Annotated in this window: 113 protein-coding genes and 2 tRNA genes (2 of these 115 cut by a window edge); 47 read left to right on the forward strand and 68 right to left on the reverse strand. The window is 60.6% G+C overall.

Annotation, left to right across the window (positions count from 1 at the left end):
• Positions 1–539, forward strand: partial view of an Nramp family divalent metal transporter gene (locus ACQZ5G_RS01165; protein WP_198939163.1) — the end only. Its footprint begins 787 nt before the window's first position; only the last 539 of its 1,326 coding nucleotides appear in the window; its start codon lies beyond the left edge, outside the window; it ends in the stop codon at positions 537–539.
• Between the two features lie 6 nt (positions 540–545).
• Here ACQZ5G_RS01165 and ACQZ5G_RS01170 read toward each other — a convergent pair whose 3' ends face one another.
• The 3 genes from ACQZ5G_RS01170 to ACQZ5G_RS01180 all read right to left on the reverse strand — a co-directional run bounded on the left by ACQZ5G_RS01170 (position 546) and on the right by ACQZ5G_RS01180 (position 2,245).
• Positions 546–878: a helix-turn-helix domain-containing protein gene (locus ACQZ5G_RS01170; protein ID WP_448736726.1), complete on the reverse strand. Its 333-nt coding sequence runs from the start codon at positions 876–878 to the stop codon at positions 546–548.
• The gene (locus ACQZ5G_RS01175) at positions 868–1,146 is read right to left on the reverse strand and encodes a BrnT family toxin (protein ID WP_448736727.1); all 279 of its coding nucleotides are present in this window, start codon (positions 1,144–1,146) and stop codon (positions 868–870) included. Before ACQZ5G_RS01175 ends, ACQZ5G_RS01170 begins: the two co-directional genes overlap by 11 nt.
• A gap of 259 nt (positions 1,147–1,405) precedes the next feature.
• Entirely contained in the window at positions 1,406–2,245 is an 840-nt protein-coding gene (locus ACQZ5G_RS01180) for a hypothetical protein (protein WP_448736728.1), read from the reverse strand.
• Positions 2,246–2,286: 41 nt separating this feature from the next.
• Between ACQZ5G_RS01180 and ACQZ5G_RS01185 the strand changes: the two genes are divergently transcribed.
• From ACQZ5G_RS01185 to ACQZ5G_RS01205, 5 genes are all read left to right on the forward strand, one after another.
• Positions 2,287–2,359 (forward strand) — tRNA-OTHER (locus ACQZ5G_RS01185).
• Positions 2,360–2,544: 185 nt separating this feature from the next.
• The gene (locus tag ACQZ5G_RS01190; RefSeq protein ID WP_448736729.1) at positions 2,545–2,907 is read left to right on the forward strand and encodes a hypothetical protein; all 363 of its coding nucleotides are present in this window, start codon (positions 2,545–2,547) and stop codon (positions 2,905–2,907) included.
• The gene (locus ACQZ5G_RS01195; protein ID WP_448736730.1) at positions 2,904–4,241 is read left to right on the forward strand and encodes a nucleoside 2-deoxyribosyltransferase; all 1,338 of its coding nucleotides are present in this window, start codon (positions 2,904–2,906) and stop codon (positions 4,239–4,241) included. The genes ACQZ5G_RS01190 and ACQZ5G_RS01195 overlap by 4 nt, the downstream gene beginning before the upstream one ends.
• Complete coding sequence (locus ACQZ5G_RS01200) at positions 4,238–4,870, forward strand: 7-cyano-7-deazaguanine synthase (RefSeq protein ID WP_448736731.1); 633 nt, start codon at positions 4,238–4,240, stop codon at positions 4,868–4,870. The genes ACQZ5G_RS01195 and ACQZ5G_RS01200 overlap by 4 nt, the downstream gene beginning before the upstream one ends.
• A gap of 1 nt (position 4,871) precedes the next feature.
• Positions 4,872–5,522 (forward strand): hypothetical protein, encoded by a 651-nt coding sequence (locus tag ACQZ5G_RS01205; protein WP_448742653.1) that lies wholly within the window; start codon positions 4,872–4,874, stop codon positions 5,520–5,522.
• On the opposite strand, the gene ACQZ5G_RS01210 is transcribed toward ACQZ5G_RS01205, so the two are convergent.
• From ACQZ5G_RS01210 to ACQZ5G_RS01235, 6 genes are read right to left on the reverse strand one after another with little or no spacing between them, the layout of a single operon-like run.
• Positions 5,519–7,399: a TniQ family protein gene (locus ACQZ5G_RS01210; RefSeq protein ID WP_448736733.1), complete on the reverse strand. Its 1,881-nt coding sequence runs from the start codon at positions 7,397–7,399 to the stop codon at positions 5,519–5,521. The two genes, ACQZ5G_RS01205 and ACQZ5G_RS01210, sit on opposite strands and share 4 nt — an antisense overlap.
• Positions 7,399–8,433 (reverse strand): TniB family NTP-binding protein, encoded by a 1,035-nt coding sequence (locus ACQZ5G_RS01215; protein ID WP_448736734.1) that lies wholly within the window; start codon positions 8,431–8,433, stop codon positions 7,399–7,401. Before ACQZ5G_RS01215 ends, ACQZ5G_RS01210 begins: the two co-directional genes overlap by 1 nt.
• Positions 8,434–8,442: 9 nt before the next feature.
• Positions 8,443–10,713 (reverse strand): hypothetical protein, encoded by a 2,271-nt coding sequence (locus tag ACQZ5G_RS01220; protein ID WP_448736735.1) that lies wholly within the window; start codon positions 10,711–10,713, stop codon positions 8,443–8,445.
• Positions 10,710–11,360, reverse strand: coding sequence for a hypothetical protein (locus tag ACQZ5G_RS01225; protein WP_448736736.1), 651 nt, complete (start codon positions 11,358–11,360; stop codon positions 10,710–10,712). The genes ACQZ5G_RS01220 and ACQZ5G_RS01225 overlap by 4 nt, the downstream gene beginning before the upstream one ends.
• Positions 11,361–11,391: 31 nt before the next feature.
• Positions 11,392–11,553, reverse strand: coding sequence for a hypothetical protein (locus tag ACQZ5G_RS01230; RefSeq protein WP_221138458.1), 162 nt, complete (start codon positions 11,551–11,553; stop codon positions 11,392–11,394).
• A 12-nt stretch (positions 11,554–11,565) separates the two neighbouring features.
• Positions 11,566–11,967: a hypothetical protein gene (locus ACQZ5G_RS01235; protein ID WP_448736737.1), complete on the reverse strand. Its 402-nt coding sequence runs from the start codon at positions 11,965–11,967 to the stop codon at positions 11,566–11,568.
• A gap of 790 nt (positions 11,968–12,757) precedes the next feature.
• Here ACQZ5G_RS01235 and ACQZ5G_RS01240 point away from each other — a divergent pair.
• Positions 12,758–13,438 (forward strand): hypothetical protein, encoded by a 681-nt coding sequence (locus tag ACQZ5G_RS01240; protein WP_448736738.1) that lies wholly within the window; start codon positions 12,758–12,760, stop codon positions 13,436–13,438.
• A gap of 7 nt (positions 13,439–13,445) precedes the next feature.
• On the opposite strand, the gene ACQZ5G_RS01245 is transcribed toward ACQZ5G_RS01240, so the two are convergent.
• Positions 13,446–14,009 carry a type II toxin-antitoxin system VapC family toxin gene (locus tag ACQZ5G_RS01245; RefSeq protein ID WP_448736739.1) on the reverse strand — a complete coding sequence of 188 codons (564 nt, stop codon included), beginning with the start codon at positions 14,007–14,009 and terminating at the stop codon, positions 13,446–13,448.
• Between the two features lie 105 nt (positions 14,010–14,114).
• Between ACQZ5G_RS01245 and ACQZ5G_RS01250 the strand changes: the two genes are divergently transcribed.
• Positions 14,115–14,303 (forward strand): hypothetical protein, encoded by a 189-nt coding sequence (locus ACQZ5G_RS01250; RefSeq protein ID WP_448736740.1) that lies wholly within the window; start codon positions 14,115–14,117, stop codon positions 14,301–14,303.
• 152 nt (positions 14,304–14,455) lie between these two features.
• Here ACQZ5G_RS01250 and ACQZ5G_RS01255 read toward each other — a convergent pair whose 3' ends face one another.
• From ACQZ5G_RS01255 to ACQZ5G_RS01265, 3 genes are all read right to left on the reverse strand, one after another.
• Positions 14,456–15,628: a hypothetical protein gene (locus ACQZ5G_RS01255; protein ID WP_448736741.1), complete on the reverse strand. Its 1,173-nt coding sequence runs from the start codon at positions 15,626–15,628 to the stop codon at positions 14,456–14,458.
• A 7-nt stretch (positions 15,629–15,635) separates the two neighbouring features.
• Entirely contained in the window at positions 15,636–16,052 is a 417-nt protein-coding gene (locus ACQZ5G_RS01260; RefSeq protein WP_448736742.1) for a MerR family transcriptional regulator, read from the reverse strand.
• A gap of 122 nt (positions 16,053–16,174) precedes the next feature.
• Positions 16,175–16,663 (reverse strand): 2'-5' RNA ligase family protein, encoded by a 489-nt coding sequence (locus ACQZ5G_RS01265; protein ID WP_448736743.1) that lies wholly within the window; start codon positions 16,661–16,663, stop codon positions 16,175–16,177.
• 202 nt (positions 16,664–16,865) lie between these two features.
• Here ACQZ5G_RS01265 and ACQZ5G_RS01270 point away from each other — a divergent pair, with 202 nt between their 5' ends.
• The 3 genes from ACQZ5G_RS01270 to ACQZ5G_RS01280 all read left to right on the forward strand — a co-directional run bounded on the left by ACQZ5G_RS01270 (position 16,866) and on the right by ACQZ5G_RS01280 (position 19,804).
• Positions 16,866–17,492: a hypothetical protein gene (locus tag ACQZ5G_RS01270; protein WP_448736744.1), complete on the forward strand. Its 627-nt coding sequence runs from the start codon at positions 16,866–16,868 to the stop codon at positions 17,490–17,492.
• 9 nt (positions 17,493–17,501) lie between these two features.
• Complete coding sequence (locus tag ACQZ5G_RS01275) at positions 17,502–19,361, forward strand: AAA family ATPase (RefSeq protein ID WP_448736745.1); 1,860 nt, start codon at positions 17,502–17,504, stop codon at positions 19,359–19,361.
• A gap of 194 nt (positions 19,362–19,555) precedes the next feature.
• On the forward strand, positions 19,556–19,804 hold the full coding sequence (locus tag ACQZ5G_RS01280; protein WP_448736746.1) for a hypothetical protein: 249 nt from the start codon (positions 19,556–19,558) through the stop codon (positions 19,802–19,804).
• Between the two features lie 93 nt (positions 19,805–19,897).
• On the opposite strand, the gene ACQZ5G_RS01285 is transcribed toward ACQZ5G_RS01280, so the two are convergent.
• From ACQZ5G_RS01285 to ACQZ5G_RS01330, 10 genes are all read right to left on the reverse strand, one after another.
• Positions 19,898–21,964 carry a DNA cytosine methyltransferase gene (locus ACQZ5G_RS01285; RefSeq protein ID WP_448736747.1) on the reverse strand — a complete coding sequence of 689 codons (2,067 nt, stop codon included), beginning with the start codon at positions 21,962–21,964 and terminating at the stop codon, positions 19,898–19,900.
• Positions 21,958–22,674 carry an SCO family protein gene (locus tag ACQZ5G_RS01290; protein ID WP_448736748.1) on the reverse strand — a complete coding sequence of 239 codons (717 nt, stop codon included), beginning with the start codon at positions 22,672–22,674 and terminating at the stop codon, positions 21,958–21,960. Before ACQZ5G_RS01290 ends, ACQZ5G_RS01285 begins: the two co-directional genes overlap by 7 nt.
• Positions 22,671–23,288 carry a TlpA family protein disulfide reductase gene (locus ACQZ5G_RS01295; RefSeq protein ID WP_448736749.1) on the reverse strand — a complete coding sequence of 206 codons (618 nt, stop codon included), beginning with the start codon at positions 23,286–23,288 and terminating at the stop codon, positions 22,671–22,673. The genes ACQZ5G_RS01290 and ACQZ5G_RS01295 overlap by 4 nt, the downstream gene beginning before the upstream one ends.
• 5 nt (positions 23,289–23,293) lie before the next feature.
• Positions 23,294–23,734 (reverse strand): DUF411 domain-containing protein, encoded by a 441-nt coding sequence (locus ACQZ5G_RS01300; protein ID WP_448736750.1) that lies wholly within the window; start codon positions 23,732–23,734, stop codon positions 23,294–23,296.
• Between the two features lie 37 nt (positions 23,735–23,771).
• The gene (locus ACQZ5G_RS01305) at positions 23,772–25,214 is read right to left on the reverse strand and encodes a multicopper oxidase family protein (RefSeq protein ID WP_448736751.1); all 1,443 of its coding nucleotides are present in this window, start codon (positions 25,212–25,214) and stop codon (positions 23,772–23,774) included.
• A 135-nt stretch (positions 25,215–25,349) separates the two neighbouring features.
• Entirely contained in the window at positions 25,350–25,676 is a 327-nt protein-coding gene (locus tag ACQZ5G_RS01310) for a hypothetical protein (protein WP_448736752.1), read from the reverse strand.
• A 79-nt stretch (positions 25,677–25,755) separates the two neighbouring features.
• Positions 25,756–26,781, reverse strand: a complete 1,026-nt coding sequence (locus ACQZ5G_RS01315; protein WP_448736753.1) for an arsenic resistance protein — start codon at positions 26,779–26,781, stop codon at positions 25,756–25,758.
• 74 nt (positions 26,782–26,855) lie between these two features.
• The gene (locus ACQZ5G_RS01320; RefSeq protein WP_448737065.1) at positions 26,856–27,566 is read right to left on the reverse strand and encodes a cytochrome c biogenesis CcdA family protein; all 711 of its coding nucleotides are present in this window, start codon (positions 27,564–27,566) and stop codon (positions 26,856–26,858) included.
• Positions 27,567–27,568: 2 nt separating this feature from the next.
• Positions 27,569–27,955: a thioredoxin family protein gene (locus ACQZ5G_RS01325; protein ID WP_448742654.1), complete on the reverse strand. Its 387-nt coding sequence runs from the start codon at positions 27,953–27,955 to the stop codon at positions 27,569–27,571.
• Positions 27,955–28,542, reverse strand: a complete 588-nt coding sequence (locus ACQZ5G_RS01330) for a hypothetical protein (protein ID WP_448736755.1) — start codon at positions 28,540–28,542, stop codon at positions 27,955–27,957. The genes ACQZ5G_RS01325 and ACQZ5G_RS01330 overlap by 1 nt, the downstream gene beginning before the upstream one ends.
• A 77-nt stretch (positions 28,543–28,619) precedes the next feature.
• Between ACQZ5G_RS01330 and ACQZ5G_RS01335 the strand changes: the two genes are divergently transcribed.
• The 3 genes from ACQZ5G_RS01335 to ACQZ5G_RS01345 all read left to right on the forward strand — a co-directional run bounded on the left by ACQZ5G_RS01335 (position 28,620) and on the right by ACQZ5G_RS01345 (position 30,706).
• The gene (locus tag ACQZ5G_RS01335; RefSeq protein ID WP_448736756.1) at positions 28,620–29,069 is read left to right on the forward strand and encodes a MerR family transcriptional regulator; all 450 of its coding nucleotides are present in this window, start codon (positions 28,620–28,622) and stop codon (positions 29,067–29,069) included.
• Between the two features lie 108 nt (positions 29,070–29,177).
• Entirely contained in the window at positions 29,178–29,966 is a 789-nt protein-coding gene (locus tag ACQZ5G_RS01340) for a sulfite exporter TauE/SafE family protein (RefSeq protein WP_448736757.1), read from the forward strand.
• Between the two features lie 155 nt (positions 29,967–30,121).
• Positions 30,122–30,706, forward strand: coding sequence for a cation transporter (locus ACQZ5G_RS01345; RefSeq protein WP_448736758.1), 585 nt, complete (start codon positions 30,122–30,124; stop codon positions 30,704–30,706).
• Positions 30,707–30,844: 138 nt separating this feature from the next.
• Here ACQZ5G_RS01345 and ACQZ5G_RS01350 read toward each other — a convergent pair whose 3' ends face one another.
• From ACQZ5G_RS01350 to ACQZ5G_RS01370, 5 genes are all read right to left on the reverse strand, one after another.
• Positions 30,845–34,021 carry an efflux RND transporter permease subunit gene (locus tag ACQZ5G_RS01350; protein ID WP_448736759.1) on the reverse strand — a complete coding sequence of 1,059 codons (3,177 nt, stop codon included), beginning with the start codon at positions 34,019–34,021 and terminating at the stop codon, positions 30,845–30,847.
• On the reverse strand, positions 34,018–35,451 hold the full coding sequence (locus ACQZ5G_RS01355; protein ID WP_448736760.1) for an efflux RND transporter periplasmic adaptor subunit: 1,434 nt from the start codon (positions 35,449–35,451) through the stop codon (positions 34,018–34,020). The genes ACQZ5G_RS01350 and ACQZ5G_RS01355 overlap by 4 nt, the downstream gene beginning before the upstream one ends.
• On the reverse strand, positions 35,448–35,846 hold the full coding sequence (locus ACQZ5G_RS01360; protein ID WP_448736761.1) for a FixH family protein: 399 nt from the start codon (positions 35,844–35,846) through the stop codon (positions 35,448–35,450). The genes ACQZ5G_RS01355 and ACQZ5G_RS01360 overlap by 4 nt, the downstream gene beginning before the upstream one ends.
• A gap of 132 nt (positions 35,847–35,978) precedes the next feature.
• Positions 35,979–36,362: a hypothetical protein gene (locus ACQZ5G_RS01365; RefSeq protein ID WP_448736762.1), complete on the reverse strand. Its 384-nt coding sequence runs from the start codon at positions 36,360–36,362 to the stop codon at positions 35,979–35,981.
• Positions 36,363–36,579: 217 nt separating this feature from the next.
• Complete coding sequence (locus ACQZ5G_RS01370; RefSeq protein WP_448736763.1) at positions 36,580–37,092, reverse strand: DUF6428 family protein; 513 nt, start codon at positions 37,090–37,092, stop codon at positions 36,580–36,582.
• Positions 37,093–37,134: 42 nt separating this feature from the next.
• Here ACQZ5G_RS01370 and ACQZ5G_RS01375 point away from each other — a divergent pair, with 42 nt between their 5' ends.
• From ACQZ5G_RS01375 to ACQZ5G_RS01385, 3 genes are all read left to right on the forward strand, one after another.
• Positions 37,135–37,497, forward strand: coding sequence for an ArsR/SmtB family transcription factor (locus ACQZ5G_RS01375; RefSeq protein ID WP_448736764.1), 363 nt, complete (start codon positions 37,135–37,137; stop codon positions 37,495–37,497).
• On the forward strand, positions 37,490–38,701 hold the full coding sequence (arsK, locus tag ACQZ5G_RS01380) for an arsenite efflux MFS transporter ArsK (protein WP_448736765.1): 1,212 nt from the start codon (positions 37,490–37,492) through the stop codon (positions 38,699–38,701). Before ACQZ5G_RS01375 ends, arsK begins: the two co-directional genes overlap by 8 nt.
• Positions 38,702–38,775: 74 nt before the next feature.
• Positions 38,776–39,609, forward strand: a complete 834-nt coding sequence (locus ACQZ5G_RS01385) for a sulfite exporter TauE/SafE family protein (RefSeq protein WP_448737066.1) — start codon at positions 38,776–38,778, stop codon at positions 39,607–39,609.
• A 3-nt stretch (positions 39,610–39,612) separates the two neighbouring features.
• Here ACQZ5G_RS01385 and arsH read toward each other — a convergent pair whose 3' ends face one another.
• The 9 genes from arsH to ACQZ5G_RS01430 form a co-directional block, all read right to left on the reverse strand.
• Complete coding sequence (gene arsH / locus ACQZ5G_RS01390; protein WP_448736766.1) at positions 39,613–40,341, reverse strand: arsenical resistance protein ArsH; 729 nt, start codon at positions 40,339–40,341, stop codon at positions 39,613–39,615.
• A complete protein-coding gene (arsC, locus tag ACQZ5G_RS01395; protein WP_448736767.1) occupies positions 40,316–40,738 on the reverse strand; it encodes an arsenate reductase (glutaredoxin) in 423 nt (140 codons plus the stop codon). The genes arsH and arsC overlap by 26 nt, the downstream gene beginning before the upstream one ends.
• Positions 40,735–41,430 (reverse strand): MIP/aquaporin family protein, encoded by a 696-nt coding sequence (locus tag ACQZ5G_RS01400; protein WP_448737067.1) that lies wholly within the window; start codon positions 41,428–41,430, stop codon positions 40,735–40,737. The genes arsC and ACQZ5G_RS01400 overlap by 4 nt, the downstream gene beginning before the upstream one ends.
• Positions 41,427–41,954 (reverse strand): arsenate reductase ArsC, encoded by a 528-nt coding sequence (locus ACQZ5G_RS01405; protein ID WP_448736768.1) that lies wholly within the window; start codon positions 41,952–41,954, stop codon positions 41,427–41,429. The genes ACQZ5G_RS01400 and ACQZ5G_RS01405 overlap by 4 nt, the downstream gene beginning before the upstream one ends.
• 14 nt (positions 41,955–41,968) lie before the next feature.
• Positions 41,969–42,409 (reverse strand): arsenic resistance N-acetyltransferase ArsN2, encoded by a 441-nt coding sequence (gene arsN2 / locus ACQZ5G_RS01410; protein ID WP_448736769.1) that lies wholly within the window; start codon positions 42,407–42,409, stop codon positions 41,969–41,971.
• Positions 42,397–42,759, reverse strand: a complete 363-nt coding sequence (locus tag ACQZ5G_RS01415) for an ArsR/SmtB family transcription factor (RefSeq protein WP_448736770.1) — start codon at positions 42,757–42,759, stop codon at positions 42,397–42,399. The genes arsN2 and ACQZ5G_RS01415 overlap by 13 nt, the downstream gene beginning before the upstream one ends.
• Positions 42,760–42,973: 214 nt before the next feature.
• On the reverse strand, positions 42,974–43,516 hold the full coding sequence (locus ACQZ5G_RS01420; protein WP_448736771.1) for a hypothetical protein: 543 nt from the start codon (positions 43,514–43,516) through the stop codon (positions 42,974–42,976).
• A 35-nt stretch (positions 43,517–43,551) separates the two neighbouring features.
• Positions 43,552–44,139 carry a papain-like cysteine protease family protein gene (locus ACQZ5G_RS01425; RefSeq protein WP_448736772.1) on the reverse strand — a complete coding sequence of 196 codons (588 nt, stop codon included), beginning with the start codon at positions 44,137–44,139 and terminating at the stop codon, positions 43,552–43,554.
• Positions 44,123–44,923, reverse strand: a complete 801-nt coding sequence (locus tag ACQZ5G_RS01430; protein WP_448736773.1) for a metallophosphoesterase — start codon at positions 44,921–44,923, stop codon at positions 44,123–44,125. The genes ACQZ5G_RS01425 and ACQZ5G_RS01430 overlap by 17 nt, the downstream gene beginning before the upstream one ends.
• A 183-nt stretch (positions 44,924–45,106) precedes the next feature.
• Between ACQZ5G_RS01430 and ACQZ5G_RS01435 the strand changes: the two genes are divergently transcribed.
• Positions 45,107–45,988: a hypothetical protein gene (locus tag ACQZ5G_RS01435; protein WP_448736774.1), complete on the forward strand. Its 882-nt coding sequence runs from the start codon at positions 45,107–45,109 to the stop codon at positions 45,986–45,988.
• Between the two features lie 353 nt (positions 45,989–46,341).
• Here the strand turns inward: ACQZ5G_RS01435 and ACQZ5G_RS01440 are convergent, their stop codons facing one another.
• Entirely contained in the window at positions 46,342–46,629 is a 288-nt protein-coding gene (locus ACQZ5G_RS01440) for a hypothetical protein (protein WP_221138400.1), read from the reverse strand.
• 214 nt (positions 46,630–46,843) lie between these two features.
• Between ACQZ5G_RS01440 and ACQZ5G_RS01445 the strand changes: the two genes are divergently transcribed.
• On the forward strand, positions 46,844–47,494 hold the full coding sequence (locus tag ACQZ5G_RS01445; RefSeq protein ID WP_448736775.1) for a hypothetical protein: 651 nt from the start codon (positions 46,844–46,846) through the stop codon (positions 47,492–47,494).
• A 393-nt stretch (positions 47,495–47,887) separates the two neighbouring features.
• Here the strand turns inward: ACQZ5G_RS01445 and ACQZ5G_RS01450 are convergent, their stop codons facing one another.
• From ACQZ5G_RS01450 to ACQZ5G_RS01500, 11 genes are all read right to left on the reverse strand, one after another.
• Entirely contained in the window at positions 47,888–49,321 is a 1,434-nt protein-coding gene (locus tag ACQZ5G_RS01450) for a UvrD-helicase domain-containing protein (protein ID WP_448736776.1), read from the reverse strand.
• A complete protein-coding gene (locus ACQZ5G_RS01455; RefSeq protein ID WP_448736777.1) occupies positions 49,314–51,047 on the reverse strand; it encodes an ATP-dependent nuclease in 1,734 nt (577 codons plus the stop codon). The genes ACQZ5G_RS01450 and ACQZ5G_RS01455 overlap by 8 nt, the downstream gene beginning before the upstream one ends.
• Positions 51,048–51,197: 150 nt before the next feature.
• Positions 51,198–52,277 carry an SAVED domain-containing protein gene (locus ACQZ5G_RS01460; protein ID WP_448736778.1) on the reverse strand — a complete coding sequence of 360 codons (1,080 nt, stop codon included), beginning with the start codon at positions 52,275–52,277 and terminating at the stop codon, positions 51,198–51,200.
• A 5-nt stretch (positions 52,278–52,282) separates the two neighbouring features.
• Complete coding sequence (locus ACQZ5G_RS01465) at positions 52,283–52,858, reverse strand: Mov34/MPN/PAD-1 family protein (RefSeq protein ID WP_081687985.1); 576 nt, start codon at positions 52,856–52,858, stop codon at positions 52,283–52,285.
• Positions 52,747–54,462: a ThiF family adenylyltransferase gene (locus ACQZ5G_RS01470; protein WP_448736779.1), complete on the reverse strand. Its 1,716-nt coding sequence runs from the start codon at positions 54,460–54,462 to the stop codon at positions 52,747–52,749. The genes ACQZ5G_RS01465 and ACQZ5G_RS01470 overlap by 112 nt, the downstream gene beginning before the upstream one ends.
• A complete protein-coding gene (locus tag ACQZ5G_RS01475) occupies positions 54,459–55,682 on the reverse strand; it encodes a nucleotidyltransferase domain-containing protein (protein ID WP_448736780.1) in 1,224 nt (407 codons plus the stop codon). Before ACQZ5G_RS01475 ends, ACQZ5G_RS01470 begins: the two co-directional genes overlap by 4 nt.
• 361 nt (positions 55,683–56,043) lie before the next feature.
• Complete coding sequence (locus ACQZ5G_RS01480) at positions 56,044–59,862, reverse strand: vitamin B12-dependent ribonucleotide reductase (RefSeq protein ID WP_448736781.1); 3,819 nt, start codon at positions 59,860–59,862, stop codon at positions 56,044–56,046.
• Positions 59,852–59,983: a hypothetical protein gene (locus tag ACQZ5G_RS01485; RefSeq protein ID WP_256364474.1), complete on the reverse strand. Its 132-nt coding sequence runs from the start codon at positions 59,981–59,983 to the stop codon at positions 59,852–59,854. The genes ACQZ5G_RS01480 and ACQZ5G_RS01485 overlap by 11 nt, the downstream gene beginning before the upstream one ends.
• A gap of 553 nt (positions 59,984–60,536) precedes the next feature.
• Positions 60,537–61,034 (reverse strand): xanthine phosphoribosyltransferase, encoded by a 498-nt coding sequence (gpt, locus tag ACQZ5G_RS01490; protein WP_003523375.1) that lies wholly within the window; start codon positions 61,032–61,034, stop codon positions 60,537–60,539.
• 299 nt (positions 61,035–61,333) lie between these two features.
• Positions 61,334–62,179 (reverse strand): universal stress protein, encoded by an 846-nt coding sequence (locus ACQZ5G_RS01495; RefSeq protein WP_142779320.1) that lies wholly within the window; start codon positions 62,177–62,179, stop codon positions 61,334–61,336.
• 221 nt (positions 62,180–62,400) lie between these two features.
• Positions 62,401–63,192 carry a competence/damage-inducible protein A gene (locus ACQZ5G_RS01500; protein WP_003523372.1) on the reverse strand — a complete coding sequence of 264 codons (792 nt, stop codon included), beginning with the start codon at positions 63,190–63,192 and terminating at the stop codon, positions 62,401–62,403.
• Between the two features lie 279 nt (positions 63,193–63,471).
• Here ACQZ5G_RS01500 and wrbA point away from each other — a divergent pair, with 279 nt between their 5' ends.
• Positions 63,472–64,071, forward strand: coding sequence for an NAD(P)H:quinone oxidoreductase type IV (wrbA, locus tag ACQZ5G_RS01505; protein WP_080792897.1), 600 nt, complete (start codon positions 63,472–63,474; stop codon positions 64,069–64,071).
• Between the two features lie 513 nt (positions 64,072–64,584).
• Here wrbA and ACQZ5G_RS01510 read toward each other — a convergent pair.
• Both ACQZ5G_RS01510 and ACQZ5G_RS01515 read right to left on the reverse strand, forming a co-directional pair.
• On the reverse strand, positions 64,585–64,830 hold the full coding sequence (locus ACQZ5G_RS01510) for a DUF982 domain-containing protein (protein ID WP_448736782.1): 246 nt from the start codon (positions 64,828–64,830) through the stop codon (positions 64,585–64,587).
• A 94-nt stretch (positions 64,831–64,924) separates the two neighbouring features.
• Positions 64,925–65,230: a hypothetical protein gene (locus tag ACQZ5G_RS01515; RefSeq protein ID WP_003523369.1), complete on the reverse strand. Its 306-nt coding sequence runs from the start codon at positions 65,228–65,230 to the stop codon at positions 64,925–64,927.
• 709 nt (positions 65,231–65,939) lie between these two features.
• Between ACQZ5G_RS01515 and ACQZ5G_RS01520 the strand changes: the two genes are divergently transcribed.
• The gene (locus ACQZ5G_RS01520) at positions 65,940–66,092 is read left to right on the forward strand and encodes a DUF3309 family protein (protein ID WP_003495626.1); all 153 of its coding nucleotides are present in this window, start codon (positions 65,940–65,942) and stop codon (positions 66,090–66,092) included.
• A 106-nt stretch (positions 66,093–66,198) separates the two neighbouring features.
• On the opposite strand, the gene ACQZ5G_RS01525 is transcribed toward ACQZ5G_RS01520, so the two are convergent.
• Positions 66,199–66,272, reverse strand: a tRNA-Cys gene (locus tag ACQZ5G_RS01525).
• A 304-nt stretch (positions 66,273–66,576) separates the two neighbouring features.
• Between ACQZ5G_RS01525 and ACQZ5G_RS01530 the strand changes: the two genes are divergently transcribed.
• From ACQZ5G_RS01530 to exoR, 6 genes are all read left to right on the forward strand, one after another.
• Entirely contained in the window at positions 66,577–67,248 is a 672-nt protein-coding gene (locus ACQZ5G_RS01530) for a protein-L-isoaspartate O-methyltransferase family protein (protein WP_065656006.1), read from the forward strand.
• Positions 67,249–67,637: 389 nt separating this feature from the next.
• On the forward strand, positions 67,638–68,645 hold the full coding sequence (gene popZ / locus ACQZ5G_RS01535) for a cell division protein PopZ (protein ID WP_448736783.1): 1,008 nt from the start codon (positions 67,638–67,640) through the stop codon (positions 68,643–68,645).
• 218 nt (positions 68,646–68,863) lie between these two features.
• A complete protein-coding gene (locus ACQZ5G_RS01540) occupies positions 68,864–71,707 on the forward strand; it encodes a valine--tRNA ligase (protein WP_448736784.1) in 2,844 nt (947 codons plus the stop codon).
• Between the two features lie 462 nt (positions 71,708–72,169).
• Positions 72,170–73,453, forward strand: a complete 1,284-nt coding sequence (locus ACQZ5G_RS01545) for an outer membrane protein transport protein (RefSeq protein WP_137003634.1) — start codon at positions 72,170–72,172, stop codon at positions 73,451–73,453.
• Between the two features lie 268 nt (positions 73,454–73,721).
• Positions 73,722–74,015 carry a hypothetical protein gene (locus ACQZ5G_RS01550; protein ID WP_269832065.1) on the forward strand — a complete coding sequence of 98 codons (294 nt, stop codon included), beginning with the start codon at positions 73,722–73,724 and terminating at the stop codon, positions 74,013–74,015.
• A 1-nt stretch (position 74,016) separates the two neighbouring features.
• Positions 74,017–74,811: an exopolysaccharide production regulator ExoR gene (gene exoR, locus ACQZ5G_RS01555; RefSeq protein ID WP_003509731.1), complete on the forward strand. Its 795-nt coding sequence runs from the start codon at positions 74,017–74,019 to the stop codon at positions 74,809–74,811.
• A 42-nt stretch (positions 74,812–74,853) separates the two neighbouring features.
• On the opposite strand, the gene xth is transcribed toward exoR, so the two are convergent.
• Together xth and erpA are read right to left on the reverse strand one after the other, a co-directional pair.
• Positions 74,854–75,651, reverse strand: coding sequence for an exodeoxyribonuclease III (gene xth / locus ACQZ5G_RS01560; protein ID WP_174056875.1), 798 nt, complete (start codon positions 75,649–75,651; stop codon positions 74,854–74,856).
• Between the two features lie 96 nt (positions 75,652–75,747).
• A complete protein-coding gene (gene erpA / locus ACQZ5G_RS01565; RefSeq protein WP_003509729.1) occupies positions 75,748–76,080 on the reverse strand; it encodes an iron-sulfur cluster insertion protein ErpA in 333 nt (110 codons plus the stop codon).
• Between the two features lie 215 nt (positions 76,081–76,295).
• Here erpA and ACQZ5G_RS01570 point away from each other — a divergent pair, with 215 nt between their 5' ends.
• The 13 genes from ACQZ5G_RS01570 to ACQZ5G_RS01630 all read left to right on the forward strand — a co-directional run bounded on the left by ACQZ5G_RS01570 (position 76,296) and on the right by ACQZ5G_RS01630 (position 92,320).
• Complete coding sequence (locus ACQZ5G_RS01570) at positions 76,296–77,513, forward strand: deoxyguanosinetriphosphate triphosphohydrolase (RefSeq protein WP_059760463.1); 1,218 nt, start codon at positions 76,296–76,298, stop codon at positions 77,511–77,513.
• Between the two features lie 74 nt (positions 77,514–77,587).
• Positions 77,588–79,345, forward strand: coding sequence for an arginine--tRNA ligase (gene argS / locus ACQZ5G_RS01575; protein ID WP_137003631.1), 1,758 nt, complete (start codon positions 77,588–77,590; stop codon positions 79,343–79,345).
• 66 nt (positions 79,346–79,411) lie between these two features.
• Positions 79,412–82,435 (forward strand): SPOR domain-containing protein, encoded by a 3,024-nt coding sequence (locus tag ACQZ5G_RS01580; protein ID WP_448736785.1) that lies wholly within the window; start codon positions 79,412–79,414, stop codon positions 82,433–82,435.
• A 247-nt stretch (positions 82,436–82,682) separates the two neighbouring features.
• A complete protein-coding gene (nagZ, locus tag ACQZ5G_RS01585; RefSeq protein WP_173999889.1) occupies positions 82,683–83,699 on the forward strand; it encodes a beta-N-acetylhexosaminidase in 1,017 nt (338 codons plus the stop codon).
• Positions 83,700–83,757: 58 nt separating this feature from the next.
• Entirely contained in the window at positions 83,758–84,606 is an 849-nt protein-coding gene (locus ACQZ5G_RS01590; RefSeq protein ID WP_448736786.1) for a segregation and condensation protein A, read from the forward strand.
• Positions 84,596–85,330: an SMC-Scp complex subunit ScpB gene (gene scpB, locus ACQZ5G_RS01595; protein WP_448736787.1), complete on the forward strand. Its 735-nt coding sequence runs from the start codon at positions 84,596–84,598 to the stop codon at positions 85,328–85,330. Before ACQZ5G_RS01590 ends, scpB begins: the two co-directional genes overlap by 11 nt.
• Positions 85,331–85,458: 128 nt before the next feature.
• The gene (locus tag ACQZ5G_RS01600) at positions 85,459–85,665 is read left to right on the forward strand and encodes a twin-arginine translocase TatA/TatE family subunit (RefSeq protein ID WP_003509722.1); all 207 of its coding nucleotides are present in this window, start codon (positions 85,459–85,461) and stop codon (positions 85,663–85,665) included.
• 157 nt (positions 85,666–85,822) lie between these two features.
• Positions 85,823–86,590 carry a Sec-independent protein translocase protein TatB gene (gene tatB, locus ACQZ5G_RS01605; RefSeq protein WP_448736788.1) on the forward strand — a complete coding sequence of 256 codons (768 nt, stop codon included), beginning with the start codon at positions 85,823–85,825 and terminating at the stop codon, positions 86,588–86,590.
• Entirely contained in the window at positions 86,587–87,390 is an 804-nt protein-coding gene (gene tatC, locus ACQZ5G_RS01610) for a twin-arginine translocase subunit TatC (protein ID WP_003522727.1), read from the forward strand. The genes tatB and tatC overlap by 4 nt, the downstream gene beginning before the upstream one ends.
• Positions 87,391–87,491: 101 nt before the next feature.
• On the forward strand, positions 87,492–88,775 hold the full coding sequence (gene serS / locus ACQZ5G_RS01615) for a serine--tRNA ligase (RefSeq protein ID WP_269832060.1): 1,284 nt from the start codon (positions 87,492–87,494) through the stop codon (positions 88,773–88,775).
• Between the two features lie 213 nt (positions 88,776–88,988).
• Complete coding sequence (gene surE, locus ACQZ5G_RS01620; protein WP_003522730.1) at positions 88,989–89,759, forward strand: 5'/3'-nucleotidase SurE; 771 nt, start codon at positions 88,989–88,991, stop codon at positions 89,757–89,759.
• Positions 89,756–90,409 (forward strand): protein-L-isoaspartate(D-aspartate) O-methyltransferase, encoded by a 654-nt coding sequence (locus ACQZ5G_RS01625; protein ID WP_003522731.1) that lies wholly within the window; start codon positions 89,756–89,758, stop codon positions 90,407–90,409. Before surE ends, ACQZ5G_RS01625 begins: the two co-directional genes overlap by 4 nt.
• A 345-nt stretch (positions 90,410–90,754) precedes the next feature.
• Positions 90,755–92,320 carry a peptidoglycan DD-metalloendopeptidase family protein gene (locus ACQZ5G_RS01630; protein ID WP_188128923.1) on the forward strand — a complete coding sequence of 522 codons (1,566 nt, stop codon included), beginning with the start codon at positions 90,755–90,757 and terminating at the stop codon, positions 92,318–92,320.
• 291 nt (positions 92,321–92,611) lie between these two features.
• Here ACQZ5G_RS01630 and mobB read toward each other — a convergent pair whose 3' ends face one another.
• From mobB to moaA, 5 genes are all read right to left on the reverse strand, one after another.
• The gene (mobB, locus tag ACQZ5G_RS01635; RefSeq protein WP_448736789.1) at positions 92,612–93,127 is read right to left on the reverse strand and encodes a molybdopterin-guanine dinucleotide biosynthesis protein B; all 516 of its coding nucleotides are present in this window, start codon (positions 93,125–93,127) and stop codon (positions 92,612–92,614) included.
• Positions 93,124–93,750 (reverse strand): molybdenum cofactor guanylyltransferase MobA, encoded by a 627-nt coding sequence (gene mobA / locus ACQZ5G_RS01640; protein ID WP_059760192.1) that lies wholly within the window; start codon positions 93,748–93,750, stop codon positions 93,124–93,126. The genes mobB and mobA overlap by 4 nt, the downstream gene beginning before the upstream one ends.
• Entirely contained in the window at positions 93,747–94,946 is a 1,200-nt protein-coding gene (locus tag ACQZ5G_RS01645) for a multidrug effflux MFS transporter (protein WP_448736790.1), read from the reverse strand. The genes mobA and ACQZ5G_RS01645 overlap by 4 nt, the downstream gene beginning before the upstream one ends.
• A 1-nt stretch (position 94,947) precedes the next feature.
• The gene (locus ACQZ5G_RS01650) at positions 94,948–95,916 is read right to left on the reverse strand and encodes a DMT family transporter (protein ID WP_448736791.1); all 969 of its coding nucleotides are present in this window, start codon (positions 95,914–95,916) and stop codon (positions 94,948–94,950) included.
• A gap of 160 nt (positions 95,917–96,076) precedes the next feature.
• Positions 96,077–97,126: a GTP 3',8-cyclase MoaA gene (gene moaA, locus ACQZ5G_RS01655; protein WP_448736792.1), complete on the reverse strand. Its 1,050-nt coding sequence runs from the start codon at positions 97,124–97,126 to the stop codon at positions 96,077–96,079.
• Between the two features lie 132 nt (positions 97,127–97,258).
• Between moaA and ACQZ5G_RS01660 the strand changes: the two genes are divergently transcribed.
• The 3 genes from ACQZ5G_RS01660 (at position 97,259) to ACQZ5G_RS01670 (ending at position 100,380) form a co-directional block, all read left to right on the forward strand.
• A complete protein-coding gene (locus ACQZ5G_RS01660; protein WP_003522738.1) occupies positions 97,259–97,627 on the forward strand; it encodes a gamma-butyrobetaine hydroxylase family protein in 369 nt (122 codons plus the stop codon).
• 278 nt (positions 97,628–97,905) lie between these two features.
• Positions 97,906–99,717 (forward strand): monovalent cation:proton antiporter-2 (CPA2) family protein, encoded by a 1,812-nt coding sequence (locus ACQZ5G_RS01665; protein WP_080816894.1) that lies wholly within the window; start codon positions 97,906–97,908, stop codon positions 99,715–99,717.
• A gap of 54 nt (positions 99,718–99,771) precedes the next feature.
• On the forward strand, positions 99,772–100,380 hold the full coding sequence (locus tag ACQZ5G_RS01670) for a pyridoxamine 5'-phosphate oxidase family protein (RefSeq protein WP_262535431.1): 609 nt from the start codon (positions 99,772–99,774) through the stop codon (positions 100,378–100,380).
• A gap of 226 nt (positions 100,381–100,606) precedes the next feature.
• Here the strand turns inward: ACQZ5G_RS01670 and ACQZ5G_RS01675 are convergent, their stop codons facing one another.
• The 9 genes from ACQZ5G_RS01675 to ACQZ5G_RS01715 all read right to left on the reverse strand — a co-directional run bounded on the left by ACQZ5G_RS01675 (position 100,607) and on the right by ACQZ5G_RS01715 (position 108,280).
• The gene (locus ACQZ5G_RS01675) at positions 100,607–101,677 is read right to left on the reverse strand and encodes a GGDEF domain-containing protein (RefSeq protein WP_003522741.1); all 1,071 of its coding nucleotides are present in this window, start codon (positions 101,675–101,677) and stop codon (positions 100,607–100,609) included.
• 506 nt (positions 101,678–102,183) lie between these two features.
• Positions 102,184–103,401 (reverse strand): molybdopterin molybdotransferase MoeA, encoded by a 1,218-nt coding sequence (locus tag ACQZ5G_RS01680; protein ID WP_448736793.1) that lies wholly within the window; start codon positions 103,399–103,401, stop codon positions 102,184–102,186.
• Positions 103,402–103,893: a cyclic pyranopterin monophosphate synthase MoaC gene (moaC, locus tag ACQZ5G_RS01685; RefSeq protein WP_065655981.1), complete on the reverse strand. Its 492-nt coding sequence runs from the start codon at positions 103,891–103,893 to the stop codon at positions 103,402–103,404. It lies immediately after the preceding gene.
• Positions 103,894–103,900: 7 nt separating this feature from the next.
• On the reverse strand, positions 103,901–104,716 hold the full coding sequence (trpC, locus tag ACQZ5G_RS01690) for an indole-3-glycerol phosphate synthase TrpC (protein WP_269827610.1): 816 nt from the start codon (positions 104,714–104,716) through the stop codon (positions 103,901–103,903).
• A 10-nt stretch (positions 104,717–104,726) separates the two neighbouring features.
• A complete protein-coding gene (gene trpD, locus ACQZ5G_RS01695) occupies positions 104,727–105,746 on the reverse strand; it encodes an anthranilate phosphoribosyltransferase (RefSeq protein ID WP_080851826.1) in 1,020 nt (339 codons plus the stop codon).
• Between the two features lie 16 nt (positions 105,747–105,762).
• Entirely contained in the window at positions 105,763–107,655 is a 1,893-nt protein-coding gene (locus tag ACQZ5G_RS01700; protein ID WP_448736794.1) for a peptidyl-prolyl cis-trans isomerase, read from the reverse strand.
• Positions 107,656–107,668: 13 nt separating this feature from the next.
• Complete coding sequence (locus ACQZ5G_RS01705) at positions 107,669–107,893, reverse strand: hypothetical protein (RefSeq protein ID WP_448736795.1); 225 nt, start codon at positions 107,891–107,893, stop codon at positions 107,669–107,671.
• Positions 107,894–107,925: 32 nt separating this feature from the next.
• Positions 107,926–108,060, reverse strand: coding sequence for a hypothetical protein (locus ACQZ5G_RS01710; protein ID WP_003522748.1), 135 nt, complete (start codon positions 108,058–108,060; stop codon positions 107,926–107,928).
• A 40-nt stretch (positions 108,061–108,100) separates the two neighbouring features.
• Positions 108,101–108,280, reverse strand: coding sequence for a hypothetical protein (locus ACQZ5G_RS01715; RefSeq protein ID WP_003522749.1), 180 nt, complete (start codon positions 108,278–108,280; stop codon positions 108,101–108,103).
• 436 nt (positions 108,281–108,716) lie between these two features.
• Between ACQZ5G_RS01715 and coaD the strand changes: the two genes are divergently transcribed.
• From coaD to queA, 4 genes are all read left to right on the forward strand, one after another.
• Positions 108,717–109,211 (forward strand): pantetheine-phosphate adenylyltransferase, encoded by a 495-nt coding sequence (gene coaD, locus ACQZ5G_RS01720; RefSeq protein WP_059760169.1) that lies wholly within the window; start codon positions 108,717–108,719, stop codon positions 109,209–109,211.
• 29 nt (positions 109,212–109,240) lie between these two features.
• On the forward strand, positions 109,241–109,810 hold the full coding sequence (locus ACQZ5G_RS01725; RefSeq protein WP_400158001.1) for a peptidylprolyl isomerase: 570 nt from the start codon (positions 109,241–109,243) through the stop codon (positions 109,808–109,810).
• 36 nt (positions 109,811–109,846) lie between these two features.
• Positions 109,847–110,356, forward strand: a complete 510-nt coding sequence (locus ACQZ5G_RS01730; RefSeq protein ID WP_003522752.1) for a peptidylprolyl isomerase — start codon at positions 109,847–109,849, stop codon at positions 110,354–110,356.
• 244 nt (positions 110,357–110,600) lie between these two features.
• A protein-coding gene (gene queA / locus ACQZ5G_RS01735) for a tRNA preQ1(34) S-adenosylmethionine ribosyltransferase-isomerase QueA (RefSeq protein ID WP_448736796.1) crosses the window boundary here: on the forward strand, position 110,601 shows a 1-nt sliver of it. It continues 1,082 nt past the right edge of the window; just 1 of its 1,083 coding nucleotides falls inside the window; the start codon is cut by the window's right edge — 1 of its three bases falls inside, at position 110,601; its stop codon lies beyond the right edge, outside the window.

The following is a 110,601-nucleotide window of genomic DNA, read 5'->3' on the forward strand; positions in this document are numbered from 1 at the left end:
CCACCATCGCGCTGATGTTCGCGCTCACCATCAACGCCTCGATCCTCATCCTTGCGGCGGCGACCTTCAACAAGGCGGGGCAGACGACCGTTGCCGAACTCGGCGAAGCCCATAATCTGCTGGCGCCGCTGCTCGGCCTTGCCATTGCGCCGACGCTGTTCGGTGTGGCGCTTTTATGCTGCGGCATCAATTCCACCGTCACGGCAACTCTTGCCGGCCAGATCGTGATGGAAGGTTTCCTCAAGATGCGGCTCGCCCCCTGGCTGCGCCGCCTCATCACCCGCGCCATCGCCATCGTCCCCGCCGCCGGCGTCACCATCTTCTATGGCGACAGCGGTACGGCCGAACTCTTGATCCTGACGCAGGTGGTGCTCAGCCTGCAACTCTCCTTCGCCGTCTTCCCACTCGTGATGTTTACTGCCGACAAGGCCAAGATGGGCGAACTGCGTTCACCGCTCTGGCTCTCGGCCTTTGCCTGGCTGATCGCGGTGGTGATTGCGGGGTTGAATGTGAAGTTGCTGGTGGATTTTATGGGGTGAGGTCGGTCAGGCCGCGCCTTTACGAAGCGCGGCCGCCGTTCCCTCCGGATCGACGGCGATAACCTTTAGATAAGCGCGGGCCGGTTGATCCGGCTCGCTGCGACCCTGTTCCCAATCACGCAAGGTGCCGAGCGGAATATGATAACGCGCGGAAAACTCTTCCTGCGTCAGCTTCAGAGCCCGGCGGATGATCTTGATGCGCGGCATTCTGGGAGCTGCGGCGAGCTGTTCGGCGGAAAGCGGTAGATTATCGGGGTCGGCCAGCGCATTGGCCTCCGCTTCTTCGTCGGTCATGGTGCGAAGACGCTTCCAGTCGGTTTGATCGGTTTTACCAGCCATTGTCGTCATATTCCTTGCGCTCTGCGCGTGTCGCCTTTCGTGCGGAGATGATGCGGATCACTTCGCTTCGTTCGGTATAGATCACGGTCAGAACCAATCCGTTGCCCAAACCCACTATACGCCGTCGGACTTCACCGTAATTCGCTGAACGATCCTCGATATCCACGGCAAATGGATCGTCAAAAACCCTGCGGGCGGTTTCAAAACTGACGCCATGTTTGGCGAGATTGGCTGACGCCTTTTGCGCATTCCATTCGAAATATAACATTCTGAACTACGGGTTTCCAGTAGTTGCAATAAATAAAACATCAAAACAATAAGGGCTCTTTCATATCTGAAAGAGCCCTCAAGACTAATCATTTTTTGTGTGCCGCGCCACTAGGTTTGTCATTAGTGACAGATAATAAGCGTGTAAAATCAACCTACCAAAAAGTTGCTCGCGCCACTGAAAATGACATTGCGCCACGTGCAGTGTCATGGAGTAGGTGCACGCTTCGGAAAGCTTTCGCTCGAGATCAACGTCCGTCTCAACGAATCCCGCTAATAGGTCGTGCATCTCCCCACTGCAGTGGTGGAACGAAGATGCGACTGATGTGATCGCATTCGCTCGCTGTCATGTCTCTAGCAGTCCTCAAGACGCATCCCTGTTCTTGCGGCCAGATTTTTATCATCGGGTATCGCTTGATCTCACTTGCCCAGGGCGGAGGAGTTTGCCGATCAGAGCTGAAGCAGAGGCAAAAAAGCTTGCCCACGGTGAATGCAGTCGATTGGCTCGGAAAGGTGTTCGGCCTGATCGGACCGGCATAGCCGACAAACGTCGGCCCGTATGTCAGTCCGAAGTGATTGTACGCGCCAACCATTTGCTCGCTGCCATCGTGAAATCCAATCCATATATGGAAATCGTGGGGAGCGGTTCGCTCTTCTCTCAAGTATGTTCTTTGCGTCTGCGTGATCGCGGAAGTCGGTGGATCGGAGTACTCGGCAACGGCGACGAACAGCGCGATCCAAGCACTTAGCAGGGGCGTTTCGCGCTCATTGAGGCCGGACATGTCGCCGTTCAGAAGCGGGATGAGAATTGGTTTGATGTCATCTTGAAGTCCGCTTCCCCAGACGTTGTTGCAGTCCTTGCACAGAACCTTCAACTTCCTTGAGTGTGGATCGCCCGGGCCATCGATCTTACCCTTTCTGGTCTCCACACGTAGTGACTTCTCGTCTGGGTTTCCGAACGACAGTGATGCGGTGTGCCGGACGTGCTGACGCGTTCGCGGGATATGGTTGCGAAGCCAGTCAGCCCAGATATGCTCCTTCGTCAGGCCGGGCTCCTCGCAGAGGATGCAAAAATTTCTAAACTGCTTCTTTTTATGCATGTACCAGGCGAAGCCTTGTGTTAGCGTTTCTATGTCCGACACCTTAAACCGTAGCTCAGGGGCTAGAGCGCCAAGGCAACTTGGAGGTCGATGGTTGGAATCCTTCCGGAAGGGGTGTCGGACGTCATTAGCTTCTAAAGGTTGCAGATTTATCAAAAACGAACGGGGACACTCGAGGCGCACCCCAAGGCCGCCGCTGGATCGTTGCGCAATTGTCTTCTTGTAGCCGCTAGTTGCAGAGATCGAAGAATCACCTCAGGTTGCGTAGTCGCAAATCGGTATCGGGGGGATTTCGATCAATGGGCAGCAGGACATCTGGCCGTCTTACGGACTACAGCGGCGTGAAGAATTCGAACGGCACCGGAGGTACCAGCGGAGTTGATCGCTGCGGGCAGTCCTTCGATTGTTCGCTGGAAGACGTGGCGCAGTGCGACTACTTCACAACGCATGGTACTGTCCCGCCTGTGGGAACCGAGTTGACACTCGTGCTTGAGCGCAGGATCTTTGCTGTCGCTCCCGACGGCCTGAAAGTGGGCGCGCTTCCGACGGCGTACAACTACATCGCTGGGTGCATCAAGGCGGGCCATTCATACGTCGGCGCCGTCACCGCGTCGGGCTCAACCCCGATGCCTTTCGTGTCAGCAGTGTTCACACCGAAATGAGCGCGAGCAGCGCTACTCCGATCCTTATCGTTGGTGAGATTATCGTCGATTTCACGGTCGCCAGACCCGGTGCCGAGTGCAAGCTGAGACTCGGCGGGATCGTGCACGCTGCGCGCGGATTGTGGGCGTGCGGCATACGCTATTCCATCGCGGCTGTTTGCCCGAGATACATCGTTGATCAAGCTCAGCGGTTCCTCGCTGCCCATGAATGCAATGAATTTGTCTGGCTTGGCGAAGTGAAGGGCAGTCCAAACGTCATCGTAATCGGTGATGCGACTGAGGTCTCCGACCAGGGATATGAAGATCTCCTTCGCGAGGAAAAGTCTGTCGAGTTCCTGGAAGTGGGGGACGCGCTCAAGTCATTCTCCGAGGTCTTGACGTTTCCGGGGAAGTTCGACCTTTCCGAGATCACGAGGTTCCTTTCCGCGACCGCGCGCGTAAGCTTCGACGTCGCCTACGACACCGAAGATTTCTCGTCGATCGAATGCTTTGCGGGTCGGGTGCGAGCGGTAGCCATCTCGACGTCGTCGCCGCTTTTCGCCCGCGTCGGTGCGGTCGATATCGACCCGATGATCGAGGCCGCCACCGCGCTGGGCGCAGAGGCCTTTCTATTAAAGGAAAACCGCGGCGGCAGCCGCCTCTTCGACCTGCGGACGCAGGAAGTTGAGAGCGTGCCTGCGATCCTTTCGGCCACCGCGAACTCGGTCGGTGTCGGTGATGTCTACTCGGCCGTAATGGTCGGGTTTCGGCAACGGGGCTGGAGGGAAGCGGCTTGGCGGGGCGCGAGGGCAGCGACTTCGTATGCGGTTACAACGTACCCTGACGATTTCCGAGAGGACGTGCGGCGTGAACTCGCCCTATCGCTCGAGGAGATGCAGGGCCTGGGTGGAACCATGCTTCCATGGCATGCCCGACCCAGCTTCCATATCTATCTTGCGGCACCGGATTTCTCCTACGTGGATAAGCCGGAGGTGGATCGTGCCGTCGAAGCCCTGAAGTACCATAACTTCACCGTTCGTCGTCCGATCGAGGAGAACGGCGAGCTTCCGCGTGGAAGTTCGCCCTCCGTCTTGCGGACAATGTTCGCGAAGGACATCGCGCTGCTTGAAGAGTGCAGGGTGATCTTTGCTGTTCCTTTGGAACGTGATCCCGGAACTTTGGTCGAGATGGGGCTCGCGATGGCGAGCAGGAAGCCTGTCATCACATTCGATCCCAGACGGGAGAACAACAATACGATGGTAGCCGGCGGCAGCGCGGCCTACTCTGATGATCTGGATATTTGCATCAATGGGTTGTTCATCGAAATATCGAAACTCTGGATGGCTTCACAATGAAGAAGGTCATTTTGCTGGCGTCGGGCGGGTTGGACTCAACGACCGTCGCATACTCGCTGTCGCGCGAGAACATCGACGTGCATCCGGTCTTCTTCGACTACGGGCAGCATTGCGTGGAAATGGAGTGGAGCCGTGTCAACGAGGTCCTTCCATCTGCCGTCCGCCGTCCGGAACGCTTTGACATTTCGGACATCTTCCGGGGATCACCTTCACGTCTCATAAGGGAGGCTGATCTCTGGGAGGAGGAGGTGAGCGACGTAGACCTGTATGTCCCCTACAGGACGATGCTGTTCTTCGCCGCGGCCGCGGCCAGGGCGCAGACGATGGGCATCCTTGAGGTCTACACCGGATTCATCAACAGCAATCACGCCAAGGAAATCGACTGCACCTCAGAGTTCATGAACGGTCTTGACAACCTGATTGATAACATTGGTCCAGTCCGCTTCACTTCGCCATTCCGTTTTTCATCGAAAACTGAAGTAGTGCGCGAGGCAGTTCGACTGGGTGTTCCGATCGGGAGGACCTATTCATGCCAGGCAGCAAGCACGTTTCCATGCGGAGCTTGCCCCAATTGTGTTGATCGCCTCGATGCGCTAGAGGACGCCGGTCTCAATGCAAAGGTTGGATAGGATGCAGTCAACGACGGTGCAAATGCTGCTTGCGGCACGTCTTGTTGCCGACTACGCCAGAGAATTGGGCGCCGACACCGAGCGGCAGGAGATCCGGCCAGTCTACGAACATATGGGCGCTCTCTTGGCGGACTCTGTCCTGCAAGCTGGCTTGAACTACAACTCCGTCGTCCGACCGAGAGTGGAAGCAATCCTTGCGCAGTTCCCGCATTGTGACAGGACAAGCGAGCTCGTACGGGTGGTGAGTTGTGGCCAAGCCGCGACATTTCTTAACTGGATACACGCAGAAAAGATCGGACGCTTCGAGTCGCTCGTCGGATTTCTGGATAGCAGTTCCATCGAGACGGTATCAGATCTTGAAGAGGCACTGCATCAACCTCAGTTCGTCGCGCTCCTGCGGGAAGTGAGAGGTATCGGCCCCAAGACGGTCGATTACATCGGTTGTCTAGTCGGATTGGATTCGGTTGCCGTTGACAGGCACGTCAGGACCTTTGCGAGAAGGGTAGGCGTCAACAACGACGACTACGATTTCCTCAAGTCTGTCTTCTGCTGCGCTGCCGACCTTCTATCGCTTTCACGTCGTCAGTTCGATGCTTGGGTATGGCGCAGGGAATCGTCACTCTCAAACCCCCAGATCGAGTTCTCCTTCTAGTTTGCGGAGCGGACACCTTCACTCCGATTCCACTCGGGCACGGCGTCGCTCAGAGCCAGCTCTGCCTCCGCCCTCAGGTAAAAGACCTCTCTTAGTTCTTCCCGAGGGAAGGCCCGTTCCAATCCGGCTGCCATGCAAATGTGCCTGACGGCGGCGGAGTGGAGTCCCGAGCGGCGGCAACACTCGGCCAAGCTGACGTAGCGCTCGCGGAACGCGCCGGCCACCTCCGGCGCGATCACGCGCTGGGGAATGCTCGTCACGGCATTTCGAATGGTTCCTGTCTCAATCAGCCCCCTAGCGAGGAACTGGTAGATCGAGTTTGGGGAGGCTTGAAGCAGCTTACTCAGGTCTGTCACCGTGAGGTGATCCTCTTCAGGTTCTGTCGATCTCGCTGGCGTGAGCGCTGTCTCAACCTCGTCGACGGCAAGCAGCAACGACATGATCCCTGACTTGGTGCTGTCGATCCCGACGGATTTCAGGTCTCCTCGGATGAGAGCGTGGAGGATGGAGATCAGTGTCGCACGCAGCGAACGGCCGACGGCCTTGATAGACATGAGACCGTCGACATCTGTGGTGTTCGCCTTCGCCAGCAGCGAGTGTAGGAACTCATCTAAAGCACGTCGGGAATATCTCTCCGACATCTCGGCGTCTTCATCCTTGGGGACGGCTACTGAGACGAGTCCATTGCCGACGAGAAGGTTGAACGCGGAGATGGTGACGCCGAGCATCTTTGCAGCCTCGGTGGCGCGGACAAGGTCGTTCAGGAGGGCAACAAGCCTTCCGACATCCGCTGCCGCGATCGCGGGAATATCGGTGCCGGGGAGGGTGGTGATGCCTCCGGTTTTCATCAGATACTTTCTGAGAAGCCGATCCGAAACGCCATATCGCTTGTGGATTGAATTCAAGCTGATGAACTTGGCATCGCCGCCTTTGCCGAAAAGGATGGTGGTGTCGGTCAGCGGTAGGTTCTCGAATGCATAGGATCTGACCGCATCCTTCACAGGCTCGTAGGCGGGGTCAGCTTTCTTGTTCGCCAGGATCTCATGGAACTTGCCGAACAGCTCGTTGCCGCCGTGACTGGCTCGCACGCTGTCGTGCCGACGATAGAGATCATCGATGAAGCGGTGCAGTCCGGCGGTTCCGACCTTGAAGATTTCGAAACCCTTCGCTCCCGCTTCCCAGCGTTGGCGGTCGGATTTGTCCGAGATCGTCACGTCTTTGCCGTGGAGCGCGACCATGCCCGCAAGCTCGCATACGTCCCCGGCAACGAAGAGAGGTAGCGGGTCGAGAAAGTCGTTTCCGGGCTTGCCGCCACGCAGCCTTACTGTCACGTACTCTTCGAATGCGGTGAACGGCTGATCCACGACTTCCCGGCTAGCCACTGCGACCTCGCGCCTGAGGTAATCGAGCGACCAGCACAGGTCATGGATATGATCTGGCTGACCGTGCGTTCCCGCGGATGCCAAGGACTGACAATGAACAGGGCAGGTTCGGATGAAGCGCGAATACCACGACTTCCTGATGTACTTTCTCGACCGGGGCTTGATGTCATCTCGCAGCTCGTCTTCGGCAAAGCACGCCGGGCAGAATTTCAGCACTCCGCGCATGTAGAACATGAAAGGGGTCTCTTCACCGGCGACCCATACCGTCTTGTCGCCGCAGCGCTTTACTGCGGCGCTATCGAGCAATTGATGGTTGATGCCTGAAAGCTCAGAGAGCCTCGTGACCGCGTCATCGTTCCCTGCGATAACCGACCTGAAGGAAAAACCGAAGTCCTGGCAGAACTCAATCGCCGTCCGGGCATTTGCCCAGGCGAAACGAGAGGTGAAGCTCGTCAGGCTCTCGTCCTCCATCAACGGGACGCTGAACAGCCGCATTACTTTCGTCCCTTCTTCGACGGTTTGAGGATAGTAACAGGACCCAGACTGCCGTCGCGGTTGACCGGACGAATGATGCTGCGCCAAGCGGGTTCCGCGAAGACGTTGTCGTCGGTTCCCTTGCTCTTCGCCAGTCGCGCGTAGGCTTCGATCCAGTTCTCCGTAGAGACTTCGCCCTGTCCCATCTCGAGGGCATCTTCGATCGCATAGTAGATGAGCTGCATGATGAGGCCAAAGCGGCTTCGCGCACCATGCATGAGCCGCTCAATGAACTCGTGCGGCTGATCGGACGACATCCTCAGCCCCGCTCGATCCTCGACAAGCGTGTTGACGATCCACTCCACGTATTCACCGTCGTCTTCGAAAGTGGGATTCGCCACGACCAAGGGGTCGGTGCGCCGCTCCATCTGCTCTGCGGGATCCCGTTCGATGACGGCCTCAATTTCCGGCAGCCCAACCAGAGCCAGGTGGACTGGCCATGATTTGTCCTGAAGCATGTTCTTCATGGTATTGGCGACGAAGGCGGGCCCCTTGATCTTGGGTGCTTCCAGAACATGCTGGAATTCATCGATCACGAGGAGCCGAACCCCGTAGTTCCGGAGACTTCGCTGGAGCTTGTGGTATACGGAAGTTCCACGGCCGACGACGGTGCTCTCATATCCGAGGCGTTCCAGGATCTCTGTAGCGAGGTCGGTCATTGTGCACGCAGGCGGGGCTACCACATAGAGGATCGGGCGCATCTCATTGCCGTAGCCGTCGTCGTAGTCCTGGAGAGTGGCGAGCGATTTAAGCGCCTTCGCCACGATGGCGCTCTTGCCAACGCCGGATTCGCCCATGATGATGAGGGCGTGGCCCGGCTCGCGCTCATCTTGGATGCCACGCTCGATGCGCCGGAGCTTCACCAGCAGTTCGTCATCGTTCTTTGTCTTGAAGTATGTGCCACGCACGCTCGCCATGATGTCGAAGATACGCTGGTTCGCCGGATCCAGCGTTGTCCTGCTATGGCTCCGTTCGCCGCCGCTCAGCTCATTCATGTGGGCTCCTCACTTCTCGTCTACTTTCCAGTCCGGATTGAACAGTCGCTTGCGCTGAGATGGCTTTGCCTCGACGCGCCCGGCATCCTCGTCATCGGCGATCCTGCGTGGGCTTCGAGTTCGCCGCCGAGCAGACGCGGTCCCGCTATCCTCCGAATTGGCCTCCTGCCGCGCTTTCGCGAAACGGTCAGGATCAAGAGGAGCCGAGATGCTGGGTCCAATGATATCGCTGGCGCTGCGGATGACAGGCGCCGGCGGCAGATCGGGTGGGCTGTCGTCAAACTCTTCTGGAACATAGTCTCCCCAGTCCTGATTGGCCTTCGGCTGGAACAGGACGTTCTTGAACAAGGTTCGGTTCGCATCAAGAAGATCGGCTTCCGTGACAGAATGTGCGGCTACGTTGTTCCTCTCCTCAGCAACTTTGATGTCGTGCTCGGTTTCTCTGAGGGCTCGCCGGATGATGCCGAGATCCTTCTGCTTTTCCGCTGAGAATCTCGCGTCCATCCACCGTTTCGCGGCCTTCCAATGGGCGACTGACACGCCCTCGAATCCGGGGATGGGAGTCCTCACGAAGTAGGACCCCATGCCGTCGGTCGTTTCGAGACTGATTGCGCTGATATCCCAGATGTTGACCCGGAAGCTGACCTTGCCATCCTTGTAGTTGGCAAAGAGTTTCTGGAGTCGTCTGTCGAAGTAGGGAATCCCGAGAAACTTCACGCCGTGCCGTCCGATCTTCTGGTCGCGAACTCTCACGTCGAAGATGCGCTCCTCCTTTTTACGCAGCCGCCGAACCTGGTACTTTTTGGTCATCACCGTCCATGCCTGCAGCGGCGTCATGTTGTTGAGGCCCTCGTGCGGGGTGTGGTGGTAGGCGTCCACGATGAGCCTGACGAGCAAACGGGCGAACTCCTCGAAGTTCAAGGATGCGGTCCCCTCAGAATCGTAGGCCCCACGCACAATAGGATTTCCGAAGGTCCGTCCGCTGAAGAGGTGCATGAACTTCTGGTTCTGAGTGCGAAAGTACCGTTCGATCGATCCGCGCATCTTGGCATTGCGGACTGGTGGGATCAGATGGGTGCCGCAGAGATTTATCACGGCCATCTGGAAGTCGCGCTGGTTGAAGGCAGAGCCGGAGTCCGTTGCCACTGTTTCGGGCGGCCCCTCCTGGGGCCACGGAGACTCGCTACCCGCGAACAATGCGACGCCTTCCTTCGGAGATACTGCCATGGCAAGGGTTTCCACCCCCGAGCGACCTCCGGGATCGGATCTTAGCAGGCGGAGCGCCAGGATACTCTTGGTCCCCACGTCGATAGCGATAGAGGCCCAGAACCGCATGGCCTTGATCTTCTTCTTCGTCTTCTCGTCCAGCAGGCCATCGAGGCCAGTGCCCTCGAGAAGGTTCATCACATCGAGCTTGGTCTCATCGATCTCGATGCGCTCCAAAGGCTTGTATAGTCGCTGGCCCGCTCCAGTGATCTGGAACTCGTCCTTCGCGGCGTCCAGCCCCTTGTGGGCGAGTGAAAGGTGCAGATCCGAGAGGCGTTTCTCCGCCCATCTCTGGAACGTACGCAGGGATGGCCTGTCTTCCTCGGGCAGCGGGGCAATGCGCGGGTCCTGAACGAATTTGTCATAGTAGTCTGATGCCTCCGGTCTTTTCGCGCTGGGGACCTGAGCGATGTAGTCGTAGGCGATCTCGATCACGTCTTTGTCGAACGTCGACTTGTGGAGCGACTTGCCCCGATAGTTCCGGACTAGAGAGTATGGGTTCCCGCCGCACTCCTCATAGCGTTGCACAAGCCGGAGGAACTGGCGCGGCGTAACCCGCGTAAGAGGATCCCAGTCATCCTTGGGCGTGCCGCCGCGCTTCGGCTTCCACAGATCGTCCCAAGCCTTGTAGAATTGGGCGGCGCCATCCTCCGTCTTCTTCCATGTTTCGGCTCGATAGCCCTCGAGGAACTTTGTGACCATCAGGTAGCGACTGGCGGCGTAGGCCGGTAGATCCCCCTTGTCCGCTGCTTGCGCCCGCTTGAACGCATTGTCCTCTGCGAACCAGTCCGGATCGCTCTTGAGTGTCCGCTCGTGCACCATTCGGGAGATCTGCAGGTGCTCGGGTTGGAATACATCCACGCCAGGGACGACGCGTCCGGTCTCATCGACCTTGGTGAAGATGTAGCCAAGGCCGTCGGGCCTTGGCTTCGCGCGGTGGGGTTTCCCGTAGATCAGGACGCGATCGTTCTCGTTGAACCCGAACGTCGTATAGTAGACTTCATCCTCGCTCACGCGTGGTACTCCACATGCCTGATCCACGAAGTATGGGTCAGGATACTGTTATCATCGGGAGCGAGATGCTCGATCAGCCCGTCACCGATCAGGTTCCACATCGCGTTCCAGCCTGCGCCTTCCTCGCCAAACTCCTCAAGGAGGCAGAAGACCCGGATGGGCTTTCCGATCTCCTTCAAGAGCTTATAGAGCTGCGTGTAGTTGCGCGTGTTGCGAAACTTCCGCGCGCGGAGAATTTCACGCGCCCGGTAAACAAGTGCTTCAGTGATCGCCTCCTCCGTGAGCATTTCGCAACGATCCGCATGGAAACGCAGAGTTTGGTTACGAATGTTTTTCAGGGTGCGGTCGAGGTCTCCCGAACGATCGCGATCCTTAGGGCGGCAGGCAAAGAGCACGACCTCTCCATTCGCGAATACGACGCGAAGATCGAAGAAATGCTCTTGTACGCCGCGTTCATCGACGTACGTCACCCTGTACTGCGTCTGCACATCCACGACATCGAGGCGTGACCAGAAGTACTGGGCGCACTCGAATTCGAAGAGGCTCTCGAAGTAGAGGTACGTGTTGCGGCCCGGATAGGCAGCAATCAGACGACAGGAGCTGGTCGACTTCATGGAGAAGGCGCGGTCCGCGGGGGACGGCGTCATCCACCACGTCACCTCGAAGCCGGCGGCCTCCTCAGGCGACAGATATTTCCGCGTCTCTTTCCGATGTGGCGATAATGCCTCCGACGTAGTCGTCGTCCACCTCGGCAAAGGTCGTCAGGACGTCCGACCCCTTGAAGGGGTCGAAGCCGTGGCGGAGGGAGTGATATGTTTCGATCAGCATGCGTGCGTTCATCGTTGCTCCTCCTTAGTGCTTGACGGCGCTGCCGAAGACGAACGAGCCGAATTCGGTTTCCCAGGTGGTTTCCTCGGCGGTCGATGCTTCCTCGTCCTCGGACAACAAGCCGAACGCAGGCAGCGGAAGCAGCTTGTCCAGGTGGAGGCCATCATCCAGGTCGCCTTCATCGAACAAGAGCGTCATGGCAACGAGCTCGTCGAGGCGGGCCGAAAACTTGTAATTCGGGATCGAGGCTGCAGCGGTGCAGTCGGCCACGAACTCTTCGAACGTCGGATACGGGATCAGGCCTTCACCCTGGTAAAGGCGAAGGGCATTCGCCGCATCGATCTCCTCAAGGTATGCCTTGAAGGCACCGCACAAGTCGACGAGGTTGGCGGACAGGCTGATGGTGGTGGACGGATGGTAGTTCATTGCAGGCCCCTTTCTGTCGGGCAAGAGTTGACAACGGTGCGCATGCGCGTGCCGTAAAGAAGGCTGGAGTGAAGGGAGATCAGCGAGAACCGCTGGAAGGGACGACGAGATGGCTCGCCGGGCGGGGATGCCCGGGCGGAGATCGTGTCGGCCGCGCCGTCATGACGCCTGCAGGAGGGAGGAAGGGAGGAGGAGGTGGAAGTCATTGATGTCCCCGGTTTCGTTTCAGTTACGAAGAGGGACAGCCGCGCCACATAGGCAGCGGCAAACCATGCCGATGCCCTAGATGGCTGTGAGGCGGCCGTCCCGCCTGGCTATCGATATGGCTGAAGAGGACATGACTTCTTTCCTTGGTGTTGACGGCACCATGCCATCAACGCGCTGCGAACATAAAAGGCCCGGTGAAAATTGGCAATAGAATAAGGCTAACGAAATCAGTGTCTTGAACGGTTAACGCCAGCATTAACGCCAATCCTAAGATTTTACCCTTCTCTCGGAACTCATCCGGAACATTCACGTCGTCCGGCTGACGTCAAGTAGTTTTGCTGTGGCAGAATGCGTATGTTGTATAAATAATATTTGATACATGGAATTTCGGCGCTTAGGCATTGTTAATACAGAGAAATTGTTGGGGTGTATGCGATAATTCGGATACTGTAAATATATACAGAGAGATTTAGTTTAAGTATCCTCAGGCATTGCTTGGCGTATTCTTTGCTGTCGTGTAGCGACTGTGTGCCCTTGTCGCTTGCGCCGCCTGCTTCGAACCTTCCTGTCGGAGGATCGAAGCATGGACAACAAGACAATCAGTCAATGGCTGCTCGCTCGTGGATTCAACATGGTCAGCAGCGGCACCTATGAGAGCGCTTATGGCGTATACAAGGTGCGAGTGGCTCTGCTCGGTGGGAGGGGTTGCACTTCGGTGCATAAGCAGAACCGCAAGCGCGATCTCGCCGACTTCAGTTTCGACCAGGTGCGGACGGATCGCCATGGGATGCTCAGAGGCGCGGGTCTTGATGACTTCTTCATTTGTGCGATGAAGTCGGGCAGCCCGGCGCCGAAATGGTTCCCGGACAACTTTCGCCGCGAGATCTACCGTCATGCGGCGAGCGTTCCCCTCCCTGTTGAGAAGCCATCGACGGCGGCGCTTGCAATGCGGTGGGCAAGGGACAATGGCTTCACGAGAGTGGGGCCCGTCACGTTCCACGCGGACTACGCGGACAGCACCGTCGAATTCCACGTGGGAACGAAGGGGGTGGTCACCCACATGACAACCGGATTCCGCAGAGATCTTCTGATGCGAACGCCTCTGCGCTCGGTCTGGTTCGATTCCACCGGCATGATCCGTGGAGCCGGGCTGGACGAATGGTTCATAAAGGAAATGGAGATCGGCGGTGAACCCCCGATGTGGTTCAACAAAGAATTCCTGGAGAAGCTTGGGACCTGCCGCGACAAACCTTCCTTCAGATGAGGCTGTCTCACAGCGTCGGTAGTAGTTCATCGTCATGGCAATCCTCAATTTCGTCGATCCGAGGGAGAAAGAAATCTGTCTCGGCAGGCACGTGCCACTGTGATTCTATCGGTTGATAAACTCCGGGCAGGGGGAACAACTGATGGATCTTCAGATAGTCCCGGACATTTCCAGTGACAATCGGCATGCCGTGGGTGATTGCGACCGAAGCAATCATAAGGTCATGGCCCATACGCGTGGCCCTTTCGCCGCGTTGCACTGTCCACATCTCTCTGAGGCATGGCACCGACGTCATCTGAGCATAGACGTAGGCAACCTCAGTGTTCATCTCCGGCATAGGAAAGTCGGTGATCAGGATGTCGTTGACCCACGCCATGATGCGGGCGGCTCGCTCGGGGTCGTCGCGCTGTTTTAAATGGGCGCCACGCATCAATTCTGTTATGACGGGATAGCAGATGTTGAGGCGGTGAATGCCAACCTGGAGGAGCCAGGATCTTAGGCCCGGTGGGGGACGCGTTCTTCCCGAAAGGCTGACAATGTCGGTGTCTAGCAAAAGCGGAGGTTCGGTCATTGCGGGTCCTGCTTGCTCGAGCTTGCTTCGGATGTTTGATGTGAAGGCCGCGTCGCGCCGAGCGGCTTTGTTCACATCCGACAGACATCCCGAGAGAGATTGCAAATGACGAAGACCTGGCAGCGAGACGAAGCCGAGGCGCACATCCGGGAAGTGCTGGACGCTGCCAAGACCCATGGCTCCCAGACGGTCATCGACCGGGACGGTACCTACGCGATCGTCTTCACACGGCGAAAGCAAGGCCTGGAGAAGCTGTTCTCCAAACCAGGTCCTCTCCGCGAAGGCGACCTCTAATGCTGAAATGTATGTTTGACTGGTCCGGACCGTAGCCGGTGATTGCATGCGCAACAAGATGGGTTGCGGAAAAATCTGTAGCTGTTGTAGCTACAGTCTTGACGAATCAGATCATATTTTTTCTTGAAGCGCGACAAAATCACGTTTTGCGATCATTCATCCTCCGGCGGCCACTCGCCAGGGAGGCCGATCAGGTCGGCCAGCAAACTGCCTTCGATGCGCCCGTATTCGCCGGTGTTATCGAGCGGGCCGAAGCCGGGAAGCGGCAAGACACTGCGGGGCAACGGGTTAGCGGCGAACGGATTGTATGCGAGAATTGGGTGCCAACGCTCGTCGCGGAGCTTCCATAGATTCGGTTCGGGCAGCAGGGCGATGGCGCTGACGTTAGTGTTGCGGGCGTCGCCGTACCTCCCCCAGAAGCCGTCAGCCGTCCGATCGTCGTAGGTCTCCATGCTGCCGTCGGCAAGTCGCCGAAACCTGACGCTAGGGCTGCCGAAAAGGCCATCGATCAGGGCATCCTCCACATGGTCGCCAACGGGGATGGACCCCTTGCAGTCGGCGACGACAATAAGATACGGGGTCTCCTGAATTCCATATTTTCGGGCCTTGTTCTCCAGCGCGACGCGCAGATCGAGATGTGGAGACACCGACCGGAGGCCAGTCATCGCGGCCCCGATCTTCCGCTCGTAGCTTTTTTCCTTGTTGAAGCCGCCGAGAAGCGTGAGGTCGAACTCCCAATCCTGAGCTCCGAATGTCCGTCTGGGCGACACTCTCGGATCGTCGCCACATTCATTGCGCGCCCATTGCTCAACCTCGGATTTCAACTTGGCCACGCTCGGCGCGGACTGGCCATGCGTCCGCACCTCGTAACCCAGGAGCCACCCCGGCGGTAGATTCACTGTTTCTAACCCATTGTAGATCGCGGCCTCGCGGTTGTCGCGGGCGACCGTCCGCACATCCGGTCCGAAGGACGTCACTTCGACGAAGGCGAGGATTTCACCAGAGCCGCTCCTCACCAAGAAGTCCGGCCTGTTCGTCGGATGGGGGCAGGCAGGATGGATTTCCACTTCATGGCCAAGGCGCCTCAACGCAACGTATGTCACGATCTCCGCAAGAGCCTGCTCGTACTGGGCGTCGTTGCGGTTCTTCATGCGGCTCACCAGATCGAGCTGCTCGCCCGAAGGGAACTCCCCAATCCAACCGTTCACCAGGTCGCGGTACACAATGTAAGGATTCCGGCCGGAGCTGTCATAGAAGTCGAAGCATGGCTCTCCAGCGCGGCGGGGCGCCCTTCGTGTGCGGTCCTTCTCCTCGAATAGCGCCATCGAGCAATCACTCGGTTTCGGTGCTAGGCCGCTCGAAGCGCGCAAGTGCCTGGATGACCCGAGATTTGTTCCCGTCCGATGGTACCTTGCGAGTGGATATTTGGACCAGCTCGGTTTCCAGCATCTTCAGGCGCTGGATCTTCTCGCGGATCTCTGCAAGCTGCTCGGCTGCGATGCGGTCCGCCTCCATGCTCGGCATGTCCGGACGCTCGCTCAGGTCGATTAGATCCCGGATGGCATCGACGCTTAGGCCGAGATCACGGGCATGACGGATAAAGGCGAGACGATCCTGCTCGTCTTTGGTGTAGCGCCGCTGGTTTCCTTCCGATCTTCCTGAAGGGGCGAGCAATCCTGTCTGCTCCCAATAGCGAATGGTGGAGACGTTCGTCCCCGTTGCCTTGGCAAGTTCGCCGATCGTAAGCATCGAATCCTCCGGGTATCGCACGTCAAGCCACGCTACGGGGCCGCCAAAGTCAGGGAATTTCATCTGCAAATCAAGTCTTATAATCGGATGCCCCGTCACGACATGCGAAGGATTCAACGTGGCTAATCCGCGGTCTGCCTGCTGCAGAAAAAGTGCTCATGCCGCCATGGGCCCTGCATGTAGGACCATAGATCAAAGCCTTCCATCCAGAGTGTCCTTCTGACAAATTCCGACGATAGCATGTCGTATAGAGCGTCCGCCTTTTGCCAGTGCACCTTGTTCTGCACCGTCACGTGTGGCCGCCAAGGCTGAAGATCCTGCGGTCCGAGCCACGGCCTGAACGCAGCTCTCAAATCCTCTCTGATGTGGGCCAGAATTTCGCTTTCGAGAACGAAGGACACGCCGTTGCCCATGTTGCGGACACCGGTCACTTTGACCTCGACCCTTCCCATCATCTGCCCTGCCTGTCGAAGGATGTCATCTATCTGAAAACGATGCTCCGCGGCGAGCTTGTGGAACATGGGAATGTGCGCGCGCAGGAAGTTGCGGTCCCGAGGAAAAGAAGCGCGTTCGGAGCTCGTTGAAAAAATATAGATCTTCGTCGCCGACATGCGCGGTCAAGATCAGGGAAGGCTGCAACATCTGCTCGATCTAGGTCCTGCAAAAAGAGAAACAAGCCGCTTGACGTCGGAAAAAACGTTCTCTAATTGTTCCGCTATGAGCAACTTTAGCGCCCTCCTTTTCCGAATAGGTTGACCGATCCCGGGACGGATCCCGGATTGCCGTATCATCCTGTTTATCGGAGGGAAGGTCATGACGACCTTTACTGCTCATGCCGCAGGCGATGAAGCTTGCGATCTCCCTGACTTCTACAATTCCCGCTTTCCCAGCGCCACGTTGAAATGCCGCGGGCGCACGCTGTATCGCTCACAGGAAGCAAGCGATTACGCGTGCCTTCTCGAACTTGACCCCGACGTGATTTCCTGGCGCTGCATCACGCAGCCGTTTGTCAATGACTCGCCCGCGCGCAAGCCCCGTTACCGCCATGTCGACTTTGCGGTGCAGAAGGCGGACGAAACGCTACTGGTGGACATCTGGCGCGGCCCCCCCGAAAAAATCACTTGGCTGCCGGGCGTCGCCGAGCGTCTAGGCTACACCTACCATCCAATCTCGATCTTCGACCTTAATCCGACACGAATTCAGAATGCGCGTGACCTTGTCCGCTATGGCGGACGGGAGGCTGCTCTCGGTGACCGCATCCGCATCCTCGCGGGTCTTGACGACATGGGATCCCTCACACTCGCGGAATGCCTTGGGGCCGTCAGGGAAGGCGCTCCGATGTGTTCGGTTGCCAACATGATCCTTCGGGGAATGCTCGAGGTCGATCTCGATGAAAAGCTGCTCGACCCGGACACCATCGTCCGCCGCGCGCGGTCATAGGAGTCAATCATGAAATGGCCAAAATCGGACGAGCGCAGGGATGTGCTCGAAGTGACGACCTATGCCAACTCGCTTCGCGTTCCCTTGCGCCGCTGCGGGATCTTCCTGAAGAAGGGCGACAGGGCGGTGGGGCTTCTGCTTCCACCGGGCGCCGACATGGAGAAGTACCAGCGCGCAGTGAAGATGGTCCTCGCGGCCGCTGGCATTCTCCATTATTCGGTGCAGAGCATCACGACTTCCGGCTTCAAGAAGGAAGTCAATTCGGACGACGCATTGAAAGCTCTCGCGCATTCGGCGGCCGTAATCGTGCTCATCGCGAATGATGCGGACGTGCCCGATGAGGTGACGGTCGCCGTCGAGCGCATCGAGGAGGTGAGCGCCGTCAAACCGTATCACCTGATCCTTGCCGCGAAGGTGGCGATGGGCATCGTGATCAACCGGGAGCAGGCGGCAGAGCTTGCTTCGTATTCCCTACCGCTCGTGTTCTCCGCGATCAGGAGGTCTCGACCCATCGAAGTCTCGCTTGAGAAGCTCGCCGCGTCCGCGCAGGTCAGGAAGCCCGTCGTCTGGGAGCCTCGGATCGAGCAACTCGCGGGTTACGGGGCCGCCACGCAATGGGCGCTAGATCTTGTGGAGGACCTAGAGGCCTGGCGCAGCGGAACAATTGCCTGGACTGACGTCGATGCAGGCTTGCTCCTGAGTGGACCTCCCGGCTCCGGCAAGACCCTGTTCGCAAGCGCGCTCGCACGATCCTGCGGCGCGAACTTCGTCGCCGCTTCAAGCGCGCAGTGGCAATCGCGGGGTCACCTCGGCGACATGCTGGGGGCCATGCGCAAGACCTTCAGGGAGGCGGTCAACAATGCGCCAGCCATCCTCTTTCTGGACGAGTTCGATTCCTTCGGCTCCCGGCAAAACCTGAGGGGAGACAGCGCTGCCTATGGACTGCAGGTGATCAACGCGCTTCTGGAGCATCTTGACGGCGCATCCGGACGGGAAGGGGTCGTGGTCATCGCTGCGACGAACAGGCCTGATGACATCGATGAAGCTTTGCGGAGACCGGGGAGGTTGGACCGCCATATCCAGATCGAACTGCCGGATCTGGAAGCACGGGAGCAGATCCTGTCGGCGCATGTCGGTGTGCCTCTGCCCGCGGACGAGATGCGCGCGATCGCCCTGGCGACCAGTGGCTACTCCGGCGCTGGTATTCAGCAACTCGCCCGTGACGCACGCCGCGCAGCACGGAAGAGCAGGAGGCCTGTCTGTGGTGCGGACTTCCTGGCGATTGTGCCCCCTGTAGCCGCGCTCGGAGACGATGAGAGGTGGCCGATCTGTGTGCACGAAGCAGGGCACGCGATTGTTGGGCTCGCGCTTGCGACAGGCCAGATCGAGGCCATCGTTGTTGCAAGGGAAGCAGGACATCGTGACGAGAACTTCGGGCACGTTGAGTGGCGTAGGGCGGTGGTGCGTAAAAGGACCCTCCAGATGTACCGCAATGAAATCGCCATGCTGCTCGCTGGGAGGGCGGCCGAACAGGTGATCCTGAGCGAGGCCTATAATGGTTCCGGAGGAGCGGAAGGATCCGATCTTCATCGAGCAGCCGACATCGCCACCGTCCTGGTGGGCGGTCACGGCTTATATGGCCTTGGATACACGCGCATCTCCCGTTCCCGGGATCTCGACCAGCTTCGCACCGAGGACCCCGTTTTGAGAAGGCGCGTGGAGCGACTACTCGCCGAGGAACTGGCACGAGCGGAGGAGATCATCCGAGAGCGCCGCGACGACGTGAAGCGCATCGCAGAAGCGCTTCTGCGGTCGGAAGTTCTATCAGGCTCCGCCACAAGTCGGATACTTGCAGGTGATCCTGGCTAGGTCAGCGAACTAGCCAGCGGTCGAAGACGATCGTCGGACGCCGGGGAGTCGGATGAGGACGCGGACCGCTGTGCTGGCAGCACAGCGATTGGAGCCTTTGGCACAAGCTCGTGAGAACGGACAGTGGCAGCCCGGCAGCATAGACGCTGGCGTCAAGATCACTGTCCTTCCGCATCATCGCAATGGAGGTCGAGATGGCATGCATCGGTAAAAGTGACGTGGACAATGGCGGCGATGGTTGCCCCGGAGTTGAGCCGGGAAAGATCGTTGAAACCGCTGGCGAAGCTCTGGAGAAGGCTGGCTTTACGCCTTCCCAGAAAGGGCGCAGGATTCTTGGCCAAGGACGACCAAGGGAAACCTTGAAGAAGCGGCCTTATCAAGCGGATAAGACCGGGGAAAGGAATGCCGCCGATGAAGCGTCTGGGGACAAACCCAAGGAGTGAGTCCGCCTGGAGGATATCCCTTGGGAACGGCCAGGTCAGCGAGAGCCTTGGTCTCCCGGGTGCCCGATTGGTCGTGACAGTCTGGGCTGGTCCTCAGGCGTCATCCAGCTCAGGTGTCTTCTCAAGGTTCACCCACAGATCCTTCGGCACAAGCGGAGGTGCTTCGATCGCGAGACGCTCGATATTGTCGGGCCAAATCAACGCCTCGTAATCTAGGGGCAGACCTCTCATCGCAGCAACCAGCGACAGGCCGACGGCCTGCGCGAGCTTCGCCGGAACGGCATTTCCGATCTGTCGGGCGGTAGACTGCTTGCCCCCGACAAACTCCCAATCGTCCGGGAAGTCCTGTATCCTTGCACGCATGCGAAGGGTCAGCGGCGGCATGAATCCTTCCTTCGACGCTTCTTCCTGCGTCGGCGCATGTTCCGGAACCCCGGTTGCATCGAAGCCCATTGCAATCTGGGCTTCCTGCTCGTTTCGCCGACGTTTTCCCCGTCCGGTGACAACAGTCGTGGCCTGTGCGCCGTAAGCAATGACGTCGCCATCCCGGTTCACGACAGGATGCTCGCGCCGCTGCCGCGCCCATTCGTGTGCGCCTGTCCAGCCGTTCGCCGCCATCAGATCAAGCAGAGCGTCTCCAATGTTGGCCCTCCGTCCCGGGAACGCCGGTGGCAGGCGGAACGCGTCCGCGATGTCGTCCCTGAGACCGATGATGAGCACGCGGCGACGAACCTGCGCCACTCCGTAGTCGGATGCCGATACGCGGTGGATTTCGGTACGATATCCAGCGCGTCGAAATCCGCTGAGTGCATTGGCGATATGATCGGAATGCTTTTGATGGAGAAGGCCCTCGACGTTCTCAAATAAGAACGCTTTCGGGCGGATCTCGTCGACAACCCTTACGCCCTCGGGCAGCAGATCGCGGGGATCGTCCTTGCCGAGGCAGAAGCCCTCGGACGAGTAGGGCTGGCAGGGTAGACCTCCGGCGACGAGGTCGATGTCGAGCGCTCGATAGGGCCTGAAGTCGATCGTCTTCAGATCGTCCTGGATCACGGTCCATCCGGGCCTGTTTTTTCTGAGCGTTGCCGCAGCATGCGGGTCGGATTCGACCAAAGCAACATGATCAAAGCCCGCACGCTCAAGTCCGATAGCCATGCCACCTGCGCCTGCGCACAGCTCCACGGTCGTAGGTCTCGGATGCGGGAGTGCTGCCGCTTTGCCGATATGCGAGGCTGAGTTTCTTGTGCCGGAGCGACCGGATAGGGACTGGAGCGCCACGAGCCATGGATGATGGGCGCCGTGCTCCCATCTCCCTACCTCGGAGGCGACGGCGAGCGTGCCTTCGGACAGGTGGCTCAGCGCCAGATGAGCCATTGCGATCTGGCGGGCGGGCGAGTTTTGCTTGAGCTTGTCGAGCGGCTGGTGTTCCGAACCGAAGAGGTGCTCGAACTCGTCCCTGATGTCTGCGGCAGTGGTGCGGATGTCATCGGAACGCAGGTCCTCCGCATCCCTGATCTCAATGATGCCGTGGACGAATTCGTACAGGCGATATTGGAACAAGGATGCCGCGCCAGCGCCGTTTCTGCGACCTGCCGCAGCCGTCAGCCTGCCATTGCGCAGTGCAATCACTTCAGATGGTGTGAGGCGGGCTTCCTTCAGGCGCTTCCTGATGGCGGAAATGTCGTTCGTGGAAATTCGAGCTCCGATGTCCATCCGCTCCAGGATCTCGGTGCGGACTTCATCGTCAGCGGAGATCAACGCCCGCACGACCGGGAACGAGACCCGCGCCCTCTCAAGCACCTCCTCGCGGCCGGCGAGTTTGTCGGCGAACTTGACGTAGGTGGAGAGCTCCGATGACGGCACGTTGCACGTCACGCGCAGGAATTCCCGGGCCTCCCGCTCGGTCACAACTTCGGTGAGCTTAGCCACCTCCGCCGCCATCTTGAGGATCCGATCTGTCATCTGCGATTGCAGTTCGATGATCCTTTTTTTTGCTGCCGCAAGTGCCTCTGCTTTCGGATCCAAGTTCAGTTCCCCGCTGTTCATTGCGGATGTGTCATATCCGGACAGATGTTGCAGCGCCGGTAATCGGATCGGTAAAATTGAATCGACGTTGGAATCAATTGCCGGATACTGATGGAGGCCGCAGGCGGCTACCACGGGAGCGATCCTAGGAGCCTGTCCCACAGGCCCGGCTGCGGATGGGGATGCGGCTTCTGGGTTTGATTTGTTAACGCGTTGACGAAGACGATAAGATTGACGGGCTCGAACTTCAGGCCGTGGAAACGGGCGCGAAGACGGCCTTCCTGATCGATCACATATGTAACGATCCCGTGCATCTGCATGCCATCCTCGCCCTCGGCGAACTTCAGCCCATAGGCTTCGGCTACCACGCGCGTCATGTTCTCTGGCTTATCGGGAGCAGAGGTCAGAAAGATCCAGTTTGCGGGATCGAGTCCATGCGCCTCGCCATAGGTGCGCAGGATATCGCCGGTATCGCGCTTCGGATCCGTCGTGATGGTCACGAACTCGACCATCTGCTTCATCGGTGTCAGGTTGGTCATCTTCTGAAGCTCGGCGATCCGCTCCGCGTGAAGCGGGCAGACGTCGGGACAGTTGGTGTAGACGAAGTTCAGGACGACGACCTTGCCGCGCAAGGACTCGAGACTGACGACGCGGCCATCGGCGTCCTGCAGCGTGAATCCCGGCGCTTCGCTGTCCGCAGGCTGGAAGTACCGCTCCTTGTCACGAAGGTCTTGGTCGACCTCGTCGAGCGAGTGCGCCATCGCGGGTACGATTACGGCAAGAACGATGCCAATGGCGAGCGTTGCCTGTTGCAGGAAGCGCATGGCTCGGCGGAGGGATGTCATTGACGTTGCTCCTTGTGGTCGGGCAGCGCATCGGCCGCCCCACCGCGCTCAATGATCGATCTAAGGAAAGCGACCATCTCGGGCGCGTCCCACTCGGCCGGCCCCATCAGACGTCCGAGTTCGCGCCCTTCCGGGTCGATCAGGATTGTCGTCGGCACTCCGATCAGCGCGAGCGCCGAGAGTACCTGGCCAGAGGAGTTTATGCGAATGTAGAGATGCGACACGCCGATCTCCGAATAGAACGGCTTCACAGCCTCGACTCCCTTGCGGTCGAGCGACAGGGCCACCACCTCGAAGCTGTCGCCGCCCAATGCCGCCTGCAGCCGATCGAGCGTCGGCATCTCCTCGCGGCAGGGCACACACCATGTCGCCCAGACGTTGACAAGGACGACCTTGCCGCGGAAATCCGCAAGCGTGCCCGGACGACCTTCACCATCGCTGAATTGGACATCCGGCAGGGGCTTCGGGGTATCGCTGAGCACCATGCCCTTGGGCGCTGCCGCCAACGCCAGCCTGGGACAGGCAAGCAGCGAGGAGATTGCCGCGAGTTGCAGCAGCAGCCGTCGGCGCAATCCGAATGCTGCACATGGACGAATTCTGGCGCTGTCAGCCATCAAAGTCATTCCGTTGCATAGACCTCCGGCGCCTTGCCGTCCTTCGACACCGTGTAGATCACGAATGTCTCGGTCTTTGGACCGGTCATGCCCGGCGATCCCATGGGCATGCCCGGCAGGGTGATGCCTGCGATAGGCGGCTTCTCCCTGAGGAGCTTGCGGACGACATTCACCGGCACGTGGCCGTCGATCACATAGTCGTCGATGAACATCGTGTGGCAGCCTTCTTTTCCTTCCGGCACGCCCGCCTTGTGGCTGATCTCGAGGAGGTCGTTGGTCGGCTTCACCTCGACAGCAAAGCCGTTTTCGCGGAGATAGGCCGCATAGCCCTCGCAGCAGCCGCATTGAGGGTTCTTGTAAAGCGTCGCCTGAATGGGGGCGGCAAGCGCAGGAAACGGCAGGAGCAACATGGCGGTGCCTGCGAGGAGAAATGTTCGTCTTTGCATGAGAGTAGTCCTTTCATCAGTTTCGAGTTCGTGGAATTCAGAGAACGCGGAGCACCGTCATCATCCCCGACATCTGGTGGTCCATGACATGGCAGTGCAGCATCCAGTCGCCCGGATTGTCGGCGACTAAGGCGACTTCGACGACATCCTTGGGAGCCATCAGCACGGTGTCCTGCCATTGGCGGTGCGGGACAGGCCTGCCGTTGCGGCTCAGCACCTTCATGCTATGGCCGTGCAGGTGCATCGGATGCCACCATGCGGTCTGGTTGCGCAGCTCCAGGACGACGCTGCGGCCGCGCTGAAACGTTAGAGACGGATTCATGCCAGCATGGCCGTCACCGGTCATCGACTGGCCGTTGATCGCCCAGACTGCGTCGCTGCCCATGCCCATCATTCCGCCACCCATCATGCCGTTCATGCCGGACATCCCGGCCATGCTCATCATGCCGCCCTGGAGGGTTAGCGTGTGGCGCTCTGCCCCGGCCAGATCGGGGTCCGGCAGAGGATTGCGGACGAGTTCGAGCGGCGCGGCGGCAGGATGCCCGCGGATCGGCGCCGCCTCGTCGTAGGCGAGTTGCGTCACGCGGTAGGAAAGGCCGTCATAGAAGTCATCGACGACATCGTAGCGCCGCCCCGGCTCGCCTTGCAGATCGAGTAGGAGATCGACGCGCATGGCGGGACCGAGCAGAATGCGCCCCGTTTCCGGCTCGTGAGGGTCGCAGGGCTGGCCGTCGATGGCGATGACCGTCGGCCGATGTCCTTCGAGACGCAGCGCCATGATGCGGGCGAGGGATGCGTTGATGAGACGCAGGCGGACGCGCTCGCCCGCTCTGAAGGGCTGCGCTGCCGACACCGTGCCATTCAAGGTCACCGTGTTGCCGACGCGGCCGGACATCGCCGCCTCCATCCGGTTGCCAAAGCCCGAGGCGATCTGGCCTCCTTCGGATAGCCGCCAGTCGGAGAGGAGCCAGAGGAGGTCACGATCGACGGCGACGGGATCGCGCTCCTCGACGATCACGGCACCGGCGAGACCGCGGCCGAGCTGCTCAAGGCTGTTGGCGTGCGGGTGGTACCAGAAGGTCCCGGCATCCGTTGGCTTGAACTCGTAGACGAAACTTTCTCCCGGCTTGATCGGTGGTTGCGTCAGGCCTGGCACGCCGTCCATGGCGTTGGGCAGCCGGATGCCGTGCCAATGGACCGTCGTCTCCTGATCGAGACGGTTTTCGATGACCAAGCGGGCGGGCTCGCCCTGGCGAAGACGCACTTGCGGTCCCGGCACGACGCCGTCGTAGGTCCAGACATCAGTTTCCGGACGAGCGGGACCGGCCAATCGTGCGCGGGCGGGTGCCGCAACGATCCGATATTCATTCGAGATCCCGGCCTGCGCTGGGAGCGGCGGCAAGGCGGCGGCTAGCAAAAGGCCCGCGCCGGCCTGAAAAAAACCCCGACGCGACACGCGGCCATTGAATTCGGTATTCACCGGGGATCCTTCCGATCATCGTTGATGGCGGAACGCGCGGCCTTCGTGGCTGTGGACACCAATGCACGTGGGGCACGACAGGGCGCAGACGCGTTCGTTCACCCGGCTTGGTCGCGTCAGACGACCGCCGGAACGTCAGCCGATGTCGGTGGTTCGCGGAGGATGGAGATCGGGCGGCGCTCGCGTGCCATGGAGGAGCGAGTCGCCTTTGGGCAACGAGGCGTGCTGTTCGACAACGGGCACCGATACTCCCTCGGGAAGAACCGCGAGGATAGGCGTCGCGCAGACAACGCTGCACACCATCGCCTTCATACCGTCATCGCCGCTGCCCTTTGGGCAGTCCGGGCAGCCGTCATGCATCGAACCGCTCATGTCGGAAGCCATCGCCATCTTCATCGACATCATGGTTGCCTCGGCGACGGACAGGCTCATCCCCACGGCGACGAAGACCGCGAGAAACAAGGCGACAAGCCTGCGAGCCGACCAGCGTTTCATGGTAGTCGAGAAGATGACGCTAAAATACGTCGAACACAAGCTGCGACTACATGCGCTTCCTTCGCGCATCCGAGTCGTGGAATGACTGTCCGCGACGCGACGGAAAGCCAACATGCCCGCCAGCTCCGAGCCTCGGTGCCAAGCGCACATAGACCAGCTCACTCAGAAGCTCGACCAGCGTCTGGGTAACGATGACTGAGGGAAGCAGCGGGACAGCACCGGGAACGGCAAACGCCAGTGGCAGGACGACCAACGAGTTGCGTGTGGCGGCGCTAAAGGCGACTGCCCGGCCAGCAGCCGCGTCGAGCCGGAACAGTCTGCCCACGCCCCAGCCCACCAGTGGAGCCACGACGGCGAAAACCATATAGATCGGCAACACCTGCAAGGCCTCGTCGACGGCGGGGCCGAGCTGCGGCAGGACGGCCGCGACGACTATTAGCAAAACCAGAGCGGTCGAGGGGACTGGAAGAAGTCCAAGGACTCTGGAGGCACGTGCTCCGGCTGCGTCTCTAGCGGCCCAGACCTGAACAAGACTGGCGAGTGCGAGCGGAACCACAATCAGCCAGACGAATGCATGCACAAACGGTCCGATCTGCACAAGCGCGGCGGCATCGGAACCAAGAAACAGCCCCAGGTAGGCGGGCAGAAGCAGCATCTGGACGATCAGAAGCGCGGGCGTTGCCGCCAGCAGAAGGCGGGCGTCGGCGCGGCCGAGGTGCGAAAAGGTGACGACGTAGTCGATGCATGGGGCAAGGAGTACCAGCAGCACGCCAAGCCGCAGCATCGGATCGGCAGGCAAGAACTGGACGAGCCCCGCCACGACGATGGGAAGTACAAGGAAGTTGGTCAGCAACAGGGCCGCGAGGAAGCGGATACGGGAGAAGGCCCGCCGGATGTCAGAGAGCGGAACCTCGAGGAAGGTCACGAACAGCATGAAGGCCAGCGCGGGATTGATGCCGATCTCCAGCGCCGCCGTGCCAGGAACGGTGAGCGCGGCAAGCGTCGCGACGACAGCCGCGCTAAAGTAGATGCCGACCTGATGTTCTTCGAGGGTTTCGCGGAGGCTCGTCAAATGGAGTGCTTTCGTCTGAAGGATTCAGTGTCAAGATTTCCATGGAATCAGAACGATCGCCACCCTTGGCCACCTCAGATTTTCGTGGTCAGTTCCAGCAGCCATTTCGGCATCATCCCTTCGAGCGCCGTCTGGGCCATCCTGTCGGTTCCGGTGAGCGTCATCGTTCCCGCCAGGATCAACAGGATACCCAGGGCGATCTTGAGGCTGCTTGCCGATTTTGCCATGTGCCCGCGCCAGCGCAGTAGAGCCGCACGCGATATCGACCCGAGCAGAAGGAGTGGCAGCGCGGCTCCAACCCCGAACGCCAGCATTGTCATGCTTACCGTCCAAAAGTTCTCACCTCTTGTCGCCATGACCGAGGCCGCCCCCAGCGTCGGGCCGACGCAAGGTGTCCAGACAGCGCCCAGCAATAGTCCGACGCAGAACTGTCCTCCGATCCCGGAAGTGGACATCCCACGGAAGCGGTTCTGCGCCCAGTCGCTCATCGGTCCCGCAGCCGTGGCAAGCTTTGCCTGAAGCTGCGGCATGACAAGCGCCGCGCCCACAAGCACGAGAAGGATTGCCGAGACGATCCTGAAGACCCTCATGTCGAGCCCGATTGCGAATCCAATCGTCGCCACGAACACGCCTATCGCGGTGAATGAGATGGCAACGCCTGCGGCCAGCGCAAGCGGGGCGGCCCTGTGCTCGGCCGCAGCGCCCGCCATGACCACGGGCACAAGTGGCAGGACGCAGGGCGACAGGATTGACAGGACGCCCGCGAGGAAGGCGAGTGCCGCCATCGTCACAGGGCCTTGCGCAGGAACGCTTCGATCTCGGCCGGATCGCTGACGCCCACGCTTCTGTCGATTTCCTTGCCGTTCTTGAACAGCACGATCGTACTCTGCGACTGCACCCTGAGCTTTTTAAGGACGGCCTTCTGGCTGTCGAAGTCGATGTCGAATTTCTTCATCGACGCGAAGTCTCCGTTGCCGACCAGCTTGGCCACGACCGGCTTCTGTGCCTGGCAGACCTCGCACCATGGCGCGGTGACGTGGACTAGGACCGGAACTCCGGCGGCAGCAGCTTCGTCGAAGCCAGGAGCGATATCATCTGCGGCAATCGCAAACGATCCTGCCGACACGGCAAAAAGAAGGGCGGAAGCGGTGGAAAGGAACAGGCGGCGGTTCATCATGCGGTCTCCAGTTTCCGTGATATGGACGGTGGGGCGAAGTGGACGAACAGCGTATCGGCGGCGTCGCGGGCCGCCTCCGGCGCGGTGACTTGGAGGCGCACGCCATCGCGGTCCTCCCTGAGATCGAAGTTGAGGAACGCGCAGCATTCCTTCTCCTTGCCGACGAGGTCGCGCAGCTCGGGCAAGGCCTCAGTGGCGTAGGTCAGTTCGATTGACAGCGGCTCCCGCGAGACATGCCGCAGGTGGCGCGACGCAAGTGCCTCGAACTGCTCCGTGCGTGCCTTGAAGTCGCCTGCGTCCAACGTGCAGGCAATGGGCGTGTCGCTCTTCTCATCGGTGGGGCACGAACCGCAGTCGCACTGGCTGGGGGCGGAGATCGTAAACGTGTCGCGGCCAGCGACAACCTTGCGGCGGGAGAGCAGGAAGAGACTTCCCAACGGCAGGGCGACCATCAGCGCCAGCGGGCCCCAATAGGCGGCGGCTCCCACGGCAGCCCCCGCCCCGAGAAGCGAGAACAGGGGAGTTGCGCAGCACGCGGCGCAGGCGACCAGGCCGACGCCCGCGAGTTTGCTCGTATTATCCATTCCTTCGACCTCCTTGAATCGTGAATGGTGGAAGCCTACTCCTTCAAGTAACTTGAAGGGCAAGGAGCAAGATCACCATGAACGTTCACATCCCCGTGTTCACCATCGGAGCCCTCGCCAAGGCATCGGGCGTGACCGCGCCGACCATCCGGTTCTACGAGGAGATCGGCCTGATCCCGAAGGCGCGGCGCTCCGCGTCGGGGCAGCGGCACTACGAGGAGGCCGACCTCTCGCGGCTGACCTTCATCAAGCAGTGTCGGGACTTTGGCTTCGGGATCGAACAGGTGCGAGGGCTGATGGACCTCTCGATCAGCCGGGAAAGGGACTGCAGCGAGACGCGCGATATCGCTCAGGCCCATCTGGACCAGGTCAGGCAGAAGCTGGAGGAACTACGCGCTCTGGAGACGCGCCTTGCGGCCTTCGTCAGGCAATGCAACGAGGCCTGCGCAGGCGGTCCCGGAAGCGACTGCATCATCTTCAAGGACCTCGCCGGGTCGAGGCCGCGATCCTGCTGTGGGGGAGCGTAGGCGCTTCGAATTTCCGGAGGACGGACGCTCGTTCGCTGCATCTTTATTTCCAACCGATACGGCCTGAGATAAGCATTCGCGACCATTCCGGTCGACGGAGAATCAATCGTGTCGAACAATGGGAAAACCGCGGCTTTCGCCGGCGGCGCTTTGGTGGGGACGTTGGGCGGTCTGATCGGCCTGGGTGGGGCGGAGTTCCGTCTCCCGCTTCTAATCGGCGTCTATGGTTTCGGAGCGCTTTCGGCCGTCATCATGAACAAGGCGATGAGCCTGATCGTGGTCGCGTTCTCGTTGCCGTTTCGGGGGTCGTCGGTGCCATTCGAGGATGTTGCCGCGTCGTGGCCGATATTGGTGAACATCCTGGCCGGCAGCCTGCTCGGGGCATGGTTTGGCGCCGACTGGGCGACGAAGCTTAAATCGAAGACCCTGTTCCGTACCATCTCCGTGCTCCTGGTGGTGATCGCTGTTGTCCTGCTATTTGGGCACGGCCTGCACGGGCAGGAAGCACCACCGTTGGCGGGTCCTACTCAAATCGTTGCGGGCGTTGCCGCGGGATTCGCGATCGGCGTCGTGGCGGCATTGATGGGTGTCGCTGGCGGCGAGCTGCTCATTCCGACGCTGATCCTGCTCTTCGGCGTAGACATCAAGCTCGCGGGAAGTCTCTCTCTTGCGATCAGCCTCCCGACAATGCTGGTGGGATTTGCACGGTATAGCCGCGACGGAAGCTTTTCGGTGATCAACGAGAAGGCGGGATTTGCCGTCGCCATGGCGGCAGGCTCAATCATCGGGGCTTTTGTCGGCAGTCTGCTGCTGGGCCTAGTCGACGCGGAAATCCTGCTCCTGGTCTTGTCGCTTATCCTTGTTGTGTCCGCATTCAAGGTGTGGAGGCACGAATAGATACCAAGGATCCAGCCTTCGAAGGATCGGGACCAGGCGTGTCATCATGGCGACGAGGAGAGGTTCCGGATCTTGCTTCTGCCCGGTTGAGGAGTGTTATAGGGTGAGCGTCGCGAGGCTGGATAAACGAGTCGACGGCGCGCTGGAGATAGGGCATGGCGGACATCACTCTCAGCGACGTCGTCAAACGCGTGGCGTTTCTGAACCTCGGCTATTTCGGCGTTGAATTCGCGGTAGCGTTGTCCATCGGCTCGGTATCCCTCTTTGCCGACAGCGTGGATTTTCTCGAAGACGCTTCGGTGAACCTCCTGATCTTGATGGCGCTCGGCTGGAGCGCCCGCAATCGCGCCCGAGTCGGCATGGCCCTGGCTGCGATCCTGCTTGTTCCTGGGCTGGCGACGGTCTGGACGGCCTGGCAGAAGTTCATGGATCCTGTTGCGCCGGAGCCGCTGCCGCTGTCGCTGGCGGGCCTCGGCGCTCTCGCAATCAATCTCTCCTGCGCCATGATGTTGGTCCGCTTCCGCGAGCATGGTGGCAGCCTTACCCGCGCTGGGTTTCTCTCCGCCCGCAACGACGCGGTCGCGAATATCGCCATCATCGCAGCGGGTCTCGTCACAGCATTTCTCTGGAACTCCGCCTGGCCGGACCTGATCGTCGGTATTGCCATCGCCGCCATGAACGCCGACGCGGCGCGCGAGGTCTGGACGGCTGCCAGAAGCGAGCATGGTGCTGCCGCCTGAAGGCCAGCGCGAGTGGCTCTTCTGCGGCACGAATGGCAAAGTGCGAGAGAGATCGACGGGATCCTCTACGCGGTATGGGGTCGCCGATCTGGCGAAGGTAGAATTCGGTTCGCCAGATCAACTTTCACACCCTGCTTGCTACTCTGCGGCCTGCAGGCCACGATCATCCTCTTCGGTGACCGACTGGCCGATCTCGGCCGCCGTCGCAGGAAGCCGCCAGCCCTTGACCAGTCCGTAGACTGCCGGGATGACGATCAGTGTCAGCAGCGTCGACGACACCATGCCGCCGATCATCGGCACCGCGATGCGCTGCATGATCTCCGATCCCGTACCGGTCCTCCACAGGATCGGCACGAGGCCAGCCATGATTGCGACGACGGTCATCATCTTCGGACGAACGCGCTCGACCGCGCCAACCATGATCGCCCGGTTGAGATCCAGCTTCGAGAAGGAGCGGCCTTCCTTTTCACAGGCTTCGCGCTGTTCCTTCAGGGCGTGGTCGAGATAGATCAGCATGATCACGCCTGTCTCGGCCGCCACGCCCGCAAGCGCAATGAAGCCGACGGCGACGGCGACGGAGGCGTTGAACCCCATCCACCACATCAGCCAGATGCCGCCGACCAGCGCGAAGGGCAGGGACAGCATGACGATCATCGTCTCGGTGAGCGCCTTGAAGTTCAGGTAGAGCAGGAGGAAGATCAGCGCCAGCGTTAGGGGGACGACGATGGCGAGCCTCGCCTCGGCCCGTTCGAGATATTCGAACTGGCCGCTCCATGCGACGGAATAGCCGGGCGGCATCTGAACGCTTTTGGCGACCGCCTGCTGGGCTTCGGTGACGTAGCCGCCGAGATCGCGGTTGGCGATGTCGACATAGATGAAGACGGCGAGCTGGCCGTTCTCCGTGCGGATGGTCGTCGCTCCGCGCGTGAGCTTGACATCGGCCACTTCGCCGAGAGGCACCGTTCCCCCTCCGGGCAGCGATATCTGCACGTCCCTGGCGATCGACTGCGGATCGCTGCGGGAGGCTCTCGGATAGCGAACGGCCACCCCATAGCGTTCCCGGCCTTCGACGGTCGAGGTGACGACCTCGGAGCCGAGCGCCATGCCAACGACGTCCTGAACGTCCTTGATCGTCAGTCCGTAGCGGCCGAGCGAGGTGCGGTCCGGCACGATGTCGAGATAGTAGCCGCCGATGACCCGCTCGGCATATGCGCTCGACGTTCCGGGGATCGTCTTCAGCACGCTCTCGATCTGGCGGGCGATCTTCTCCATCTCGCCGAGATCGGTGCCGTAGACCTTCACCCCGACAGGTGTCCTGATCCCGGTCGACAGCATGTCGATGCGGGCGCGGATCGGCATCGTCCAGGCGTTGGAGACGCCGGGGAACTGCAGGGCGGCATCCATCTCCTGCTTCAGGCTGTCGACGGTCATGCCCGGCCGCCATTCCGACTTCGGTTTGAGGGTGATGATGGTCTCGAACATCTCCGTCGGTGCCGGGTCGGTGGCGGTCAGTGCACGCCCCGCCTTGCCGAAGACGCTCTGCACCTCGGGGAAGGACTTGATGATGCGGTCCTGCGTCTGCATCAGCTCCGCCGCCTTGGTGACGGAGATGCCGGGCAGGGTGGTCGGCATATACATCAGCGTGCCCTCGTCGAGATTGGGCATGAACTCGCTGCCGATATGCTGGACCGGCCAGATAGTGACCCCGAGGATCACCATGGCCGCCAGTATGGTCAGGGTCTTCACCCGCAATACGCCCGAGATGACCGGACGGTAGATCCAAATGAGGAATCGGTTCAGGGGGTTCTTGTGCTCGGGGACGATATGTCCCCGGACGAAGAGCACCATCAGCGCAGGAACCAGCGTCACCGACAGCAGTGCGGCCGCCGCCATCGAGAAGGTCTTGGTGAAGGCGAGAGGGCCGAACAGGCGGCCTTCCTGCGATTCCAGAGTGAAGATCGGCAGGAACGACACGGTGATGATCAGTAGGCTGAAGAAGAGCGCCGGGCCGACCTCGCTGGCGGCCTCGACGAGGATGTCGATCCTCGGCTTGTCCGGCGGCGCCCGCTCCAGATGCTTGTGGGCGTTCTCGATCATGACGATTGCCGCATCGATCATCGCGCCGATGGCGATGGCGATGCCGCCGAGGCTCATGATGTTCGCGCCGAGGCCCAGCAGTCTCATGGCGATGAAGGCCATCAGGATGCCGACGGGCAGCATGATGATCGCGACGAGAGCGCTGCGGACGTGCAGAAGGAAGGCGATCGTCACCAGAGCGACGACGATGGACTCCTCCACCAGCGTGCCCTTCAGGGTCTCGATCGCCGCCTCGATCAATGTCGAGCGGTCGTAGACGGGGACGATCTCGGTGCCTGCCGGAAGACTGCTCTTGATGGAATCGAGACTCTTCTTGGCGTTGTCGATGACGGTGAGGGCATTGGCCCCGAACCTCTGCAGGACGATGCCGCTGGCGATTTCGCCTTCGCCGTTGAGTTCGGTGATGCCACGCCGCTCGTCCGGAACCAATTCCACCCTCGCGACGTCGCCGAGCTTGAGCGGAACGCCGTTCTGGCTCTTCAGGACGATGTTCTCGATGTCGGGGATGCCCTTGAGGTAGCCGCGGCCACGCACCATGAACTCGAACTCCGAAAGCTCGAGCGTGCGTCCGCCGACATCGGTGTTGCTGGCGCGGACGGCATTGGCGACATCGTTGAGTGAAACACCCTGCGCCCTCAGGCGGGCGGGGTCGATGACAACAGAATACTGTTTGACGAAACCGCCGACGCTGGCGACTTCGGACACGCCTTCGGACTTCGAGACGGCGAAGCGCACCACCCAGTCCTGCAGCGACCTCAGTTCCGCGAGCGACAGCTCCTTGGCGACGACGGCGTACTGGTAGACCCAGCCGACACCCGTCGCGTCGGGGCCGAGCGTCGGCGCGACACCCTGCGGCAGGCGGCTCTGCGCGGCGTTGAGGTATTCCAGCACGCGGCTGCGCGCCCAATAGGGATCGGTGCCGTCGTCGAAGATCACGTAGACGAAGGACACGCCGAAGAAGGAAAAGCCGCGCACGACCTTCGACTTCGGCACGGTCAGCATCGAGGTCGTCAGCGGATAGGTCACCTGGTCTTCGACCACCTGCGGGGCCTGGCCGGGATACTCGGTGTAGACGATGACCTGCACGTCTGAGAGGTCGGGGATAGCGTCGAGGGGGAGGGACCGCAGCGCATAGATGCCGCCCGCGATTGCGAGCGCCGCGCCCACGAAGATCAGCACAAGATTGTGGGCGGACCAGGAGATGACGCGAGAGATCATGGCTTGGCCTCCTCGGTCATGGCGCTGAGCGCCGAGTTCAGGTTGCTTTCGGCATCGAGCAGGAAGTTGGCGGAGACGACCACCTTGTCGCCGGCGGAGACACCCTGCCGGATTTCGGTGCTGTCGTCGCCTCGGACACCGAGCGTGACGTTCTTCGGCTCGAACTTTCCGTCGCCCTTGTCGAGGAACACCACCTGCCGATCACCGGTGTCGACGATGGCGCTGTTGGGGACGGCGATGACCGGATTCGGCGAACCCGCCTCGATCGTAACGTCGGCGTACATGTTGGCGAGGAGAACACCGTCCGGATTGGGAAGCTCGATGCGGACCTTGGTCGTCCGTGTCTGTGTCTCCACCTCGGGATAGACGAGGTCGACGGTGCCGTGGAAGGTTCGGCCAGGAAGGCTGCGGACCGTGACATCCGCCTTCGCGCCAATGTCGACGGAGGCAAGGTCGTACTCGGGAACGTCGGCGATCACCCACATGTTGGAAGTGTCCGCGATGCGGAACAGGTCGTCGCCGGGCTTGACCATCATGCCGGTCATCGCCGGGCGCTCGAGAACGATGCCGTCGCGCGGCGAGGTGTAGCTCATGCTCGTGGGCACCTGCCGGGTCCGGCCGATCTCGTCAATGATCTCCTGAGGGACACCGAGATTCTTCAGCCGCAGCGCCGAGCCGGCATCGTTGCCGCCGCGCGAACCATCACGTCCGGCCGCGTATTCCGACGCGGCGGTGGCGATCTCCCTGGAATAGAAACCGAAGAGCTTCTCTCCCTTGGAGATGTGGTCGCCCGTCGTGACATCGGCGACATCATCGAGGAATGAATCCGTCCGCATCGAGATGATGCTGACGAGGCGCTCGTCCAGCGCCACGGTGCCCGGCACCCGCACCTTGCGGCCGATGCTGGCCATCTCCGCCACCGCGGTCTTCACACCCGTGCGCTGCAGCTTGCCAAGCGAGACCTTGACGGTCGAGGTGTCGGACTGCTCGCCCTCGTAGACGGGAAGGTAGTCCATGCCCATAGAATCCTTCTTCGGCACCTTCGAGGTGTCCGGCAGTCCCATCGGATTGCGGTAGTAGAGGATCTTCCCCTGCGTGGCGGCGGCTTCGGGTTCTGCCTGCTGGGCTTCAGCGACAGCCTTCGCCTTGTCATCGAAGCTGATGTCCTCGCTGGCATGCACGGCCACGAACGGTCGGCCGTCGGCGGCGGTCTTCGGCGTTGCCGAAAACTGCGGAAGGCCGTCCGGATGACGGTAGTAGATGACCGCGCCCGCTGGAGGAGGCCTGACAGCCACAGGCGTGGCGAGCGCCGTCTCCGCCAGATTGGACCCGAGGACGGATCCCAGGTGTTTCGTGCCAGCCCAATAGCCTCCCCCGCCGACCAGTACGGCGAGGGAGAGCGTGACTGCCACGCGCGATGGCGTGTTCAAGGCGCGGCCTTGAGGACGACTTCGCCCTCGACTGTGTCGGGCTCGCCCTGGACCTTGGCGGCGATCTTGAAGCGCCAGCCCCCCGCCATGCTGAAGTCGGACTTGAAGGCGTAAACGCCGGGCTCCGTAGAGCTGGCAGCCTCAACCGGAGTCGTCATCATCTCCATGCCCTCGGGGGCCATGTCCATCCGGGTGGTGAAGATGACGGCGTCGGGAACGGGTTTGCCCGTCCGCTTGTCGATCAGCCGGACGGCGACGGGTGATCCCGAGCCCTGCTTGACGTTGGCCGAAACCGGCTGGAACTCGTAGTCCTGCGCTGCTGCGAAGGAAACGGCGGGAGAAAGCAGGGCACCGGCGAGGAGCATCGCTCCTGCTGAAAAGGAAGTCTTGTTCATGATTCGTGATCTCTTCTCGAGACGGATCTGCGGATCGCGCCCTCGGGTTCAAAATTCGATAGCCATCGGATCCAAGCAGACGCACTCTGGCATCCGGCCTGAACCGCAATGTGTTTCAAGGTTGAACTGAGATCAGGCTTTCGGAGGTCGCGCCGGAGGTTCGACCAGAGCCGAGGTCGGTTGCGACGCGGGCATCAGGTCGTAGCGGTGGGACTCCCACGAGATCGCGAACGACCAGCCGTGGCTTTCCGGGGAATGGGCGAAGATCGAGGTCGTGCAGACCAAGGCGAGCGGGCAGCCCTTGGCGCAGTCCGACTTGACTGGCTGCTGTTCGGGGCAGCAGGGCATCTCCTCCGACATCTTCATGCCGGACATGCCGTTGCCCATGCGCGCGTCCATCGCGTGACCGGAGGAGGCCATCGCACTGGTTGCCAGCCCAATGCTAGCCGGGCCGACGACGACCGCAAGCATGGCGACAATCAGAAACAGGCGATGGATGGCCCTCAGGAGATTCATGGTTCGATACTGGCACGCCGCTTGCGGTATTGGAAGCCGGGTTCACGGAGATGTGTTGTCGCAGACAATGGGCGATGCAGAGATCCTCGCGCTCTTCAGCGAAAGGCCGCAATCCTGGAAACACACCATCCAATCCTTCGCACATGCGCCTCGGTTCCAGCCTTGATGGTAGGAAGGTCTGGCGCTGTGCCCGGCTCTGTTCTCAGCGGATGTGCGGTCAGGCGCAGCAGTTTGTGCCGGACGACGGGCCGCAGCACGCAGTCTTCGCCTTTTCTTCGGCCAGCCATCGGTCGCGTGGTTTGCAGCTCGATGGCCGGGCATCGAGGATGACCTCGAAGGAGCCTCCCTTCAAGCGAGGCGACCCGGCACAATACAGAGCCATCGGCCTCACGCCGTCGCTGACCTCAAACGTAAGCTTTGCGGACGCATCAAGCTGAACATGATCCGACACCTTCCGGATGATCGCAGCGAACTTCCCGGCAGGCATGTGAGTCCGCCCATCTTCGTCGATATCCCAGAGCTGCACGAAGATCTCCGACCAGGCTTCAGGATTGGCCCCGCAGTCGAGGGCCGAGAACTGGCCCGCCTTCACCTCGGTCACGTGATAGCCCGCCTTCACCGGACGACCGTCGTATTGGAAGACGAGAGGTGAGTCAGGCGCGGCCTCCAGGGCATCCAGAAGATGGCCGAGCGTGATGTCGGTCGAAAGTGTCTTGTCGATCGCGTTCATCTGCGCTACTCCTTGTTTCGATCCTTCAAGGAATATTGAAATATGGATGAACGTCAAGCCCTCATGTCATTCGCGGCGCTGTCGCAGGAAACCCGTCTAGCGGTGGTGCGCACCCTGGTCGTCGCGGGTCCGGAGGGGATGGCTGCCGGAGCCATTGCCGAGAAGATGGGCGTCTCCCCATCCAACATCTCCTTCCACCTCAAGGAACTCGAACGCTCGGGGCTGATCGCCCAGAGGAGAGAGTCCCGCTCGATCCTCTACAGCGCCGATTACGATGCGCTCTCCGGACTCGTAACCTTCCTCATGCACGACTGCTGCGCCGGCCATCCGCGGGTGCTCGGCGTTGCTCCCAGCGAGGGGGACTGCTGCTCCGCCGAACAGCCGGAAGCCAACCAGCATGCGTGAAGCCAGGAACGCGATTTCGCTCGCGACGATCTCCGCCCTCGGCCTGACGCAGATCATCGGCTACGGGACGCTCTACTACTCGTTTTCGATCCTCGCGCCCGGCATGGCGAAGGACCTCGGCGTGACACTCGAGCAGGTCTTCGGCGTCTTCTCGGTCTCGCTATTCGTCGGGGGACTGTCGGCACCGATGATCGGGAAGCAGATGGACAGGATCGGGGCGGCGACCGTCCTGACCGTTGGCTCGCTTCTCTCGGCGCTTACGCTCGCCCTTTGCGCGTGGTCGCCATCGATAGCGGTATTCGCGCTCGCCATCGTCCTGCTCGAAATCGCCTCTGGAATGGTTCAGTACCAGGCAGCCTTCGCGGCGCTTGTCGAAAGCGATCCCAAGACGGCTTCCCGGAGCATCACCTACCTGACGCTCATCGGCGGTTTCGCCTCCACCATCTTCTGGCCGATCTCGGCGGCCCTGATGGGATACCTGTCATGGCGGGAAATCTATCTGGTGTTCGCGGCGCTCAATCTGGTCGTCTGCATGCCTTTTCATTTCTGGATGATGCGGAAGGGAAAGGCGGCGAGCGCCAACGGAACCGTCCGCGAACGTGAGCGGGTGATCGGCGCGATCGCGCCGGCAGCGCGCCGGGGTGCGATGGTCGTTGTTTCGGCCGCCTTCGCAATCCTCGGGTTCACGCTGGCTTCGATCCTCGCACATATGGTTCCCATGCTCGGGAATCTCGGCCTCGGGACAGCCGCGGTGGTCATCGGCTCGCTGTTCGGCCCCGCTCAGGTTCTGAGCCGCCTGATCAACATGATCTTCGGAACACGACTGTCGCCGCCTTTGCTTGCGGTCATCTCGGCTGCGCTCATGGTCACTGGCATCGTGATCCTCGGCCTGAGCGGAAGCTGGCTGCCGGGCGCTGTCGCGTTCGCGATCTGCCTTGGTCTGGGGTCGGGGATCAATTCCATCGCGCAGGGCAGCCTCCCGCTGTATCTGTTCGGGAGCGACGGCTACGGAGCGATCACGGGCAAGATGGCCGCGGCGAGGCTTGCGTTGGGAGCTGCCGCGCCTTTCGTCTTCGCAATGGCAATGGAGCAGCTCGGCATCGGTCTGTCCCTATTCGCTACCGCGGCGCTTGGGACGGTGGGCATGGCTGCATTTGTCAGCGTTGCGGCAACCTCTCGTCGGGAGACTGTCGCCGCGGAGTGAACAGTTCACACACGACGAGCGACCTGCCAAAGCCCCACCTACACTTGCGGATGCTCGCGCACATCAGCATAAGGATGTCGAGATATCTTCGGAGAGATAACGAGATGGACGCGGCCGAACCAACTGTTTCCCGCAGCAAGCCCGCGGCCTTCACAGGCGGAGCGGTGATCGGCGCGTTGGGAGGTCTTATCGGATTGGGCGGGGCGGAATTCCGGCTTCCGCTCCTGATCGGCATCTTCAACTTTGCGGCCCTTGAGGCCGTCATTCTCAACAAGGCGATGAGCCTGGTGGTAGTGGCGTCGGCTCTGCCCTTTCGTGCGGCGACTGTGCCTTTCAGCGAGATTCGATCGCATTGGCAGATCGTGGTCAACCTGCTGGCTGGAAGCCTTGCGGGTGCATGGTTCGGCGCTGGGTGGGCGACACGCCTGAGGTCCGAAACTCTCTACAAGGTAATCGCGGGGCTTCTGATTGCAATTGCGGTCATCCTGATGGTCGGCAACGACGCCGCCGCCGGACAGCCGCTGCTGACGGGCGGCACCCAGTTCCTGACGGGCATCGTCGCAGGATTCGTGATTGGCGTCGTCGCCTCGCTTCTCGGGGTAGCGGGGGGCGAGCTGCTGATTCCAACTCTCATTCTCTTGTTCGGATGCGACATAAAGCTGGCGGGATCGCTGTCGCTCGCGGTCAGCCTGCCAACAATGCTCGTTGGTTTCACCCGATACAGCCGGGACCAAAGCTTCTCTGTGCTCGACCGCAACAAGGCGTTCCTGCTTGTCATGGCCGCGGGATCGATCGTCGGCACATTTATCGGCGGCCGACTGCTCGGGATCGTTCCGAACGCGGTACTTCTGCCCGCGCTCGCCGTGATCCTGCTTCTGTCCGCCATCAAGGTCTGGCGACACAAGTAGCCGTCAGATCGACTTCAACTGCACCCGCTGTTCGAGCTTGGCCGCGTCTTCCTTCCGCTCGCTGTAGCGGTTGGTCAGGTAGGACGAGGCATCGCGGGTCAGCAGGGTGAACTTCACCAACTCTTCGCAGACATCGACCACGCGGTCATAGTAGGAGGACGGCTTCATTCGTCCGTCTCCATCGAACTCCTGATAGGCCTTGGCGACGGAAGACTGATTGGGGATCGTGATCATCCGCATCCAGCGGCCGAGGATGCGGAGCTGGCCGACCGCGTTGAACGACTGCGACCCGCCTGACACCTGCATCACCGCAAGTGTCTTTCCCTGGGTCGGACGCACCGAGCCGACGGCTAGCGGAATCCAGTCGATCTGGGACTTCATGACCCCAGTCATTGCGCCATGGCGCTCGGGGCTGACCCACACCTGGCCTTCGGACCACTCGGAAAGCTCGCGGAGTTCCTGCACCTTGGGATGGCTCACGGGAGCTTCGTCCGGCAGCGGCAGCCCCTTGGGATTGAAGACCCTGACCTCGCAGCCCAGCCGCTCAAGCAGGCGGCGGGCCTCGTGGGCGAGGAGGCGACTGTAGGAAACCTCCCTGAGCGATCCGTAGAGGATCAGGATGCGCGGTCTGTGGGTCGAGAACCGCGGGCGGAGCGCACCGGTGTCCGGCTGATGTAGATGCCGTTCCTCAAGCGCGGGAAATGTCTCAGACAATGCGCTTTCCTTCCTCATCGAGAACCTTCTCGCCATCTTCCTTGGTGAAGGCACCCTTGTGCGTGTCCGGGAGGATGTCGAGCACCACTTCGGACGGACGGCTCAGGCGCGTGCCGAGGGGTGTGACGACGAACGGACGGTTGATCAGGATCGGATCCTTGAGCATCGCGTCCAGCAACTGATCGTCGGTCAGGGCAGGGTCGTCTAGTCCGAGTTCAGCGTAGGGCGTTCCCTTCTCGCGGATCGCCTGCCGGACGGTCAGCCCGGCATCGGCAATCATCTTTACCAGCTCGGCGCGGGATGGCGGGGTCTTGAGATACTCGATAACCGTCGGCTCGATGCCAGCGTTGCGGATCATCTCCAGCGTGTTGCGCGAGGTCCCGCATTCGGGATTGTGGTAGATGGTGACGTTCATAGCTTTGCCTCTGACGATACGGTTGATGACGCGCTTGGCTGCAGGAGCCAGGTGAACAGGGAGAGGGCCGCGACTGCGCCCACAATCTCCGCGGCCCAGAAGCCGGGCAGATCGAGAGGACGGATGCCGGAGAAGGTGTCGGTAAATGACCTGGCGAGCGCGACCGCGGGATTGGCGAAGGACGTCGAGGCCGTGAACCAGTAGGCGGCAGTGATATAGAGCCCGACCAGCCACGGCACCGCCCGTTGCTCGAATTTAATGCCGGCGAGGATGGTGGCCACCAACCCGAAGGTCGCGACTCCCTCGGAGAACCATTGTGCGCCCCCGGTCCGAATCTTAGTCGACAGCTCGATCAGCGGCAGGTCGAACATTAGATGCGCGACCAGGGTGCCGATCACGCCGCCGACGATCTGGGCGGCGACGTATCCGCCGAAGTCACGCTTCGGCAGCGATCGGGAGATCGAGAATATCAGGGACACCGCCGGGTTGAAGTGAGCGCCTGATATCGGTCCGAGCACGGTGATTAGCACAACCAGAATGGCGCCCGTCGCCAGAGTGTTGCCCAGCAGCGCCAGTCCGACATCCTTCGTCAGCGATGCCGCCATGATACCGGAGCCGACCACGGTTGCGACCAGCATGGCGGTCCCGAGAGCTTCGGCGACGAGTCGACGTTGCAGATCGTAGCCCATCAGCTTGCCTTGGGCTGCTTGAGGCTGGCGCCTTCCATCGAGCCGATCTGGCGGACGTGCTGCTCGAGTGCCATGCGGTCGATAGAGGCCAGCGGCAGGTTGATGAAGGCGGTGATGCGGTTCTTCAGGAAGCGGGCGGCCTGGGCAAAGGCGCGCTGGATTTCTACTTCCGTGCCGACGACGGCAGCCGGATCCTCGACGCCCCAATGCGCCGTCATGGGATGACCGATCCAGACGGGGCAGGCCTCGCCGGCGGCGCTGTCGCAGACGGTGAAGATGAAGTCCATCTCCGGAGCGCCTGCATCGGCGAAGACGTCCCAGCTTTTCGACGAGAAGCCCGTCGAGGGATAGCCGAGCGCTTCCAGCTCCTTCAGTGCATGAGGATTCACTTCGCCTTTCGGCTGGCTGCCGGCGGAATACGCCTTGAAGCGTCCGCCACCTTCTTTGTTGAGGATGGATTCGGCGAGGATGGAACGTGCGGAATTGCCCGTGCACAGGAAGAGCACGTTATAGGTCTTGTCGGTCATGGTTTTCGTCCGTGTTAGGTCGGTGGCCTGTTCAGTCTCATTATCGTCGCCGACGCCGGGCAGAGGCCCGACAGTTGGCGGGTGGAAAGGATCGCCGGCGGCACCTGGTCGCGCTGGACGGAGGTGAAGCCAATGGATTCGAAGAAGGACGCGGCACTCGTCGTGGCGAGATAGACCTCGCCCGAGGGGGATGTCCTGGCGAGAGTCGCCTCGACCAGATGCCGCCCGTACCCCTGCGATCGGTACTCGGGAAGAACTACGACCGAGCGACGGAGGACGGCGTCGTTATCGCACGTCTCGATACCGGAGTAGCCAACCACGCGGCGATCAGCGGCGACGAAGGCGAAATAGCTGCGGTCCGAACCGTCCAGGTCGTCGATCAGAAGTCCCGCGGATGTCAGCGCTGCTCGGAGCGCATCGGAGACCGGAATTGGTTCTAGCTTCAGTTCGCGCATGGTTGCGAGTTCCCCGGCGAGCAGCAGGGCGTGAGATCGGCGATCAGAGGTGCGCACAGGTCCGCATTCCCGCCGCAGCAATCTTTCAGCAGGAAGAGGGTCAGCTCGCGGAAGCCTTCAAGATCCGCACTATAGATGATGGAGCGGCTCTGTCTTTCGCTCTTGACGATCCCCGCTCGCGCCAGCGTCGCAAGGTGCGCGGACATCGTATTCTGCGGGATGTCCATCATCCGTGCGAGTTCGCCGGCCGGAATGCCTTCCGGTTCGGCTTTCACAAGCAGACGGAAGGTTTCAAGCCTCGTTGTCTGCGCCAGGGCGGCCAGTGCCGCGATCGCGTTCTTCGATTCCATATATCGAGAATAACGGATATGTTGTTGCTGTCAATGACGCAGACGGAATTGTGGAGCTGAAATTGTCCTACAGGCAGAAGTCACTCGCGCTATCGGCGAACTATGCGCGTGATCGCCGCCGAGCGGGATCGAGTTGAGCTGCGGGTCAGCGATGGTGAACGGCCTTGATGCACTGATGCCGGCTCGCTTGATATCGGAAGTCTGCCAGTCAGCATCAAGTCGGTGTCGGGCCGGCGTAGTCTCCATGGAAGTCGCCGGGTCCCAGCGTGTGAAGCTCGTCGAAGGTTTTCGTCGCAGGGTTCAAACGCTTACCCCGGAAGTACGCGGGATAGAGCTTCAGCTCCTTCGTCCTCATAGCGATAATAAGCGTGAAAGCCGAGGGGATTTCTACGACCTCTAGCTCGCACATGTCCAGGCTGCCTGAAGCCTCGGCTTGTGCGGCTTCGAGTGCATCCAAATAGCCGAGCGCGAAGCTGCCGCGCCGAAACGAACTATAGGATCCATCTGCTTTGTTGCTGATGTCTAATACACCGAATCCTTCTTCGTCATGAAGAAGGTACTGCCATCCCATGGCGTAAGGAGAAGCGAGGTCGGCTTCGGACCGCGGGATAGCTTCAAGCACCCTTTTCGGAAATGGCCCGATGTGGCGATATTGCGTGCCTGTACGATCTCGCCCGGGCACGCCAGCTAGGATCCTCATTGCTCGATCGAACTTTTCGCCGACGGAACTCGGTGCCTCCAGTATCCCAATCGTCATTCTATCTCTCCTCTGTCGAGTTCCCTGCGCCGCTTTTATCGCGCTCGAACGTGATAGGTCTGAACCCAACAACCTCCCTGCTGAAGGTAATCGCTTCGAAGTTCCTTTCCTGGTACCGGTAACGAATAGTCAAAACACGGATCGCCCACCAGAAAGTGATCCTCATCATCCTCATCAAGCCAGCATCCATGGACCACTACAGCGTGTCTACCAACCGCAGGCCATTTGATCTGAACGCATACGGGGTTCCCCCCATCCAGTTGCCGCATGACCTGTCGAAAACTGGCAGCTCCAGGATACGTCGCGCCGTCGCAACCAACGATCCTGAGCCCTGTCAGCATCCGTTCGCCTCTGTTCCAGGATTCGTCGGGTACCCAAGGTGGCGGAAGACCAAGCGATCTCCCAACGATCTCTTCCTGGGGCACATGGTCGTCACCGTTGAAATATTGCGAGATGCTCGACGCCGTCGCGGCCCAGCACCAATTGCTCCACTTCTGTGTCTGCATCTCGAAGGCCAGCTCGAGCTGATTGGGGAACCGCACGCGCTCGGGAAGACGATAAATGTCGCAAACCCACTGGAATACCGTGGTGACAATCCTGAAGCCTTCACGCATTTTTCGCATGACCAAGGCTTGCGGTTCGGCCGCTGCCGAGATCGAGGATGCCGCCGTCGATCACCTTGACTACGCCACGGGCAGGAGCCACTGACTGAAGTATCTTTTCGGAACCGTCCGGCAGAATTTGGATGGCCGAAAGTACGCTCCTTTCGAAAGCACCTGTGTCGATACCGATGCGGCGATGAAAACTCTCAACCATCATCGATAATGTCGGCGTGTGGCCGTGGACGACAGTTTTTCCGAAGGATCCGGTAAAGCTCAGGAACGGCTCGCGGATCCACATCAGCTTGTAGGGATCCTGCCGGAAAAGTGGAACTCCCGGCTCGAGTCCGGCATGCACGAGTACGTGCCTGTCGAGTTCAACGTACTGCTCTGCAGCGCGCAGGATCGCGATGTGATCGGCATCGACCACGTCAAGAATCCGATCCAGGTCGGCATTAGAGAAATCGAAACCGTAGGAGGCAAGGGTGGCCGCGCCTCCCATTTTGGTAATCCAGTGAAGCAGAAGCGCCTGTTTCCGGCCCAAATCCTGTTCATCAAGAATGCGGAGGACGAATGAATCGTGATTTCCGAGAACCAGCCGGGAATCGGGGATCTCCTTGAGTGTCGACGAGACGAGGTTCATCGCTTCGCGGCTGTCGGGACCGCGGTCGATGATGTCGCCAAGGAATACGATACGGTACGCGTACCCGATCCGTGCTGACCGCTCCAAGATCCCGTCAAGCAGGCCGCGGAGGAGATCGGCGCGACCGTGGATGTCGCCGATCGCGAAGGTATGAATCTTACTCAAGATTGTGAAGCCTCTGATTTCTGAGAAGAACTCGCATGCAAATTCTTGGCGAAACCTTTACGAAAATCCGTCGAACCTCAGGACGGTTGACGGGAGGTGAATCCTTCCGGATGCATTTGCGGCCTCCGTTTTGGCCTCCCTTAGTTCTTGCGAGGTAGGAAGGGGAGAACAGATGGAGCGCACATGAAGATCAAGACGGGCGAGCAGGCGCGGCATACGGAAGAGAAGTTTGGCGTCACGGTTCTGCACAGCGTGTACGGGTGGTACTGGGTCGTCGCCGGCAGCGACGCCGACACGACCGAAGAGTTGAGGGAACTGGTGACCGAGATCAGCAGGCGAGACGATGCCTGGTGGTTTTTCGACCGGAAGCCGTGGACTGCGATCTGGACCCTCGAGCTTCCCGACGCAGGGACTGGCCGATGCGCAATGGTCTCTGGCATGGTCAGCTACGCGCTCTCCACCCGGCTCGCACAGAACGAGCATTATGTCTTTCGCGCTCCCGAAAATGACCGCGACCTCCATGCGGTCCTTGAGGCGCATTTGCCTCATATCCGACATGTGGCTGAGACCGGTGAGTGGCCTGCCCAAGTCGTTGTGCCGGACGAGCCGCCTGGCGGCTGGTTCGATGGGCCCCAGGAAAAATTGCCGGCTCTGCAAGGACCGCGGCGGTGGGCCATTGACTACGGCCCGGACTATCGCTGGAGGTTTGTCTCCGACACCGAGTGTGGGTACGATCTACCGGAGAGGGAGCTCCATCTCTTTCAGGCAGGCGATCTCGGCGAATGGATCGTGCGGATCGCGGAAAAGACCGTGCAGCCATGGTCGAATTTCGCCAGGGTCAGCCGCTTCAATACAGCGATTGATCTCGGACATGGCCTGGGTCTCTCATATGACCAAGCCCGCGAGATCGGGAAGCTGTGGATGGACGGGACAGAGCCGGAAGAGCTCGGCGTTCCCTACGAGCCCAGACCCGAGTACACGATGCGAGCATCCTACGAGCGCGATGCCATGCTCCAGCCCGACGGGTGCGTAACTGGTGCTGGTAGAACGTCGACAGGCGGATGAGAGGGTTGGACCGCCAGCTCGCCGGGCAAGGTGACCCTCTCGAGATCGATGCCCGTACCGACCATCCGGACAATTTCCTCCACCATTTCCTCCCCGATCTCGCTCGAGGCAGCGATGGCTCTCGCGCGGGCACTCCTGGCACCGCCGGGTCATTAAATTTCCCTCCGCAGATTTCCTTATGAGTATACCCGGGAGGTTTCGAGCCTCGTCTATATCACCGCCTTCGCACCAGATAGGTGAGAGTCCGTGTCGAGCCTGCTGATTGTGAACCGCCGGAGGGGGCCGTGTTGTCGGGCATGGTTCGAGCTATCGGGACACGAGGGGGCGATCAGCCGCCCCCTCGCTCGTTGGCGTTACTTGCCCGTCGTGCGCTGCTCTTCCTCCCTGCGGTTGTTGTGGCTGCCATCGAGGCTGGGGCCGTCCTTGTCGGCGTTGAAGTCAAACTTGTTCGTCTCGGTGTGTGAGCCGTGGGTCTGGGTGTTGGAATAGCTCGCGCCGCCATGGGGATTGCAATTCGCGAAGCCCCAATCGCATTTCACGCCAGCGCGGAACTCGGTCTCCTCCTGAGCGGTAGCGGGCGAGCTGACGAAGGAGGTGATGGTCGCTGCGGAAGCGAGGACGATCGTGAGAATACGGGACATGTGGTATTCCTTTCATTCAACTGGTTTCGGTGCAGATCGCTGTGTGCGGGCTGCTGGTCGAAAGGAAAGACCGAGACAGACATCCTGAAAATAAACCGCCGGACACCCTATGTTGAAGGTTCCTGGGAAGCGTCTCAGGGCAGGGGTGTGCGATGGGAGCACTCAGCACCCGTGCGATGAATGGTACAAAAGTTCTGTTCAACAGAGAGGGCAGATGATGCCAACAAGAACGCAGGACCTAGCTGACAAGATTGCTGCAGAGTGCAATCTGGCAAATGTGAAGTGGGAGGATCCGAAGCTGCAGGCTGCGGTAAAGAGAGCTTGCAAGGAGACGGTCAACTTTCTGCGGACCAACAAGAGACACTACGACGCTCATGGAGCAGAGCAGAACGGGGCGTGGTTCCCGGACATGCCAGCCGCCAACACGAAGAGGCAGGCCCACGCTCGACCTGATGCGCTCCATGACGCTATCTTTGAGAATGGGCTGCGGCATATGTTCAGTGAGCTGATTCTTGCCGAGAAGATCGATGAGAAGCACTGGCCGAACCTCGAGCATGCCATCACCTACAAGACGGCTGCGTTCCACAACGAGCTGCTTCGCATCCACGACGCATTCCCCGACGAAGACATCGCAGTGTCGCTCGCAAGCTTGGCGAAGCGATTCAACTACAGGAGCGGCGGCTGGCGGGTGCGCAATAAGCTCTTCCCGGTCATGGCCGACCTTGGGCTCTGGAATATCAAGCGGAAGGGTGAGACAAACGAGTGGGAGATCCGGCTTGGAAAAGTCGCGGATATCTTCCACGATGAGGTCTTCTATCCAGTCGCAATCGAGTTCGAAGCTAAGATGAAAGGATCTGAGAAATGAGGAAGGTATCCGGCCCGGGTGTGATCATCCTGTGCGGCAGAGACGACATCTAAACAGAAGGGGCGCGGCATGATCGCGCCTCATTCGTTTTCAGGAGGGCCTTGCCCCCTTCCTGCTCCGCAAATCAAGGGCGGCCCTACTGCTCCTTGATCATCTGGTCGACGGTTCCACGCAGGATCATTCTGAAGCGGCATTGTGGGTATTTCACCTGCCTTCGGTCAGTGGGTCGTCCAGATCGTTTCAGCGGCCGTCGCATCGTCGCTCTTTCTGGCTGCTACAACAGGTACGAGGCCTGCCTCCCGCATAATCATGCCATTATCGCCAGCTTCACTCGCGCGCTTGATAGGCCAAATATTGGAAGCCAGCGCTATCAAGGGCCTTCGGACCACACCGCTACCCGACCAACGGACTGGAAGAGCAGACGACGAGCTTCCGCGATCCTCGCGTAAGTGCGACATAGAGATTCTTCGTGTTCCGGACGCGGTTGCTGTCGAACTGCTCAGCATCCAGAATGACGGCAACATCTGCCTCGAGCCCCTTCAGGAGGAGGGGGCTGCCGACGGCTCTTCTCGGGACGCGCCTTCCGATCATTCTGCCTTGCTCGCGGATCCGGACCGCCGCATTGAGGAACGCGTCAGGGATGCCGGGAGTACAGGATCGAAGCGCCTGCACGCATGCGCCGAGTATTTCGGGGCGGAAGGTTCTTGCACCTTGATTGTTCTCGAGGGCGAGGAGCAGCCTGACGAGGTTTTCGGCAGATCCGTCCGCCTTGTAGTCGAGGGCCGCCAGTTCGACGGCGGTGGCTTCCTTCCGTGAGGATCCTCGCTCGATGATCGCGATCCGCGAACGCAGGCCGCCCTTGTCCACGTTCGTCGTCACTTCGGACGCAAACTCCAGGACGGTGTCCAGATCGCCCGGCTGGTCGAGATCGACGCTTCCTGCGAACGTGATGACGTCGGTGAGATCCACGGCCTCGACCGTGACTGCTCCCGGGGTTTGCTTTGCTACCCTGCGCTGGAGTGCCCTGTTCATGCCCGCCGCCATTATGAGAACCTTGCCGTCGGGGTTAGGAGGGCGGACGTTGCAGGCCTTGCGCTGGCGGGTTTCATCGTCGCTGCCGTCCAGTTCGACCCATTCGACCTCGGGCGGCGCTGTTCGGAGATCGATCCGGCCACCCGCGACAAGGATCGCGCGGGCTTCCAGAAGCCACTCGCCGAAAGCCGGCGCGCCTGCTCGGATCCAGCGCCATGGCTTCGTCAGTTCTCCCGCCGAAGAGAATGTCGAGCAGACATCATGGTCCCAATGCGGGTGCGGGCCCTGCCAACTGAAGATCTCCTGCATCGGGTCGCCGAGGACGACGGTTGGAATTACGGTCGAGAGATGGTTGACCATGCGATGCTGTTCATGGCCGCAGTCCTGGTACTCGTCGACGATCACGCGGCCGTAGCTCGCATCTATGATGTCATCGAGATGTTTTCCCTCGAAAAGCGCCGCGGCGGCCCGCTTGATTGCGGGATAGTCGCTGCGTGGGTCATTCAGAGCGAGATGGCTAATATCAATGCCCGAGCGGGCTGGAAAAGTGTTGAGAGTTCGAAGCGCCCACCCGTCGAGCGTCGCCAATCGATACGAACGGCTCGGAACTCCCGCACGCTCCAGCCGCGACCGCAGAACCGACACGCCCGCGTTGGTGTGAGTGAGTATCAGGATCGGCTTCCTGTCCGTGTGCCTGATGAGGGAATCCGCAATGAGCTGGGTCTTTCCGCACCCGGCCGGAGCCGTTACCGATCCTCGCCGGATAGCCAGAAGATCGATGTCTCCCTCAGCCATTCAGGCACCATTTTCTGAGAGAGACGAGGACCAATATGAATTCCTTCTCCGTTTCTTTGACCGAGGGCATCACGAAATCGCGGGCGACTTCCTCCATTTCTCCAACGGATTTGAACCAAGCCTTCTTGTTGTCCTTATTACCACCGGCGGCATTTCCCAACGCCAGCCGCGCCTCCGTCGACAGAACTCCCCTGGCCAATTCGTCTCGCACCCGCGCAAGCGTCACAGCGTTCGTCGAATGGCTCCTGAGCTGAGAATCCACTTCGCCGTCCGAACGGTCCTCAAGGGCACGGTCAAGGAGCGCGCCGACCGCGTCGGCCGGCAGCGTCACGAACAGCTCGACTTCAAGCTTATGGCCCTTGCGCCATTTGAAGATGGATCCGCCGGCGAGCTCGAAGCTGGTCTCCTCCGCTATTGGCGGTTGATAGTCGTCGTCGCGAAATGTGGCCGTTCGGTAGCCCATCGTTCGGAACGCCTCTGCTCGCGACATGATGTTCGTGTACCCGTTGGCACTGACAAGCGCGGTTCCGGCCGCGAAGAGCGACTTGCCATCTCCCTTGTCCGAGAGGAACTGGTCCATGCCGCGAACGAAGCCGACCTCACTTGCTCCTTCACAGACAAGGATGGAATGGGCGAGAAAAGCTTCCGGGTAGAGGCGGATTGTTCCCTGAAGGTCAGGGTGATCGCCAACCCATCTCACTTCGTGCCGATCTCCGACCCGTCGCACAATCGAGATCTGCTCCACTGCAAGCTCTCGGACGGCCACTGGAGAATGGCTGGTCAGAAACACCTGCAAGGACGGCTCCTTCTGCTTGGCGCCCAGGTTGTCGAGGAAACGTACGATGCGATGAGGCTCAAGCCCGTGCTCGAGCTCGTCGACAAGCAGGATTGCGGTCTCCGCTGCGTTCTTCTGCTGGAGCCCAGATATCATGAGGCGCGTCGACCCTATCCCGAGCCGACGGAGGGGGATGCCATTCTCGTCATGTAGAGAGATGGTTCCTGCAGTCACTGAGACGGAGTGTGCCTCGAGCTCGGCTTTGGCCTTTGCACCGACATCTATGCCGAGGCTGCCCGCGACCTCGGTCACGATCTTGAGTGCGTCGCCAAGCATTGCGTCTGCATCCTTGCCGAAGGACTTCCTAGCCTCCCGCGCCGCCGCCAGGAGCGCGGTCGAGGCATCGGCGGTCTCGTCCGAAAGGCGGTTGAGGACAGAGCCTCGCTTCCAGGACAGATTATGGTCCGAAAGAGCGCCGATCCGCACGGGAGCCAGCCTCTCGCGATCCGACCATGACAGGTTGCGCGTCTGACCTGCGGCGCGCGCGCGATCGGAGATGAGCGACCAAGTCGGCTCCAGATCACTCTCCACGGCGAGGTTGAGACAGAGCACGGTCTCCAGGCCGCTGCCGGGTTCGTCTTCGATGTTCTTCGCCGCTGCGTCATATCCACGGAGATACAGGCCGTAGGTCTCGATGGATTTCAATTCTGGCCCGAGGTTTCCAAGGGTGAGAGTGATCTGGATCGGATCTTTGATGTCGAGGTTGTGGAAGTCGGCATCGGTGAACTGAGCAGTCCTTCGCGCACCCAGCGCCAGATCGATTGCATCAAGGATCGTGGACTTGCCGCTATCTCCCGGTCCGATCAGGCAGTTGATACCGGATGTCGGATACCATTGGAGGTGCCTAATGCAGCGGAAGTTCTCAATCTCGACCAATCGTATAGTTGCCATTCATATGCCTCGGGAATCACATGCACTCGAAGAGAGTAATTCACGGCTGCCCGAGGGTCGGCAAGCAAGGGTATGTCTCCGCCCACAACTCAGAGTGGCTTCTCTGAGGAAATATCCGCACGTGCACCGGCCTCCTTTCATTCCGTCCTCTCACGTCCTGACGATCGAAGGTGCCGCAACGCCGGCAACGGGCATGCGGACGCCCCAGGGAAACTTCTTCGCGCCGTTCGCCTCGTACTGATAGACGACGACGCCGGGCAGATTGCGCTTGTCGTATCGCCGACCGAGGTTGAATGCGACGCTGTTCTGGCAGGCCAGAAGGAGATGGATGGTGGTGACCCCCTTCGCCTCGAGAAGCTTCGCCGTGTCGAGAAGTTGCTGCGCGAGTGCGCTCTGCTTCGCCTGGGACCAGTGGGATGAGTTCAGGGCCGGAAGCGACATACGGACGACCGGCAGGTCGAACGTGGTGCCGATGTTCTCGTCCCTGACCTGATAGGATACCGAAACAGCGAGCACGACCTCTGGCGAATCCTGCACGGCGTCGAGGCCTTCAAAGATGAAACGCTGACCGTCGTCATGGCTGTCGAGAGCTCGCCAGGACTCGCGTGTCCTGTCCCAGTCCATCACGACAATGCTGCCTTCGTCATCGAAGGCGACGCCCGTCAGAAAAGTCATCGGGACTGGCGTCAGGCCGCCGTAGACCACTGTGACGTCCTGCCGATCGTTCTGTCGTGCGTACTGCTGGACCGTCCGGCGCGCGGCGTCGACCTCAGGCAGAAGCGCATCTGGGTCGATGATGAAGCCATCTCTCTTCTGGCGGAGATCCAACGAGACGCCGAGGCGGTGACCGACGATGTCAGCCGGCACTGCGGCCGTAAGCGGCGAGCCATTGTCCTCGCGGAGACCGCGGCCTTCTATGACGATGACCTTCTTCCGATTCCGGAGCTCGTTCTCACGGGTGAAACGCTTCCATCCGACCACGAAGCAGAGGATGAACATCACGCTGAAGATCGTTACCAACGACCACTGAGCCCACTCGGGAATGATGTTGGTCGAGCCGATCTCGAAGGAGTATTCGCCGCGAAGTGTCGCCTTCACAAGCCAGTTTCCACCGAGCAAGGCCACAAGAACAGCAGCGCAAAAGCCGGCAAACCTGACCTCGAATCCTTTCGGCCTGAAGAGGTATCTTATGAATCCGCGAAAGGCCCAATCCGCAGTCTCTCGGTACATGCTTTTCAGTCCTCCGCTCTGATCTTTACGGGTTCGGGAGCGGACCCGCGCTGATGGAAGGTAGACGTCGCGACAAACTCCATCGGCGAATCCGAGCGCACGACCAGGAGGACCGCGAAGGAAATGTCGCGCTCGCCATTTACGAGTTCCTCCATCGATTCCAGATCGGTGATGCTGGGAAGGATTGGAAGACGCGGATGCGAATGCCATTCGCCGACGTAGTTGTAGGTCTCGTAGTCACGTCCTGTTCGCTCGAAGAACGCCTGCAGGAACGCGTTGTGATATGTGTGATCACGGACGAAATGCGCCCGCTCTCCTGAGACCTCGTCGATCGAGAAATCAACAACCTCGAAGATCCCCGGTTCGATCTGGCGAGCCATCAGGACTCCGCCGATTTCGCGCTGTTCCGCTCGAGCGAGAGCGCTCATCATCCTGAGCCGGATGGGTTTAGGAAGAACCAGTTGTACAGTCACCGGACGTCCTCGCCAGCGAGCTCCGCCATGAGTCCGCCGATGACGTCGCTCGATGCCGAGCCTGTGTCGACTTCCCACGGGCCCAAGGTGCGAAGGTCGATTGGCCATGTGTCGAACGGCGCTTCGAATATCCAGGCCTTCTTCAAACCGATGGCGTAGGCGGAGAAAGGAAACGCGGTTTCCCCGCCTTCGAGAATATCGATCGCAAAGCGAGTCGCATGAGCCGCGATTACGGCCACGTCGGCGTCGTCCGCGACGAAGGGCGGCCCTTCGTCCGGGTTTGCCTCATACCGACCTTTTGGAGCGGCTTCCCAAGGCTTGTTGTGATCCTCGCACCACGTCGTAATCTGGTTTCGAGCTTCCAATGGTGGCGGATCGGTTTCGGGTCTAACCCTTGCCACGATCCCGCCGATGCCTCCGCCGAACACCTCGGCCCAAACCATCGGCTTGCGATTTCGCTTCGACGTGCCGGCGCAAAGATTGAACGACGTAGGATCCGCAGTGGCATCGATGATAAGATCGCAGTCTCCGATCAGCTCGATGGTGGCGTCCATGGCGATGGCAGAAGTCTGGCCACCGAGGGCCACCTTGCGAGTCACGACGTCGGCATCCGCTACGATCTGCTGGATCCTGTCGGCGAGCGCATCGACCTTATGCCATCCGATGGCCAGGGCGTCGAGTTCGTTGCGCACGAGGTTGCCCGTGAGGAACACGTCTTCATCGACGAGCAAAAACTTTCGTACGCCTGATCTGGCGAGCGACGCGCCGATCTTGGACCCGATCGATCCACATCCGACGATCGCCACGCTTTTGGTGGAGATCTCGTCCCTGCTCGAGGCAGACCGCTTTGCGAGCTCGCCTTCTTCGATAATCCGATAAGGGACCAGAAGCGGCAATCCGTTTCTGCTCCATTGAATGTCGTAGGCCGTGTGCCGCCCACCTTCTTCCAAGACAATCAGGAAAGGAAGTTCCTGATTGCCGATCAGCGGCGCCAGGTCCGGAAGCAACTTCGACAGGTCGTCGATCTCGCCTCCGCCATGTTGCGCCAGCGCGCTCATGTCCTGTCGAGTACGCAGGAGATATCCCGTCCGCGTTCCTGCGTTTTTGAGTACTGGTTGCGGCGAGACCCACAGTTCGTTGCCAGGCGCACCGATCGTCGTAAGATGTGCAACTCGGTTGGTGTGCCGTGCGGTCATCGCCAGAGAGATCTTGACCACCATTTCGGAAAGGTGACCCTCAAGCGAGGCCCAGGCGCCTTTCGGCACCATAAGACGCCAGGTTTCAAACCTTAGTTCGGCTGCAAGAGAAGTCCGGTGATCCGACGGCACGGCACCCGTCCTGCCATCCGGTGGGCGCTCAGCGGCGATGAGGCCGTAAGCACTCTCCACCATCATCGCACCGGTGACCGCCGCGTCCCAATTGTCAGGCCGCCACTGGAGGCAAAGCTCGCCGCCGGCACCATATTGGTGGTCCGATAGCCGACGTTCGTCGTGGGGCATGACGATCGGAGGGGTGTCCGGGAAGTTGATCGGATAGATGACGGCAAGCGGGAACTTCTCCCCACGGTGCGCGAGCTCGACGTCGACGCAGAGCTGCAGGTTGTCGAGAAAGCGAACGCGCATGCTTGTAAGCCAGTCGTTCTCCTCCTGGAGAGCGACAAGCGAAGCCTTTTCCAGTCGGGCGCGTGCCTCGTCGATCAGCCACCAGATCATGCGTACCCCTGAGGCTTCGTCGGCTGCCGGGCTGCATTCGCGAAGCTTGGCGCCGTTGTCCCCGCCGCGCCGGCCGAAGCCCCGCTTGCAGCGCGGAGAAGACGATTACCGCCCGTCAGGCGATCCACCGCCTTTGTCGAAAGCCGGTAGCCCATTCGAGGAGTTAGAGCATCCGCCATTTCCTGGAAGGAAACCGCCTGAGCTGCTGCGTTGAAGTCGGCTCGGGCGGTGCGGAGCCACCTGAAAAACGCCTCCGCCTTTTCGGGTTCCGCCTGCCACTTGTCGGCAAAGTTTTCGTAGGGGTCGGTAGGATTGGCGATGACGTATTTCTGTCCGTCATGCCGGATGAACTGATCCATGCGCTGGAGGATCGCAAACAGCGCGCCGGAAATCGTTTCCTGACCTTCGTAAGCATGTGCGGCCAGTGTGGTGATGATGACGGAGATCGGACGGATGTCAGGCTCGCGTGCGAACATGTTGTCCCTGTGCCGCTTCAGGATCATGATCGCCGATTGCAGAGGCGTCTTCACCTTGAAGTCGGGGATGTCTTCCACGCTCGCTCGGAAACCCTGACGATTGAGGGCTTCGGCTTTCGCCCGCTTACGGCGAACGAGAACCTCGGCCTGTCGAGACGCAAACCAGTTCGAGTAGCCCTTCGGGTTCGATCGTGGCCAGAAATCCGTCTTCTCCTTATAGTTCGGGAGACGGCGGTCGGTAATCGAGATGGCCGTCTCGGACCAGCGAGCGTCGTGCATGATGGCGTTGAGCAGGCGTTTCTGCTCAGCGGCATTTGGCAGAGCTGGGACGATGTCCATGTGAAATTGCGCGCCGTCCGCATAGTCGAGGATCCAGCAGCGGTTTCCCTCGCGCACCGGCTTCGTCATGCCCTTGGCGTCATGATAGGACCTTACCTCAGCGCCTAGCATTTGCTTTAGCGCGAACTGCGACAGGTGTTCCTTGGTGAGAAGGCGGAACTCGCAAACCGAATCGACGTCGTATTCCTCGTCTTCGGTGAGTGGGCGAATGGCCGTTCCGAGCCTGAAGGATCCCTGGCAATACACTTGAGGGTCGAAGAGACGAACCGAACTCTCCTCGCGATGCAGCCATTCGCCGAAAGACTTGAAGCTTCGGTCCGCCTGTTCGTAGCGATGCTCGGGTATCTCAAGCTCGGCGATCACCGCTTCGAGAAATGCTTCGATCGTATTGACATGCACGTTCATGACTTCGACCTCGCTTCTACGCGTGAACTGTTCGGGTGATTCCAACCCATGCGCTTGTTTCGTGTTTTGTTCTGCTTACCACTTTCAGGCGGCCGAGCCGCCTGAAAGTCATTTCTTCTGCTATCATCGAAGGTTTCTCAGCAGGCAGATGCGCCTTTAAGACCTTCGTTTCTTGCCTCGTGGGCGGCTATTGGCCGGAAGAATCCAATCAATAACCGCCTGTCGATATTCAGCCCGGACGCGATAACCGAAGCTGCCGGGAGACTTCTTGATCAGCAGTCTAAATCGCTGATTTAATGACATTCCAATGGCGCAGTGACAAACCTAGTGGCGCGGCACATTTTGGTGCCTAAGCTAACGCTTAGCTGCACCCACTCGTCGCACCGCACGTATCGCACTTCTCGCAGGTGCCGTTCCGCACCATCGTGAAGTTCTGGCATTCCGAGCACATGTTGCCGGTATAGCCTTGAGCAATCGAGCGCATGCGGCGTTCGTTTTCCACCTTCTTGGCTTCCGTCTTGGCCGATGCAGCGTCGGCGGCGGCCTTGTCGGAGAAGAGGGCGGTTGCCGTCTGCTGGGATTCCTGGGCGACGTCGTCGATGACTTCCTCGGCGATTTCTTCGGCCAGTTCCCTGGCGCGCTCTTCATAGTCCCGCTTGAAGGAGACGATTTCGGAGGTCGCGACGGAGACGGTCGGTTCCAGCTTGCGGGCGGCGGAGCCGGCAAAGGAGGTGACGTTGGCCGAGGCGCGGGCAGGGGCTGCCGTTGCCGAACCCTTGGGCTCGGAAGACGAACGTTCGCCGCCATTGCTGGAAACCAGCGTCGGCTTGTAACCGCGGGTCCAGCCGGTGGACACGAGGTTGGTCTTGCCTTCCTGGATACCCTTGCCGAGCGCCGTGTTGGAGAAATCCGACGTATCGACATGGGCCAGATCGTGGCGGCCGAGATAGGAGACGGCGAGTTCGCGGAACACGTAGTCGAGGATCGACGTAGCGTTCTTGATCGCGTCGTTGCCCTGCACCATGCCGGCCGGTTCGAACTTGGTGAAGGTGAAGGCCTCCACATATTCTTCCAGCGGCACGCCATATTGCAGGCCGAGCGAAATGGCGATGGCGAAGTTGTTCATCATCGCACGGAAGGCCGCACCTTCCTTGTGCATGTCGATGAAGATTTCGCCGATGCGGCCGTCACCGAATTCGCCGGTGCGCAGATAGACCTTGTGACCGCCGACGGTTGCCTTCTGGGTGTAGCCCTGACGGCGGTTCGGCAGCTTTTCACGCTCGCGCGAGACACGCTCGATGACGCGTTCGACGATCTTTTCGGTGATCGTCACGGCCTGCTGTGCAGCCGGCTGCTGGATCAGTTCTTCGATCAGGTCTTCTTCGTCCTCGTCTTCCACCAGCGACGCGTTGAGCGGCTGGGAAAGCTTGGAGCCATCGCGGTAAAGGGCGTTCGCCTTCAGCGCCAGCTTCCAGGACAGCATGTAGGCTGCGCCACAATCCTCAACCGTCGCGTCGTTCGGCATGTTGATCGTCTTGGAGATCGCGCCCGAGATGAAGGGCTGTGCCGCCGCCATCATGCGGATATGCGATTCGACCGAGAGGTAACGCTTGCCGATCTTGCCGCAGGGGTTGGCGCAATCGAAGACCGGCAGATGCTCGGCCTTCAGGAACGGTGCGCCTTCCAGCGTCATCGCGCCGCAGACGTGAACGTTTGCCGCTTCGATGTCCTTCTTGCCGAAGCCGAGGTGCTCGAGCAGGTTGAAGCTCATGTCGGAGAGCTGCTCGTCGGAGACCTTCAGCGTTTCCTTGAGGAAGTCAGCGCCGAGCGTCCACTGGTTGAAGACGAACTTGATGTCGAAGGCGCTCTTCAGCGCGCCGTTGACGGCCTCGATCTTCTCATCGGTGAAGCCCTTGGCCTTCAGCGTCGAGGGGTTGATGCCGGGAGCCTGGTTGAGATTGCCATGGCCGACAGCATAGGCTTCGATTTCGGCGATCTGGCTTTCGGAATAACCGAGCGACCGCAGGGCGTCCGGAACGGCGCGGTTGATGATCTTGAAGTAACCGCCGCCGGCGAGCTTCTTGAACTTCACCAGCGCGAAGTCGGGCTCGATGCCGGTCGTGTCGCAATCCATCACGAGGCCGATCGTGCCGGTCGGCGCGATAACCGTCGTCTGGGCGTTGCGGTAGCCGTGCTGTTCGCCGAGCGTCAACGCCTTGTCCCAGGCGGCGACGGCATGGGCGATCAGGTCCTGATCCGGGCAATCGCCATGGATGAGCGCAACCGGGTTGACCGACAGGCCTTCATAACCTTCCGACTGGCCAAGGGCGGCGCGGCGGTGGTTGCGGATGACGCGCAGCATGTTGTCACGGTTCGGCGCAAAGCCCGGGAAGGGGCCAAGCTCGCCGGCCATTTCGGCCGAGGTGGCGTAGGACACACCAGTCATGATGGCGGTGAGCGCACCGGCAATCGCGCGGCCTTCGGCGCTGTCATAGGGAATGCCCGAGGACATCAGGAGGCCGCCGATATTGGCGTAACCGAGGCCGAGCGTGCGGTATTCATAGGAAAGTTCGGCGATCTGGCGCGACGGGAACTGCGCCATCATGACCGAGACTTCGAGCACGACGGTCCACAGGCGAACGGCGTGTTCGTAGTCAGCGATGTCGATGCGCTTCGTCTTAGCATCCTTGAACTGCAGAAGGTTCAGCGAGGCGAGGTTGCAGGCCGTGTCGTCGAGGAACATGTATTCCGAGCACGGGTTGGAAGCGCGGATCGGGCCGGCCGCCGGCGAGGTGTGCCAGTCGTTCATCGTCGTGTTGAAGTGCAGACCCGGATCGGCAGACGCCCAGGCGGCGTGGGAAATCTTTTCCCAGAGGTCGCGGGCCTTCAGCGTCTTCATGACCTTGCCGTCCTTGCGGGCGGTGAGGTTCCAGTCGCCATCGTTCTCGACAGCGCGCAGGAAGTCGTCCTTCAGCGAGACGGAGTTGTTGGAGTTCTGGCCTGATACCGTGAGGTAGGCTTCCGAATCCCAATCCGTGTCATAGGTCTTAAACTGAATGTCCTTGTAACCCTGTTCGGCGAACTGGATGACGCGCTTGACGTAGTTTTCCGGCACCATGTCCTTCTTGGCAGCGCGGATTTCGCGCTTCAGGGCAGGGTTCTTGGCAGGGTCGAAGCAATCGCCATTGTCAGCCTCGCAGTTGACGCAGGCCTTCATGATCGCCTTCAGGTGCTTGGCGACGATCTTGGAACCGGTGACGAGAGCGGCAACCTTCTGCTCCTCGTTCACCTTCCAGTCGATATAGGCTTCAATATCGGGGTGGTCCGCATCAACGACGACCATCTTCGCTGCACGACGGGTGGTGCCGCCGGACTTGATGGCGCCGGCTGCACGGTCGCCGATCTTGAGGAAGCTCATCAGGCCGGAGGAGCGGCCGCCGCCGGAAAGCTTTTCGCCTTCGCCGCGCAGATAGGAGAAGTTGGAGCCGGTGCCGGAACCGTATTTGAACAGGCGCGCTTCACGCACCCACAGGTCCATGATGCCGCCTTCATTGACGAGGTCGTCCTCAACGGACTGAATGAAGCAGGCATGCGGCTGCGGATGTTCGTAAGCGGACTTGGACTTGGTCAGCTTAGCCGTGAAGGGATCGACATAGAAGTGGCCCTGGCCGGGGCCATCGATGCCATAGGCCCAGTGCAGGCCGGTGTTGAACCATTGCGGGGAATTCGGCGCAACGCGCTGGGTGGCGAGCATATAGGCAAGCTCGTCGCGGAAAGCGAGGGCATCTTCTTCGGACGAGAAATATTTGCCCTTCCAGCCCCAATAGGCCCAGGTGCCGGCCAGACGGTCGAAAACCTGACGTGCATCGGTCTCGGAGCCGAAACGCTCGGCTTCCGGCACATCCTTCAGCGCCTTTTCATCGGGTACCGAGCGCCACAGGAAGGAAGGAACGTCGTTTTCCTCAACCTTCTTAAGGAACTTCGGCACGCCGGCCTTGCGGAAATATTTCTGCGCCAGAACGTCGGTGGCGACCTGGCTGAACTGCGCGGGAACGTCGATATCCGCCAGACGGAACACGATCGATCCATCCGGGTTTTTGATTTCACTGACGGCCTTGCGGAAGTCGATCTCCGCGTAAGGCGATTGGCCGGGCTTCGTGAAGCGGCGTTCAATGCGCATGGTTTCTGTCCTCGTCCATTGGGCGCCCGGTAAAGGGCGCAAAAATCCGGTCCAGCCGTGCGATGCCTTCGCGCAGCCGGTTGTTGCCGATCTGAAAGGGATGTTCATCCTTGGATGTCATCCCTGTATCTCGTGGCTTATTCGGCTGCAAGCATGTCATGGAATACTAAATATAGTATCAACAGCTTCCTGCCGCCAGTCCCCGCGTCATGTTTTTGGCGGTTCCGAAAGGCGCGCAAAAGCCTGCGGCGAACCGCCCCCTCATGGCCGGGACGCCGCTTTGGACATGCGCGCTGAAGATGGAGAGGAACCGGCCTCGTTACTTTCCGGTCCGTTGCCGCCGCAACATAATTGTCACTTTCCTCTCGCGGCACAGATTCGTCAAGCCATAGATTGAAACCCATTTTTAACCACAAGATATTGTGTGGAGTGCCTGTGGAAAACGGGGATAGGAAAAGCTCTTAGAAAAATCAGTGACTTGGCGGGAAAGTTTGAAGCTTGCGCGAGGCTGGTTTCCGCGAGGGAAAGGCAAAACCCCGCATTTCCGGGGTGAGGCATAAAGGCGACACTGCGGTTTTTCCGTGTTTTTTAGCTGTCGCCATAAAGGCGGTTCCCGACAAAAAAACCGCCCCAATGGGGCGGTTCCAAAGCGTGATTTTTCTCTTCGGGGCTCGTCAGCCGCGCGATCCCTTGGCAATCGGCTCCTGATAGGTGAAGCCCATGTCCCAGGGAAAATAAATCCAGGTGTCCTGGCTGACTTCGGTGACGAAGGTGTCGATGGTCGGCACGCCCTTCGGCTTGGCGTAAACACAGGCGAAATGCGCCTTGGGCAGCATTTCGCGCACTTCGAGCGCCGTCTTGCCGGTATCGGTCAGGTCGTCCAGCACCAGCACGCCTTCGCCGCCATCCGCTGAAAGTTCCGGGGCGACACCCTTCAGCAGAACCGTTTCGCCCTGATTGACGTAATCATGACGGGTGGCGATGCAGACCGTGTCGATCAGGCGGATATTCAGTTCGCGGGAAATGATCGCCGCCGGCACCAGGCCGCCGCGGGTGATACAGACGATCGCGCGGAACTCCCGCTCAAGGCCGGCAAGACGCCAGGCAAGCGCGCGGGCATCGCGGTGGAACTGGTCCCAGGAGACGGGAAAAGCTTTATCGGGAAGGGACATGTCGTCTACCATCTGGTCAAAATTGTCGATGGCTTTGGCTAATAGCCGCAAGACCGGCAAAAAGGCAAGCTTTCCGCTTAAAGGACAGAGCTGGAGATTGCCGCTTGTTTCTTCTCCCCGCCGGGGAGAAGGTGGCCCGAAGGGTCGGATGAGGGGGCAACGCTGCCGTAACTCACTGCCCTTGCCCCCTCATCCCGCTGCCGCGGACTTCTCCCCGGCGGGGAGAAGAAACAAGGGGCAGACGCTCGTTTTAACCGAGATGCCGGGGGCTTGCGGCGCTGTTTACGCCGCATCCATTTTTAACGCGACAGCAGCGTCAGCGCCGTCATGGAATCGAGCAGGGTGCGGGTGACACCGCCAAACAGCAGTTCCCACCAGCGGGAATGGCCGTAAGCGCCCATGACAAGAAGGTCGATGCTGTTATCGGACAGCCGGTTTTCGATGGCCGCCTGCGGCGAGACGCCGGCGATCTTTTCCTGCGAGGTCACGGTGACGTTGACGCCGTGGCGGGCGAGCGTGGCGGCCAGTTCCGCACCGGCGAGGCCGGAAGACTGCGTTTCGCTCTCGGCCTGATCGACGGAGAATATTTCGACGCTATCGGCCGCCTTTAGGAAGGGCAGGGCGTCGAAGGTGGCGCGGGTCGCCTCGCGCGAGCCGTTCCAGGCGATCAGGACGCGCTTGATCGGTTTCGCAACGGTCAGCACATGCGGCACGAGGAGAACGGGGCGGCCGCTTTCATAGAGGAAACCGTCAATATCCGAACGGCTGTCGGAAAGTGCGGAGGAGTTGCTCTGGCGGGCGACGATGAGATCGGCGCAACGGGCGCTGTCGATGGCCGATGCGGAGGCGTAACCCACCGATGTGACGAAGCTGCGCCATTCATGCGAGATGCCGTTGGCGGCCAGTGTACGCTCGAAGATGGTTCCGACGTCGGTGGTTTCCTTATGCGCCACATCCTGCAGCGCCTGCACGGTGGCGGGATCGGGAATTTCCATTGGTGCGACGAGGGGAACGGCGGCCAGCGTTTCCATATGCAGGCCGATCACATGCGAGGAAAACTGATCGGCAAGGCTTACCACGAATTCGCCGAGCTTCTGCGTGTTCGAAACATTGTCGACCACTGCCAATATCGTCTTGTAACCCATTTCTCTCTCCTCGGTGACATGTCGTTTTAAGATCGTTCTGGCCTTTCTTCGAATCGCCAGAACGATCCAAGTCTCTGTTTTATGCATTGTCCGGACGGAAAAGCTGTTCCGCTTTTCCTGGAAATGCTCAGGGGGAGAGTGGCCGCCTTTACAGGCCGCCACCTTGATTTTGGTCAAAGCTTCCCGGTCTCAAGCCTCTTCTGTCTCAAGCCTTTTCTGTCTCAGGCGGTTGCATCGCCCTTGCTGGCTGCCAGTCTTTTTTCATGGCCGATGGTCTCGATCATGGCGGCAACCGCGTCTGCTGCCGCCTTCAGGACGCCAGCGTCGCGGGCGCGCACCACGATCTCCGTCGAAAAGCGCTGCCCATCATATTTGGGATAGGAGCCGATGCTGGTTTCGGGATGGGCTTTCTGGATGGCCGTCAGCGGCGTGCCGATATCGCCTTCGCCATAGGGCGACCGCACCGCCTGCGACATGACTTTTGCGCCGGTGCGCAGCGTCGGCATGACATTGTCCAGCATGGCCTGAAACACCTGCGGCACGCCGGCCATGACGTAAACATTGCCGATGACGAAGCCGGGGGCGACGGAAACGGGGTTGGCGATGTGAGCGGCCCCCCTCGGCATGCGCGCCATGCGCTTGCGCGCCTCGGTGAATTCCATCTCGCGGACGCGATACATGTCACCCAGCAGGCGCAGCGCCTCGGCATCGTGCTCGCAGGGCAGGCCGAACGCCGCAGAGACCGCATCCGCGGTGATGTCGTCATGGGTCGGGCCGATGCCGCCTGACGTGAAGACATAATCATAGCGGCCGCGCAGTGCGTTCAGCGCTTCCACGATCGCTTCTTCCTCGTCGGCGACGATGCGCACTTCCTTCAGGTCGATGCCGGACATGGTGAGGACATCCGCGAGGTGGCCGATATTCTTGTCCTTGGTGCGGCCCGAAAGCAGTTCGTCGCCAATGGCAAGCATGGCGGCGGTCACGACGGATTGGGCGGAGGAGGGATTGGACATGGTTGCACTCGTCATCTGTTTCACCCGACGTTAACGCCGCGCCAGCGCGAATGCAAAGCGGTTTTGAAGAAACGCAAAAGGGGGATTGGTTGACGATGGTTCGGAGCGTTCACTCATCGTGAACAGTGCGTATGCCAATCCCCGGCTGGCGGGAGGCCGATCCGTCCGCTACCTTTTTGTCATACGCTTTTTTACAGGTCAAAGCCGATGATCATTGAGTTTTTAAAGAAGCTTGTCGCCGGTGCGCCGGAAACAGTTCCAGCAAAGGAAACGAAGAGAATGACGAAGGTTCTGGTACTTTATTACTCCTCTTACGGCCATATCGAGAAAATGGCCTATGCCGTTGCCGAGGGCGTGAAGTCCACCGGCGCGGAAGCCGTGGTGAAGCGCGTTCCCGAACTCGTTCCGGAAGAAGTCGCAAAGTCTTCCCATTTCAAGCTGGATCAGCCGGCCCCGGTGGCGACGGTGGACGAACTGGCGGATTACGACGCCATCATCGTCGGCGCCGGCACGCGTTTCGGCACGGTCGCCTCGCAGATGCGCAATTTCTGGGACCAGACCGGCGGCCTGTGGTTCGGCGGCAAGCTGGTGGGCAAGGTCGGTTCGGCCTTCACCTCTTCCGCCACCCAGCATGGCGGCCAGGAATCGACCATCCTCGGCTTCATCCCCACCTTCCTGCACCATGGCATGGCGGTCGTCGGTCTGCCCTATGCTTTCCAGGGCCAGATGGGCGTCGATGAAATCAAGGGCGGCTCGCCCTATGGCGCCTCCACCATCACCGATGGCGACGGCTCGCGCCAGCCTTCCGAAATCGAACTGGAAGCCGCTCGTTATCAGGGCGCGCATGTGGCGAAACTCGCCGCCAAGCTTTCCGCCTGATTGGATGATCTGTTGAAAAAAAATGCGGCCCACAAGGCCGCATTTTTTAATGCCGGAACGTCACGTCGCCGGTACAGTCGAAGAAGAATTTTTGCCGTGGGTCAGATCGGTAGGTTGACCATGAAAAGGCAGCTTGCGACCACGAAGCCGAGCATCGAGATTTCGAGAAAACCGTTCAATCCGTCACGCATTCCAATCCTCCTCCTGTTGGATGAAAAGAGAACGGCCAGAGTTTATCGCGGTTCCATAACGAAAGAATGAAATTCGGGAAATTCCAATGTCCAGTCGCCCCGTCTTCCGGCGGAGAGGATTTTCGCGCTTCAGCCGGTGACGACGAAGGCCACCACGAGGTGGCCGAGAAGGCCGATCGCCAGGCAGGACAGGAGAAAAATGAACAGGGCTTTTTTCATGTTTCCGGAAGCTTCCATCTGTTGCGATCCATCCAACGTCTTATTCTGAAAAGCTGACGCCGCAGGCGGCATTTTTAGTCGACGGCCGGCAGTCACTCCGCCATCAGGCCTTGATATCGAGGCCCGCTTCGATTGCGGCTGCGATGAAGGCCTTGCGCGCATCCTCGGGCTTTTTCCTGCCGGCATCGACGGCGGCGCAGATCAGCAGCGCCTTGTCCAGCGCATCGCCGTCTTCGATCGGCCAATCCTCGATCAGCGCCCAGGAGGCCGCCTGCGTGGTGTCGATGCTCGTATAGTCGCCCGGCGTTTCGAACGCGATCAGGACGGGTTTTTGCCAGTGCGTATTCATCGCCTATCCATAGTGGTCGTTGCGCCCGGCTCTAAACCAAGCGGCCGGGATGCGCAATCCCGTTACCGGCCCGTTTCTCGCGGTTACGGTGCGGTCAGTCGTCGCGCCCGAACAGCCATTCGCGGATGATGCGGCGGTCGATGAGTTCCAGCGAGCGGTCCGGCGCGATGCGGTAGGTTTCCACCGCCCTCGTGCTGGCGTCGATGCGGAATTCATGGGTGAAGGTACTGCCGATCGGCGATTTCGTCAGTTTGGTGCGCGGCTGGCCCCTGTAGATGATGCTGCCGGGGATGGGTTCGACATAGGGCGCGGGGCCGACATAGGCGGCCGGTCCGGCCGTGGTGCATCCGGCAAGCGCCAGTGTAAGCGCGATAGCGGCCGATGATACGAGCGTTTTCATCCTGTCCTCCGAAGTGCGTCCGTGAAAACGATGTCGAGGCGCGGCGGTTCCCGGCGGGCAGGGGGCCGGAGACGATATTCCCCGACTATTTGCTCTTCGGATTCTGAATGTCGCGCGCGACCCAGCGAAAGAAAAAATAGACGAGGAGGCCGAAGATGAAAAGCGGGATGAGGTTCGCAAAACCGGACATATGATTCTCGTTTCTCCCTCCCGGTCCGGGGTCTAGCTGGAGTGAAACCGGCAAGGCAAGGGGAACGAGAACACAGTCGGTAAAATATCCGTGTGCCTGCAAAGGAGAATTCGAGAAGCGTGGGGAGGGGCGGGAGAGATCTGGCGCACTGCCAGTGATGCCAGATCTCTCCGTCTCCCGCTAGTTTCAGGGTACGGGGGACTGGCGCTAATATGACGGACAACTGCCGATAGACATAGGCCGAGAAATTACCTCGAATAAATCGCTGCTTTGGTGAAGGCCGGTGAAGGCCGGCCCGCCGCAGGCCTTCAGGGGCTTTTTGCGGCGATATAATTAGCCAGAGAATTACTTCCCGAGACGGAGCAGCCAAGGCCGCATTCCCGAATTTCCGGTGTAACCCGTTGAAACGGAAGAGGATGCCTTTCCACCATTATGCTGCCGGCTATACGGGAAAGGGAACTTTTTGGGCGTTTTATCGTTCAAACAGGCAGGACACATGCCAATAGTGGAGGGTTACACATGCTCGGCACCATCCTCGTCATCCTGCTCATTCTTTTCCTGATCGGCGCACTGCCAAGCTGGGGTTACCATAATTATGGTTATGGCCCGTCAGGCGGTCTCGGACTGGTTCTGGTCATCGTCCTGATCCTGGTTCTGCTTGGGCGGATCTGATCATACGAAAAGGGGCAGCGTCGCTCGCATGATGACAGGCGAGTTGAACTCAAGCGCCTGTGTGGCGCTGCTCAGTTCATACCGAAATTGGGTGTGATGTAAGATTTGGAGGCCTCGCCCGGAATTGAACCGGGGTACAAGGATTTGCAGTCCTCTGCGTCACCACTCCGCCACGAGGCCTCAACCGCTCGTCGTCTTGAGCGATGGCGGGCATTTAGAACGAATCCATTTAGGGTGCAAGGCCCTAATTTCGAATGCGCTTGTTTTTTAGTTTCTGCGCACGAAGACAGATCGTTACGATAAAAAGTCTCCTTCATGGGCGTGATATCCTGTCGCTTTTTCCCACACATCCGGCTTAGCGCGCTTGAAAGCGTGCGCTTGGGCAATTATGAGATTATCCAAAGGCGAGGGTGAGCCCCTGCCGTTTTGAGCTTTTGGAGCCGAGGCTTCCCGACCGGCATCCGTGAAATTGAGGCGATACGATATGATGGATTTCGAAACCGCACGCGCCAATATGGTCGACAGCCAGTTGCGCACGACCGACGTGACGTCGCATTCCGTGCTGAAGGCGTTTTTGAGCGTGCCGCGCGAGGCATTCGTGCCGGCGGGCGTGCGGCAGATCGCCTATGTGGACGAGGACCTGCAGATCTGTCCCGCCCGCGATGGCCGCCCGGCCCGTTATGTCATGAAGACCTCGCCGCTGGCGAAGCTGCTGCAGCTTTCGGCCGTGTCGAAGGAGGACGTGGTGCTGGAAGTCGGCGGCGGTGCAGGTTATGCGGCCGCCATCCTTTCGCAGCTTGCCGGTTCGGTGGTTTCGCTTGAAAGCGATGAGGCGCTGGCCGCACAGGCGACCGAGACGCTCGCCTCGCTCGGATATGACAATGTCGCCGTCGTGACCGGCGATCTCGAAAAGGGCTATGCGGGCGAAGCGCCCTATGACCTCATTTTCATCAACGGCTCGGTGGAGGAAGTGCCGGCGGCACTGACCGACCAGTTGCGCGACGGCGGCCGTCTGGTCGTCGTCGTCGGATATGGCGGCGCCGCGAAGGCCACCGTCTATCGCCGCGATGGCAACAGCACATCGGCCGCCACTTTCTTCAATGCTTCGGTCAAGCCGCTGCCGGGTTTTGCCAAGGCGGCCGAATTCGTTTTCTGATCGGCAAACGATCCTCTTCTTTTTTGACGCCGGGGTGGAGTTTCCGCCCCGGCGTTTTTATGTTCGGTTTGCCGGTGGAGTGCGTCCTTTCGGGCCGTTCTCACAAAGCTGTGCATCATCACGAAACTTGTCGAATCAGTGATTTAGTTCCTCGCTATGCTGACCTAAACTAAGGGTGATTCGGGGTGTGCGTATTTCTGCCCCGCATGATCCTGCGACAGGGACGGCGAAATGCTCAGGCGCTTGGCCGACCATGTTTCAGAGCATCGGTGTGACGATCGATTTCGGTTGTCGAAACGCGATGTGAAAATTGAACAGGTCAAGGAGCGCTCATCCGGTGTCCGAGGGATGCGGCAAGGGCGTTCGAAGAGTGGAAACCGGGGATTGATATGGCTCAGCCAAGCGTAGCGCGTGAACCGTCCATGGAAGAGATTCTGGCGTCTATCCGCCGGATCATCGAAAGCAACGAGACCGGACCTGCCGGTGCGTTTTCCGGGCAGTTGCCGCCGGTCTATGACGATGAAGACGAGGCTGCGAGCGAAGCGGCCTTCGTGGCGGAGCCCATCAGCCCGCCGGCGCGCGTTCCCCCCGCCGCAAACCAGGCTTTTGGCGCACGGCCTGCGCAGGACTTTTCGCCGATTTCTGAAGGGCCCATGGCTGAACGGCAGGAAAGCTCTGCCGAAAAGACCATGTCCCTTGCCGATGTTGCCGCCCGTGTGCGTGCCGCCGCAGACCGTAACGCCGCCATGGGGCCGCAGGCTTTCGCCGCGCAGGCCCAGCGTGGCGCGGCCGAGACCGCACCGCAGGCTGCTGCGCCGGCTCTATCGCAGCCTTTGTCCGCGCCGTCTTCCGAACGCGCCGCACCGCAGCGTCCGACGGATGTTCGGCCGCTGATGGCGGCTGCGGCCGCCGCGAGCGTGAGCGAGCAGCCGGCATCTGGCGTAAGCGAGCAGCCGGTGTCTTTTGCCGCCGAGGATCGCGCTGCCGCTGCCGCCATCGAAAGCGCGTCTTCTGCCGAAAACCGCTTCGATCAGCTTTCGCTGCGCGGCGCCCTCGAAATGCCGCTGACAGCGGAGCGTTTCGACATAGCGGTGCTGGAACCTGCCGTTGAGAAACCGGCATTCGATCTGGCCGAGCCACAGGCAAAAGACGTGGCGGGTGTTGAGGGCGGTCTGTCGCTCAATCTTCTTTCCGCTGCTGCCGGTGCGCAGATCGCCCGTTCGTTCAGCGAGCTTGCAGAGGTTTTCGACGGCGTCGAGCGGCGCTCGATTGAGGATATGGCCGCCGAAATGTTGCGTCCCATGCTGCAGGACTGGCTGGAAGACAATCTGCCGACACTCGTGGAGCGTCTGGTGCGCGAGGAAATCGAGCGCGTGGCGCGCGGTTCGCGCCGCTAAGTTCCGCTCCGGCCGCATGTGCGATTGCGGCGGATGCGACGAAACAGGGGCCGCTCCGGCATCGGGGCGGCTTTTTTGTTGAAGATGAAGGTGTTATGGGGTCATAGTCACCCGTGGGTCCGCTCAATGGTTGGCTTGAGGGCGGGTTTCTGTTGACTCTCTCCCGTCCATCCTTATTTAAAAAATCCACACAAGAACTCTAAAATTCAGGTCAGGAAATGCTCGAAAAGACCTACGATTCCGCATCCGTCGAACCGAAGATCGCCAAAGCCTGGGACGAGGCTAACGCTTTTCGTGCCGGCGCCAATGCCAAGCCGGGCGCGGAAACCTTCACCATCGTCATCCCGCCGCCGAATGTGACCGGCTCCCTGCATATGGGCCACGCGCTCAACAACACGCTGCAGGATATTCTGGTTCGCTTCGAGCGCATGCGCGGCAAGGATGTGCTGTGGCAGCCGGGCATGGACCATGCCGGCATCGCCACGCAGATGGTCGTTGAGCGCAAGCTGATGGAGCAGCAGCTTCCGGGCCGCCGCGAGATGGGCCGCGAGGCTTTCGTGGAGAAGGTCTGGGAATGGAAGGCCGAATCCGGCGGCCTGATCTTCAACCAGCTGAAACGTCTCGGCGCCTCCTGCGACTGGTCGCGTGAGCGCTTCACCATGGATGAGGGGCTTTCCGAGGCCGTTCTCGAGGTCTTCGTCACCCTTTACAAGCAGAACCTGATTTACAAGGACAAGCGCCTCGTCAACTGGGATCCGAAGCTGCAGACTGCGATTTCCGACATGGAGGTCGAACAGATCGAGGTGAAGGGCAACCTTTGGCACTTCCGTTATCCGCTGGAAAAGGGTGTCACCTATCAATATCCGGTCGCTTTCGACGAGGAGGGCAAGCCCACCGAGTTCGAAACGCGCGACTATATCGTCGTCGCCACGACGCGGCCCGAAACCATGCTCGGCGATACCGGCGTTGCGGTGAACCCGAAGGATGAACGTTACAAGGGCATCATCGGCAAGCATGTCATCTTGCCGGTCGTCGGCCGCAAGATTCCGATCGTCGCCGATGACTATGCCGACCCGACGGCCGGCACGGGCGCGGTCAAGATCACGCCTGCGCATGACTTCAACGATTTCGAAGTCGGCAAGCGCTGCGGCCTGCGCGCCATCAACATCATGAATATCGACGGCACGATCTCCATCAAGGAGAACGAGGATTTCCTCGAGGGTCTCAGCCATCCCGCGGCGCTGCATGGCGCATGGGATCGTCTGGAAGGACAGGATCGCTTCTTCGCCCGCAAGGTTATCGTCGAAATCTTCGAGGAAGCCGGCCTGCTCGACAAGATCGAGCCGCACAAGCATGTGGTGCCGCACGGCGATCGTGGCGGCGTGCCGATCGAACCGCGCCTGACCGACCAGTGGTGGGTGGACAACAAGACGCTCGCCCAGCCGGCGATTGCCTCGGTTCGCGAAGGCCGCACCAATTTCGTGCCGAAGAACTGGGAAAACACCTACTTCCAGTGGATGGAGAACATCCAGCCCTGGTGCATTTCGCGGCAATTGTGGTGGGGTCACCAGATCCCCGCATGGTATGGCCCGGACGGACAGGTCTTCGTTGAGAAGACCGAAGAAGAGGCGCTTCAGGCGGCCATCCAGCATTATATTGCCCATGAAGGTCCGTGGAAGGCCTGGGTCGAGGAGAAGCTTGAGAACTTCAAGCCAGGTGAAATCCTGACCCGCGACGAAGATGTGCTCGACACCTGGTTCTCGTCGGCGCTCTGGCCGTTCTCGACGCTTGGCTGGCCCGAGCAGACACCGGAACTGGCGCGCTATTATCCGACCAACGTGCTGGTGACCGGTTTCGACATCATCCCGTTCTGGGTGGTGCGGATGATGCAGATGGGTCTGCATTTCATGAAGGACGATGCGGGCAACCCGGTCGAGCCTTTCAGCACGGTCTATATCCACGCGCTGGTTCGCGACAAGAACGGCCAGAAGATGTCGAAGTCCAAGGGCAACGTCATCGATCCGCTGGAACTGATCGACGAATATGGTGCGGATGCGCTGCGTTTCACGCTTGCCATCATGGCGGCGCAGGGTCGCGACGTGAAGCTCGACCCGGCGCGTATCGCCGGCTATCGCAACTTCGGCACCAAGCTCTGGAATGCGACCCGTTTTGCCGAGATGAACGGCGTGAAGCGCGACCCGCATTTCCTGGCCGAAACCGCGTCGCTGACAATCAACCGCTGGATCCTGACCGAGCTTGCCAATACGGCGCGCGACGTGACGGCGGCGCTCGAGAACTTCCGTTTCAACGATGCCTCCGGCATTCTTTACCGGTTTGTCTGGAACCAGTTCTGCGACTGGTATCTGGAACTGCTGAAGCCCGTCTTCAGCGGCGAAGACGAAAAGGCCAAGAGGGAATCGCAGGCCTGCGCGGCCTATGTTCTGGACGAGATCTACAAGCTCCTGCATCCCTTCATGCCCTTCATGACGGAAGAGCTGTGGGCGCATACGGCGGGCGAGGGCGAGGAGCGGGATAATCTGCTTTGCCTGACCGACTGGCCGGTGCCGGAATTCCGCGACGATGCCGCGGCGGCCGAAATCAACTGGCTGATCGATCTCGTCTCCGGCATTCGCTCCGCGCGCGCCGAGATGAACGTGCCGCCCGGCGCCACCGCTTCGCTGGTGGTTGTCGGCGCCAATACCTCCACCGAAGCGCGGCTCGACCGCCACGCCGCCGCCATCCGGCGCCTGGCGCGGGCGGATGAAATCCGCGCCGCCGATGTCGCACCGAAGGGCTCCGCGCAGATCATCGTCGGTGAGGCCACGGTCTGCCTGCCGCTCGGCAAGCTCATCGATCTGGCGGCTGAGGAAGCGCGTCTCGAAAAGGCGATCGGCAAGGTGGATGCGGAAATGGAACGCATCGACAAGAAGCTGTCGAACGAAAAATTCGTGGCCAATGCCGATCCGGAAGTGGTCGCCGCCGAGCGCGAGCGCAAGGCGGAGCTGGAAGTGCAGCTTGCAAGCCTGAGAACGGCGCTCACGCGGGTCAGCGAAGCGGGGTAATAACTGCCTCTGGCTCTTTTATGAAAACAAAACGCCCCGTTCGAAACGGGGCGTTTTTTGTTTCGGTGTAACAATTCGTCTCGATTGATTGCTGCACTGCAATGGCGAATCATGGCGCACCCGAAAGAGCGATTATTTCACGCCATGTCCGGTCAAAAACCTCTGAAACAGCCGAAAAATCCAACAAAAACGGCCTGATAAGCGCGTTTCCTCGGGAAACCCGTGAGTGTGGTTATTTAGCGACAATTCCTGCCTCAAGTGGGAATTTGTTTCATTTTATGTCTGATTGCTTCAATTGGATTAGAAAAATAACCTAAAATGATTATGCAAGGGGATCGACATGAAATTCTTACGTAAAAAATGGAGAAGTGTCGCAGAACTGTGCCAGAGTGCGGCAGATTGTCATTTGCTGCGAAGCGCTTCACTCTTTTGATGATCACATTGCCTTGATTGGGGAGAGAGATGGCAAAAACTGCAATTTTTCGCGGCGCGGTATGTTTCGCAGTCAGCATCGCGGCGGTAACGCCCTCACTGGCGAGTGGCCTTGAGCGCGGCGGCTATAATATCGATCTGCTGTTCGATCCGTCCGACTACGTTCTCGACAGTTCCGCCACTTTCGTCGCGCCGCAGCGCAAGGTGGAGAATGCGCGCGACAATCCGCTGAAGAGCGGCGGTCCGCTGCCCGGTTCCTGGTCGACCACCGCCGACGATTCTGAAAACTACTGGTCGACGCGCGTTGGCGCCAAGGCGGCCATCGGCGATTTCGGCGACTGCATGTTCGACTATTCGCAGCCCTGGGGCGCGGATCTGAACCCCGGCATCTGGCAGGGATCGAGCTACAATATCGAAACCAAGGTCAAGTCGCATAACTACGCCACCACCTGCCGCGTGAAGTTCGATCTCGGCAAGGGCGATTTCTCGATCATCGGCGGCGGCTTCTATCAGGAAGTCAGCGGCTATAAATACCGCCAGGTGGTTTCCCCGACGGCGCTCGGTCCGGCTTATCCTTCCCTTTATTCCGGCGTCGGCAAGCTCGATATGGAAGGCGACGGCTGGGGATGGCGCGCAGGTATCGCTTATGAGATACCGGAAATCGCTTTCCGCACGAGCCTCGTTTATAACAGCGCGGTCGATCACGATCTGAACGGTACGGTCGACCTCAGAAGCCTTCCGGCAGCCGGCAGCCCGGCTCTCATCGCTTACGGCGGCAAGGTTACCCCGGTTTATGGCTCGGTTTCCATGCCTGATAGCCTGGAACTCAAGGTGCAGTCCGGTATTGCGCCGAACTGGCTCGCTTTCGGTTCGGTCAAGTGGACGGACTGGAGCCAGATCCAGGTCGTGCCTTTCTGCCAGGTCGGTGTTCCGTCCTGTATTGCGGGCGTCACCTCGCTCACCACCCTCGATCTTTATTATCGTGACGGCTGGACGGTTACCGGCGGTATCGGCCACAAGTTCAACGACCAGTGGAGCGGCGCCGTCAGCCTGACCTGGGATCGCGGCACATCGACGGTTATCGGCACGCAGACCGATACCTGGATGGTCGGCACCCAGCTCGTTTATTCGCCCACGCCGAACGTCGAGTTCAAGATCGCCGGCGCTGTCGGCCTGCTGACCTCGGGTGAATCCTCGATCAGCGGCGGCCGCTGCAGCAACGTCGGCACCGCGACCTGCGGCGACGAGGCTGGCTATAGCTTCGGCAGCGATGTCGTTGCAGCCATCTCGACCGGCGTGAAGGTCAAGTTCTGACATCATCCTTCCGTAAATGCTAAAATAAAGGTCCGGTTTACCAACCGGGCCTTTTTTCATGCGCGACTATGATTCCTGCTCGATAAAATTTTCTAGCCCGAAAGTTTTGTGACGATTTGGCAACACTTTTCTGCAAGCGTGTGGTCGCGTTGGAATGTGAGCATATCTGTCCATTTCCCGCCACAAACAGGGTGCTTGGCTTATGTTTAGGGACGCGGGAATGGAAGAACATGCAGGCGTTTGATGTGGTGGTGCGCAAGGCCGGAAAGTGAAAACGGGTTTGGATTCAGGGTTTAAGCAAGTAATACGGGAATTTCATCCGGCTTTCTTGTTTGGCGCTGACCGGTGGACGGTGAAATGCCGTTATATTGCCGGAAATTATGCCTATATCTGTCTCACTGGAAAATTAGGGCATTTGCCGCAAAAGACCACCGGTGGTGCGCTGGAAAGTGCTGCCGGAAAGACGCAGTGTGTTCGAAAAATCGCGACCCGGCGGGGTTCGGCTTTGCAGTATTCCGCAAGTATTGGCTATATGCCGGGAAGAGTGAGAGAAGTTCGCTGAAATGCTGAAATGTGAAGCCAACGTTTTAAAGCCGCTCCTCATGGGCATGTTGCTTGCGTCGCTCGCAATGCCTGCTGCGGCTTTTGACATCAATGCGGGCGTGACCAAGGAATCCGGCCCCTTCGACCTGTTCAAGTTCGGCTTCAAGGCCTACAAGAACGGCAATAAGGGCGAAGCCGTCGAGGCCTATCGCTACGCGGCTGAAAAGGGCCATACCGGCTCGCGCTGGGCGCTTGCCAATATGTATGCCTATGGCGATGGCGTCGCCAAGAACGACTTCGAAGCTTTCAAGATCTACAGCGAAATCGCCAATCAGGGCGTGGAACCGGGTTCGGAAGATACCGGCTTTTTCGTCAATGCGCTGCTTTCCCTTGCCGATTATTACCGTCACGGCATTCCCGGCAGCCCGGTGAAGATGGACCTGTCGCAGGCCCGCCAGCTTTATTTCCAGGTTGCTTCCACCTTTGGCGTCGCTGAGGCGCAGTTCCGTCTGGCGGAGATGATTCTCGCCGGCGAGGGCGGCCGCGCCGATGTGCAGCAGGCCAAGAAGTGGCTCAACCAGGCCCGCAAGCACGGCCATGCCGGCGCCATGTCGATTTTCGGCAACCTGATCTTCCAGGAAGGCCAGACGACGCAGGGGCTGGCCTTCATGACGGCGGCGCTCGACAAGTGCACGGCGGCGGACTGCACCTGGATACAGAACCTGCAGGAGCAGGCTTTTTCGCTCGCCGGTGAGAACGATCGCCGCGCCGCCATCGCCATGGCGCAGAACATGCAGTTCAACGATCCGGATTGAGGGTGCTGATCGGGGTGGTTTTATCCACCCGCCAGGAGTGGCTCAGCCGACCGGACTGAAATCGAAATAACCGCAGACCGGCACATGGTCGGACGGTTTTTCCCAGGCTCGCACATGTTTTTCGATGCTGACGGATTGCAGCCTGTCGGCCGCTTCCGCTGACAGCATCAGATGATCGATGCGGATGCCGTTGTTTTTCGGCCATGCCCCGGCCTGATAATCCCAGAAGGAATAAAGTCCTGCTTCATCCGTCGTCGCACGCGCGGCATCGGTGAAACCGAGATTCTCCAGCCTGCGGAAGGCTGCGCGTGTTTTCGGCAGGAACAGGGCGTCGCCTTCCCAGACACGGGGGTCGTGGCAATCGAAGGGTTCGGGAATGACGTTATAGTCGCCCGCAAGGATCAGCGGCTCCTCGAGCGCGAGGCGATCTTCGGCAAAATGCCGCAGCCGTTCCATCCAGGCAAGCTTATAGGGATATTTCACCGGATCGTCCGGCGGATTGCCGTTCGGCAGGTAAAGCGAGCAGACGCGGATCGCGCCACCATCGACGGAAAACACGCCTTCGATGAAACGCGCCTGTTCATCGGCATCGTCACCCGGCAGGCCGCGATTGACCTCGTCGGGCTTGACCTTCGAGAGCAGGGCGACACCGTTGAAGCCCTTCTGGCCATGGGTCTCGACGTGATAGCCGAGCGCCTCCAGCTCCAGCCGGGGAAAACCCTCGTCGACCGATTTGATTTCCTGAAGGCAGACGATATCGGGCGATGAATCCTTCAGCCACTGGCAGAGGTTTTCGATACGCGCCTTGACGCCGTTGATGTTCCAGGTGGCAATCTTCATCGGAGTTTCCCTTTTGCGAGGGTACTTTTACCCGATGCAAAAGCGATTGCCACCGTTTTTGGAAAACGGCCCTGTGGATGTGGTGGAAAGATGATGTCAGATCGAGAAGCTCGTGCCACAGCCACAGCTAGCCACCGCATTCGGGTTCTTGATCTGGAACGACTGCCCAAGCAGATTGTCGACGAAGTCGATTTCGGAGCCGGCCATATAGACGACCGAGAGGCTGTCGATCAGCACCTTGGCGTCGCCGCGGGCAATCACGATGTCGTCATCGGCTTTGTCTTCGGCCAGATCGAACTTGTAGGAGAAGCCCGAGCAGCCGCCGCCTTCCACCGAGACGCGCAGCGCCTGTTTGCCGGCATCGGCCGCGACGATCTGGGCGATTCGCTTCGCCGCAGCTTCAGAAAGGGTAATGTCGCTGTTTTCCATGTCGTTTCTCCTGCCGGGGTCAAGAACCGGAGAGCAATAATCTCGTGGTCACCATTATAAACCGGTCAAATTAACGGTCTATAGCCTGTGTGAAGACGGTCAACGCGGCGATGATGCTTTGCGCGGACCTCTGCGATAGGTATGAAGGGTGAATGAAAAGGTCAATGGCCGAGACCAAAAGGAAGTCCCGGCTGGAGAAGACAACAGGTGGATGCATGATCATAGACCAGCGCGCATTGGGTTTCGGAAGCGGCGAGAGGGCGGTTTTCGCCTCGGATCCATGGACCACGCGCGGGCGTCTTTTTCCCGAAACCGGAAGCCTGACGCGCTCGGAGTTCCAGCGCGACCGCGATCGCATCGTCCACACGACAGCCTTTCGCCGCCTGAAGCATAAGACGCAGGTGTTCATCAGCCCTGACGGCGACCATTATCGCACGCGTCTCACCCACACCATTGAGGTGGCGCAGATCGCCCGGGCGCTCGCCCGCGCGCTGAAGCTCGATGAGGATCTGGCCGAGGGCGTGGCGCTGGTGCATGATTTCGGCCACACGCCCTTCGGCCATACCGGCGAGGACGCGCTGGATGCGGTGCTGCTGCCCTATGGCGGCTTCGATCATAACGCCCAGTCGCTGCGCATCGTCACCAAGCTTGAGCGCCGTTACGCCGAATATGACGGCATCAACCTGACCTGGGAAACGCTCGAAGGGCTGGTCAAGCACAATGGACCGCTGGTGAATGCGAAGGGCGAGGGGATCAAGGGACCGGTTCCGCTGCCCATTCTCGAATATTGCGAGCTGCAGGATCTGGAAATCGGCAGTTATGCCAGCCTCGAGGCGCAGGTGGCGGCGATTGCCGATGACATCGCCTACAATACCCACGACATCGATGACGGGTTGCGCGCCGGATATCTCACCTTCGAGATGCTGGAGGAGGTGCCGTTCCTCGGCGGCCTGATGGCCGAGGTGCGGGCGAAATATCCCGTGCTCGACAAGGAGCGTTTCGCCAATGAGATCATGCGCCGGCAGATCACCCATATGGTGGAAGATGTTATCGGCGTTGCGCAGCAGAATCTCGCCCGTCTGAAGCCGAAGAGTGCGGCGGATATCCGCGCTGCCGATTTTACCGTTGCGACCTTCTCGCCGGAAATGGCCGAGACCGACCGGCAGATCAAGAAACTGCTGTTCGGCCATATCTACCGGCATCCGGAAATCATGCGCATCCGCGCCGGCGCGACACAGATCGTCACCGACCTTTTCCACCGTTATATGGAAACGCCGGCGGAAATGCAGAGCCACTACTGGGTGGATAGCATTTCCGGCATGAGCGTGGCCGCAAAAGCCCGGCATGTGGGCGACTATCTGGCCGGCATGACCGACAGTTATGCACTGCGCGCCCACCAGCGGCTGTTTGACCACACCCCCGATTTGCGATAGGGCAGCGGGCGATCGCGAAGCCGACCGGCTAAAATACCGGACATGAACAGAAGCCCTTCGCGCAGGTTGGAACGATGAACATTTTTGCCGATTTCGATACCAGGATCAAAAACGCGCTCGAGACGCTCGACCTCGTGAAAGAGAACCGCGAAAAGGTCGATTTCAGTCGAATTACCGTCGAATCCCCGCGCGATCTCAGCCACGGCGATGTCGCAACCAATGCCGCCATGGTGCTGGCGAAGCCGCTCGGCACCAATCCGCGCGCGCTGGCAGAACTCATCGTACCGGCTCTTCAGGCCGATGGTGATGTGGACAGCGTCAATGTTGCGGGTCCGGGCTTCATCAATCTCAAGGTTTCGGTCGGTTACTGGCAGCGTCTTCTCGCCGACATGATCGGGCAGGGCGTCGATTTCGGCCGCTCCACCATCGGTTCCGGCCAAAAGATCAACGTCGAATATGTTTCCGCCAATCCGACAGGCCCGATGCATGTCGGCCATTGCCGTGGCGCCGTCGTGGGCGACACGCTGGCGAACCTGCTCGCTTTTGCCGGTTATGGCGTTACCAAGGAATATTACATCAACGATGCCGGCTCGCAGATCGATGTGCTGGCCCGTTCGGTGTTCCTGCGTTACCGCGAGGCGCTTGGCGAAGATATCGGCACCATTCCGTCCGGTCTTTATCCCGGCGACTATCTCGTTCCCGTCGGCCAGGCGCTGGCGGATGAATATGGCATCAAGCTGCGCGCCATGCCCGAGGAAAAGTGGATGCCGATCGTCAAGGACAAGGCGATCGATGCGATGATGGCGATGATCCGCGAGGATCTGGCGCTGCTCAACGTCCGGCACGACGTGTTCTTCTCGGAGCGCACGCTGCATGAGGGCAATGGCGGCCCGATCCTCTCGGCCATCAATGATCTGACTTTCAAGGGCCATGTCTACAAGGGCACCCTGCCGCCGCCGAAGGGCGAATTGCCGGAAGACTGGGAAGACCGCGAACAGACGCTGTTCCGCTCCACCGAGGTGGGCGACGATATGGACCGGGCGCTGATGAAGTCGGACGGTTCCTACACCTACTTCGCGGCCGACGTCGCTTATTTCAAGAACAAGTTCGATCGCGGTTTTTCCGAGATGATCTATGTGCTCGGCGCCGACCATGGCGGCTACGTGAAGCGGCTGGAAGCGGTTGCGCGGGCCGTCTCCGAAGGCAAGTCGAAACTGACGGTGCTTCTGTGCCAGCTCGTCAAGCTGTTCCGTGACGGCGAGCCGGTGAAGATGTCGAAGCGCTCCGGTGACTTCGTCACGCTGCGCGATGTTGTCGACGAAGTGGGTCGCGATCCGGTGCGATTCATGATGCTTTATCGGAAGAATTCCGAGCCGCTGGACTTCGATTTCGCGAAAGTGACCGAACAATCGAAGGATAATCCGGTTTTTTACGTGCAATATGCGCATGCCCGTTCGATGTCGATCTTCCGGCAGGCGCAGGAAGCATTTCCGGGGCTTTCTCCTTCGGCTGAGGAGATGGCGGCCTCTGTTGCTTTGATTAGCGATATCAATGAGTTGCAGCTGGTTGCAAAGCTTGCGGAATATCCGCGCCTGATCGAATCGGCGGCCCTTTCGCACGAGCCGCACCGGCTTGCTTTTTACCTCTACGATCTCGCCAGTTCCTTCCATGGACACTGGAACAAGGGTAAAGACCAGCCGGAATTACGTTTTATTAACGATAAAAACCGAGAATTGAGCATTGCCAGACTTGGGCTGGTGAATGCTGTCGCAAATGTTTTGAGGTCCGGCCTTACGCTTTTAGGAGCGGACGCACCTGCTGAAATGCGATAACATATCACCATTATTTGCTCACAATACGCTGGCAAGAGCTGCAATGCGTAGATGGTGGAACACGTAATGGTCGAAAAAAATGTCGCGTATAACCGGGACGCCCGGTCCGAAGGGTTCGCTGACAACGATCCTCTGGCAGAACTGGCGCGTATCGTCGGCTTCGAAGATCGTCCTTCGCATGCGGGTTCCGAGGCTGCGCCATCGGTGACCCGCCGCGAACCCGAATTCAATCTCGAAGATGAGCTTCTGAGGGAATTCGAGGTTTACGACGCACCGCACGCCGATCCGGTCGTTCTTGATCCGGCAAACGATGTCCGTGCGGGCATCCACCCCAACGATTTCATGCAGCGTGTCGAATCGGTTTTCGCCCGACGCGAGCCCGAGCTTGCGCCGGCGGATGAACCCGCGCCCGTGGCCGCATCCGCACCGGAGGTGAGGGAAGAGCCGCTTCCCGAGGTCGATCAGGCCTATATTCACAACTATGTCGAAACGACCACGCAGGACATTCGCGCGGATTTCCGCGACGATGCCTCCGCGGTGGCGGAAGTTTTCGATGTGCATTCGCGCCAGTCGCGTCCCGCCGAGCCGATGGTTTACCAGCCCGCCGCCCAGCAGGTGGCATGGGAAGAACCGCAGGCCGCAGAACCCGTAGAGCCAGAATGGCACACGATGCCGGAGCTTCCGGCCGATGTTTCGAGCAACATTCACGCCGATGTTCATTCCTATGCGCCGGAGCCGCAGGCTTTCGATCTCGCCGATGAGGTGGAAATAGCTGTCGCCGAGGAGGCGCCCGCACCGGTTTCCGTGCGTCCGCCATCGCATGGCGGCCGTTCTTCGCTGGAATTTTCCAGCCTGCGGCTGCCGCTCGCCAATTTCGGCGCGCGCCGGGATGTTTCGGCCGCCGATCCGAAGCGGGTCGAGCCGCGTTCCGAACAGCAGCCTGCCGCAGCCCGTATCGAGCCGCAGGTCGAAGCCGCGCCTGCCGTCGTGCAGGCGGAAGAGACCGCGCCGTCCTTTATGCCTCCGGTCGCCGAGACCTTTGCGCCTGCCGCAGAGCCTCTGGCGTTCGAGGCTGCCGGGAAGCCGGCAGCGAAACATCTCTCGCCGATGGACGAGCTGATTTACGACGTCGCGAAATATTCCATTCCCGGTCGCGGCGAAACACCGCTGGTGCAGGACGTTCCCGCTGCGCAGGCTGCGAAGGTAGAGCCGCCCGTGGTTGCCGCCGCGCCGGTGAAGGCAGCGCCGATTGCCGCTGCTGCGCCCGCAGTACCCGCTGAAGAACTTGATTTCACGGATTTCGCCGGCTTCAACGACGATGATTTCGAGCTTGCGCTCGACGATCTCGATCTTGATCTGGACCTGTCTGAAATTGCCGAGGCGGAAGTTGCGCCTGCGCCCGCACCGCAGCCCGTTCGCCAGCCGCCGGCCGCTCCTGTTGCCGCTGCTGCCGTTGCGCCGCAGCCGGTGAGGGAACAGCCGGCACCTCAGCCGCGCCCGGCTCCCGTTGCCGCCGTGGCACCGGTGGCCGCTGCTGCGGTTCAGCCGCGTCCAGCTGCCGCAGCACCGCAGCCGGCGGCACCGCAGACGCTGGAAAGCCTGCCTTTCGATCCTTCGCAGATCGGCGAGACGGAAGAACATCCGGAAACCATCGTCGAAATGGATGTGCCGGAACTGCCGGTCGGGGTTTTTGAACCCAAGCCGGCCGCGCGCCGTCACGAGGAAGATCTCGATATCGATACCGAGCTTGCGACGCTGTTTGCGCCTGCTGTCGCCGGTGGTCTCGACCGTCACAAACATGCGGAAAATCGCGGCGCCGCCCAGGCGCGTCCTGTTCAGGCTCCGGAAGAGGCCGATGAATTCGAACGGGCGCTGGAAGAGGATTTCCGCCGCTCCATGCAGGAGGCTGCGGCTTCCCGTGGCAGCGCCCCGCGCGATGCCGAAAACACCTATGTCGACCATCAGGCGGCCTATCGTGAGGAAGATGAACGCGGCGGTCGCCGCTGGATCATGCCGGTTGCCGCTGCAATCGGTCTGGTGCTGATCGGTGGCGGCGTTTACGCGCTGGTCTCCGGCGGTTCGTCCAGCACCGGTTCCAATGGCGCGCCGGTCATCATCTCCGCCGATAACGATCCGATGAAGGTCGTGCCGGAAAATCCGGGCGGTCGCGTTGTGCCGAACCAGGACAAGGCGGTTTATGACCGCGTGGCCGGTGGCAGCGCTGCCGATCCGAAGCAGCCGGCGCTGATTTCCAGCAACGAGCAGCCGGTGGATGTGGTTCAGCGCACGCTGATCCCCGAACAGTTGCCGCTGGAAGGCGAAAACGACGCGGATGTGGAAGCCGCCGGCACGCCGGTTGGCGAGACCGAGGATCCGCGCCTGCTTTCGCCGGAAGAAAAGGCCGCACAGACCGAAGGTTCGGCTGCAACCGGCGTTTCGCCGCGCAAGGTCCGCACCATGATCGTCAAGCCTGACGGCACGCTGGTTGCCCAGGAAGTCGAGGTGCCGGCAGCCCAGCCGCCGAAGGCCGACAAGGTCGAGGAGCTTGCAGCGCCGCAGACCGCCAAGCCCGGTGAGGGCGCTCCCGCCGTCATCGCCGCATCGCGGGTTCCGGTCGCGCCGGAACAGGCTCAGCCGCAGGCAAATACGCCTGCCGCCGCTGCCAAGCCGGCAGCGCAGGCAGCAGCACCGCTTCCTGCGGCGCGTCCGTCCTCGCAGCCCGCCAATGTGGTGGCAACGGTGACCAACCAGGGCAATGTCCGCCCCGCCACCGCTCCGGCGCAGCCGCAGGCCGCGCAGCAGCAGACGGCAGCCGCGACGCCGGCAGCGACCAGCACACCTTCCGCCGGTGGCTACTACATCCAGATCGCCTCGCTGCCGAGCCAGGCGGAAGCCCAGAAGTCCTACCAGAACATGTCGGCCAAGTTCGGCTCGGTCATCGGTGGACGCGGCGTCGACATCAAGGCCGCCGAAATCGCCGGCAAGGGCACGTTCTACCGCGTCCGCATCCCGGCGGGTGACAAGAACGAAGCAGTGGCGCTTTGCGAAAAGTTCCGCTCGGCCGGCGGTAGCTGCCTCGTGGCGCGGTGATAGAGGCCAATACGGCTTGTAAGATTGGGGTTGCCGTCTAAGGCAACCCTTCTTTGGGTGGGGAAGGGTTTTCCCCACACGCGACGTCATCCTCGGCCTTGTGCCGAGGATCTGCCAACGTTTCGCCAGCCGGTCGGTTGCAGATGCTCGGGACAGGCCCGAGCATGACGGCGGAGAGTTTGACACTCCTCCCCACGCCTTTCGGTACAAGGCCATTTCCCATTCCATTTCCTGCGAGCGTGACACCATGACCGATTGCAAAGCTATGATCCTCGGATGCAGCGGGCTTTCGCTGACTGCCGACGAGATTGCCCTTTACCGCGATGAACAGCCCTGGGGCTTCATCCTGTTCGGGCGCAATATCGGCGAGCCGCAGCAGATTACCGATCTCGTCGCCGCCATGCGCGATGCCGTCGGGCGGCCAGATGCGCCGGTTCTGATCGATCAGGAGGGCGGGCGCGTGCAGCGCATCAAGCCGCCGATCCTGCAGGCCTATCCGAACGCCCGCATTCTCGGTGAAATCTATGAGCGCGACCGGGGGGCGGGTCTGCGCGCCGCCTGGTTGATGTCGCGCCTGCATGCTTTCGACCTTATGAAATTCGGCATCAATGTCGATTGCCTGCCGGTGCTCGATGTGCCGGTGGAAGGCGCCAGCAATGTCATCGGCAATCGCGCTTATGGCTATACCCCGACCATGGTGGCCGAGATGGGGCAGGCGGCGGCCGACGGGCTGAAGGCGGGCGGCATGCTGCCTGTCATGAAACATATGCCGGGCCATGGCCGTGGCATGGTGGATTCGCACCATGAACTGCCGGTCGTCGATGTGCCGCTCGATGAGCTGGACGCCCATGATTTCGTGCCGTTCCGGGCGCTGAACCGCGAATTGATGGCGATGAGCGCGCATCTGGTGTTCAACGCCGTCGACCGTGAGCGGCCGGCGACGACCTCGCCGAAGGTGATCGAGGACATCATTCGCGGCCGGATCGGATTTGACGGCCTGCTGATGTCCGACGACAGTTCCATGAATGCGCTGAAGGGCACGCTCGGTGAAAGAGCTGCGAATATTGTTGCGGGCGGCTGCGATATAGTCTTGCATTGCAACGGTGTGATGGGTGAAATGCTTCAGGTTGTGAAGGAGGTTCCCGTTCTTTCCGGCCGTTCGCTGGAGCGGGTGCGGGCCGTGGAAGCGGGTTTCCCCGTTGCGGACCCTTCCGACGAAGCGGAGCTGAGAGCCGAATTCAACGCCATGTGGGCCGTTTCCTGACAGTCGGGCGGCGGCCCGTTACTCGGGACGACAGGCCGGACGCCCGGCGGATGGAACAATGGCCGCAGACAAGTCTCGCAATTTAACACCGATGGACAAGCTCTGGCAGGACGTGACGCCGGAGCGGCTGACGGGCGAGGCCGGGCTGGTCATCGATGTCGCGGGTTTCGAAGGCCCGCTCGATCTGCTGCTGCATCTTGCCCGCACGCAGAAGGTCGATCTGTCGCGCATTTCTGTGCTGGCGCTTGCCGAACAATATCTGCAATTCGTGGAAAGCGCGCGCCGTGTGCGCATCGAGCTTGCTGCCGATTATCTCGTCATGGCGGCGTGGCTCGCCTTCCTCAAATCCAAGCTCCTCATTCCGCAGCAATCGAAGGATGACGGTCCCTCGGGCGAGGAAATGGCCGCGACGCTCGCTTTCCGGCTAAAACGCCTGGAAGCGATGCGCGAGGCGGCGGAACGCCTCGTCAACCGCGCCCAGCTCGGCCGCGATGTTTTTGCCCGTGGCGCGCCGGAGCATATTCCGCATGTCAACCGCTCGGTCTATGAGGCGAACCTCTACGATCTCCTGAGCGCCTATGCCAATCTGCGGCAGCGGCAGGCGATTACCCAGGTCACGATTGAAAAACGGCAGGTCTGGTCGCTTGTCGAGGCGCGCGAGCTTCTGACCAATCTGCTTGGCGATGTCGGTGAATGGACCGTGCTCGATCAATATCTGCTGCAATATGTGCCGGACCCCGCCATGCGGGTGACGGCGATTGCCAGCGCCTTTGCCGCCTCGCTGGAGCTGGTGCGCGAGGGCTCGCTGCAAATCCGGCAGGAGGGCGCTTTCCAGCCCATTTATATGCGTAAGGGTGGACGAGACGACCGTGCGGTGAATGCCGAAAGGACTGACAATGATGAATGACGATGAGACCGCCGAGGCCACCATCGCGGCCGACGGGGCCGAGCCCGAACCCACGGTATTTTCCGAGCGCCAGTTGAAGGAGGCCGAGCGGATCGCCGAGGCCCTGGTCTTTGCCTCGTCCGAGCCGGTTTCCGTGGCTTTCATCGCCGAGCGCCTGCCGCGCGGCATGGATGTCGTCGCCATTCTGCAGCATCTCAAGATTCTTTATGCGGAGCGGGGCGTCAATCTCGTGCAGGTGGGCGGGCAATGGGCCTTCCGCACCGCCGGCGATCTTTCCTTCGTCATCCGCGCCGAGGAAAAGGAGCCGAAGAAGCTGTCGCGCGCGGCGCTGGAAGTTCTGGCGATTATCGCATATCATCAACCGGTGACACGCGCCGAAATCGAGGAAATCCGCGGCGTGCAGACCTCGCGCGGCACGCTCGATGTGCTGATGGAGGCGGGCTGGGTCAGGTTCCGTGGCCGCAGGCGCACACCCGGCAGGCCGGTGACGATCGGTACCACGGTGGAGTTTCTCGACCATTTCGGCCTCGAGGAATTGCGCGATCTGCCGGGCCTCGAGGAGCTGAAGGGGGCAGGGCTGCTTTCGGGCCGCATTCCCTCCAATTTCGGCGTTCCTCTGCCGATGATGAGCGACGAATTGCGTGAGGACGAAGACCCGATCACGCAGCTCGATCTCGAGGAACTGGGCCTGCTAGCGCCGGGCGGCGGCGATGGCGACGACTGATATCGCCATCCTGTTGGCGGGGCCACGAAAACTTTATGCGCACTCGCTGTTGAAGCGACGATTTGTCGTTTGAAAAAGCCTTTCAAACGTCTTACATCGTCTGAAAGCGAAATTCAGGAGTTTCAGTTATGGGTTCTTTTAGTGTGTGGCATTGGCTCATCGTGCTGGTGATCGTTCTCGTCCTCTTCGGACGCGGCAAGATCCCGGAATTGATGGGCGATGTCGCAAAGGGCATCAAGAGCTTCAAAAAGGGCATGGCTGACGAAGACCAGACGCCGCCGCCGGCCGATGCCAACACGAAGACCGTCGACCACAAGGCTGACGAGATCAAGTAAGCGGCCTGTCGCCGCTTGGTGTGGGACTGGCGCTAGAGCGCCGTGCGTTCTTTCGGACGCACAAGGACGCTCTACCACTTGTATGTTGCGCATCGTTCCGGTCGAAAATCGATTCCGATTTTCGGGGCCGATGCGCTAGGGTCTCGGGAGCATATTGATGTTAGATATCGGCTGGAGCGAGCTTCTGGTGATTGCGGTCGTGTTGATCGTGGTCGTCGGGCCGAAGGACTTGCCGCCCATGATCCGCGCTTTCGGCAAGACGATGGCCGGCCTTCGCAAGATGGCGGGGGATTTCCGCACCCAGTTCGACGAGGCCCTCAAAGAGGCCGACATGGACGATGTGCGCCAGACCATCTCCGATGTCCGCAATCTCAACCCGACCAATTCGCTGCGCGATGCGATGAACCCGCTTCGCCAGCTTGGCAATGAGATCAAGTCCGATCTGCAGAAGGCGACCACCCCGCCGGACGGCCTGTCTTCCACCCCTGCGCCTGTCGCAGGCGAGCCGGTTGCGCCGCTGGTCAGCGTGCCCGAGCCGGAGATGAAGCTGCCGGATGCGCCGCCTGCTGTCGCCGCATCCGCCGCGCCGGTTGCCGCAGCCGTCGCTACGGAGGAGAAGCCGAAGCGCGCTCGGGCGAAATCGATTGCGACCGTGGAGGCCGAAGCGGTTGCCGCCAAGCCCAAACGCGCCGCCCGCAGCAAGGCTGCGGCGGCAGCGCCCGAAACCGCTCCGGCGACGAAAACCGCCGCGAAAACCAGTGAGCCCACCGTTTCGAAGCCCGCTGTTTCCAATCCCACCGTGAAGGCCGTCGCCAAAAAGGCTGCCGTCAGGAAGTCTGCCGCAGACAAGGCGGTCGTGGCCGAGACCAAGCCGGCGAAAACGGCAAAAACCAAGGCCGCAAAGCCCAAAAAGGATGAAGCATGAGCGGGGATATCGAGGATAAGCCGCAGCCGCTTATCGAGCATCTCATGGAGTTGCGCACGCGGCTGATCTGGGCGCTCGGCGCGTTCTTCGTCGCCTTCATCGCCTGTTTCGCCGTTGCCAAGCACCTGTTCAACCTGCTCGTCATTCCTTACAAATGGGCGGTTCTGTGGGCGGGCCTCGATGTCACGAAATCGTCGCTGATCTATACCGCGCCGCAGGAATTCTTCTTCACGCAGATCAAGGTCGCCATGTTCGGCGCGATGGTGATTTCGTTTCCGGTGGTCGCCTCGCAGCTCTATAAATTCGTGGCGCCCGGTCTCTATAAGAACGAACGGGCGGCCTTCCTGCCGTTCCTCATCGCGTCGCCGATCCTTTTCCTCATCGGTGCGGCGCTCGTTTATTTCTTCTTCACGCCCATGGTCATGTGGTTCTTTCTCGCCATGCAGCAATTGCCCGAGGACGGCGAGGTGGCGATTTCGCTGATGCCGAAGGTGTCGGAATATCTCAGCCTCATCATGACGCTGGTTCTCTCCTTCGGTCTGGTGTTCCAGTTGCCCGTGGTCACCACGCTTCTGGCGCGCGTTGGGCTTTTGACCAGCGACTGGCTGCGGGAAAAGCGCAAGTTCGCGATCGTCCTCGCTTTCGTGGTCGCCGCCGTGCTGACGCCGCCGGATCCCATGTCCCAGATCGGTCTTGCGCTGCCTGCGATCATTCTCTACGAGATTTCCATCTACATGGCTCGACTCGTGGAGAGGAAACGTGCGGCGGAATCCAAAAGCACGGAGCTGGAGGAGACCTGACATTCTTGAAGGTCTCGCCGCTCACGACATTTCCTCGCGCCGGGCTCACGCCCGGCGTTTTGCTGTAAAACGCGACGATGCAACAACGGTCTGGAACGACGATGCACGACATTAAATGGATACGTGAAAACCCCGAAGCTTTCGATGCGGCGCTTGCACGCCGAGGTGCTGAGCCCGCCGCCAGCGGCCTGATCGCGCTGGATGAAAAGCGCCGTTCCGTCATCCAGTCCCTGCAGGACATGCAATCGCGCCGCAACGCCGCCTCCAAGGAAATCGGCGCCGCCATGGCGCAGAAGAACATGGAGCTTGCCGAAAAACTCAAGGCGGAAGTCGCCGATCTCAAGGACAACATGCCGCGCGCGGAGGAGGAGGACCGTCAGGTCACCGCCGAGCTCAACGATGCCCTGTCGCGCCTGCCCAACATGCCCTTCGACGACGTGCCCGACGGCAATGACGAGCATGACAATGTGGTGGCCCGCGTGGTCGGCCAGAAGCCCGGCTGGAACCATGAGGCCAGGGAACACTTCGATATCGGCGAAGCGCTCGGCTATATGGATTTCGAGCGCGCCGCCAAGCTTTCCGGCTCGCGCTTCACCGTGCTGACCAGCCAGCTCGCGCGTCTGGAACGGGCGCTCGGCCAGTTCATGATCGACCTCCACACCGGCGAACACGGTTATACCGAAGTGTCCTCGCCGCTGATGGTGCGCGACGAGGCGATGTTCGGCACCGGCCAATTGCCGAAATTTACCGAGGACCTGTTCAGGACCACGGATGGCCGCTGGCTGATCCCGACGGCGGAAGTAACGCTGACCAACCTCGTCTCCGGCGAAATTCTCGATCAGGAGAAGCTGCCGCTGCGCTTCACGGCGCTGACGCCGTCCTTCCGTTCGGAAGCGGGCTCGGCCGGTCGCGACACGCGCGGCATGCTGCGCCAGCACCAGTTCTGGAAGTGCGAGCTTGTCTCCATCACCGATGCGGAAAGCGCTGTTGCCGAACATGAGCGTATGACGGCCTGCGCCGAAGAGGTGCTGAAGCGCCTTGGCCTGCATTTCCGCACCATGACGCTCTGCACGGGCGACATGGGCTTCAGCGCCCGCAAGACCTACGATCTGGAAGTGTGGCTGCCCGGCCAGAACACCTATCGCGAAATTTCGTCCTGCTCGGTCTGCGGCGATTTCCAGGCGCGGCGCATGAATGCGCGTTATCGCGGCAAGGACGACAAGGCGACGAAGTTCGTGCACACGCTGAACGGCTCCGGCACGGCTGTCGGCCGTTGCCTGATCGCGGTTCTCGAAAATTATCTGAACGAGGACGGTTCCGTCACAATTCCAGACGTGCTGCTGCCCTATATGGGCGGTCTGAAGCGGATCGAAAAGGCGGCTTAAGAGAGCGCGGCATCGTGCTATTGGAAGGAGAGTCTGCCAATTACTCCGACCGTCATCCTCGGGCCTGTCCCGAGGATCTGCAACCTATCGATTTATTTGGACGTGATTAGATCCTCGGGACAGGCCCGAGGATGACGTTGAGTGAACTGCACACTTCACCGCCGGAGGAAAGGATGCTCCGTCACTGAAGACATGAGAAGCGGAGAGAGAAACATGCGGATTTTGCTGACGAATGACGACGGTATTCACGCCGAAGGTCTGGCCGTGCTGGAGCGTATCGCCCGCACGCTGTCCGACGATGTCTGGATCGTCGCGCCGGAGACCGACCAGAGCGGTCTCGCGCACTCGCTGACACTGTCTGAACCGCTGCGTCTGCGAAAAGTTTCCGACAAGCATTTCGCGCTGCGCGGCACGCCGACCGATTGCGTCATCATGGGCATTCGCGAAGTGCTGCCGGAGAAGCCGGATCTCGTGCTCTCCGGCGTCAACGCCGGCGCCAACATGGCCGATGACGTGACCTATTCCGGCACCATTGCCGGCGCCATCGAAGGCACGCTGCAGGGCGTGCGCTCCTTTGCGCTCAGCCAGGCGTTCAGCCACGCCGACGGCCGCGTCGTGCCGTGGGAAGTCGCCGAAACCTATGCGCCGGACCTCCTGCGCAAGCTGATGAATGTGGAACTGCCCGATGGCACCTTCCTCAATCTCAATTTCCCCAATTGCGCGCCCAAGGATGTGCAGGGCGTTTCCGTGACCGGGCAGGGCAAGCTCGATTTCGGCCTGACGGTGGAAGAACGTCAGGATGGCCGCGGTTTTCCCTATTACTGGCTGCGCTTCGGCGAGCGTCTCGGCACCTTCCGCGAAGGCACTGATATCCACGCTTTGAAACATGGCAAGATTTCCGTCACACCGCTTAAGCTTGACCTGACGGACTACACGGTGAAGGATCGGGTTGCGCAAGCACTTGGATTCGGAGTCGCCGATTGAAATCCGCAATGGTCGAAAAGGAAGGTTTTGCCGCTCTGGTTCTCCGCCTGCGGGGCGAGGGGATTTCCGATCTCGACCTTCTGACGGCGGTCGAGCAGACGCCACGCTCCAAATTCGTGCCGCCGCAATTTGCGGCGGACGCCTATTCCAGCCGCACGATCCCGATCGACTGCGGCGCCTTCATGGAAGGCGCGGACATGGCGGTGAAGATCCTTGCCCGGCTGCAACTGAAACCCGGCCAACGCGTGCTGGAAATCGGCACGGGCAGCGGTTTCATGACCGCGATCATCGCGCGCCGGGTGGAACGCGTCTTTTCGCTGGAGCGTTACAAGACGCTGGTGCAGCAGGCGCAGAACTGTCTCGACGATCTCTCCATCCGCAATGTCGTCATCCGTCAGGCGGATGGCAGCAACGGCCTGGTGGGCGAGGGCACCTTCGACCGGATTGTTTCAACCGCCGCCTTCACCACCATGCCCCGCTTCTTTGCCGAGCAGATCGTTTCGGGCGGCATGATGATCGCGCCGATCATTCTCGAAGACGAGCGTTGCGTGATGACGCGCTTCTCCAAGACTGGCAGCCGCTTCGAGAAGGAAGAGCTGTTCGAGGCGCCTTACCTGCCGCTCAGCACTCATATTGCGCGTCATTTGTGACAAAATGAAAATTTTGGAGACATTCCATTTTTGTCTCCTAATGTTCTGAATTGCCGCAACTATCTGATTTTCAATATCATTATTGTATCAACATGACGCATCCGGTTTTCGTCATGGTTATCGAAGTGTCAAAAAAGCGCTGAACGGCTTAACGTTTTAACGGCGTGGTAACACTAACGCGCTTTAATCATAAACATCGACGCATGGTTTTCCCCACCTCGGGAAATGGGCCTTGCAAGAAGTGAAATTTGTGCCGGATCGGTCTCGATGCGGCGGGTTGGCGTCAGTGTAGATCGAGTCATGCGTATGAGACATTCGTCTAAAATCGGAAAATCAGTCGCAAAAATGTTCGCAGCGGCATTGCTGGCAAGCGTCGCAACGGGCTGTAGCTCGGATGCAACGCGGTTCAGCGGCCTCTTTTCCAGTGGACCGGATCAGATGACCACGGCGTCAATTCCTGCCCGTCAGGGCGGCGGTGCTTACGGGCAGGCCCCGGTTCCGCAGGGCGACATGAATGGCGGTTACGCCTCTGCCGCACCGCAGGGCGGTTATGCCAACCAGAACATGGCGGGCAATTCCTACCCGCAATCGGGTGGTTATGGCGGCGTTCAGCCTTCCACGGCCCGCTCGGCTTCGGCCTCTCCGGTGCAGCGTTCCGAGCTGTCGGCACCGACGGCGGTGGCAAGCCGCGATCCGTCGACCCGCAACGAAGCCATGGCCCAGCCTTTCCCGTCCGCTCAGCCCAAGGCCGCGCCGTCTCTTGCAGCGCCCGCCCGGCAGGCTGCCGCTCCCGTTGCCGACAATCTGACGACCGCAACCGTTCGTTCCGACAAGAACGGCTGGCATACCGATGGCGCTTCCTCCGTGACCCTGCGTCCCGGCGAAAGCATCGCGACCCTCTCCAACCGCTACGGCGTTCCGGAAAAGGAACTGCTGCGCGTCAACGGTCTGAAGACCGCTTCCGCCGCGCAGGCCGGCCAGTCGATCCTCATTCCGAAGTTCGGCCAGGTCCGCAATGCCGCCAAGGACGCGGCCGGCGATATCGCCCTTAACCGCAACGGCGACCAGCCGACACCGCTGCGTAGCCCCGAGGGGAATGTGGCCGTGCTGCCGTCGCAGGCTGCCGCCCGTGACAAGGTTTCCTCCGAGACCGGCAAGCTGACGCCTCCCGGCGGCAAGCCGCTGCCGCCCACCGGTGGTTACAAGGTTCAGCCGGGCGACAGCCTGGCGAAGATCGCCCGCGAAAACGGCGTGTCGGTCGCTGCCCTCAAGGCGGCAAACGGTCTCAGCAACGAAAGCATCCGCGTCGGCCAGACGCTCAACATGCCAGGCGCTTCGACGGATGCCATCAAGACGGCTTCCGTTCCCGCCAAGGAAGCGGCCAAGCCGGTCGAAACCGCATCGGCCAAGCCTGAGCCCTACAAGGCACCGGCTGCTGCCGCGGCTCCGACTGCGCCTGCCACACCGGCCACCGCCAGTGTCAGTGACATCGAGAAGAAGGCCGACATGGCTTCCGTCGCACCGGAATCCACCGGCATCGGCAAATATCGCTGGCCGGTTCGCGGCGCGGTCATCAACAATTTCGGCGACAATGTCGAAGGTAGCCGCAACGATGGCATCAACATCTCCGTTCCGGAAGGCACGCCGATCAAGGCCGCCGAAAACGGCGTGGTCATCTATGCGGGCAACGGCCTGAAGCAGCTCGGCAACACGGTTCTCGTGCGCCATGACGACGGCAAGGTCACCGTTTACGGCAACGCCGCCAATCTCGACGTGCAGCGCGGCCAGAAGGTCCAGCGCGGCCAGACCATCGCCACATCGGGCATGACCGGCAGCGCCAAGCGTCCGCAGGTTCACTTCGAAGTTCGCAAGGATGCGACGCCGGTGAACCCCTCCAGTTTCCTTGAATAGGTATTGCGTCTCAAGGAATGATGAAGCCGGGTGAAGAGCCCGGCTTTTTCATTTTTGGGGTAGGGATCACGGGAGCTTGCGTTGTCGTTGCGGCAGGCGTTGTGGGCTTCGGCTTTACGGCACTTCTCCTCCGTCATGCCGGACCTGATCCGGCATCCAGCCGACGCGCGTCGGCGCGGCGAGAGGGTCCTTTCAGCCCAAGGACTTGGGCTGGCTGGATACCGGCTCAGGGCCGGTATGACGGAAGTGGGGAGGCCGTCGGCTCGGAAATCGTCCCCGGTTCCGGGGGCATTACCCCTTTACCAGCCCCACCGTCTTCTCGATGAAATCGGCAATGGCGCCGGTATCGTCGAGATCGAAAACCGGCAGCGCCGTGTCCTTCACCGCGTGGTCGGCGGCAATGGCGACGATATGCGGATCGAGCGGCGCAAGCGGTTCGGTCTTGGCGGCCTCCAGCCGGCGTGCTTCGATCTTCGGCACCGGCTCGTATTTATAGCCTTCGATCAGTACCAGATCGCAGGGGGCGAGGCGGGCGAGAATATCCTCGAAGGAGGGTTCCGGTTCGCCGCGCAATTCATGCATGATGGCGAAGCGGGTGCCGGAAACGATGGTGACCTCATGTGCGCCGGCTTGGCGGTGACGCCAGCTATCCGCGCCGACCTTGTCGATATCGAAATCATGATGGGCGTGCTTGATGGTGGAGACGCGGTAGCCGCGCGCCGTCAGCTCGGTGACGATACGGACCGCAAGGCCGGTCTTGCCCGAGTTCTTCCAGCCGGCGATGCCGAAGACCTTCTGTGCCGTCATGATTGCAGGTTCTCCAGATAGCTGCGCGCCAGCGCCAGTTCATCCGGCGTGTTGATGTTGAAGAACGGATCGAGGCTGCCCTTTGCCGTTTCCAGCGGCGGGAAGGCCACGCCGATGGTGACATGGCGGGCGAGATAGGCGCGGATGCGCCGGTTCGCATCGTTCTTCAGCCACGCCTCGAGATCGTCGGCCAGCGCCAGCGGCCACAGCGCAAAGACCGGGTGAAGCTGGCCGCTGGAGGCGGCGATGACGATCGCATTGTCCGACAGGTGCTCGTAAAGCCGCGCCACGAGATCGTCCGGAAAAAACGGGCTGTCGGCGGGTGCCGTCAGGAAGTGGCTCGCCGCATCCCCGCGGTGCTGGAAATGGCGCATGCCGGCCAGAATACCCGCGAGCGGCCCGGCATGGCCGTTCAGCGTATCGGGCAACAGCGGCAGGCCGAAACTCTCCGCCCAGCCATTGGCCGCGTTGATGGTGACATCCGAGACCTGCGGGGTGATGCGGCTGATGACATGGGAGATGAGGGGCGCATCGCCCAATTGCACCATCGCCTTATTGCTGCCCATGCGCCGCGAAAGCCCGCCGGCGAGCACGAGACCGGGTATTTCGAAAGGGGCCGTCATTCCCGCTTTTCCTGCAGCCTTACGACATAGGTGGTGAGGAGGGCGACAAGGCCGGTCGCCAGCATCACCAGAAGAAGCGGCCAGGTTCCGTCCTCCCTGGACAGGACCGAGGAGGCGAGCACCGAGAGCGCTGCGCCGCCGCCGATGGTCATCGCGCCGCCGAGGCCGGAGGCGGAGCCGGCCAGATGCGGCTGGACGCTGACCATGCCGGCATTGGCGCTTGGCAGCGTTACGCCGTTGCCGACACCGATCAATGCAAGCGGGACGAAAAACGCATAGGCGCTTTCCGCCCCGGCGGAGATCAGCAGCATGGTCGTGGCGATGCCCGCAATGGCGATGACATTGCCCGACAGCATCATACGGGTAATGCCGATTTCGCTGGCATAACGGCCGGAGATGAAGTTGCCGAGCATGTAACCGCTGGCCATAAAGAAGAATTGCAGGCCGAGCATGGCCGGCGCAAGCCCGTAAAGCACGCTGCCGACAAAGGGCGCACCGCCGAGGAAGGAGAAGAACATGCCCGATGAGAAGGTCGAGGTCAGCGCGTAACCCCAGAAGAGCGGCGAGCGCAGAAGTTCCGGCCAGGCGTGAAACTGCTGCGAAAAGCTCGCCGATTTATTGTGGTTGGTTTCGCCGAGATCGAACCAGGCGAGCGCCAGAATGCCGACGCCGAGCAGGGAGAGGAGGGCGAAGCTCGACTGCCAGCCGGAAATGTCGTTAAGCAGGCCGCCAACCGTCGGCCCCACCATCGGCACCACGGACATGCCCATGGTCACGTAGCCGATTATGGAGGCCGCCTGTTCCATCGGCACCATGTCGCGCACGATGGCGCGCGCCAGCACGAAGCCGGAAACGACGGCCGCCTGCGCAACGCGCCCGATCATGAAGACGGTGATGTTGGGCGCGAGCATGCAGACGAGCGTTGCGACGATCATGATGGCGATGCTGGCCAGCATGACCGGGCGGCGTCCGAAGAGATCGGAAAGCGGGCCGATGATGAGCTGCAGGCAGGCGGTGGCGGCAAGATAGCCCGAAACGGCAAATTGCATCACCGCGTAGTCGGTCTCGAAATAAACCGCCATGGCCGCAAGCGAGGGCAGGAACACATTCATGCACAGCGCCGCGACGCCGGCGATGACCACCAGCGTGATGATGTGGGGCGGGGTGGTCCTGTCCAGAAAACGGCCGCTGTTCATGTCATTCTCCCGCCTCTTCCGTAACGGCAGTTTTCGTTACGGAAGCCGGCCGTACCGTGGTCGCGGCGGTGGGTGTGGCGGCTGCGCGCTTGGCCATCTGCGAGCGCTTGCGCAGGCTTTCGCGGTAGAAGGTATAAAGGCCCGAGCCGATAACGATCATGGCGCCGACGATGGTGTAATTGTCGATTTTCTCGTTGAAGAAGAACACGCCGATCATGAAACCCCAGAGCAGGCCGGTATAACGGAACGGCGCGACGAAGGAGATTTCGCCTGATCTCATCGACAGTATGATCGCCTGATAGCCGACCAGCACGAGAATGGCCGAAGCGGCCAGATGCGACACGATCATGAAGTTCATCGGTTGCCAGCCGCCGAAGGGCACGATCAGCAGGCCGCCCACCGCCATGTTGACGAAGGCGGTGATGACGGTGATGGCGAGAGAGGGCACATCGGCATACATTTTCCGGGTCAGCAGATCGCGCGCAGCAGTGACGGCGAGCGATGCGACGACCAGAAGCGCACCCGGCGTGAAGCCTTCCGGGCCGGGCCTGATGATGACGAGCACGCCGATAAAACCGACGATGATCGCCACCCAGCGCCGCCAGCCCACGGGTTCGCGCAGGAACAGCGCCGCACCCAGCGTCACCACCAGGGGCAGGGACTGCAATATGGCCGAGGCATTGGAAAATTCGATAAGGCCGAGCGCCGTCAGATAAAGCACGGCCGCCGTCACCTCGCAGAGACAGCGCAGGATGATGATGGGGCGCAGGAGGGATTTCAGCGGCCGGAGCGCGCCGAAATGGCGGGCGGCGATGTAGATCAGCACCACCGTCATGATGCCGCGGACGAACATGATCTGGCCGGTGTTGATATAGGGGGTGACGGATTTCGTCAGGGCGTCATTGGCCGTGAAGCTTGCCATGGCGAGCGCCATCAACAGGGCGCCGCGCGTATTGTCCGTCAATGCCATTCCAAAATATCCCAGACCATGCGCGGTTTTCCCGACGGCCCTTTCGGGGCGATTTGGGCCGCCTTTCCGGCGTGACCGCGCATTCCTCCATGTAAAGAGACGTGGCACGGCACAGCCGGCATTTCAACCGTTTATATGGGTGGGTGGACGAGAAACAGTGTCAGCCGCCGGTCACGCTCATATGGCGGGAGACGGCAGGCCGGTTGTGGGTGCGGTCGATGATGAAATCATGCCCCTTCGGCTTGCGCAGAAGGGCTTCATCGATGGCGCTGGAAAGATAGGCGTCGCTGTCGGAAGCGCGCAGCGCAGTGCGCAGATCGGCGGCGTCATCCTGGCCCAGGCACATATAAAGCGTGCCGGTGCAGGTGAGGCGGACGCGGTTGCAGCTTTCGCAGAAATTATGCGTCATGGGCGTGATGAAGCCGAGCCGGCCGCCGGTTTCCTTCACCGTCACGTAACGGGCGGGGCCGCCGGTCTGGTAATCGCTGTCGATGAGCGTGAAGCTCTTTTCCAGATCGGCGCGCAACTGCGAAAGCGGCAGGTAGCGGTCGGTCCGGTCTTCCTCGATCTCGCCCATCGGCATGGTTTCGATCACCGTCAGGTCCATGCCGCGACCGTGGGCGAAACGCATGAGATCGGGAATTTCGGCGTCGTTGAAGTCCTTCAGCGCCACCGCGTTAAGCTTGATCTTGATGCCTGCGGCCTGGGCGGCGTCGATCCCCTCCATGACGCGGTCGAGATCGCCCCAGCGGGTGATGTGGCGGAATTTGTCGCGGTCGAGCGTATCGAGCGACACGTTGATGCGGCGCACGCCGCAATCGGCGAGTTCTGCGGCGAATTTCGCAAGCTGTGAGCCGTTGGTGGTCAGCGTCAGCTCGGTGAGGGTGCCTGTGCGCACATGCCGGCCGAGGTTCCTCACCAGCGACATGATGTTCTTGCGCACCAGCGGCTCGCCGCCGGTCAGCCTCAGCTTGCGCACGCCGCGCGTTATGAAGACGGAACAGAGCCGGTCGAGTTCTTCGAGCGTCAGAAGGTCCTTCTTCGGCAGGAAGGTCATGTGTTCGGACATGCAGTAGGTGCAGCGGAAATCGCAGCGGTCGGTGACGGAAACGCGCAGATAGGTGATGGCGCGGCCGAAAGGGTCCACCATCGGTGTGCTGTTTTCCGTCAGGGTTTTCGCTTTTTCAAGCGAGCCGGAGAAACCGTTCACGTCCCCATCCTCAATGCGCCTTGCGCCGGGCACACACGCTGAATGTGTGCTCTATTAGCTGATGTAGTGGCTTGCCTATCGTGAGGCAAGTCCGTAATTCTGACGCATATGACGAGCTTGCGGAAGTGAAAAATGAGCGATGCCTGGCCGACCGAGCTGCTTGTGTCGAAAGACCGGCGCGAACTGACCGTTTCCTTCGACGATGGAAGCGTTTACCGGCTTCAGGCCGAGATGCTGCGCGTGCTTTCGCCCTCTGCCGAGGTGCAGGGCCATGGGCCGGGACAAAAGGTCACGGTGCCCGGCAAACGCGATGTTACCATCCGTTCCATGGTCGCCACCGGCAATTATGCGGTTCGCATCGTTTTCGACGATGGCCACGATAGCGGCATCTACACCTGGAAATATCTGAAGGAACTGGGTGAGACCGGGGATGCGCTGTTTGCGGATTATGAGCGGCAGCTCGCCGAAAAGGGCTTGAGCAGGGAACCGCGATACCGGTAGAGAAAACAGCGAGGGAGACGCCCTCGTGAGAATGATGGCAAAGGGGTCGAAGAACTGCTGCGTTTGGCAACGTTGTTGCATCCGCGCTTCGTCACCCCGGACTTGATCCGGGGTCCAGCGCGATCAAGTCCTTGATCGCGGGAGAGTCCTTTCACGGCGCAGACGCGCCGTGGCTGGATGCCGGATCCAGTCCGGCATGACGGAGGAAATGTTCTTGCGCGTTGCCGATAATCGGACGAGGGCAAAGCTCTTGTCTCACTATTTAAACGGGGTGGCGTGTGGCTGTAGAAGCGAACGGAAATGATCTGGCCCAGGTGGTCGTGTTGCTGGCGGCAGGCGTTGTCGCCGCGCCGATCTTCAAGCGCATCGGTCTCGGTTCGGTGCTCGGCTATCTGGCCGCCGGTCTGGTGATCGGGCCTTACGGTCTCGGTTTTTTCTCCGATTCGCAGGCCATTCTGCATATAGCGGAACTCGGCGTGGTGATGTTCCTGTTCATCATCGGCCTTGAAATGCAGCCGTCGCGGCTGTGGTCGATGCGGCAGGATATTTTCGGGCTGGGTGCGCTGCAGGTGCTGGTCTGCATGGCGGGCCTGACATTGATCGGGGTCGGTCTCGGTTTTCCCGTCATCATGTCCTTCGTCGCCGGCACCGGTTTCGTGCTGACATCGACGGCGATCGTCATGCAGATGCTGCAGGAGCGCAACAGCATGTCGAGCCTGAAAGGCCAGCGCATCATCGCCATCCTGCTGTTCGAGGATCTGGCCATCGTGCCGCTGCTGGCGCTTGTCGCTTTCCTCGGTTCGGGCGGCGAACATGTCACGGCGTCGGAGCGCTGGGCTTCCGTCGGTATCGCGCTTGCCGCCGTCGGTGCGCTCATCCTTGCCGGGCGTTACCTTCTCAACCCGTTCTTTCGGCTGCTCGCGGCTTCCGGCGCGCGGGAGGTGATGACGGCTGCGGCGCTGCTGGTGGTGCTGGGTTCGGCGCTTCTGATGCAGGTGAGCGGCCTTTCCATGGCCATGGGCGCCTTTCTCGCCGGTGTGCTGCTGTCGGAATCCTCCTTCCGCCATCAGCTGGAAGCGGATATCGAGCCGTTTCGCGGCATTCTGCTCGGCCTGTTTTTCCTCGGTGTCGGCATGGCGATCGATCTTGCCGTCATCGCCTCCAACTGGCAGCTCGTGGTCATCAGCGTCGCGGGCTACATGCTGCTCAAGGCCTTCCTGATCTATGGCGTGGCGCGGGCGCTCGGCACCACCCGGCGCGAAAGCCTGGAACGGGCGGTGCTGATGGCGCAGGGCGGCGAATTCGCCTTCGTGCTTTATTCGGCCGCCGTCAGCGCCGGCATTCTCGACCGGGAGGCGAACGCCATCCTGACGGCGACCATCATCATCTCCATGGTGCTGACGCCGCTGATGGTCATCCTGCATGACCGGCTGGTGCCGGCGGCGGTTCCCAATACCGACGATCTCGACGTGCCTGAAAATGTCGAGGGCAGCATTCTGTTGATCGGTTTCGGCCGTTTCGGCCAGATCGTCAGCCAGCCGCTTCTGGCGCGGGGTTACACGCTGTCGCTGATCGACAAGGATGCCGACTTCGTGCGCGATGCGGCGGAATTCGGTTTCAAGGTCTATTATGGCGACGGTTCGCGGGCGGAAATCCTGCATGCTGCCGGTGCGAGCACGGCGCGTGCCGTGCTTATCTGCGTCGACGACAAGGAGGCGGCCGTCAGGATCGCGGAGATCGTCAAGCACGAATTCCCGCTGGTTCCGGTTCTCGCCCGTGCTTACGACCGTGGCCATGCCATCGATCTGCTGAAGGCTGGCGTCGATTACCAGATCCGCGAAACGCTGGAATCGGCGCTGAATTTCAGCGAGGAAGTGCTGGGCGCCATGGGCGAGGAGCGGGAAGACGCCGCGCGTCTGGTGGAGGAATTCCGCGACCGCGACGAGGAACGTTTCGCCATGGAAGTCGTCGGCGGCATCTATGCCGGCCGTTCGCTGATCCGTGGCAATGCTCAGCCGGCCGACCTCGTTGCCGCCCGGACTGCGCGCGAGCGGGCCGAGCGGGAAAAGGCGGAAGCGGCAGAGGAATAGGACGCCCCGGTCTTTCGGCGGCGACAGAGGGAATTGGCAGGGATAGGAACGGACATGACGATCATTCGCACGGTTGAGGAATTGAAGGCCATCTATGACAGCACGAGCGAGGCATCGATCGCCAAGGTGACAGCCGCGCTGACGGCCGAATACCGGCTGATGATCGAGACTTCGCCCTTCCTGGCGCTGGCGACGGTCGGGCCGGAAGGCATGGACTGTTCGCCGCGCGGCGACAAGGGCGGCGTGGTCCGGGTGGCCGATGAGAGGACCGTGCTTTTGCCGGACTGGCGCGGCAATAACCGTGTGGATTCGCTTCTGAACATCGTGCGCGATCCGCGCGTGGCGCTGATGTTCCTGATACCCGGCTCGAATACGACGATGCGCATCAACGGCCGCGCCGTGGTCTCCGTCGATCCCGATCTGCTGGAAAGCTTCGAGATGGACGGCAAACATCCGCGCACCGTCATCGTGGTGACAATCGATGAAGTCTATTTCCAGTGCGCCCGGGCGCTGATGCGCTCGGAACTGTGGAACCCCGATAATTTCGTCGACCCGGCTTCGCTTCCGACACCCGGTCTTCTGCTCAAGGCGGCCAAGGCGGAATTCGATCAGGAGACCTATGACCGGGAATGGGCGGCGCGGGCGGCGAAGACCATGTGGTGAGGCGCAATAACGACGCGACCATCGGGCCGCTGAGGCAATCCTCGCAAGGCTTACGCCATTGGCGAAAGCGGAGCATCTCACTCCGTCACCCCGGACTGGATCCGGGGTCTAGCGCGATCAAGTCCTTGATCGCAAGAGGCTTTTTTCACGGCGCAGACGCGCCGTGACTGGATGCCGGATCAAGTCCGGCATGACGGAGGAGATAGTGGCGCACACACCACCATCCTCACGTCCGATAAATCAGCCAGTTCTTGCCGGTATAGTTCTTCTGCATGCCGTCCTCGTAATAGACGGAGCGGTTCCGGCCGGTTTCCTTGGCATGGTAGAGCGCGGTGTCGGCATGGCCGTAAAGCTCGCTCGGGTTGGTGGCCTGTGCGGCGGAAGCGAAGCCGAGGGAGATCGTCACCGTGCCGTAGTCGGCGCCCGATCTTGAATTGCGGAAGGGCGTGCTTTCCAGCGACAGGCGGATGCGCTCGCACATCACCATTACCTCTTCCGGCGTATTGCCATCCAGAATGATGGCGAATTCCTCGCCGCCGCTTCTGGCGACGAAACCATCCTTGCGGACATTGGCGCGGATGACCGAGGCGACGGTGGCGAGAATCTTGTCGCCGACCGGATGGCCGAAAGTGTCGTTGATCCGCTTGAAATGATCGATATCGAGCAGGACGAGCGTGGTATATTGCAGGCCGATGGAGCTGTCATAGACGGATGCCAGCCGGTCGTCGAAGGCGCGCCGGTTGGACAGGCGCGTTAGCGAATCCGTATTGGCGATGCGCTTGTACTCATCCAGCTCCAGACGCACCTGATGCATTTCCTCGGCATGGCGGTTGACATCGTTGAAGGCCTTTTCGCCGTCGATGATTTTCGAGCCGGTTGCCTCGGCCAGCAGCGAAATCGCATTCCTCAGAATATTGCTGCTGGCGGCATTCTTGTCATCGATGCGCTGGCGCGTTTCACCGAGAATCCTGTTGTAGTTTTCGATGGAGCATTGTTCGCGCCTCAGCGTGCCCAGAAGGCCCTCCAGTTCGCGTCTGAGCTTCTCATGCGCATCGTCGATGGACCGGGCGGGGTTGCCTTCCCCGTAACGTGAGGACAGCTCGTCCAGATCCTCCTGCGTGACCCGGTTTCCAAGCGCGGCCAGATCCTTCGTCAGGGCAGGGTTCGAACCGATATAGGCTTCGTAAAAGAGGTTGTAGTTACGCGGGATCGGCGAAACACCCATGCTCCGCATGGCATAGGCAATCTGCCCGGCAATGTCGGGCCCCGTGGTTTTGGGCGTGGATGCCGTGTTCATCAAGAAACTCCAGTGAGTCTGCTTATCGACTATGATTATTATTATGAAGCTCGTTTTTGAAAGCTTAATTTATGGGAAACTAATTTTTGCGCCCGGAAACTTCATTTTCGTCACTTTTTATTTTATTTAATTGATAAATATAAGTAATTTTCATTTTGAAGAATTCCAGAATTTTTTCCCTCTACTATTCGCCTTGGTGACAGCATCGCATTTATTCTGTCAATCCCAATAACGGGATTCGTGTGATTTATTTTGGCACAACAATATGGAGAAATAATCCCGCGGCGGAAAGGCATGGTGGTTTTTGAATTCGTGGAAATCCCGCCTATAGGCGGTTTTTTTTATCATTCGTGTCGGGATACAGGAATGTTACAGTCTTATCTTCGGTTCCTGTGCCATGCGGCACGCGGCGGTGCCGTTTTGTGACGGCGCGGCAACCATTCGGTAAGGTTCAGGAAGAGGCGAGTTATGCTGCCGGCCGCAGGTCCGGCTGTATCGCCTGCGTGTCAGGATCTCAGCCGGATGACCGGGCATTCCGCCCCAGCCGCCGCCGCTGGCCCATTTGGCGGGCGCACGATCAGCCCGTCGGAATGGGCCAATATCTTCATCATCGATGAATCCTGCTTCGCATGGGCTTCCGCCACCAGCAGGCCGTTTTCGTCCGTGTTGAGACGGGCGCGCAGATAATCCTGCCGGTGATCATTCGCTTTTAAAGGCGTGGCGGTGCGGGCGGTGGCCGTGCGTTGCAGCGGCGCGCGGCGGGCGATGCTGCGGAGCAGCGGTTCGAGGAACAGCAGGCCGCAGACGAGGCTGGCAACCGGGTTTCCGGGCAGGCCCAGAACCTGCATGGCGCCGATGGACCCGACCATCAGCGGTTTCCCCGGACGCATGGCGATGCGCCAGAAATCGAGCTGCATGCCTTCCGCCTTCAAGGCGGCCTGCACGAGGTCGTGGTCGCCGACGGAGGCACCGCCGAGCGTCACCAGCACATCGACTTTCGCCGCGACAGCCTTGCCGATGGCGGCGCGGATCAGCCTGTCATCATCGGCGATGATACCGAGATCGAGAACCTCGGCACCCGCCTGCCGGGCGAGGGCGGCGACGCCGAAGGTGTTGGAGGCGATGATCTGAGCGGGCTGCGGCGCGCTTCCCGGCGGCAGCAACTCATCGCCGGTGGCGAGGATGGCGATGCGCGGCCTGCGATAGACGGTGAGCGCGGCATGGTTCATCGCCGCCGCGAGCGTCAGGTCGGTGAAGCCGAGCTCACGCCCGGCCTTCAGGGCCGCTTCGCCTTCGGCAAAATCCTGTCCGCGCGGGCGGATATGTCGCCCGGCGGTGACGTCGAAGGCGGTGCGGATTTTTCCGCCCTCCAGCACTTCGGCATCTTCCTGAATGAGAATGGTGTCCGCACCCTGCGGCACGGGCGCGCCGGTGAAGATGCGCACGGCCTGGCCTTCACCCACCGTGCCGGTAAAGGCATGGCCCGCGGCGGCCTGACCGATGACGGTGAGGACAGAGCCTATCGCCGCCGCATCGGCGCTGCGCAACGCATAACCGTCCATAGCCGAGGCATCGAAGGGGGGCTGGGTGAGGCGTGCAATGAGATCGGCCGAGAGAACCCGGCCGTCGCATTCGGCGAGCGGCAGGGTTTCGCTTTCGGTCACCGGAACCGCTGCTTCCAGAAGGCGTCTTGTGGCCTCATCCACGGGCAGCAGCGGTTTCATTCACGTCTCCTGTCGCCGGAAATCGCCGGATTTGCCGCCGCTCTTTTCCAGAAGGCGGATATTGACGATTTCCATCGCCTTGTCGGCGGCCTTGGCCATGTCGTAGATCGTCAGGCAGGCGATGGACACGGCGGTCAGCGCTTCCATCTCCACGCCGGTCTTACCGGACAATTTTACCAGCGCTTCGACCCGCAGGCCGGGCAGGGCGGCGTCTTCGGTAATGTCCACCGCCACCTTTGTCAGCATCAGCGGATGGCAGAGCGGGATGAGGTTTGCCGTCTGCTTGGCGGCCATGATGCCGGCGAGGCGTGCGGTGCCAATGACATCGCCCTTCTTGGCGTTGCCCTCGCGGATGAGCGCCAGCGTTTCCGGCTTCATCTTCACGAAACCTTCGGCGACGGCGACACGGACGGTCTCGGCCTTGTCGCCGACATCGACCATATGCGCTTCGCCGCCGGCATCGATATGGGTGAGCTTTCCAGCCTCGCTCATCGGTGCATTATTCCGCTGCCAGAATGCCGGATTGGCCGGTCAGCAGCGCTTTGGTCGCCGCCGTCACATCGTCCTTGCGCATCAGGCTTTCGCCGACGAGGAAGGTGCCGATACCGCTTTTTTCGAGACGCTTACAATCCTCGAAGGTGAAGATGCCGCTTTCGCCGACCAGCAGCTTTTCCGCCGGCACGAGGCCTGCGAGCTTCTCGCTGGTTTCGAGGCTGACTTCGAAGGTGCGCAGGTTGCGGTTGTTGATACCGAGAAGCGGCGAGGCGAGCTTCAGCGCCCGTTCCGTTTCTTCCTCATCGTGCACTTCCACCAGCACATCCATGCCGAGCGCGAAAGCCTCGTCTTCAAGGCGTTTCGCCTCGTCGTCGGACAGCGAGGCCATGATGAGGAGAATGCAGTCCGCGCCCCAGGCGCGCGCCTCATGCACCTGATAGGTTTCGAACATGAAATCCTTGCGCAGCGCCGGCAGGGCGCAGGCATTTCGGGCGGCGGTCAGGAATTCCGGGGCGCCCTGAAAGCTTGGGCTATCCGTCAGCACCGAAAGACAGGCGGCGCCACCGGCTTCATAGGCGGCGGCCAGCGCCGGCGGATCGAAATCCGGACGGATGAGGCCCTTGGAGGGGCTGGCCTTCTTGATTTCGGCGATCAGGCCGAACTTGCCTTCGGCCTGCTTTGCCCGGAGCGCCCTGTAGAAACCGCGCGGCGCGCTCTGGCCTGCGGCCATGGCCTTCAGATCGGCCAGCGAAACCTTCGCCTTGGCGGCGGCGATTTCCTCGCGCTTGTAAATTTCGATCTTTTTCAGAATGTCGCTCATGATCTCGCTCTCATTCCTGATCCTCGTTGGACACGGCAACCAGACGGTCGAGCGCGGCTGCGGCCTTGCCGCTATCCAGCGCCTCGCTGACGATCGCCATCGCCTGAGACAGTGTTTCCGCCCTGCCGGCGATAACCAGCGCTGCGGCCGCGTTGCACAGCGACACGTCGCGATAGGCGTTGCGCTTGCCGGACAGAACCTCGCGCAGCGCCGCCGCATTGGCAATCCCGTCGCCGCCCTTCAGATCTTCCATGGAAGCGGGCTCGACCCCGAAATCCTTCGGCGTCAGGTCGAAGGTGCGGATCTTGCCATTTTCCAGTGCCGCCACATGGGTAACGCCCGTGGTCGTCACCTCGTCCATGCCGTCGCCATGCACGACCCAGATGCTTTCCGAACCCAGATCGCGCAGCACTTCCGCAAGAGGCACCAGCCAGCGCGGCGAAAAGACGCCGAGCAATTGCCGTTTGGCGCCGGCCGGGTTGGAGAGGGGGCCGAGCAGGTTGAAGATGGTGCGCGTGCCGAGTTCGACGCGGCTTGGGCCGACATGCCGCATGGCCGAATGGTGCAGCTGGGCGAACATGAAACCGAGACCCGCCTCGCTGATGCAGCGGGCGATGAGTTCAGGACCGATATCGAGCTTTACGCCGAGCGCGGAGAGCGCATCCGCCGTGCCGGATTTGGAGCTCAGCGCCCGGTTGCCGTGCTTGGCGACCGGCAGGCCGGTGCCGGCGACGATGATCGAGGCGAGCGTCGAGATATTATAGGTGCCGATGCCGTCACCGCCGGTGCCGACGATATCGATGGCATTGGCGGGGGCCGAAACCGGCAGCATGCGGGAACGCATGGAGGAGACGGCGCCGACGATTTCGTCCACCGTCTCGCCGCGCACGCGCAGCGCCATCAGGAAACCGCCGATCTGCGACGGCGTGGCTTCGCCCGACATCAGAATGTCGAAAGCCGCCCGCGATTCCTCGCGGTTCAGGCTTTCTCCATTTGCGACCTTGGCGATCAGCGGCTTCAGTTCGGCCATCTTGTCGCCCCCCGGGTTAGAAGCCGACCATCGCCTGATCGGCGAGGGCCTGATTGATGGTGACACCATAGTCATTCTGCAGGCGGTTGACCATCTGGTCCAGCATGTCGTCGCCTGCCGCGCGGGCAATGGCGGCGAACTGCTGGTCGTCATTGGCGAGCGCGTCGGCAGGCGCATTGGTGTCGACCGAGGTGACCTTGAAGAGGATGCGGCTGGAACCGTCGGCATCGGCCGCCGTGCCCACCTTGCCCTCCGCGCCGGAGAAGACCGCCGCGATGGTCTGCTGGCCGAAAATAGCGTCTTCGCTGTTGCGGCGCAGGCCGGACTTCTGTTCGACGGCAAGGCTCAGCTCACCGGCCACGGCTTCCAGCGTGTCGCCCTTTTCGACGCGCGCCTTCAGTTCCTCGGCCTTGGCGGCAAGCGCGTTGCGCTGCTGCTCCGCCGTCCAGTCGGCCACGACATCGTCGCGGACTTCGGCAAGCGTGCGGTCGCGGGCGGCGATGATCTGGTCGACATCGAACCAGATGTAGCCTTCACGGCCGAGATTGATCGGCAGCGCTTCCGTGCCGGGTTCGGTCTTGAAGACCTCCTGCGCGAGCTGCGGGGAGGGCAGGCCCTGGACCGAATCGCCCTTTTCATCGAGGCCGGAAGCGTCGATGGCGGCGATGGTGACGGGTTTCAGGTTCAGCTGCGTTGCGGCATCGGCGAGCGAAGAACCGCCGGCGCGCAGATCCTCGTAACGGTCGTGAACATTGGTGATTTCTTCCGCAGCGGCGGCGGTGGCGAGGTCCTTGCGGATATCTTCCTTCGCCTCTTCCAGCGTGCGGGTCGTTTCCGGCTTGATGCCGGTGACGCGCAGGAGAACCGGGCCGAAGGAACCCTGGACCACCGGCGATACACCGCCATCCTTCTGGATGGCGAAAGCCGCGTCGGCAATCGACTGGTCGGGGATGGTATCCCTGGTGAATTCGCCGAGGGTCACGTCGGAAGCGGTCTTGCCCTGATCCTTCACCACCTGGTCATAGGTGGTGTTGCCGAGGCGGATCTGCTCGGCGGCGGCCTCTGCCATTTCCTTTTCAGGGAAGGTCAGTTGCTCCACCGTGCGGCGGCCGGCGGTGCGGAAGCTGTCCTTGTGGCTGTTATAATAATCGGCGATCTGGGCGTCGGTGACGGCGGCCTGATCGGCGATATCGGACGGCTCAAGCTTCACATAGGTAAACTTGCGGAACTCGGGCGCGCGATATTTCGTCTTGTTGGTTTCGAACCAGGGAGCAAGCACGTCGTCGCCCGGCGCCTTGACCGGCGGAATGACGGCGTTCGAAAGAATGACGTAATCGACGGCGCGCTGCTCGTTGCGATATTGCTTCAGCGCATCCACCAGCACCTGCGGTGCGGCAAAACCATCCGAGACGGCTTCGACGATCTGACTGCGGACGGCGACCTTGCTGCGTTCCTTGATATAGTCATCCTCGCGGAAACCGGAATTGCGCAGGCGCTCGCTGAAGAGATTGCGGTCGAACTGGCCGTTGACCGCCTTGAAGGCCGGGTCTTCGGCAATGAGGTTGGCGAGGCGGTTTTCCGAAAGGCCGAGATTCATTCTGGAGGCCAGCTCGTCAAGCGCTGCACCGGCCGCAAGCTGGCTGAAGACCTGACGGTCGATGCCGAAGGCCTTGGCCTGCTCGGTCGTCAGCCTTGTGCCGAACTGGCGGCTGAGATCGGAAATCTGGCGCTGATAGGCGAGGCGGAATTCCTCGGGGCTGACCGTCTGGTCGCCCACCGTCATGACAGCGTGGGAATTGGCGGTGACAAGCGATGCGGAAACGCCCCAGATGCCAAAAGAGACAACAAGCAGGAGAAGCAGCAGCTTGGCTGCCATGGTTCGAGAAGCATTTCTCAGGGAATCGAGCATCGTTATGCAAACCTCACAGGAACGTCATCGCGGTCGCCGGCTGTCCGGCCCGCAACGTATCGGCGTTCCTTAAATCAATCCAAACGGAAATTGAAGGGAATTTGCCTTGGAAAAACGGGGTTTTGAAAACGCTTGTGTGATTGGAGGTGGGATTTTCCGCCATCGTCTTCGCCGCGTTGCCCCCTGCGAGGCGCAAAATAAAACCGCCCGGAAGGTCCAGGCGGTTGAAAAGAATCACTTTTAAGCGGCCGTCTGCCCGGCCCGTCGCGCTCAGAAGGCGCGGTCGCGCCGGATCATCGCCTTGAATTCCTCGTCTTCACGTCGCATTTCGGCGACCACGGAGACCATCGATGTCACGAACATAACGCTGATCAGGGCAAGAAGCATTGTCAGAAATGTGAACATGATATCGTCTCCGGGAGTTTCGAAAAAATTCTCTCCGTTATCAGTAGTAATTCATATACTGATAACGGGCGGTCAGCTGCGGATAGTCCGGTCCCAGCTTTTCAGGCTTCTGTTCATAAAGGCTAAACGTCGTTGCTACCATCGCGATAACCAGTACTGTCCAGGCTGTGCTGATGACGCTGATTTTCGCCGAAGTAGACTGTTTTTCTCTTATAAACATCTGTCCGTTCCTTTGGTTCTTTCTTAACGCGCCATGTCCAAACATGTTCCGCGTCAACCGTAAAAATCGATTAGCATCGCGCCTGTGAAACTTCCTTGAATGGCTCGTTCATCTGGCGTTCAGGAAACTGGCTGATGTCGTCATTCGAGAAAAAGATACTCGGCTGCGAATGAAGCGATGATCGAAAGGACGATCATGAAGGCCAGCATTTTCAATTCTCCGGATGCTTAACGAGTGAGGGGCGTTTCGGTTTCCCGATGCCGTGCATTTAGACAAAATAGCTGTGAAACCGCACTGAACGGCCCATTCATCCGCGGTTCACGCCGCAGCCGCGCTTGTGAGGGGTGGTTATAAAGTCTTGCGCCGCGTGCCTCTCCATGACAAAAGGCGGCACATATGCTGAAGCGTCGAGACGCGCCCACCACCTGAGAGCGATATGACGATTGCCTTTTATCCAGGATCCTTCGATCCGATGACCAACGGACATCTGGATGTGCTTATTCAGGCGCTGAACGTGGCGTCGAAAGTCATCGTTGCGGTCGGCATTCATCCCGGAAAAGCGCCGCTGTTCAGCTTCGAGGAGCGGGCAGGGCTGATAAAGCGGGCGCTTGCCGAACATCTGCCGGGCGAAGCGGCGCGCATGGAAGTCGTCTCCTTCGATAATCTGGTCGTCGATGCGGCCCGTCAGCACGGCGCGCGCCTTCTGCTGCGCGGCCTGCGCGACGGCACCGATCTCGATTATGAAATGCAGATGGCCGGGATGAACCGCCAGATGGCGCCCGATATCCAGACCGTATTCCTGCCCGCCGGCACCTCGTCGCGACCCATTACAGCCACATTGGTCCGGCAGATCGCCGCCATGGGCGGCAATGTCGACGCCTTCGTGCCGAAAGCCGTGCTTGAAGCCCTCAACGCCAAGCTGAAGCGCTGACTTCAGCCCCACATTCTGGAGCCAATCCGATGAAACTCGTTCGATTTGCCTTTGCCGGCGCCATGTTTGCAGGCGCGCTTGCCGCCAGCACCTTCGCTTCCGCCGCCGAACTCCTGACCGTGCAGCTGAAGGACGGCCCCGTCGTCATCGAGCTGATGCCGGAAGTCGCGCCCAAGCACGTGGCGCAGATCGAGGCGCTGGCCAAGAAGGGCGCTTATGACAATGTCGCCTTCCACCGCGTCATCGACGGTTTCATGGCGCAGACCGGCGACGTGCAGTATGGCAACATGGAAAAGAGCTTCAACGCCCAGCGTGCGGGTACGGGCGGTTCCGACCTGCCGGATATTCCGGCCGAATTCTCCAAGGTTCCCTTCACGCGCGGCGTGGTCGGCATGGCCCGCTCGCAGGATCCGAATTCCGCCAATTCGCAGTTCTTCATCATGTTTGCCGACGGTCCGTTCCTGAACGGCCAGTATACCGTGGTCGGCAAGGTCGTGTCCGGCATGGAAGCCGTGGACAAGATCAAGCGCGGCGCCGGCGGCAATGGCGAAGTTTCCAACCCCGACCGGATGATCAAGGTCACCGTCGGCAAGAAGTAAGGTAGGGCAATAGAGCCCGAACAGAGGAGAATAACCATGGCCGAGATCAAGGATCCGGAAAACACCATCATCATGGAAACGACGACCGGCAAGGTCGTGATCCAGCTGCTGCCGGAAGTTGCCCCTAGCCACGTCGCCCGCATCAAGGAACTCGTATCGGAAGGCGCTTATGACGGCGTCGTTTTCCACCGCGTCATCGAAGACTTCATGGCCCAGACGGGCGACGTGAAGTTCGGCAAGAAGGGTGCGGAAAGCTTCAACCCGGCCCGCGCCGGCATGGGCGGCTCCGACAAGCCGGACCTGAAGGCCGAATTCTCCGCCATTCCGCACGTGCGCGGCACCTGCTCCATGGCCCGTTCGCAGAACCCGAACTCCGCCAACTCGCAGTTCTTCATCTGCTTCACGGATTCTCCGTGGCTCAACAAGCAGTACACCGTCTGGGGCCAGGTCATCGAAGGCATGGAAGCCATCGACAAGGTCAAGCGCGGCGAGCCGGTGAAGGACCCCGATTCGATCGTTTCCATCAAGCTCGCTTCTGCGGCCTGAGGATAGCGTATAAAGTGTTTACCCGCTCCGCAGGAAACTGCGGGGCGTTTCACATTGATGACAAGGGTGCCAACCTCTCAGCCGTCATCCTCGGGCTTGTCCCGAGGATCTAACGATCCCCGACGGCAACGTGGTTAGATCCTCGGGACAAGCCCGAGGATGACGTCTCGTTAGACGAAGCCTTGTCACTACCCACCACCCGCCCCATTGAGGGCGGGTTTTGATATTTTCGAGAGCCCTTGCAA

It is taken from the genome of Agrobacterium sp. 22-214-1 (assembly GCF_053522465.1).

Bases quoted from the DNA above. Each gene is read 5' to 3' on its own strand.
- ACQZ5G_RS01170 (WP_448736726.1), bottom strand. From the start codon at position 878: ATGGCTGGTAAAACCGATCAAACCGACTGGAAGCGTCTTCGCACCATG.
- ACQZ5G_RS01175 (WP_448736727.1), bottom strand. From the start codon at position 1,146: ATGTTATATTTCGAATGGAATGCGCAAAAGGCGTCAGCCAATCTCGCC.
- ACQZ5G_RS01180 (WP_448736728.1), bottom strand. From the start codon at position 2,245: ATGCATAAAAAGAAGCAGTTTAGAAATTTTTGCATCCTCTGCGAGGAG.
- ACQZ5G_RS01190 (WP_448736729.1), top strand. From the start codon at position 2,545: ATGGGCAGCAGGACATCTGGCCGTCTTACGGACTACAGCGGCGTGAAG.
- ACQZ5G_RS01195 (WP_448736730.1), top strand. From the start codon at position 2,904: ATGAGCGCGAGCAGCGCTACTCCGATCCTTATCGTTGGTGAGATTATC.
- ACQZ5G_RS01200 (WP_448736731.1), top strand. From the start codon at position 4,238: ATGAAGAAGGTCATTTTGCTGGCGTCGGGCGGGTTGGACTCAACGACC.
- ACQZ5G_RS01205 (WP_448742653.1), top strand. From the start codon at position 4,872: ATGCAGTCAACGACGGTGCAAATGCTGCTTGCGGCACGTCTTGTTGCC.
- ACQZ5G_RS01210 (WP_448736733.1), bottom strand. From the start codon at position 7,399: ATGCGGCTGTTCAGCGTCCCGTTGATGGAGGACGAGAGCCTGACGAGC.
- ACQZ5G_RS01215 (WP_448736734.1), bottom strand. From the start codon at position 8,433: ATGAATGAGCTGAGCGGCGGCGAACGGAGCCATAGCAGGACAACGCTG.
- ACQZ5G_RS01225 (WP_448736736.1), bottom strand. From the start codon at position 11,360: ATGACGCCGTCCCCCGCGGACCGCGCCTTCTCCATGAAGTCGACCAGC.
- ACQZ5G_RS01230 (WP_221138458.1), bottom strand. From the start codon at position 11,553: ATGAACGCACGCATGCTGATCGAAACATATCACTCCCTCCGCCACGGC.
- ACQZ5G_RS01235 (WP_448736737.1), bottom strand. From the start codon at position 11,967: ATGAACTACCATCCGTCCACCACCATCAGCCTGTCCGCCAACCTCGTC.
- ACQZ5G_RS01240 (WP_448736738.1), top strand. From the start codon at position 12,758: ATGGACAACAAGACAATCAGTCAATGGCTGCTCGCTCGTGGATTCAAC.
- ACQZ5G_RS01245 (WP_448736739.1), bottom strand. From the start codon at position 14,009: ATGACCGAACCTCCGCTTTTGCTAGACACCGACATTGTCAGCCTTTCG.
- ACQZ5G_RS01250 (WP_448736740.1), top strand. From the start codon at position 14,115: ATGACGAAGACCTGGCAGCGAGACGAAGCCGAGGCGCACATCCGGGAA.
- ACQZ5G_RS01255 (WP_448736741.1), bottom strand. From the start codon at position 15,628: ATGGCGCTATTCGAGGAGAAGGACCGCACACGAAGGGCGCCCCGCCGC.
- ACQZ5G_RS01260 (WP_448736742.1), bottom strand. From the start codon at position 16,052: ATGCTTACGATCGGCGAACTTGCCAAGGCAACGGGGACGAACGTCTCC.
- ACQZ5G_RS01265 (WP_448736743.1), bottom strand. From the start codon at position 16,663: ATGTCGGCGACGAAGATCTATATTTTTTCAACGAGCTCCGAACGCGCT.
- ACQZ5G_RS01270 (WP_448736744.1), top strand. From the start codon at position 16,866: ATGACGACCTTTACTGCTCATGCCGCAGGCGATGAAGCTTGCGATCTC.
- ACQZ5G_RS01275 (WP_448736745.1), top strand. From the start codon at position 17,502: ATGAAATGGCCAAAATCGGACGAGCGCAGGGATGTGCTCGAAGTGACG.
- ACQZ5G_RS01280 (WP_448736746.1), top strand. From the start codon at position 19,556: ATGGCATGCATCGGTAAAAGTGACGTGGACAATGGCGGCGATGGTTGC.
- ACQZ5G_RS01290 (WP_448736748.1), bottom strand. From the start codon at position 22,674: ATGACATCCCTCCGCCGAGCCATGCGCTTCCTGCAACAGGCAACGCTC.
- ACQZ5G_RS01295 (WP_448736749.1), bottom strand. From the start codon at position 23,288: ATGGCTGACAGCGCCAGAATTCGTCCATGTGCAGCATTCGGATTGCGC.
- ACQZ5G_RS01300 (WP_448736750.1), bottom strand. From the start codon at position 23,734: ATGCAAAGACGAACATTTCTCCTCGCAGGCACCGCCATGTTGCTCCTG.
- ACQZ5G_RS01320 (WP_448737065.1), bottom strand. From the start codon at position 27,566: ATGGCGGCACTCGCCTTCCTCGCGGGCGTCCTGTCAATCCTGTCGCCC.
- ACQZ5G_RS01325 (WP_448742654.1), bottom strand. From the start codon at position 27,955: ATGAACCGCCGCCTGTTCCTTTCCACCGCTTCCGCCCTTCTTTTTGCC.
- ACQZ5G_RS01330 (WP_448736755.1), bottom strand. From the start codon at position 28,542: ATGGATAATACGAGCAAACTCGCGGGCGTCGGCCTGGTCGCCTGCGCC.
- ACQZ5G_RS01335 (WP_448736756.1), top strand. From the start codon at position 28,620: ATGAACGTTCACATCCCCGTGTTCACCATCGGAGCCCTCGCCAAGGCA.
- ACQZ5G_RS01345 (WP_448736758.1), top strand. From the start codon at position 30,122: ATGGCGGACATCACTCTCAGCGACGTCGTCAAACGCGTGGCGTTTCTG.
- ACQZ5G_RS01350 (WP_448736759.1), bottom strand. From the start codon at position 34,021: ATGATCTCTCGCGTCATCTCCTGGTCCGCCCACAATCTTGTGCTGATC.
- ACQZ5G_RS01360 (WP_448736761.1), bottom strand. From the start codon at position 35,846: ATGAACAAGACTTCCTTTTCAGCAGGAGCGATGCTCCTCGCCGGTGCC.
- ACQZ5G_RS01365 (WP_448736762.1), bottom strand. From the start codon at position 36,362: ATGAATCTCCTGAGGGCCATCCATCGCCTGTTTCTGATTGTCGCCATG.
- ACQZ5G_RS01370 (WP_448736763.1), bottom strand. From the start codon at position 37,092: ATGAACGCGATCGACAAGACACTTTCGACCGACATCACGCTCGGCCAT.
- ACQZ5G_RS01375 (WP_448736764.1), top strand. From the start codon at position 37,135: ATGGATGAACGTCAAGCCCTCATGTCATTCGCGGCGCTGTCGCAGGAA.
- arsK (WP_448736765.1), top strand. From the start codon at position 37,490: ATGCGTGAAGCCAGGAACGCGATTTCGCTCGCGACGATCTCCGCCCTC.
- ACQZ5G_RS01385 (WP_448737066.1), top strand. From the start codon at position 38,776: ATGTCGAGATATCTTCGGAGAGATAACGAGATGGACGCGGCCGAACCA.
- arsH (WP_448736766.1), bottom strand. From the start codon at position 40,341: ATGAGGAAGGAAAGCGCATTGTCTGAGACATTTCCCGCGCTTGAGGAA.
- arsC (WP_448736767.1), bottom strand. From the start codon at position 40,738: ATGAACGTCACCATCTACCACAATCCCGAATGCGGGACCTCGCGCAAC.
- ACQZ5G_RS01405 (WP_448736768.1), bottom strand. From the start codon at position 41,954: ATGACCGACAAGACCTATAACGTGCTCTTCCTGTGCACGGGCAATTCC.
- arsN2 (WP_448736769.1), bottom strand. From the start codon at position 42,409: ATGCGCGAACTGAAGCTAGAACCAATTCCGGTCTCCGATGCGCTCCGA.
- ACQZ5G_RS01415 (WP_448736770.1), bottom strand. From the start codon at position 42,759: ATGGAATCGAAGAACGCGATCGCGGCACTGGCCGCCCTGGCGCAGACA.
- ACQZ5G_RS01420 (WP_448736771.1), bottom strand. From the start codon at position 43,516: ATGACGATTGGGATACTGGAGGCACCGAGTTCCGTCGGCGAAAAGTTC.
- ACQZ5G_RS01425 (WP_448736772.1), bottom strand. From the start codon at position 44,139: ATGCGAAAAATGCGTGAAGGCTTCAGGATTGTCACCACGGTATTCCAG.
- ACQZ5G_RS01435 (WP_448736774.1), top strand. From the start codon at position 45,107: ATGAAGATCAAGACGGGCGAGCAGGCGCGGCATACGGAAGAGAAGTTT.
- ACQZ5G_RS01440 (WP_221138400.1), bottom strand. From the start codon at position 46,629: ATGTCCCGTATTCTCACGATCGTCCTCGCTTCCGCAGCGACCATCACC.
- ACQZ5G_RS01445 (WP_448736775.1), top strand. From the start codon at position 46,844: ATGATGCCAACAAGAACGCAGGACCTAGCTGACAAGATTGCTGCAGAG.
- ACQZ5G_RS01450 (WP_448736776.1), bottom strand. From the start codon at position 49,321: ATGGCTGAGGGAGACATCGATCTTCTGGCTATCCGGCGAGGATCGGTA.
- ACQZ5G_RS01455 (WP_448736777.1), bottom strand. From the start codon at position 51,047: ATGGCAACTATACGATTGGTCGAGATTGAGAACTTCCGCTGCATTAGG.
- ACQZ5G_RS01460 (WP_448736778.1), bottom strand. From the start codon at position 52,277: ATGTACCGAGAGACTGCGGATTGGGCCTTTCGCGGATTCATAAGATAC.
- ACQZ5G_RS01465 (WP_081687985.1), bottom strand. From the start codon at position 52,858: ATGGCCAATCGACCTTCGCACCTTGGGCCCGTGGGAAGTCGACACAGG.
- ACQZ5G_RS01470 (WP_448736779.1), bottom strand. From the start codon at position 54,462: ATGATCTGGTGGCTGATCGACGAGGCACGCGCCCGACTGGAAAAGGCT.
- ACQZ5G_RS01475 (WP_448736780.1), bottom strand. From the start codon at position 55,682: ATGAACGTGCATGTCAATACGATCGAAGCATTTCTCGAAGCGGTGATC.
- ACQZ5G_RS01480 (WP_448736781.1), bottom strand. From the start codon at position 59,862: ATGCGCATTGAACGCCGCTTCACGAAGCCCGGCCAATCGCCTTACGCG.
- ACQZ5G_RS01485 (WP_256364474.1), bottom strand. From the start codon at position 59,983: ATGACATCCAAGGATGAACATCCCTTTCAGATCGGCAACAACCGGCTG.
- gpt (WP_003523375.1), bottom strand. From the start codon at position 61,034: ATGTCCCTTCCCGATAAAGCTTTTCCCGTCTCCTGGGACCAGTTCCAC.
- ACQZ5G_RS01495 (WP_142779320.1), bottom strand. From the start codon at position 62,179: ATGGGTTACAAGACGATATTGGCAGTGGTCGACAATGTTTCGAACACG.
- ACQZ5G_RS01500 (WP_003523372.1), bottom strand. From the start codon at position 63,192: ATGTCCAATCCCTCCTCCGCCCAATCCGTCGTGACCGCCGCCATGCTT.
- wrbA (WP_080792897.1), top strand. From the start codon at position 63,472: ATGACGAAGGTTCTGGTACTTTATTACTCCTCTTACGGCCATATCGAG.
- ACQZ5G_RS01510 (WP_448736782.1), bottom strand. From the start codon at position 64,830: ATGAATACGCACTGGCAAAAACCCGTCCTGATCGCGTTCGAAACGCCG.
- ACQZ5G_RS01515 (WP_003523369.1), bottom strand. From the start codon at position 65,230: ATGAAAACGCTCGTATCATCGGCCGCTATCGCGCTTACACTGGCGCTT.
- ACQZ5G_RS01520 (WP_003495626.1), top strand. From the start codon at position 65,940: ATGCTCGGCACCATCCTCGTCATCCTGCTCATTCTTTTCCTGATCGGC.
- ACQZ5G_RS01530 (WP_065656006.1), top strand. From the start codon at position 66,577: ATGATGGATTTCGAAACCGCACGCGCCAATATGGTCGACAGCCAGTTG.
- popZ (WP_448736783.1), top strand. From the start codon at position 67,638: ATGGCTCAGCCAAGCGTAGCGCGTGAACCGTCCATGGAAGAGATTCTG.
- ACQZ5G_RS01540 (WP_448736784.1), top strand. From the start codon at position 68,864: ATGCTCGAAAAGACCTACGATTCCGCATCCGTCGAACCGAAGATCGCC.
- ACQZ5G_RS01545 (WP_137003634.1), top strand. From the start codon at position 72,170: ATGGCAAAAACTGCAATTTTTCGCGGCGCGGTATGTTTCGCAGTCAGC.
- exoR (WP_003509731.1), top strand. From the start codon at position 74,017: ATGCTGAAATGTGAAGCCAACGTTTTAAAGCCGCTCCTCATGGGCATG.
- xth (WP_174056875.1), bottom strand. From the start codon at position 75,651: ATGAAGATTGCCACCTGGAACATCAACGGCGTCAAGGCGCGTATCGAA.
- erpA (WP_003509729.1), bottom strand. From the start codon at position 76,080: ATGGAAAACAGCGACATTACCCTTTCTGAAGCTGCGGCGAAGCGAATC.
- ACQZ5G_RS01570 (WP_059760463.1), top strand. From the start codon at position 76,296: ATGATCATAGACCAGCGCGCATTGGGTTTCGGAAGCGGCGAGAGGGCG.
- argS (WP_137003631.1), top strand. From the start codon at position 77,588: ATGAACATTTTTGCCGATTTCGATACCAGGATCAAAAACGCGCTCGAG.
- ACQZ5G_RS01580 (WP_448736785.1), top strand. From the start codon at position 79,412: ATGGTCGAAAAAAATGTCGCGTATAACCGGGACGCCCGGTCCGAAGGG.
- nagZ (WP_173999889.1), top strand. From the start codon at position 82,683: ATGACCGATTGCAAAGCTATGATCCTCGGATGCAGCGGGCTTTCGCTG.
- ACQZ5G_RS01590 (WP_448736786.1), top strand. From the start codon at position 83,758: ATGGCCGCAGACAAGTCTCGCAATTTAACACCGATGGACAAGCTCTGG.
- scpB (WP_448736787.1), top strand. From the start codon at position 84,596: ATGATGAATGACGATGAGACCGCCGAGGCCACCATCGCGGCCGACGGG.
- ACQZ5G_RS01600 (WP_003509722.1), top strand. From the start codon at position 85,459: ATGGGTTCTTTTAGTGTGTGGCATTGGCTCATCGTGCTGGTGATCGTT.
- tatB (WP_448736788.1), top strand. From the start codon at position 85,823: ATGTTAGATATCGGCTGGAGCGAGCTTCTGGTGATTGCGGTCGTGTTG.
- tatC (WP_003522727.1), top strand. From the start codon at position 86,587: ATGAGCGGGGATATCGAGGATAAGCCGCAGCCGCTTATCGAGCATCTC.
- serS (WP_269832060.1), top strand. From the start codon at position 87,492: ATGCACGACATTAAATGGATACGTGAAAACCCCGAAGCTTTCGATGCG.
- surE (WP_003522730.1), top strand. From the start codon at position 88,989: ATGCGGATTTTGCTGACGAATGACGACGGTATTCACGCCGAAGGTCTG.
- ACQZ5G_RS01630 (WP_188128923.1), top strand. From the start codon at position 90,755: ATGTTCGCAGCGGCATTGCTGGCAAGCGTCGCAACGGGCTGTAGCTCG.
- mobB (WP_448736789.1), bottom strand. From the start codon at position 93,127: ATGACGGCACAGAAGGTCTTCGGCATCGCCGGCTGGAAGAACTCGGGC.
- mobA (WP_059760192.1), bottom strand. From the start codon at position 93,750: ATGACGGCCCCTTTCGAAATACCCGGTCTCGTGCTCGCCGGCGGGCTT.
- ACQZ5G_RS01645 (WP_448736790.1), bottom strand. From the start codon at position 94,946: ATGAACAGCGGCCGTTTTCTGGACAGGACCACCCCGCCCCACATCATC.
- ACQZ5G_RS01650 (WP_448736791.1), bottom strand. From the start codon at position 95,916: ATGGCATTGACGGACAATACGCGCGGCGCCCTGTTGATGGCGCTCGCC.
- ACQZ5G_RS01660 (WP_003522738.1), top strand. From the start codon at position 97,259: ATGAGCGATGCCTGGCCGACCGAGCTGCTTGTGTCGAAAGACCGGCGC.
- ACQZ5G_RS01670 (WP_262535431.1), top strand. From the start codon at position 99,772: ATGACGATCATTCGCACGGTTGAGGAATTGAAGGCCATCTATGACAGC.
- ACQZ5G_RS01675 (WP_003522741.1), bottom strand. From the start codon at position 101,677: ATGAACACGGCATCCACGCCCAAAACCACGGGGCCCGACATTGCCGGG.
- ACQZ5G_RS01680 (WP_448736793.1), bottom strand. From the start codon at position 103,401: ATGAAACCGCTGCTGCCCGTGGATGAGGCCACAAGACGCCTTCTGGAA.
- moaC (WP_065655981.1), bottom strand. From the start codon at position 103,893: ATGAGCGAGGCTGGAAAGCTCACCCATATCGATGCCGGCGGCGAAGCG.
- trpC (WP_269827610.1), bottom strand. From the start codon at position 104,716: ATGAGCGACATTCTGAAAAAGATCGAAATTTACAAGCGCGAGGAAATC.
- trpD (WP_080851826.1), bottom strand. From the start codon at position 105,746: ATGGCCGAACTGAAGCCGCTGATCGCCAAGGTCGCAAATGGAGAAAGC.
- ACQZ5G_RS01700 (WP_448736794.1), bottom strand. From the start codon at position 107,655: ATGCTCGATTCCCTGAGAAATGCTTCTCGAACCATGGCAGCCAAGCTG.
- ACQZ5G_RS01710 (WP_003522748.1), bottom strand. From the start codon at position 108,060: ATGTTCACATTTCTGACAATGCTTCTTGCCCTGATCAGCGTTATGTTC.
- ACQZ5G_RS01715 (WP_003522749.1), bottom strand. From the start codon at position 108,280: ATGTTTATAAGAGAAAAACAGTCTACTTCGGCGAAAATCAGCGTCATC.
- coaD (WP_059760169.1), top strand. From the start codon at position 108,717: ATGACGATTGCCTTTTATCCAGGATCCTTCGATCCGATGACCAACGGA.
- ACQZ5G_RS01725 (WP_400158001.1), top strand. From the start codon at position 109,241: ATGAAACTCGTTCGATTTGCCTTTGCCGGCGCCATGTTTGCAGGCGCG.
- ACQZ5G_RS01730 (WP_003522752.1), top strand. From the start codon at position 109,847: ATGGCCGAGATCAAGGATCCGGAAAACACCATCATCATGGAAACGACG.